The 112311-nt window shown below is 62.5% G+C and carries 115 protein-coding genes and 1 pseudogene (1 of these 116 cut by a window edge); 60 read left to right on the forward strand and 56 right to left on the reverse strand.

Features of this window, described 5'->3' with window-relative positions:
• Window positions 1–107 precede the first annotated feature (107 nt).
• Window positions 108–2084 carry a bifunctional 2',3'-cyclic-nucleotide 2'-phosphodiesterase/3'-nucleotidase gene (locus tag VIL88_RS01335; protein ID WP_331985130.1) on the forward strand — a complete coding sequence of 659 codons (1977 nt, stop codon included), beginning with the start codon at window positions 108–110 and terminating at the stop codon, window positions 2082–2084.
• Between the two features lie 45 nt (window positions 2085–2129).
• Window positions 2130–2846, forward strand: a complete 717-nt coding sequence (locus tag VIL88_RS01340; protein ID WP_331985132.1) for a ribonuclease T2 family protein — start codon at window positions 2130–2132, stop codon at window positions 2844–2846.
• A 14-nt stretch (window positions 2847–2860) separates the two neighbouring features.
• Here VIL88_RS01340 and VIL88_RS01345 read toward each other — a convergent pair whose 3' ends face one another.
• Entirely contained in the window at window positions 2861–3310 is a 450-nt protein-coding gene (locus VIL88_RS01345) for a MarR family winged helix-turn-helix transcriptional regulator (protein ID WP_331985134.1), read from the reverse strand.
• Window positions 3311–3411: 101 nt separating this feature from the next.
• Between VIL88_RS01345 and VIL88_RS01350 the strand changes: the two genes are divergently transcribed.
• Window positions 3412–3849, forward strand: a complete 438-nt coding sequence (locus VIL88_RS01350) for an organic hydroperoxide resistance protein (RefSeq protein ID WP_331985136.1) — start codon at window positions 3412–3414, stop codon at window positions 3847–3849.
• A 32-nt stretch (window positions 3850–3881) separates the two neighbouring features.
• On the opposite strand, the gene VIL88_RS01355 is transcribed toward VIL88_RS01350, so the two are convergent.
• A complete protein-coding gene (locus VIL88_RS01355) occupies window positions 3882–5111 on the reverse strand; it encodes an MFS transporter (RefSeq protein ID WP_331985138.1) in 1230 nt (409 codons plus the stop codon).
• Between the two features lie 195 nt (window positions 5112–5306).
• Between VIL88_RS01355 and VIL88_RS01360 the strand changes: the two genes are divergently transcribed.
• The 3 genes from VIL88_RS01360 to VIL88_RS01370 are packed head-to-tail and all read left to right on the forward strand — an operon-like array spanning window position 5307 to window position 8049.
• Window positions 5307–6050, forward strand: a complete 744-nt coding sequence (locus VIL88_RS01360; RefSeq protein ID WP_331985140.1) for an ABC transporter ATP-binding protein — start codon at window positions 5307–5309, stop codon at window positions 6048–6050.
• Window positions 6047–7579: a permease gene (locus tag VIL88_RS01365; RefSeq protein WP_331985142.1), complete on the forward strand. Its 1533-nt coding sequence runs from the start codon at window positions 6047–6049 to the stop codon at window positions 7577–7579. Before VIL88_RS01360 ends, VIL88_RS01365 begins: the two co-directional genes overlap by 4 nt.
• 5 nt (window positions 7580–7584) lie before the next feature.
• Entirely contained in the window at window positions 7585–8049 is a 465-nt protein-coding gene (locus VIL88_RS01370; RefSeq protein WP_331985705.1) for a GNAT family N-acetyltransferase, read from the forward strand.
• Window positions 8050–8059: 10 nt separating this feature from the next.
• Here the strand turns inward: VIL88_RS01370 and VIL88_RS01375 are convergent, their stop codons facing one another.
• A complete protein-coding gene (locus VIL88_RS01375) occupies window positions 8060–8233 on the reverse strand; it encodes a DUF1328 family protein (RefSeq protein WP_331985144.1) in 174 nt (57 codons plus the stop codon).
• A gap of 84 nt (window positions 8234–8317) precedes the next feature.
• On the opposite strand from VIL88_RS01375, the gene clpS reads away from it, so the two are divergent.
• Window positions 8318–8623 (forward strand): ATP-dependent Clp protease adapter ClpS, encoded by a 306-nt coding sequence (gene clpS, locus VIL88_RS01380; protein ID WP_331985146.1) that lies wholly within the window; start codon window positions 8318–8320, stop codon window positions 8621–8623.
• On the opposite strand, the gene VIL88_RS01385 is transcribed toward clpS, so the two are convergent.
• Window positions 8624–8893 (reverse strand): DUF2277 domain-containing protein, encoded by a 270-nt coding sequence (locus VIL88_RS01385; protein ID WP_331985148.1) that lies wholly within the window; start codon window positions 8891–8893, stop codon window positions 8624–8626.
• 178 nt (window positions 8894–9071) lie between these two features.
• On the opposite strand from VIL88_RS01385, the gene VIL88_RS01390 reads away from it, so the two are divergent.
• Together VIL88_RS01390 and VIL88_RS01395 are read left to right on the forward strand one after the other, a co-directional pair.
• Window positions 9072–9440, forward strand: a complete 369-nt coding sequence (locus tag VIL88_RS01390) for a response regulator (protein ID WP_331985150.1) — start codon at window positions 9072–9074, stop codon at window positions 9438–9440.
• A 38-nt stretch (window positions 9441–9478) separates the two neighbouring features.
• Complete coding sequence (locus VIL88_RS01395; protein ID WP_331985152.1) at window positions 9479–10585, forward strand: class I SAM-dependent RNA methyltransferase; 1107 nt, start codon at window positions 9479–9481, stop codon at window positions 10583–10585.
• A 26-nt stretch (window positions 10586–10611) separates the two neighbouring features.
• Here the strand turns inward: VIL88_RS01395 and VIL88_RS01400 are convergent, their stop codons facing one another.
• Window positions 10612–10884 carry a hypothetical protein gene (locus VIL88_RS01400; protein WP_331985154.1) on the reverse strand — a complete coding sequence of 91 codons (273 nt, stop codon included), beginning with the start codon at window positions 10882–10884 and terminating at the stop codon, window positions 10612–10614.
• Between the two features lie 56 nt (window positions 10885–10940).
• On the opposite strand from VIL88_RS01400, the gene VIL88_RS01405 reads away from it, so the two are divergent.
• The 4 genes from VIL88_RS01405 to VIL88_RS01420 all read left to right on the forward strand — a co-directional run bounded on the left by VIL88_RS01405 (window position 10941) and on the right by VIL88_RS01420 (window position 16847).
• A complete protein-coding gene (locus VIL88_RS01405) occupies window positions 10941–11435 on the forward strand; it encodes a YsnF/AvaK domain-containing protein (RefSeq protein ID WP_331985156.1) in 495 nt (164 codons plus the stop codon).
• On the forward strand, window positions 11432–12304 hold the full coding sequence (locus tag VIL88_RS01410; RefSeq protein WP_331985158.1) for a YsnF/AvaK domain-containing protein: 873 nt from the start codon (window positions 11432–11434) through the stop codon (window positions 12302–12304). Before VIL88_RS01405 ends, VIL88_RS01410 begins: the two co-directional genes overlap by 4 nt.
• Before the next feature lie 233 nt (window positions 12305–12537).
• A complete protein-coding gene (gene carB, locus VIL88_RS01415) occupies window positions 12538–15849 on the forward strand; it encodes a carbamoyl-phosphate synthase large subunit (RefSeq protein ID WP_331985160.1) in 3312 nt (1103 codons plus the stop codon).
• Between the two features lie 200 nt (window positions 15850–16049).
• Window positions 16050–16847 (forward strand): phytanoyl-CoA dioxygenase family protein, encoded by a 798-nt coding sequence (locus VIL88_RS01420; RefSeq protein ID WP_331985162.1) that lies wholly within the window; start codon window positions 16050–16052, stop codon window positions 16845–16847.
• A 41-nt stretch (window positions 16848–16888) separates the two neighbouring features.
• Here the strand turns inward: VIL88_RS01420 and ltaE are convergent.
• Together ltaE and VIL88_RS01435 are read right to left on the reverse strand one after the other, a co-directional pair.
• Window positions 16889–17919: pseudogene (ltaE, locus tag VIL88_RS01425) on the reverse strand (low-specificity L-threonine aldolase).
• Between the two features lie 21 nt (window positions 17920–17940).
• Window positions 17941–18894: a methyltransferase domain-containing protein gene (locus tag VIL88_RS01435; protein ID WP_331985169.1), complete on the reverse strand. Its 954-nt coding sequence runs from the start codon at window positions 18892–18894 to the stop codon at window positions 17941–17943.
• 492 nt (window positions 18895–19386) lie between these two features.
• Here VIL88_RS01435 and VIL88_RS01440 point away from each other — a divergent pair, with 492 nt between their 5' ends.
• Window positions 19387–19596 (forward strand): cold-shock protein, encoded by a 210-nt coding sequence (locus VIL88_RS01440; protein WP_331985171.1) that lies wholly within the window; start codon window positions 19387–19389, stop codon window positions 19594–19596.
• 70 nt (window positions 19597–19666) lie between these two features.
• Here VIL88_RS01440 and proC read toward each other — a convergent pair whose 3' ends face one another.
• The 3 genes from proC to VIL88_RS01455 form a co-directional block, all read right to left on the reverse strand.
• Entirely contained in the window at window positions 19667–20491 is an 825-nt protein-coding gene (gene proC, locus VIL88_RS01445; RefSeq protein ID WP_331985173.1) for a pyrroline-5-carboxylate reductase, read from the reverse strand.
• The gene (locus VIL88_RS01450) at window positions 20488–20988 is read right to left on the reverse strand and encodes a YbjN domain-containing protein (RefSeq protein ID WP_331985175.1); all 501 of its coding nucleotides are present in this window, start codon (window positions 20986–20988) and stop codon (window positions 20488–20490) included. Before VIL88_RS01450 ends, proC begins: the two co-directional genes overlap by 4 nt.
• 248 nt (window positions 20989–21236) lie before the next feature.
• The gene (locus VIL88_RS01455; RefSeq protein ID WP_331985177.1) at window positions 21237–21491 is read right to left on the reverse strand and encodes an accessory factor UbiK family protein; all 255 of its coding nucleotides are present in this window, start codon (window positions 21489–21491) and stop codon (window positions 21237–21239) included.
• Window positions 21492–21583: 92 nt separating this feature from the next.
• Between VIL88_RS01455 and lgt the strand changes: the two genes are divergently transcribed.
• The 8 genes from lgt (at window position 21584) to ychF (ending at window position 28972) form a co-directional block, all read left to right on the forward strand.
• Window positions 21584–22429 (forward strand): prolipoprotein diacylglyceryl transferase, encoded by an 846-nt coding sequence (gene lgt / locus VIL88_RS01460; RefSeq protein WP_331985179.1) that lies wholly within the window; start codon window positions 21584–21586, stop codon window positions 22427–22429.
• 7 nt (window positions 22430–22436) lie between these two features.
• On the forward strand, window positions 22437–23513 hold the full coding sequence (locus VIL88_RS01465; RefSeq protein ID WP_331985180.1) for a class I SAM-dependent methyltransferase: 1077 nt from the start codon (window positions 22437–22439) through the stop codon (window positions 23511–23513).
• The gene (pgeF, locus tag VIL88_RS01470; protein ID WP_331985182.1) at window positions 23513–24277 is read left to right on the forward strand and encodes a peptidoglycan editing factor PgeF; all 765 of its coding nucleotides are present in this window, start codon (window positions 23513–23515) and stop codon (window positions 24275–24277) included. The genes VIL88_RS01465 and pgeF overlap by 1 nt, the downstream gene beginning before the upstream one ends.
• A 116-nt stretch (window positions 24278–24393) precedes the next feature.
• Window positions 24394–25326 carry a ribose-phosphate pyrophosphokinase gene (locus tag VIL88_RS01475; RefSeq protein ID WP_331985184.1) on the forward strand — a complete coding sequence of 311 codons (933 nt, stop codon included), beginning with the start codon at window positions 24394–24396 and terminating at the stop codon, window positions 25324–25326.
• Window positions 25327–25379: 53 nt separating this feature from the next.
• A complete protein-coding gene (locus tag VIL88_RS01480) occupies window positions 25380–26258 on the forward strand; it encodes a glycosyltransferase family 8 protein (RefSeq protein ID WP_331985186.1) in 879 nt (292 codons plus the stop codon).
• Between the two features lie 139 nt (window positions 26259–26397).
• Window positions 26398–27021, forward strand: coding sequence for a 50S ribosomal protein L25/general stress protein Ctc (locus VIL88_RS01485; RefSeq protein ID WP_331985188.1), 624 nt, complete (start codon window positions 26398–26400; stop codon window positions 27019–27021).
• Window positions 27022–27089: 68 nt separating this feature from the next.
• Window positions 27090–27785 (forward strand): aminoacyl-tRNA hydrolase, encoded by a 696-nt coding sequence (pth, locus tag VIL88_RS01490; protein WP_331985190.1) that lies wholly within the window; start codon window positions 27090–27092, stop codon window positions 27783–27785.
• A gap of 89 nt (window positions 27786–27874) precedes the next feature.
• On the forward strand, window positions 27875–28972 hold the full coding sequence (gene ychF, locus VIL88_RS01495) for a redox-regulated ATPase YchF (protein ID WP_331985192.1): 1098 nt from the start codon (window positions 27875–27877) through the stop codon (window positions 28970–28972).
• 162 nt (window positions 28973–29134) lie between these two features.
• Here the strand turns inward: ychF and VIL88_RS01500 are convergent, their stop codons facing one another.
• On the reverse strand, window positions 29135–29941 hold the full coding sequence (locus tag VIL88_RS01500; protein WP_331985194.1) for a helix-turn-helix domain-containing protein: 807 nt from the start codon (window positions 29939–29941) through the stop codon (window positions 29135–29137).
• A 275-nt stretch (window positions 29942–30216) separates the two neighbouring features.
• Between VIL88_RS01500 and VIL88_RS01505 the strand changes: the two genes are divergently transcribed.
• The 5 genes from VIL88_RS01505 (at window position 30217) to VIL88_RS01525 (ending at window position 37634) form a co-directional block, all read left to right on the forward strand.
• On the forward strand, window positions 30217–32310 hold the full coding sequence (locus VIL88_RS01505) for an ABC transporter substrate-binding protein (protein WP_331985196.1): 2094 nt from the start codon (window positions 30217–30219) through the stop codon (window positions 32308–32310).
• A gap of 68 nt (window positions 32311–32378) precedes the next feature.
• The gene (locus VIL88_RS01510) at window positions 32379–33383 is read left to right on the forward strand and encodes an ABC transporter permease (RefSeq protein WP_331985198.1); all 1005 of its coding nucleotides are present in this window, start codon (window positions 32379–32381) and stop codon (window positions 33381–33383) included.
• Window positions 33383–34576, forward strand: a complete 1194-nt coding sequence (locus VIL88_RS01515; RefSeq protein ID WP_331985200.1) for an ABC transporter permease — start codon at window positions 33383–33385, stop codon at window positions 34574–34576. The genes VIL88_RS01510 and VIL88_RS01515 overlap by 1 nt, the downstream gene beginning before the upstream one ends.
• A gap of 10 nt (window positions 34577–34586) precedes the next feature.
• Window positions 34587–36254, forward strand: a complete 1668-nt coding sequence (locus VIL88_RS01520) for an ABC transporter ATP-binding protein (protein WP_331985202.1) — start codon at window positions 34587–34589, stop codon at window positions 36252–36254.
• Between the two features lie 9 nt (window positions 36255–36263).
• Window positions 36264–37634, forward strand: a complete 1371-nt coding sequence (locus VIL88_RS01525; protein WP_331985707.1) for an alpha-glucosidase/alpha-galactosidase — start codon at window positions 36264–36266, stop codon at window positions 37632–37634.
• A gap of 93 nt (window positions 37635–37727) precedes the next feature.
• Here VIL88_RS01525 and VIL88_RS01530 read toward each other — a convergent pair whose 3' ends face one another.
• On the reverse strand, window positions 37728–39182 hold the full coding sequence (locus VIL88_RS01530; protein ID WP_331985204.1) for an alpha-glucosidase/alpha-galactosidase: 1455 nt from the start codon (window positions 39180–39182) through the stop codon (window positions 37728–37730).
• 94 nt (window positions 39183–39276) lie between these two features.
• On the opposite strand from VIL88_RS01530, the gene VIL88_RS01535 reads away from it, so the two are divergent.
• The 8 genes from VIL88_RS01535 to VIL88_RS01570 all read left to right on the forward strand — a co-directional run bounded on the left by VIL88_RS01535 (window position 39277) and on the right by VIL88_RS01570 (window position 44559).
• Entirely contained in the window at window positions 39277–40149 is an 873-nt protein-coding gene (locus tag VIL88_RS01535) for an AraC family transcriptional regulator (protein ID WP_331985206.1), read from the forward strand.
• A gap of 68 nt (window positions 40150–40217) precedes the next feature.
• The gene (locus VIL88_RS01540) at window positions 40218–40688 is read left to right on the forward strand and encodes a MaoC family dehydratase (RefSeq protein ID WP_331985208.1); all 471 of its coding nucleotides are present in this window, start codon (window positions 40218–40220) and stop codon (window positions 40686–40688) included.
• Window positions 40685–41242, forward strand: coding sequence for a MaoC/PaaZ C-terminal domain-containing protein (locus tag VIL88_RS01545; RefSeq protein WP_331985210.1), 558 nt, complete (start codon window positions 40685–40687; stop codon window positions 41240–41242). Before VIL88_RS01540 ends, VIL88_RS01545 begins: the two co-directional genes overlap by 4 nt.
• Window positions 41243–41274: 32 nt before the next feature.
• Complete coding sequence (locus VIL88_RS01550; protein WP_331985212.1) at window positions 41275–41619, forward strand: hypothetical protein; 345 nt, start codon at window positions 41275–41277, stop codon at window positions 41617–41619.
• A 375-nt stretch (window positions 41620–41994) separates the two neighbouring features.
• Complete coding sequence (locus VIL88_RS01555; RefSeq protein WP_331985214.1) at window positions 41995–43014, forward strand: TerC family protein; 1020 nt, start codon at window positions 41995–41997, stop codon at window positions 43012–43014.
• Between the two features lie 340 nt (window positions 43015–43354).
• Window positions 43355–43531, forward strand: a complete 177-nt coding sequence (locus VIL88_RS01560; RefSeq protein WP_331985216.1) for a hypothetical protein — start codon at window positions 43355–43357, stop codon at window positions 43529–43531.
• Window positions 43532–43693: 162 nt separating this feature from the next.
• Window positions 43694–44095 (forward strand): VOC family protein, encoded by a 402-nt coding sequence (locus VIL88_RS01565; protein WP_331985218.1) that lies wholly within the window; start codon window positions 43694–43696, stop codon window positions 44093–44095.
• A gap of 65 nt (window positions 44096–44160) precedes the next feature.
• Window positions 44161–44559: a GFA family protein gene (locus VIL88_RS01570; RefSeq protein ID WP_331985220.1), complete on the forward strand. Its 399-nt coding sequence runs from the start codon at window positions 44161–44163 to the stop codon at window positions 44557–44559.
• A 121-nt stretch (window positions 44560–44680) separates the two neighbouring features.
• Here the strand turns inward: VIL88_RS01570 and VIL88_RS01575 are convergent, their stop codons facing one another.
• The 5 genes from VIL88_RS01575 to petA all read right to left on the reverse strand — a co-directional run bounded on the left by VIL88_RS01575 (window position 44681) and on the right by petA (window position 48410).
• Window positions 44681–45214 (reverse strand): adenine phosphoribosyltransferase, encoded by a 534-nt coding sequence (locus VIL88_RS01575; protein WP_331985222.1) that lies wholly within the window; start codon window positions 45212–45214, stop codon window positions 44681–44683.
• A gap of 27 nt (window positions 45215–45241) precedes the next feature.
• Window positions 45242–45436 (reverse strand): hypothetical protein, encoded by a 195-nt coding sequence (locus VIL88_RS01580; protein WP_331985224.1) that lies wholly within the window; start codon window positions 45434–45436, stop codon window positions 45242–45244.
• Between the two features lie 320 nt (window positions 45437–45756).
• Window positions 45757–46602, reverse strand: coding sequence for a cytochrome c1 (locus VIL88_RS01585; protein WP_331985226.1), 846 nt, complete (start codon window positions 46600–46602; stop codon window positions 45757–45759).
• Window positions 46603–46623: 21 nt separating this feature from the next.
• The gene (locus tag VIL88_RS01590; protein ID WP_331985228.1) at window positions 46624–47874 is read right to left on the reverse strand and encodes a cytochrome b; all 1251 of its coding nucleotides are present in this window, start codon (window positions 47872–47874) and stop codon (window positions 46624–46626) included.
• Between the two features lie 11 nt (window positions 47875–47885).
• On the reverse strand, window positions 47886–48410 hold the full coding sequence (gene petA, locus VIL88_RS01595) for a ubiquinol-cytochrome c reductase iron-sulfur subunit (protein ID WP_331985230.1): 525 nt from the start codon (window positions 48408–48410) through the stop codon (window positions 47886–47888).
• A 238-nt stretch (window positions 48411–48648) separates the two neighbouring features.
• On the opposite strand from petA, the gene VIL88_RS01600 reads away from it, so the two are divergent.
• The 3 genes from VIL88_RS01600 (at window position 48649) to VIL88_RS01610 (ending at window position 50275) form a co-directional block, all read left to right on the forward strand.
• Window positions 48649–49119: a tRNA (cytidine(34)-2'-O)-methyltransferase gene (locus tag VIL88_RS01600; protein ID WP_331985232.1), complete on the forward strand. Its 471-nt coding sequence runs from the start codon at window positions 48649–48651 to the stop codon at window positions 49117–49119.
• A 19-nt stretch (window positions 49120–49138) separates the two neighbouring features.
• On the forward strand, window positions 49139–50011 hold the full coding sequence (gene hemF, locus VIL88_RS01605; RefSeq protein WP_331985234.1) for an oxygen-dependent coproporphyrinogen oxidase: 873 nt from the start codon (window positions 49139–49141) through the stop codon (window positions 50009–50011).
• Between the two features lie 69 nt (window positions 50012–50080).
• Window positions 50081–50275: a DUF1059 domain-containing protein gene (locus VIL88_RS01610; RefSeq protein ID WP_331985236.1), complete on the forward strand. Its 195-nt coding sequence runs from the start codon at window positions 50081–50083 to the stop codon at window positions 50273–50275.
• A 63-nt stretch (window positions 50276–50338) separates the two neighbouring features.
• Here the strand turns inward: VIL88_RS01610 and VIL88_RS01615 are convergent, their stop codons facing one another.
• From VIL88_RS01615 to VIL88_RS01625, 3 genes are all read right to left on the reverse strand, one after another.
• Complete coding sequence (locus VIL88_RS01615; RefSeq protein ID WP_331985238.1) at window positions 50339–51511, reverse strand: CCA tRNA nucleotidyltransferase; 1173 nt, start codon at window positions 51509–51511, stop codon at window positions 50339–50341.
• Window positions 51508–52131, reverse strand: coding sequence for a CoA pyrophosphatase (locus VIL88_RS01620; RefSeq protein ID WP_331985240.1), 624 nt, complete (start codon window positions 52129–52131; stop codon window positions 51508–51510). Before VIL88_RS01620 ends, VIL88_RS01615 begins: the two co-directional genes overlap by 4 nt.
• Before the next feature lie 176 nt (window positions 52132–52307).
• Window positions 52308–52865 carry an N-acetyltransferase gene (locus VIL88_RS01625; RefSeq protein WP_331985242.1) on the reverse strand — a complete coding sequence of 186 codons (558 nt, stop codon included), beginning with the start codon at window positions 52863–52865 and terminating at the stop codon, window positions 52308–52310.
• A 351-nt stretch (window positions 52866–53216) separates the two neighbouring features.
• On the opposite strand from VIL88_RS01625, the gene VIL88_RS01630 reads away from it, so the two are divergent.
• The gene (locus VIL88_RS01630; RefSeq protein ID WP_331985244.1) at window positions 53217–54176 is read left to right on the forward strand and encodes a glutathione S-transferase family protein; all 960 of its coding nucleotides are present in this window, start codon (window positions 53217–53219) and stop codon (window positions 54174–54176) included.
• Between the two features lie 3 nt (window positions 54177–54179).
• Here the strand turns inward: VIL88_RS01630 and VIL88_RS01635 are convergent, their stop codons facing one another.
• Window positions 54180–54656 carry an NUDIX domain-containing protein gene (locus tag VIL88_RS01635; protein ID WP_331985246.1) on the reverse strand — a complete coding sequence of 159 codons (477 nt, stop codon included), beginning with the start codon at window positions 54654–54656 and terminating at the stop codon, window positions 54180–54182.
• Between the two features lie 110 nt (window positions 54657–54766).
• Between VIL88_RS01635 and VIL88_RS01640 the strand changes: the two genes are divergently transcribed.
• Window positions 54767–55657: a metallophosphoesterase gene (locus VIL88_RS01640; protein WP_331985248.1), complete on the forward strand. Its 891-nt coding sequence runs from the start codon at window positions 54767–54769 to the stop codon at window positions 55655–55657.
• Here VIL88_RS01640 and VIL88_RS01645 read toward each other — a convergent pair whose 3' ends face one another.
• Window positions 55658–56086, reverse strand: coding sequence for a YciI family protein (locus tag VIL88_RS01645; RefSeq protein ID WP_331985250.1), 429 nt, complete (start codon window positions 56084–56086; stop codon window positions 55658–55660).
• Between the two features lie 138 nt (window positions 56087–56224).
• Here VIL88_RS01645 and VIL88_RS01650 point away from each other — a divergent pair, with 138 nt between their 5' ends.
• From VIL88_RS01650 to VIL88_RS01660, 3 genes are read left to right on the forward strand one after another with little or no spacing between them, the layout of a single operon-like run.
• Window positions 56225–57553 carry a hypothetical protein gene (locus VIL88_RS01650; protein ID WP_331985252.1) on the forward strand — a complete coding sequence of 443 codons (1329 nt, stop codon included), beginning with the start codon at window positions 56225–56227 and terminating at the stop codon, window positions 57551–57553.
• Entirely contained in the window at window positions 57543–58844 is a 1302-nt protein-coding gene (gene murD / locus VIL88_RS01655) for a UDP-N-acetylmuramoyl-L-alanine--D-glutamate ligase (RefSeq protein WP_331985254.1), read from the forward strand. Before VIL88_RS01650 ends, murD begins: the two co-directional genes overlap by 11 nt.
• On the forward strand, window positions 58841–59173 hold the full coding sequence (locus VIL88_RS01660; RefSeq protein WP_331985256.1) for an SMR family transporter: 333 nt from the start codon (window positions 58841–58843) through the stop codon (window positions 59171–59173). Before murD ends, VIL88_RS01660 begins: the two co-directional genes overlap by 4 nt.
• On the opposite strand, the gene VIL88_RS01665 is transcribed toward VIL88_RS01660, so the two are convergent.
• The 5 genes from VIL88_RS01665 to VIL88_RS01685 form a co-directional block, all read right to left on the reverse strand.
• A complete protein-coding gene (locus VIL88_RS01665; protein WP_331985258.1) occupies window positions 59170–60873 on the reverse strand; it encodes a hypothetical protein in 1704 nt (567 codons plus the stop codon). The two genes, VIL88_RS01660 and VIL88_RS01665, sit on opposite strands and share 4 nt — an antisense overlap.
• Window positions 60874–61391: 518 nt before the next feature.
• Window positions 61392–61889 (reverse strand): MgtC/SapB family protein, encoded by a 498-nt coding sequence (locus VIL88_RS01670; protein ID WP_331985260.1) that lies wholly within the window; start codon window positions 61887–61889, stop codon window positions 61392–61394.
• Window positions 61890–61977: 88 nt separating this feature from the next.
• Entirely contained in the window at window positions 61978–63024 is a 1047-nt protein-coding gene (locus VIL88_RS01675) for an NAD(P)-dependent alcohol dehydrogenase (RefSeq protein WP_331985262.1), read from the reverse strand.
• Between the two features lie 80 nt (window positions 63025–63104).
• Entirely contained in the window at window positions 63105–64100 is a 996-nt protein-coding gene (locus tag VIL88_RS01680) for a DNA topoisomerase IB (protein ID WP_331985264.1), read from the reverse strand.
• 6 nt (window positions 64101–64106) lie between these two features.
• Entirely contained in the window at window positions 64107–64265 is a 159-nt protein-coding gene (locus tag VIL88_RS01685; protein ID WP_331985266.1) for a hypothetical protein, read from the reverse strand.
• Between the two features lie 115 nt (window positions 64266–64380).
• On the opposite strand from VIL88_RS01685, the gene ade reads away from it, so the two are divergent.
• Entirely contained in the window at window positions 64381–66090 is a 1710-nt protein-coding gene (ade, locus tag VIL88_RS01690) for an adenine deaminase (RefSeq protein ID WP_331985268.1), read from the forward strand.
• A gap of 3 nt (window positions 66091–66093) precedes the next feature.
• On the opposite strand, the gene VIL88_RS01695 is transcribed toward ade, so the two are convergent.
• The 12 genes from VIL88_RS01695 to VIL88_RS01750 all read right to left on the reverse strand — a co-directional run bounded on the left by VIL88_RS01695 (window position 66094) and on the right by VIL88_RS01750 (window position 81318).
• A complete protein-coding gene (locus VIL88_RS01695) occupies window positions 66094–68253 on the reverse strand; it encodes a malate synthase G (RefSeq protein WP_331985270.1) in 2160 nt (719 codons plus the stop codon).
• A gap of 52 nt (window positions 68254–68305) precedes the next feature.
• Window positions 68306–69601, reverse strand: coding sequence for a guanine deaminase (gene guaD / locus VIL88_RS01700; protein ID WP_331985272.1), 1296 nt, complete (start codon window positions 69599–69601; stop codon window positions 68306–68308).
• Window positions 69598–70824 (reverse strand): urate hydroxylase PuuD, encoded by a 1227-nt coding sequence (locus VIL88_RS01705; RefSeq protein ID WP_331985274.1) that lies wholly within the window; start codon window positions 70822–70824, stop codon window positions 69598–69600. The genes guaD and VIL88_RS01705 overlap by 4 nt, the downstream gene beginning before the upstream one ends.
• A 68-nt stretch (window positions 70825–70892) precedes the next feature.
• Window positions 70893–71981 carry a BMP family ABC transporter substrate-binding protein gene (locus VIL88_RS01710; protein WP_331985276.1) on the reverse strand — a complete coding sequence of 363 codons (1089 nt, stop codon included), beginning with the start codon at window positions 71979–71981 and terminating at the stop codon, window positions 70893–70895.
• 52 nt (window positions 71982–72033) lie between these two features.
• On the reverse strand, window positions 72034–72957 hold the full coding sequence (locus tag VIL88_RS01715) for an ABC transporter permease (RefSeq protein ID WP_331985278.1): 924 nt from the start codon (window positions 72955–72957) through the stop codon (window positions 72034–72036).
• Complete coding sequence (locus tag VIL88_RS01720) at window positions 72957–74039, reverse strand: ABC transporter permease (RefSeq protein WP_331985280.1); 1083 nt, start codon at window positions 74037–74039, stop codon at window positions 72957–72959. The genes VIL88_RS01715 and VIL88_RS01720 overlap by 1 nt, the downstream gene beginning before the upstream one ends.
• Window positions 74023–75555 (reverse strand): ABC transporter ATP-binding protein, encoded by a 1533-nt coding sequence (locus VIL88_RS01725; protein ID WP_414650102.1) that lies wholly within the window; start codon window positions 75553–75555, stop codon window positions 74023–74025. Before VIL88_RS01725 ends, VIL88_RS01720 begins: the two co-directional genes overlap by 17 nt.
• A gap of 1 nt (window position 75556) precedes the next feature.
• Entirely contained in the window at window positions 75557–76417 is an 861-nt protein-coding gene (xdhC, locus tag VIL88_RS01730) for a xanthine dehydrogenase accessory protein XdhC (protein WP_331985284.1), read from the reverse strand.
• Between the two features lie 169 nt (window positions 76418–76586).
• A complete protein-coding gene (gene xdhB / locus VIL88_RS01735; protein ID WP_331985286.1) occupies window positions 76587–78917 on the reverse strand; it encodes a xanthine dehydrogenase molybdopterin binding subunit in 2331 nt (776 codons plus the stop codon).
• Complete coding sequence (gene xdhA / locus VIL88_RS01740; protein ID WP_331985288.1) at window positions 78914–80380, reverse strand: xanthine dehydrogenase small subunit; 1467 nt, start codon at window positions 80378–80380, stop codon at window positions 78914–78916. Before xdhA ends, xdhB begins: the two co-directional genes overlap by 4 nt.
• Window positions 80381–80383: 3 nt before the next feature.
• The gene (gene uraH, locus VIL88_RS01745) at window positions 80384–80740 is read right to left on the reverse strand and encodes a hydroxyisourate hydrolase (RefSeq protein WP_331985290.1); all 357 of its coding nucleotides are present in this window, start codon (window positions 80738–80740) and stop codon (window positions 80384–80386) included.
• 119 nt (window positions 80741–80859) lie between these two features.
• Window positions 80860–81318, reverse strand: coding sequence for an SRPBCC family protein (locus VIL88_RS01750; protein WP_331985292.1), 459 nt, complete (start codon window positions 81316–81318; stop codon window positions 80860–80862).
• A 50-nt stretch (window positions 81319–81368) separates the two neighbouring features.
• Here VIL88_RS01750 and VIL88_RS01755 point away from each other — a divergent pair, with 50 nt between their 5' ends.
• From VIL88_RS01755 to VIL88_RS01770, 4 genes are all read left to right on the forward strand, one after another.
• Window positions 81369–81698 carry an ArsR/SmtB family transcription factor gene (locus VIL88_RS01755; RefSeq protein ID WP_331985294.1) on the forward strand — a complete coding sequence of 110 codons (330 nt, stop codon included), beginning with the start codon at window positions 81369–81371 and terminating at the stop codon, window positions 81696–81698.
• Between the two features lie 62 nt (window positions 81699–81760).
• Window positions 81761–82273, forward strand: a complete 513-nt coding sequence (locus VIL88_RS01760; protein WP_331985296.1) for an ureidoglycolate lyase — start codon at window positions 81761–81763, stop codon at window positions 82271–82273.
• Window positions 82274–82545: 272 nt separating this feature from the next.
• Entirely contained in the window at window positions 82546–83322 is a 777-nt protein-coding gene (gene otsB, locus VIL88_RS01765) for a trehalose-phosphatase (protein WP_331985298.1), read from the forward strand.
• A gap of 22 nt (window positions 83323–83344) precedes the next feature.
• Window positions 83345–84760 (forward strand): alpha,alpha-trehalose-phosphate synthase (UDP-forming), encoded by a 1416-nt coding sequence (locus VIL88_RS01770; RefSeq protein ID WP_331985300.1) that lies wholly within the window; start codon window positions 83345–83347, stop codon window positions 84758–84760.
• A 35-nt stretch (window positions 84761–84795) separates the two neighbouring features.
• Here VIL88_RS01770 and VIL88_RS01775 read toward each other — a convergent pair whose 3' ends face one another.
• From VIL88_RS01775 to VIL88_RS01785, 3 genes are all read right to left on the reverse strand, one after another.
• Window positions 84796–86325 (reverse strand): DEAD/DEAH box helicase, encoded by a 1530-nt coding sequence (locus tag VIL88_RS01775; protein ID WP_331985302.1) that lies wholly within the window; start codon window positions 86323–86325, stop codon window positions 84796–84798.
• A gap of 353 nt (window positions 86326–86678) precedes the next feature.
• Window positions 86679–87467, reverse strand: a complete 789-nt coding sequence (locus tag VIL88_RS01780) for a molybdopterin-dependent oxidoreductase (protein ID WP_331985304.1) — start codon at window positions 87465–87467, stop codon at window positions 86679–86681.
• Complete coding sequence (locus VIL88_RS01785; RefSeq protein ID WP_331985306.1) at window positions 87464–88315, reverse strand: cytochrome b/b6 domain-containing protein; 852 nt, start codon at window positions 88313–88315, stop codon at window positions 87464–87466. Before VIL88_RS01785 ends, VIL88_RS01780 begins: the two co-directional genes overlap by 4 nt.
• A 171-nt stretch (window positions 88316–88486) precedes the next feature.
• Here VIL88_RS01785 and VIL88_RS01790 point away from each other — a divergent pair, with 171 nt between their 5' ends.
• Window positions 88487–89038 carry a sigma-70 family RNA polymerase sigma factor gene (locus VIL88_RS01790; RefSeq protein WP_331985308.1) on the forward strand — a complete coding sequence of 184 codons (552 nt, stop codon included), beginning with the start codon at window positions 88487–88489 and terminating at the stop codon, window positions 89036–89038.
• Window positions 89035–89667 (forward strand): DUF1109 domain-containing protein, encoded by a 633-nt coding sequence (locus VIL88_RS01795; protein ID WP_331985310.1) that lies wholly within the window; start codon window positions 89035–89037, stop codon window positions 89665–89667. Before VIL88_RS01790 ends, VIL88_RS01795 begins: the two co-directional genes overlap by 4 nt.
• A 9-nt stretch (window positions 89668–89676) precedes the next feature.
• Here VIL88_RS01795 and VIL88_RS01800 read toward each other — a convergent pair whose 3' ends face one another.
• The gene (locus VIL88_RS01800) at window positions 89677–90324 is read right to left on the reverse strand and encodes a ThuA domain-containing protein (RefSeq protein ID WP_331985312.1); all 648 of its coding nucleotides are present in this window, start codon (window positions 90322–90324) and stop codon (window positions 89677–89679) included.
• 69 nt (window positions 90325–90393) lie between these two features.
• Window positions 90394–90849 carry a GtrA family protein gene (locus tag VIL88_RS01805; protein ID WP_331985314.1) on the reverse strand — a complete coding sequence of 152 codons (456 nt, stop codon included), beginning with the start codon at window positions 90847–90849 and terminating at the stop codon, window positions 90394–90396.
• A gap of 262 nt (window positions 90850–91111) precedes the next feature.
• Here VIL88_RS01805 and VIL88_RS01810 point away from each other — a divergent pair, with 262 nt between their 5' ends.
• The gene (locus tag VIL88_RS01810) at window positions 91112–92719 is read left to right on the forward strand and encodes a bifunctional metallophosphatase/5'-nucleotidase (RefSeq protein WP_331985316.1); all 1608 of its coding nucleotides are present in this window, start codon (window positions 91112–91114) and stop codon (window positions 92717–92719) included.
• A 67-nt stretch (window positions 92720–92786) separates the two neighbouring features.
• On the opposite strand, the gene VIL88_RS01815 is transcribed toward VIL88_RS01810, so the two are convergent.
• The 7 genes from VIL88_RS01815 to VIL88_RS01845 all read right to left on the reverse strand — a co-directional run bounded on the left by VIL88_RS01815 (window position 92787) and on the right by VIL88_RS01845 (window position 99407).
• Window positions 92787–93038 (reverse strand): GlsB/YeaQ/YmgE family stress response membrane protein, encoded by a 252-nt coding sequence (locus VIL88_RS01815; protein ID WP_331985318.1) that lies wholly within the window; start codon window positions 93036–93038, stop codon window positions 92787–92789.
• A gap of 83 nt (window positions 93039–93121) precedes the next feature.
• Window positions 93122–94165: a Gfo/Idh/MocA family oxidoreductase gene (locus VIL88_RS01820; RefSeq protein WP_331985320.1), complete on the reverse strand. Its 1044-nt coding sequence runs from the start codon at window positions 94163–94165 to the stop codon at window positions 93122–93124.
• 157 nt (window positions 94166–94322) lie between these two features.
• Window positions 94323–95105, reverse strand: a complete 783-nt coding sequence (locus tag VIL88_RS01825) for a ThuA domain-containing protein (RefSeq protein ID WP_331985322.1) — start codon at window positions 95103–95105, stop codon at window positions 94323–94325.
• Window positions 95106–95209: 104 nt separating this feature from the next.
• A complete protein-coding gene (locus tag VIL88_RS01830) occupies window positions 95210–96220 on the reverse strand; it encodes a sn-glycerol-3-phosphate ABC transporter ATP-binding protein UgpC (protein ID WP_331985324.1) in 1011 nt (336 codons plus the stop codon).
• Between the two features lie 10 nt (window positions 96221–96230).
• Window positions 96231–97076: a carbohydrate ABC transporter permease gene (locus VIL88_RS01835; protein ID WP_331985326.1), complete on the reverse strand. Its 846-nt coding sequence runs from the start codon at window positions 97074–97076 to the stop codon at window positions 96231–96233.
• Complete coding sequence (locus tag VIL88_RS01840) at window positions 97076–98056, reverse strand: sugar ABC transporter permease (protein WP_331985328.1); 981 nt, start codon at window positions 98054–98056, stop codon at window positions 97076–97078. Before VIL88_RS01840 ends, VIL88_RS01835 begins: the two co-directional genes overlap by 1 nt.
• An 85-nt stretch (window positions 98057–98141) precedes the next feature.
• Window positions 98142–99407 carry an ABC transporter substrate-binding protein gene (locus tag VIL88_RS01845; RefSeq protein WP_331985330.1) on the reverse strand — a complete coding sequence of 422 codons (1266 nt, stop codon included), beginning with the start codon at window positions 99405–99407 and terminating at the stop codon, window positions 98142–98144.
• 40 nt (window positions 99408–99447) lie between these two features.
• Between VIL88_RS01845 and VIL88_RS01850 the strand changes: the two genes are divergently transcribed.
• The 7 genes from VIL88_RS01850 (at window position 99448) to sseA (ending at window position 106426) form a co-directional block, all read left to right on the forward strand.
• The gene (locus VIL88_RS01850; RefSeq protein ID WP_331985332.1) at window positions 99448–99873 is read left to right on the forward strand and encodes a hypothetical protein; all 426 of its coding nucleotides are present in this window, start codon (window positions 99448–99450) and stop codon (window positions 99871–99873) included.
• Complete coding sequence (locus tag VIL88_RS01855; protein ID WP_331985334.1) at window positions 99870–100898, forward strand: substrate-binding domain-containing protein; 1029 nt, start codon at window positions 99870–99872, stop codon at window positions 100896–100898. Before VIL88_RS01850 ends, VIL88_RS01855 begins: the two co-directional genes overlap by 4 nt.
• 204 nt (window positions 100899–101102) lie before the next feature.
• Complete coding sequence (locus VIL88_RS01860; protein WP_331985336.1) at window positions 101103–102212, forward strand: ABC transporter substrate-binding protein; 1110 nt, start codon at window positions 101103–101105, stop codon at window positions 102210–102212.
• A gap of 183 nt (window positions 102213–102395) precedes the next feature.
• A complete protein-coding gene (locus tag VIL88_RS01865; RefSeq protein ID WP_331985338.1) occupies window positions 102396–103277 on the forward strand; it encodes an ABC transporter permease subunit in 882 nt (293 codons plus the stop codon).
• Entirely contained in the window at window positions 103274–104065 is a 792-nt protein-coding gene (locus VIL88_RS01870; protein ID WP_331985340.1) for an ABC transporter permease, read from the forward strand. The genes VIL88_RS01865 and VIL88_RS01870 overlap by 4 nt, the downstream gene beginning before the upstream one ends.
• A gap of 3 nt (window positions 104066–104068) precedes the next feature.
• Window positions 104069–105127, forward strand: a complete 1059-nt coding sequence (locus tag VIL88_RS01875; protein ID WP_331985342.1) for an ABC transporter ATP-binding protein — start codon at window positions 104069–104071, stop codon at window positions 105125–105127.
• Between the two features lie 465 nt (window positions 105128–105592).
• Window positions 105593–106426, forward strand: coding sequence for a 3-mercaptopyruvate sulfurtransferase (sseA, locus tag VIL88_RS01880; RefSeq protein WP_331985344.1), 834 nt, complete (start codon window positions 105593–105595; stop codon window positions 106424–106426).
• Here sseA and VIL88_RS01885 read toward each other — a convergent pair.
• Entirely contained in the window at window positions 106423–107127 is a 705-nt protein-coding gene (locus tag VIL88_RS01885) for a YafY family protein (protein ID WP_331985346.1), read from the reverse strand. The two genes, sseA and VIL88_RS01885, sit on opposite strands and share 4 nt — an antisense overlap.
• A gap of 72 nt (window positions 107128–107199) precedes the next feature.
• On the opposite strand from VIL88_RS01885, the gene VIL88_RS01890 reads away from it, so the two are divergent.
• Complete coding sequence (locus tag VIL88_RS01890) at window positions 107200–107616, forward strand: VOC family protein (RefSeq protein ID WP_331985348.1); 417 nt, start codon at window positions 107200–107202, stop codon at window positions 107614–107616.
• Window positions 107617–107709: 93 nt separating this feature from the next.
• On the opposite strand, the gene VIL88_RS01895 is transcribed toward VIL88_RS01890, so the two are convergent.
• A complete protein-coding gene (locus tag VIL88_RS01895) occupies window positions 107710–108297 on the reverse strand; it encodes a TetR/AcrR family transcriptional regulator (protein WP_331985350.1) in 588 nt (195 codons plus the stop codon).
• Between the two features lie 139 nt (window positions 108298–108436).
• Here VIL88_RS01895 and VIL88_RS01900 point away from each other — a divergent pair, with 139 nt between their 5' ends.
• Entirely contained in the window at window positions 108437–108829 is a 393-nt protein-coding gene (locus tag VIL88_RS01900; protein ID WP_331985352.1) for a RidA family protein, read from the forward strand.
• Between the two features lie 53 nt (window positions 108830–108882).
• Here the strand turns inward: VIL88_RS01900 and mmsB are convergent, their stop codons facing one another.
• The 3 genes from mmsB to chvE form a co-directional block, all read right to left on the reverse strand.
• Window positions 108883–110073: a multiple monosaccharide ABC transporter permease gene (gene mmsB, locus VIL88_RS01905; RefSeq protein ID WP_331985709.1), complete on the reverse strand. Its 1191-nt coding sequence runs from the start codon at window positions 110071–110073 to the stop codon at window positions 108883–108885.
• Between the two features lie 89 nt (window positions 110074–110162).
• Window positions 110163–111695, reverse strand: a complete 1533-nt coding sequence (gene mmsA, locus VIL88_RS01910) for a multiple monosaccharide ABC transporter ATP-binding protein (protein WP_331985354.1) — start codon at window positions 111693–111695, stop codon at window positions 110163–110165.
• 132 nt (window positions 111696–111827) lie between these two features.
• Window positions 111828–112311 carry the final stretch of a multiple monosaccharide ABC transporter substrate-binding protein gene (gene chvE, locus VIL88_RS01915; RefSeq protein WP_331985711.1) on the reverse strand. It continues 581 nt past the right edge of the window, so only the last 484 of its 1065 coding nucleotides appear in the window; the start codon falls outside the window, past its right edge; it ends in the stop codon at window positions 111828–111830.

A 112311-nucleotide genomic window follows, 5' to 3' on the forward strand; every position in this document is an offset into this window, starting at 1 on the left:
TCATCCCAGCGTCACCTACGGGCGGCAAGACCATGCCAAGGCGGGTCCATCCCCCGCGTCCGGGTGCACGGGGCTCCCGGGCAAATGAACGCTTCAGGGAGAATACGATGAATTTCCTGCCCAATATGTCGCGACGCACCTTCCTTGTCGGGTTTGCCAGCGTCGGCGCCATGGCTGCCATGCATCCCTTTGCTGCAATGGCTCAGGCCAATCAGGCCCACCTGCGCATTCTGGAGACCACAGACCTCCACGTGGCGGTCTTCGCCTATGACTATTATGCCGATGCTCCCAACGATACGATGGGCCTGGCGCGCACCGCCTCGATCATCGAGTCCATCCGCGCGGAGGCCGGCAATTCGATGCTGGTCGACAATGGCGACATCATCCAGGGCAATCCCATGGGCGACTACATCGCCTATGAAAAGGGCCTAGATGGCAACGTCCACCCGGTCATCGCCGCCATGAATACGCTGGGTTACGACGCGGCAACGCTGGGCAACCACGAATTCAACTACGGCCTCGAATATCTCGACAAGGCGATGGAGGGTGCCGACTTCCCCTTTGTATCCGCCAACCTCGTCAGGGGCGAACTCGCCGCCGACCCGCTGAGCGACGAGACCTATATCCAGCCCTATTTGATCGTCGAAAAAGAGCTCACCGACGGCTCGGGTGCAACCAAGACCATCAAGGTCGGCCTCATCGGCTTCCTTCCGCCCCAGATCATGACCTGGGACGCAACCCACCTGACCGGCAAGGTCAACACCCGCGACATCGTCGAAACGGCACGCGCCTACGTGCCCAAGATGCGCGAAGAAGGTGCGGACATCATCGTTGCCCTGTCCCATTCCGGCATTGCCGCCGACCAGCAGACAGGCGCTGAAAACGCGTCGCTCCAGCTGGCAGAAGTGGAAGGCGTTGATGTGGTCCTGACCGGCCACCAGCACCTGGTCTTCCCCGGCCCCGACTTCGAGGAAGTGGCCGGCGCAGATATCGAAGCGGGCACACTTGCTGGCAAACCCGCTGTCATGGCCGGCTTCTGGGGCTCGCATATGGGCCTGGTGGACCTGCTGCTCGAGCAGGATGCCGATGGCAAGTGGTCCATCGTCTCCCACACTTCCGAGGCCCGCCCGATCTTCGAACGCGTCGACGGCAAGGTCACCCCGCTCGTCGAGGATGAGGCCGAGGTAGCCGCTGCCGCTCAGACTGAGCACGAGGAAACGCTGGACTATGTGCGCCGCGCCGTTGGTGAAACCTCGGCCCCGCTCTACTCCTACTTCGCCCTCGTCGCCGATGACCCGTCCGTCCAGATCGTTTCACAGGCCCAGACCTGGTATATCGAGCAGATGATGAAGGGCACCGAGTGGGAGGATCTGCCGATCCTTTCTGCCGCCGCCCCGTTCAAGGCAGGCGGTCGCGGCGGCCCCGACTATTACACCGATGTGCCCGTCGGCCCGGTCGCCATCAAGAACGTCGCCGACCTCTACCTCTACCCCAACACCATCCAGGCGGTGAAAGTCACCGGCGCCGACGTCAAGAACTGGCTGGAGCGCTCGGCCGGCATCTTCAACCAGATCGAGGCTGGGGCAAAGGACGCCGAGCTCATCAACCCCGATTTCCCGTCCTACAATTTCGACGTCATCGACGGCGTGACCTACAAGATCGATCTCACCCAGCCGTCCAAATACTCGTCCGACGGCAAGGAAGAAACGAACCCCGATGCTAATCGCATCGTCGACCTGATGTATGACGGCAAGCCGATCGACCCGGCGCAGGAGTTCATCGTCGCTACCAACAATTATCGCGCTGGCGGTGGCGGCACCTTCCCCGGCATCGGTGCCGACAAAATCGTGTTCATCGGTCCAGACACCAACCGCGACATCATTGTCCGCTTCATCGTGGAAAACGGCACCATCAATCCGGCAGCCGACAGCAACTGGTCACTCGCCCCGATCGGCGACACCACCGTGCTTTTCGCCACCGGACCTAAGGCCGCCGACTTCGTCGATGAGGTTTCCGCCGTTGAGATCGAGGCAACCGGCGAAACCAATGCCGACGGGTTTGGCCTCTACCGCATCACCCTCTGAGCTTCGAAGGGGCGGCTCGAGCCGCCCCTTTTTCCCGGAGATGTCATGCGCCTCCCTCTCCTCATCCTGACAGCCGTCCTGCTCGTCTCGCCTGCCCTGGCGCAGGAGCGCACCCAATATGTCCTGGCGATAAGCTGGCAGCCCGCCTTCTGCGAGACCCGCCCCTCCCGGCCCGAATGCCAGAGCCAAACGGCAGATCGCTTCGACAGCAGCCACTTCGCCCTCCACGGGCTCTGGCCCCAACCCCGGTCGCGCGACTATTGCGGTGTGAAGATCGAAGACGTCGCGGCCGACGAACGCGGCGCGTGGAGCGAGCTTCCTGCACCGGATATTTCGGACCGGCTCGAGGACGCTCTCGCTCAAGCAATGCCTGGAACCCAATCGGATCTGGACCGGCATGAATGGATCAAGCACGGCACCTGCTATGGCAGCGATGCCAAGGACTACTTCTCAGATTCCCTTGCAATGCTTGAAGCGGTCAACGGGAGCGCCGTTGCCGAACTGTTCGCGGCCTCGATCGGGAAGCGGCTCACCCAATCAGAGATCCGCGCAGCCTTCAATGGAGCGTTCGGCCCCGGTGCCGGTGAGCGTGTCCGCGTCAGCTGCATCGACGACGGCAACCGCCGCCTGATCGATGAGCTGACCATCGGGCTGACGGGCGAGATTCGCGACAGTAGCGATTTCGCCGAAAGGATTCTGGCAGCGCGGCCCACCGAGGGCGGCTGTGATGCCGGCATCGTGGATCAAGTGGGCCTGCAGTAGTTTCCTGTGAGGCGCTAATCCAGCGCGGCCGCATCCAGCATGCTGCGCAGGTTCTGCAGTTCCCGGCGCATCGCCGCGACGGCTTCCGCATTCCCTTCCAGCGCCTTGCCGACGGATAGGGGAATGGAAAGCGCCTTCTCCCGTAGCGCCTGTCCTTCCTCGGTCAGGTAGATACGCACCTGCCGCTCGTCGCGCTCGTCGCGCTGCCGACGGACGAGGCCGCGCGCCTCCAGGCGCTTCAGCAGAGGTGTCGTCGTGCCGGAATCAAGGAACAATCTTTCCCCCAGTGCTTTGACGGTAAGGCCGTCCTGTTCCCAGAGCACCAGGCAGGCCAGGTATTGCGGATAGGTCAGGTCAAGGGAATCGAGCCTGGGTTTGTAGAACCGCGTGAAAGCGTGGCTCGCCGAATAGACAGCGAAACAGAGCATCGAGTCGAGTTGCAGCAGATCGGCAGCCTTGGCCATGGGACTTTCCTTCATTGCTCATCACCATACCCCGGAATTAGGTTGCGCGCAATCTAATCGTGCGTTATTGATTATCCCGACAACCCAGCATGGAGATCACGATGTCGATCAAGTCAGCCGTTTACACTGCCCACGCTCACACCACCGGTGGCCGCACCGGCACCAGCAAGACCGACGATGGCCGCCTGGAAGTCACCCTGGATACGCCCAAAGCAATGGGCGGCAATGATGGCCCGGGCACCAATCCCGAGCAGCTGTTTGCGGCCGGCTATTCCGCCTGCTTCCTCGGCGCCCTCAAGGCTGTCGCCCGGGGCGAGAAGGTGAAGGTCCCCGACGAGACCACCATCGACGCGTCCGTATCCTTCGGCGAAAATGCCAATGAAGGCGCCAAGGGCTTCAACATCGCGGTCGAGCTCAAGGTCACCATTCCAGGCTTCGAACGCGCACAGGCCGAAGACCTCGTGCACAAGGCGCACCAGGTCTGCCCCTATTCCAACGCGACGCGCGGCAATGTTGACGTGAAGCTCACCGTCGCCTGATCCTACTGGTGAACGCCTACGGGCGTTTGCCGCTACTCCGCCGGCTGCGGGGCCACTTCCAGAGGTTGCCAGCGCAGCCGGTGCCGATCCAGTGCCGCAGAAGCGGCAAACAGCATCAGGCCACCCAGCGCGAGGATTGCGCCCACGGGGCCGGTCGAAGTCCAACCGAAACCCGCAGCGATGGCCAGTCCACCAAACAGCGCACCCAGTGCATTGCCGATATTGAAGGCGGCATGGTTGAGCGTAGCTGCCAGCGTCTGCCCGTCGGCTGCAACATCCATCAATCGCGTCTGCAAGGCTGTACCGATGGCCACCGTGAAGCCGACCAATAAGACGCTGATGGACGCCGACAGCCAAAACTGCGCGGTCCACGGAATGGCGGCGAGGCTGATCACATTGAACACCAGCATGCCTCCGATGGTCGGCATCAGCGCCTTGTCGGCCATATAGGCGCCCACGATGTTGCCAAGCGTCATGCCGACGCCGAACAGCGCCAGGACCAGCGGCACCCAGACCTCCGGAACCTTCGCCACCTCGGTCAGCAGCGGCACGACATAGGTAAAGACCGAGAACATGCCGCCACAGCCGACGGCCGCAATGCCCAGCGTCAGCCAGACCTGAGCATGCTTGAGCGCCCCGAGCTCTCGCAACGGACTGGCCCCATCCGTCGTCGCGATCGACGGCACGAAGCGCAGGATCATCACAAGGGCAAGTGCGCCGATGACGCCCACGCCGGCAAAGGTCGGCCGCCATCCCATATACTGGCCAAGCCAGGTTGCGAGCGGCATGCCCAGCAGCGTCGCCAGCGTCAATCCGAGCATGACCCGCCCGACAGCCCTTGCCCGGTAACCCACATCCACCATTGACGCAGCGATCAGCGCTGCGATGCCGAAATAGGCGCCGTGCGGCAGGCCAGCGGCAAAGCGCAACCCGATCAAAGACCAGTATTCCGGCGCCAGGGCGCTGCCGAAGTTGCCGAGCGCAAACAGCCCCATCAGCCATAGCATCAGGGGCTTGCGCGGCGCCTTGGCGAAAAGGACGGCAAAGAGCGGCGCCCCCGCCACCACGCCCAGTGCATAGGCGCTGATCACGTGCCCCGCCTCCGGTTCGCTGATGACGAGGTCGCGCGCCAGGTTGGGCAGGAGCCCCATGATGGCAAACTCCCCGGTGCCGATGCCGAACGAGCCTATGGCCATCGCCAGGATCGCCAGCTTGGTCGAAGCGTCGCCGAGGCCTCGCGCCTTCTGGGTTATTGTCGTCATGCGCGGCCTCCGGGCAATAGATTTTATGCCCACGGGGCGGCATGAACCTACTCGCCTCTGTACGCGCGTCGGTAGTGCTGGTTCTGCACAGCCGACCTGCAGAATTAGCAGCCGCTTCAAAATCTTGACGTTTTCTGTTCACGCCCCCGAAACGGCTGAAGAGTAACCTGTAAGGGCCCTTGCCCGAGCGCCGACATGACCGCCCCTGCCCTTGCCGTCCGTCACCTGACCAAAAGCTTCGATAGGCCTGTAATCCAGGGCCTGGACCTCACCATTCAGGCCGGCGAATTCTACGCGCTTCTCGGACCCAACGGCGCGGGCAAGACCACGATCCTGCGCATGGTCGCCGGCCTCCTCCAGCCGGACAGCGGCGACATCGCCGTCTTCGGCATCGACGCACGGCGCGATCCGGTTGCCGCCAAGCGCCTCGTTGCCTGGGTATCCGACGAACCCATGGTCTACGACCGGCTCACGCCGATGGAGTATCTCGAATTTGTCGCCGGTCTCTGGCAGGTCGAACCGCGCAAGGCGCAGCTGAAGGCTGAAGAGCTTCTCGGCTGGCTCGGGCTCACGCCTCACGCCAACCAGCTCTGCGGCGGTTTCTCCAAAGGCATGCTGCAAAAGGTTGCCCTTGCCGGAGCCTTGGTGCACGACCCCAGGCTCATCATTCTCGACGAGCCGCTGACCGGCCTCGATGCCGGTTCGGCCCGCCTGGTCAAGGATGTGCTGCTCCAAAAGGTGCGCCAGGGCGTCACCGTCATCATGACCACGCACATCCTGGACGTGGCCGAGCGCATGGCCGAGCGTATAGGCGTCATTGCGGGCGGCCGGCTCGTCGCCGAAGGAACGCTGGCTGAATTGCGCGCCAATCTTGGGCAGGAGTCCACGCTTGAGGACATCTTCCTCGAGCTTGTGGCGCAGGACGGCGAAGCCGCATGAGGCTGGCTCCTGGCTCCGTCGTCTGGTTCGCGCGCCACGAACTGACACTCGGTTGGCGCGACTGGGTCGCGATGATGACCGGACGTCAACATAACCGTAGCATTGTGCTGACAATCTTCATCGCAATTGTCATGGTTTTATTGCACCTGATGGCCTTCGGGCTTGTGAGCCCCTGGACAGCGCAGGGCATAAGCCCCACGCCCGCAACCCTCACCATGCTGACCGGCACGGGGCTGTTGTTCTGGACCGTCATGCTCTCCCAGGCCCTGGAAGCGGTCACCCGCGTCTACTACGGCCGCTCCGACCTGGACCTGGTACTATCCTCCCCAGCCTCGGCCCCGCGTCTCTTCGTGGTACGCACCGGCGCCGTAACACTGACCAGCATCCTCCTGCCCGGCCTGCTCGCCAGTCCGATGGTCAACATGCTGGCCTACCTCGATGGCGCCCACTGGCTAAGCGCCTACGGCGTCATCGGCGCTTTGGGGGCGATCTCAACCGCCTTGGCACTTCTGGTCACCCTCGCTCTGTTCCGCCTCGTCGGCCCCAAGCGCACTAGGCTCATCGCCCAGATCGTGGCCGCAATTGTCGGCGCTGGCTTCGCCATCGGCGTCCAGGCGGCCGCCATCCTCCACTATGGCAACATGTCCCGCTTCGCACTGTTCCAGAAGGATGAACTCGTCACCTTTGCGCCGGCTCCCGAGAGCCCCCTCTGGCTTCCGGCCAAAGCCGCCATGGGCGACTTGCCGGCTCTGCTGATCATGATTGCTGTCGCCGCAGGTCTCCTGTCAGCAACTGCCTTCCTGGCTGCACCGAGCTATGGCCGGCACGCCACCGCCGCAGCAGGCGCATCCTATGCCCGGCCCCGCCGCTTCGATGCCATCCGGCCCTTCCGATCCGGATCGCCGCGTCAGGCGCTCCGGCGCAAGGAATGGCGTTTGCTGCAGCGAGACCCGTGGCTCTTGTCGCAAACGCTGATGCAGATCCTCTACCTCCTGCCGCCGGCCCTGCTGCTCTGGCTCAATTTCGGCGCGGAAGCTGGTGCCTTCGTCGTGCTCGTGCCGGTGCTGGTCATGGCCGCAGGCCAACTGGCGGGCGGCTTGGCATGGCTCGCCATTTCCGGCGAAGATGCACATGACCTTGTGGCGACCAGCCCGGTAACGCCGCGGACGATCCTTGTCGCCAAGATCGAAGCAGTTCTTGCCGTCATTGCCATTGTGCTGGCGCCCCTCCTCCTGTTGTTGGCATTCTCAGCACCTCAAATGGCTCTGATCACGACCATCTTTGCAGCTATCTCCGCCGGTTCCGCGACAGCCATCCAGCTCTGGTTCCGCGTGGTCAGCAAACGCTCCATGTTCCGCCGCCGACAGGTAGCCTCCCGCGCCGCCACACTTAGCGAGGCGTTTTCGTCCATCATGTGGGCGGGCACTGGCGCACTGGTTGCTGCCGGTTCATGGCTGGCGATTGCCTCAGCCATCGCAGCGATAGGCACGTTGGGCCTCGCCAAATTGATCAGCCCGGATCATTCTTGACCACCATGACCCTGACCTTCCGCGACGCGACGCCAGCCGACGTTCCGACGCTGATCCGCTTGAGCCATGCCGGGGATGCTCGCGGCGCGGCGACACCCCCGCTCAATGCCACGACGCTGGAGGATCCCCGCTACCGCGCCGCATTCGATGCGATCTCTGCCGATCCGGCCCACCGGCTTATCGTCGCCGAAAAAGACGGTGAGACAGTCGGTACGTTGCAAATCAGCATCATCCCGGGCCTGCCCAATTTCGGACTGAGCCGCGGCCTTCTGGAGAATGTCCACATCCGCGCCGACCAACGCGGGACCGGCCTCGGCACTCAGATGGTCAGCTGGGCGATCGAACGCTGTCGCGAGGCCGGCTGCGGCTTGGTTCAGCTGACCTCCAACAAGAGCCGGCTGGATGCCCACCGCTTCTACGAGAAGCTCGGTTTTACCAAGAGCCACGAAGGGTTCAAATTGAGGCTCTGATCGCGAGGGGCTAGAACAACACCGCCAACCCCATGAAGGCCAGTACCAGCAAGAGCGCGATCACGATCAGCATGATGGCGAAGACGATCTTGGCTAGCGTCGCTGCCCCGGCGGAGATGCCGGTAAAGCCCATCGCACCGGAGACCAGCGCAACGACGATCAGGATAATCAACAATTGCAGCATGGCTTGACCTCGGGCGCTGTGATTGCTTCCCTAACGCAGCGGCCACACGCCTGTTCCGCCGCTCCAGTCGCTCCGGAGACGAGCATGGCAGACACCAAGATCAAGAATCGAACGGCCCCTGTGCTGAAGCCGGCCAAGCCGCCCTTGCACAAGGTTATCCTGCTCAATGACGACTACACGCCGCGTGAGTTCGTCGTTCAGTTGCTCAAGGCAGAATTCCGTGTTCCCGAGGCTCAGGCCGCCGTCATCATGCTGACAGCCCACACCAAAGGAGCCTGTGTAGTCGCCGTCTTCACCAAGGAGATTGCCGAGGAAAAGGCAACGCGAGCCACTGAGTTCGCCCGCTCCAATGGCTTTCCGCTGCTCTTCAGCACTGAACCGGAAGAATAATCACGTGCCGAAGCGCAGCTTGTTCCGCTCGCGCTTCTTGGCCGCCTCGATCTCACGATCTTTTGGCGGCGCGTTAGTCTCGAGCGCCCTGAGCAACTTGCGCACCGTTTTCTCAACCTCTTCCACCGCCTCGTAGAAGGCTGCTTCATTGGCTTGGGAGGGCGTGTTGTAGCCCGAAATCTTGCGGACGAACTGCAGCGCGGCATCATGCATCTCGTTGCCTGTCGCGGGTGGCTCGAAGTTGAACAGCGGCTTTATGTTTCGGCACATTTCGGGCTCTCCGCTTTACCGCATAAGACCAGCAGGTGCTTATGTCTCCGCCAAGGCAGACCCGCAGATCGATAAAATTTTATACATCTCTTTACCATACCCAGAGACCATTGCTCCCATGCAGCAACTTTGGCGGGCCGCTACCTCTTCTATCCTAAGTGGAACGATGGGTGCGGTGATGGATCAGATCAAGCGTGTCATGGTCGTCGAAGACGAAGCTCTTCTGCTGCTCGAACTCGTGGACAATCTTGCTGAAATCGGCATCCAGTCCTTGCCCCTTTCAACGGCAGACGGAGCCGCACGCATCTTGTGCAGCTCGGACGTCGAGGCCCTGATCACCGACATCGAACTGCCCGGCACCTCATCGGGCCTCGACCTTGCCTGGCGCTGCGCCAGCCTCCGTCCGAACCTGCCGATCGTCATCGTTTCGGGCGGCGTGAGGCCCACCGCGGCTGATATCCCTCCCAGCGCGGTCTTTGTGCCCAAGCCCTACACGATCCAGCAAATCCTTATGGCTCTGGACCGCCGTATCCAGCACGCTGCTTGACCATTGCGGGTCATGGCCGCTCGGGCTAGTGCTGGCCCATGAACGATACCGCTCCCTTCGATATCTATCTGGTTGCCACGCCGGGCCTGGAACTGCCGCTTCTTGAGGAAGCGCACGGTGCAGGCTTCATCGCAGCCAGGGTTGTCGACGGTGGCGTGACCTTTCCTGGCACATGGACTGATGTCTGGCGCGCTAATCTGGACCTGCGTGGTGCCACCCGCGTCCTTGCCCGCGTCGGGAGTTTTCGCGCCATGCATCTGGCGCAGCTCGACAAGCGTGCCCAAAAGGTGGAATGGCGGACGCTGCTGCGAGACGACGTCCCGGTCTGGGTTGAAGCAAGCTGCAAGCGTTCCCGCATCTATCATGCGGGCGCCGCCAGCCAGCGCGTTGCCAATGCCATCGCGGCAGCGGGTATTCCGGTAGCCGAGTCTGCCTCGCTGCGGGTCATGGTCAGGATCGAAGATGACCTCGTCACCATCAGCATCGACACTACCGGCGAGTCCCTCCACAAGCGCGGCTTCAAGGAAGGCGTTGCCAAGGCGCCGATGCGCGAAACCATGGCGGCCATGTTCTTGCGTCAGTGCGGCTTCGATGGCGCCCAGCCCGTGCTAGATCCCATGTGCGGGTCCGGGACCTTCGTGATCGAAGCGGCGGAGCAGGCGCTCGGCCTCAAGCCGGGTCGGCACCGCAGCTTCGCCTTCGAACTTCTTCCCAGCTTCCAGCGCAACACCTGGGACAAGATGCGCTCGAGGATGCCGCGATCTTTGGACACTCGGCAATTCTTTGGCTCGGACCGGGACCCGGGCGCCATACGTATGGCGCAGGAAAATGCCGAACGAGCCGGCGTAGCCGATGCTGTCGTCTTCGAGCAGAATGCAGTGGAAACGCTAGCGCCGCCTGATACGCCACCGGGCCTCATCATCGTGAACCCGCCCTATGGCACGCGCATCGGCAACAAGGCGCCGCTGCTGGGGCTTTACCGATCGATGGGCAACGTATTTCGCAGCAAGTTCGCCGGCTGGGAGGTCGGGATCATCACCACCGACAAGGAGCTGGCACGCGCCACTGGTCTCAAGCTCGAGATGGTGGAGCCGACAGTGCTGCATGGCGGCCTGCGCGTCGGACTTTGGCGCGGAGCTTTATAGACTTAGCTAGTCCGCCGAAAAACTGATCACACCACCCGCAGTAGGGGGCGCCGTGAGCGGTGAACGAGGCTGACCGTCATCACGCCGGGCGAAGCTTCGGTCGCCACCAGCGCATACCAGAACCGTTCAGCTATGGGCCGCAGCTGTTCGGTGGCTTCGGCGGAAAGTTCCCGCTGGATCAGCGGCACGCCCTGCGCCATCAGCACGCTGGCCGAACCAACCTCGACGCCGGCATCGAATTCCGCGCTCCTTTGGGGGAACCGCAGCCGCACCTCATCCAGAATTTCGATCTTGCGCATCATGGTCACCTTTGCTCGCCGGGATTTTTGCCGCGCAGGGTGAAAGATTGCTTAACATGGCCGTTCACAAAGTGGCCGGATGGTTAAACCTCTGGAACGATGCAGAATCTGGCTCGTTGCCTGTGTCCAAGACAACGGGCGTAGCCATGCGAACCAACAATGAAACCGTCCAGATCATCGAAGAGACTGCGACCGTTGAGAAGCGGGACGTCGTGACTGGGCGGGTTCGGGTTAGCACCAAAACGCAGGTCTCGGAGGAGCTACTGAACTCCGAACTGGCGCGCCAGGATGTCTCGGTCAGCCGCGTTCCGATCAACCGGGACGTGGAGGCTGCCCCCGCCATTCGCATCGAGGGTGACCTGACCATCATACCGGTGGTCGAAGAAGTATTGGTGGTCGAAAAGCGCCTGGTTCTCCGCGAGGAGATCCATATCCGCCAGACCACCTCCACCCAATCCGTCGAAATACCGGTGACCCTGCGCAAGCAGCACGCCGCGATCGAACGCGATGACGTGACTGAAATCCCAAGCAAAGAGGAATCTGACCAATGAGCCAAATCTCAGCGACTGCTTCGACCACTCTTTCGGCATTTTTCGACAGCCAGCACGACGCACAGAATGCCGTCGACCGCCTGATTGCCGCCGGCATCGCTCGCGACAGCATCCGCCTCGTGCCCGGATATGAGAGCGACACGCCCGTCACCGAACGCCGCCAACAGCACCAGGGCTTCTTTGCCGCACTGGCCGACTTCTTCATGCCCGAAGAAGATCGCTACACCTATGCCGAAGGCCTGAGTCGCGGCGGCTACCTCGTTGCCGTCAGCAACCTCTCCGCCACGCAGTATGACACTGCCCTCGACATCCTTGATGACGAAGGCTCCATTGACCTTGACGAGCGCGAGCAGTCTTGGCGCTCCGAAGGCTGGAGCGGCTACCAGGCCGGCGCCACCGAAGCCTATTCTCTTGGCGCCGCCGCGCCGCAGGCTGACACCTCAGGCTCCCGCGGCACCACCAACTCACTGGGCACCAACAACGAAGAGGTCATCCCGGTCGTTGACGAGCAATTGGTGGTCGGCAAGCGCGACGTGAACCTCGGTCGCGTGCGTGTTCGCTCCTATATCCGCGAAGAAAACGTCAGCGCTGGCGTAAACCTGCACGAAGAACGCGTTGCAGTTGAGCGCCGTCCGGTTGATCGCCCGCTCACTGATGCCGACGCAGCATTCCGCGATCGCACCATTGAAGCCGAAGAGCATGCTGAAGAGGCTGTGGTCGGCAAGCAGGCGCGGGTCGTCGAGGAAATCTCGCTTCGCAAGGAAGGCACAGATCACCAGGAAACCGTCAGCGACACGGTGCGCAAGACGGAAGTGGAGATCGAAGACGATCGCGCCAACCTCGATCGCCAGAACCTCAACCGCCGCTAATCAGAAGGCGTCCCGACCGGGGCGCCTTTTTCTTGTGCTCTGGTGCATCAGCACGCGCACACGCTCGCCGCCCCTTCCCTTCCAGCGACTCTTCGGTTAGACAGCCCACCTAACCACCATGTCTGAACTTCTTCCCCGTGCCGCAGCGCTCAGTTGCTGCGCGGGTTTCGCGCGGACGGGTGCGTCCGGGCGATTCTTCTCGCCCTCTCGTCTAGAACAGTTGAGCGAGCACCATGCCAAAACGTACCGACATCAAATCGATCCTCATCATCGGTGCGGGTCCGATCATCATCGGGCAGGCCTGCGAGTTTGACTATTCCGGCACCCAGGCGTGCAAGGCGCTTAAGGAGGAGGGCTACCGGATCATCCTGGTGAACTCCAATCCAGCGACGATCATGACCGACCCGGACCTGGCCGACGCCACTTACATGGAGCCGATCACCCCGGAAGTGGTCGCCAAGATTATCGAAAAGGAACGTCCCGACGCACTGCTGCCAACGATGGGCGGTCAGACGGCGCTCAACTGCGCCCTTTCGTTGCGCAAGATGGGCGTTCTCGACAAGTTCAACGTCGAGATGATCGGTGCGACGGCCGAAGCCATCGACAAGGCCGAAGATCGCGAACTTTTCCGCGACGCCATGAAGAAGATCGGGCTTGAAACTCCGCGCTCCATGCTCGCTCACAACACGATCGAAGCCCTGCAGGCGCTGGAAGTGATCGGCCTTCCCGCCATCATTCGCCCCAGCTTCACCCTGGGCGGCACTGGCGGCGGCATCGCTTACAACCGGGAAGAATACCTCGCCATCTGCGAAAGCGGCATCGACGCCTCGCCCACAAACGAAGTTCTCGTTGAGGAGTCGGTCCTCGGCTGGAAGGAATTCGAGATGGAGGTTGTCCGCGACAAGAAGGACAACTGCATCATCGTCTGCTCGATCGAGAACATCGACCCGATGGGCGTCCATACCGGCGACTCCATCACCGTGGCTCCTGCGCTGACGCTGACCGACAAGGAATACCAGATCATGCGCGACGCCTCGTTGGCAGTCCTACGTGAGATCGGGGTGGAAACCGGCGGCTCCAACGTCCAGTTCGGCGTTAATCCCAAGGACGGCCGCATGGTCGTCATCGAAATGAACCCGCGCGTCTCGCGCTCCTCGGCCCTCGCCTCCAAGGCGACCGGCTTCCCCATTGCCAAGGTCGCCGCGCGCCTGGCCGTCGGCTATACGCTCGACGAACTCGACAACGACATCACCGGCGGCATGACCCCGGCCTCGTTCGAGCCCACGATCGACTATGTCGTCACCAAGATCCCGCGCTTTGCCTTCGAGAAGTTCCCTGGTGCCGACAACCGTCTGACCACGGCCATGAAGTCGGTCGGCGAAGCCATGGCCATTGGCCGCACCTTCCAGGAATCGCTGCAAAAGGCCCTCCGTTCGCTCGAAACCGGCCTCACCGGCCTCAACGAAGTCGGCATTCCCGGCCTCGGCGAGGGCGAGGACAAGAACGCCATCAAGGCCGCTCTCGGCACCGGAACGCCTGACCGGCTGCTCCATGTCGCCGAAGCCATGCGCTTAGGGATGAGCATCGAAGACATTCACGAAGCCTGCAAGATCGACCCCTGGTTCCTCGAACAGATGCAGGGCATCGTAGACACCGAGAACAAGGTCAAGCAGTTCGGCCTGCCCCAGGACGCCGCAACCCTCCGCTCGCTCAAGGCCATGGGTTTCAGCGACAAGCGCCTCGCCCAGCTCGCCAACCTCAAGCCCAGCGACGTGCGCAAGCTGCGCCACTCGCTGGAAGTCCGCCCGGTCTACAAGCGCATCGACACTTCGGCGGCCGAATTTGCCTCGCCGACCGCCTATATGTACTCGACCTACGAAGCGCCATTCGCCGGCAAGGTCGCGGACGAAGCGCGGCCTTCCGACCGCAAGAAGGTCGTGATCCTGGGTGGCGGCCCCAACCGCATTGGACAGGGCATCGAGTTCGACTACTGCTGCTGCCATGCAGCCTTCGCTCTCGCCGACGCCGGCTACGAGACCATCATGGTCAACTGCAATCCGGAAACCGTCTCAACCGACTACGATACTTCGGACCGCCTTTATTTCGAGCCGCTGACCGAGGAAGATGTTATCGAAATCCTCGAGCGCGAGAAGACCAATGGCACGCTCCATGGCGTGATCGTCCAGTTCGGTGGCCAGACCCCGCTCAACCTCGCGGAAGCCGTGCTCAAGGCCGGCGTGCCGATCCTGGGTACGCAGCCTGATGCGATCGACCTGGCCGAAGACCGCGACCTGTTCTCCAAGCTCCTCAACAAGCTCGAACTGACCCAGCCCAAGAACGGCATCGCCTATTCGCTGGAACAGGCCCGCCTCGTCGCCGAGCGGCTCGGCTACCCGCTGGTGATCCGCCCCTCCTATGTGCTGGGCGGCCGCGCCATGGCCATTGTTCATTCGGCCAACGAGTTCGAGCGTTATGTGCAGGATACGCTGACCGGTCTCGTGCCGCCCGATATCCTCCAGCGCTACCCCAACGACAAGACGGGCCAGATCAACTCGGTCCTCTCCGATAACCCGCTGCTGTTTGACGCTTATCTCTCGGGCGCCACCGAAATCGACGTTGACGCCCTCTGCGACGGCAAGACCGTCTTCGTCGCCGGCATCATGGAGCACATCGAAGAGGCCGGCATCCACTCCGGCGACTCCGCCTGCTCCCTGCCGCCGCGCAACCTGTCGCCCGAGATCATCGAAGAGCTTAAGCGCCAGACCAGCGATCTTGCCTTCGCCCTCAAGGTTGGCGGGTTGATGAACGTTCAGTATGCGCTCAAGGATGGCGTGATCTACCTCCTTGAGGTCAATCCTCGCGCCTCGCGTACCGTGCCATTTGTCGCCAAGGTGATTGGCCAGCCGATTGCCAAGATCGCGTCCCGCATCATGGCCGGCGAGAGCCTTGCCAGCTTCGAGCTAACCGAACGCAAGTCGGGCCACATCGCGGTCAAGGAAGCCGTGTTCCCGTTCAACCGCTTCCCAGGCGTCGACACCGTGCTGGGGCCGGAAATGAAATCCACCGGCGAGGTCATCGGCCTCGATACCGATTTCGCCATTGCCTTTGCCAAGTCCCAGATGGGCGCCGGCCAGAAAGTCCCGACCACGGGCAAGGCCTTCATTTCGGTGCGCGACGAGGACAAGCAGTACATCGTCGATATGGCGCGTCACCTCGTCGAGGCAGGCTTCGAAATCCTCGCAACAGGCGGCACGCAGCGTTACCTGATCGACAACAACGTCCCCGCCACCAAGATCAACAAAGTGCTCGAGGGCCGTCCGCATATCGTCGACTCGATGAAAAACGGCGGCGTGCAACTGGTGATCAACACCACCGATGGCATGAAATCGATCAGCGACAGCCGCGACATCCGTCGCACGGCTTTGCTGTCCAAGATCCCCTACTACACCACGATTGATGGCGCACTGGCCGCTGTCGAAGGCGTGGTCGCACTGCAGAAGGGCAACCTGCAGGTTCGCTCCCTTCAGAGCTACTTCGCCGCCTGACACTCTTTCGCCTCCCCCGCTGGGGAGGCGACTGCTGTTGACGAGATCGATCCGCCCGGTATCATTGGGGCATGATGATCCAGTTCCATACGTTCGCAGTGTTCCTCGGCGCCTGATCGCGCCCTCCTGAAGGACACATGAAGCGGCACCGCCGCTCCTCCGGCTGCTGATGCAGCCTTTGCGAACCTATGGATTTTTCAATGCACAAACCTGCAGCCGCGCTTTCGTCAGCGCAGATCAATTCGTTTATCAGCGACGGCTTCGTCCGTGTGGATAGCGCCTTCCCTCAATCTGTCGCGGAGCAAGGGCGGGCCATACTCTGGCGCGACACAGGCTGCGATCCCAATGATCGCAGCACCTGGACCAAGCCAGTGGTCCGATTGGGTGGTTACTCAGACCTGCCGTTCCGCGAGGCCGCCAACACACCCTTGCTTCATGCCGCCTACGACCAACTCGTCGGGGAAAGCCGTTGGCTTCAACCGCAAGGCTTGGGCACCTTCCCGGTGCGCTTCCCCTCGGACGCGCCTCCTGGTGATGACGGCTGGCATATCGACGGCAGCTTCATGCTACCGACTGATGACCAGGGCGATTTTCTCAACATTCGGGCCAACCTTGTTTCCCGGGGACGTGCCCTGCTGATGCTCTTTCTTTTCTCCGATGTCGGAGAGAACGACGCGCCAACCCGCATTCGGCCAGGTTCGCATCTGGAGGTGGCTCGATATCTGGCACCGCACGGAGCCGAGGGACGCTCCCTGCGCCACATGCTCGCCGATCGGCCGGACTGGTTCGACACCGGCAGACAATCCCTCGCCACCGGTCCCGCCGGCACGGTGTATCTCTGTCATCCCTTCCTAGTTCACGCAGCGCAACCGAACCGGGGCGACAGGGTCAAGTTCATGGCCCAGCCACCGCTTTTGCCAAGGGGTGACCTGATGCTGGAGCGACCGAAGGGCAACTACTCGCCCGTTGAGCAGGCGTTGCGGCTCGCCTTGCACTAGACTTCGGAACGAGGGCAGGACCTTGGTGTTGCCCTCAGTTCTCAAAGCCTACAGGATTTAGTCTGAAAGAAGGCCGCCACTTCTACCAGCGCGCCCTCGACATCTTCATCCGATACATCGAGGTGGGTCACCCAGCGCTGCCTGCCGTAACCCATGACGCCGACGCCCCGAGCCTGGAGGAAGTCGGCGAAGCGGCGGGCCAGTTGCTCATCGACATCTACGAATACGACATTGGTGTCGGGCATCACCACCCGCAGTTCCGGGAAAGCCGTCAGCCCTTCCGCCAGCCGCCTGGCGCGGCGATGATCATCGGATAGCCGCCCTATGTTGTGATCGAGCGCGTAAAGACCCGCGGCAGCCAGGATACCCGATTGCCTGAGACCACCACCCAGCATCTTGCGGTTACGTCGCGCCTTGTCGATCAGGTCCTGCCGACCGATCAGCACTGAACCGACTGGCGCGCCCAGCCCTTTGGAAAGGCAGATCGAGACGCTGTCGAAGGCCTCTGTGAAACTCTTGATGTCGGTATCGAGCGCCACGCAGGCGTTGAAGGCGCGTGCACCATCGAGGTGCAGCCCAAGCGCATGCCTTTGCGCGATCTCTGCCACAGCGCGCATGTAGTCCATCGGCAGGACTTTGCCGCCGAAGGTATTCTCGAGCGCGATCACCGTGGTGCGGGCATAGTGATGGTCATCGGGCTTGATGGCGGCTTCGATCTCGCGGAGATCCATCGTCCCATCTGCCTGGTGCGCGATCGGCTGCGGCTGGATGGAGCCCAGCACCGCCGCCCCGCCAGCCTCGTTGACATAGAGATGTGCTTTCTGGCCAGCAATGAACTCGTCGCCGCGCCCGCAGTGACTCATCAGCGCCAGGAATTGGACTGTGTTCCCGACGGCACGAAAATCGCAGCGTCCTTGCCCAGCATCGCGGCCATGCGCTGCTCGAGCCGATTAACCGTTGGGTCATCGCCAAAGACGTCGTCGCCTACTTCTGCTTCGGCCATAGCTTGGCGCATGCCCGCCGACGGCTTCGTTACGGTATCCGAGCGGAAATCATAGCGAAGAGTGTTCATGCTGTTCCTCGTCAGCGCTGCTCAGGCCGCAGTGGCTGCAGCAATACCTTGTTCCGGCTTTCGCACCACGATCAACATGCCGGTGATTGGCGCCCCGCGATCAAAGCGAAGCACGGCGGTCTCGAAGCGCAGGATATCTAAGCTCGCCGCAAGCAGCGCCTCACGTGTGGCATCAAGGCCATGGGCATAGCGCAGCGATGGCCTGAGGAACAGCGGCTCGGGTCCATCATGAGCTTCGAGCGAGAAGGCTGCTAGGCCACCCGGCCGCAAAGCCGGAACCAGAGCGGCCAGAATGGGTTCGAGCGCTCCGCAATAGATGAACACATCCGCAGCCGTGATCAGATCGCTTCGCTCTGGGCGAGCGTTGAGCGCCGCCACAAGTTCTGCTTTTTCCAGGCTGTTATAGAGGCCCTTTCGCTCCGTCTGCGCGATCATGGCGGTAGAGATATCGACGCCTTCAAGATGCTCCACCTTTTGCCGCAGCCGTTCGCCCATAAGGCCAGTGCCGCAGCCAAGATCCAGCGCATGGGCGAAACCCGTGATCCCCAGCTTACCCATTTCCGTCTGGAGCAGGTCATCGAGCAGGTCTGGAACTTTGTAGCCCAGCTTGCCCACAAGGGCCGTCTCGAACTGAGGCGCATATTGATCGAACAGTGCCTCGACATAGCTCACAGCCGTTCCCTCGCCTGCTGCAGCCGCGCCGTGAGCGGCCAGCTTCAGTGTCGCACCAAAGACGCCGCTGTCGTCCAGAGCCTCGAGGTGCCGCCATGCAGAGATGGCAGCGGCGATGTCACCGCTCTTCTCGGCAAATCGACCTAGTAGGTCCCAGCCTGCCGCCCAGCTTGGGGTAATTTCCAATGCCTGGCGCATGAGGTCGGCCGCAGCCGTATGGTCGCCACTCTCGGCCAGCATTTTTGCGTAGCCCGCACGGCGGTCGGCGATCACGTCGCCGGAAGAATGAAACGCCTTGGTCAAGACGAATGATCTCTGGAGGATAGCCGAACCGATCGTCCGGCTGGCGGCATGTGCCGGAAAACCCTTCTGAATGCAAGCGCGTTGCGCGCAAGGCTGTCCTTGCTTGCGCAGTTGTGACTGACAGGCTTCTAGTCATCCGCGCCAATTGCGCTAATCTACGTCCGCGGGTACCTGCCTCCCAGCGTGCCTGCCACTCCTTTGGCCAACTGGCCACGTGGCCCTGAGCTTACGCTCGGCGCAAGTTTGACGACGCAGCAGTGCAAGTCGGCGGAACAGTGTTTCTCGCCGACCGGTTTTGCACGTGTAAACAGATATTGAACACCGTTTTTTTTCGCGCTACGCTCGCCTATCGAATATTGCGGCCGACCGATCTGATCCTGCGAATTCATTCGCGCCTGCTGACGTCACTATCCGATATTTCGATGTCACTAGGTCTTGGCCAATAGTGGCCGGGACTGCCTATAGCAGCGACTGCACGAGGGAACGCGCATCATGGCAACTGGCACCGTAAAGTGGTTCAACGGTCAAAAGGGATATGGCTTCATCCAGCCGGATGAAGGTGGGGCAGATGTGTTCGTCCACATCTCTGCCGTCCAGCGCTCCGGCCTCAACGGTCTTGATGAGGGCCAGAAGATCACCTACGAAATCGTCAAGGACAAGCGCACGGGCAAGTCGGCAGCCGACAACCTGACCGCCTCCTAAACCTTACCGCACAAAGCAAGGGCGCGCTCACCGGGAGGGAGCGCGTCCTTTTTGTTGGCCGATCGTCCGATTAGGCGCGGCCAAGCTCTTCGCTACGCCTACGTGCAGCTTCGACAGTCCTGCCGATGAGGTCGGTAAGGCCGCCGTTAGCCATCAGCACCGCGAGCCCTGCGGCCGTGGTCCCATTGGGGGACGTGACGTTTTCACGTAGCACTGCTGGCGGGATAGCATCGGCTGCCATCAAGGCAGCGGAGCCGATGACCGTCTGGCGCGCCAGTTTTTCGGCCACGTGATCGGGCAGACCCTGCGTCTTTCCTGCAGCCGCTAGGGCCTCCACCAGGTGGAAGACATAGGCCGGACCAGATCCAGAGACGGCCGTTACAGCATCGATCTGGCTTTCCTCGTCCAGCCAGACAACCTGCCCAGCCGCCTGAAGCAGCGCTTCAGCAGTTGCTCGTTCCTCTCTCGAAACCGCTGCGCTGGCTACAAGGCCGGTAATGCCCTGCCCAATTTGAGCCGGCGTATTGGGCATGGTGCGAACCACCCGATCCATGCCCAGGCCACGCGACAGGCGCTCGATGTCGACGCCGGCGACGATCGAGATCGCCATTGTATGGGACCCGATCACGGGCGCCAGCGAAGTCAGCACCGTGTCGATGATTTGCGGCTTTACGGCGAGCACCAGCACGTTGGGCTGCAAGCCCACGGCTTCGCTGTTGACAGTCAGCCCAAAATCTTCGGCAAGCTCAACAGCATCGGCGCTTGGATGCGGATCGACCAGAACAAGGTTCTGCGGCGGAAAGCCGGCGTCGAGCCAGCCCTTGGCCAGTGCAAGACCCATCTTGCCGGCGCCGACCAGCATGACCGGTCCGATGTCGCGCAGCACGGTGCTCATGCCTCGCCAACTGTTTCAAACATCACATGGCTCAGCGCATCGGCCGCAGTCTTTCCGGCCCAGACCACGAATTGGAACGCCTGATAGTAGAGATCGCAACTGTCGGTCGCAGAGCGCAACAGGGCTTCGCATTGCTGCGGCGAAACATCGGCGCCCCCGGTCAGGAGGTGCGAATTGCGGAACAGCACCACGCCTTCTTTGTTCCAAATATCGAAATGGCCGATCCAGAGCTGCTCATTGATCAGCGAAATCAACTGCTTGATCTCGCTCCGGCGCCCCTCCGGCACCTTGAGGTCGAAGGCGCAGGCGATGTGGAGGCTCTCGAGATCCTCCATCCAGTTGAACGACACATGGTAGTCGCTCCAGCCGCCGCGGACCGAGATCGAAATTTCGTCGGTGTCCTGGCGTTCGAACGTCCAATCGTTGATCGAAGCGATGTGCTCGATGATGTCCACCGGGTGGACGTTGCGATCGGGTTCGACGTGCAAAAGAGACATAGACGGTTCCGTCCGTTAACCGGCTGACTTCGGATACTCGAGGAACTGGCCGCACGCACAAGGGCTTACGAATCGTCCTGATGCTTGACCCTACACGCCCCCACTGATTCAGGGGACGCAGCTTGGCCAGCGGACGGCAATCTCTTGTGGATGAAAGGTGTGCCCTTTTGGTTAACGAACTGCTAACACAGTGCTAACATGAGGGTGAGGGGGGCGACGCAGAGCGAAAACAGCGTCGCAACCCGAAATCAGCTGGCGAGCGGCGCCGGATTTTTGAGCGCTGCAAGCTCTTTACGTAGTGCGTCGATCTCGTCGCCCTGGATCTGGACCAGCTCGCGCAGCGCGTCAAAGTCCTCACGCTTGACCAAGTCCATGTCAACAACGAAGCGCTGGGCCTGCGATTTGACCACGGTCTCGACTTCGCGGCGCACGCCATCGGCCATGCCGGCGGCTTCATTCATCAGTCGGCCCAGATCGTCGAAGATCCTGTTGTTCTGGCTCATCGCTCACCTACTTGGTTTGGCCTCGTTACACCTTATGTAGGTCAAGCCATCCGTCTTGACCAGAGAGGCCGAAGCGGCAATGGTCCGGCCGATTGCCGCAGGAGCCGTCTTTGCCCTTTCCCGATATCGATCCGATTGCCTTCGCCATCGGCCCGTTTGCCGTCCGCTGGTACGCGCTGGGCTACCTCTTCGGTGTCGGGCTGGGCGCCCTCTATGGCTACCTTCTCCTCGCCAACCAGCGGTTGTGGCACAAGGGCGAGCCGCCTTTTGCCGCCAAGGACATCTGGGACTTCGCCTTTTGGACCATGCTGGCCATCGTGCTCGGCGGCCGCATCGGCTACGTGTTGTTCTACAACCTCCCCTATTACCTCGCCAATCCGGGGGAGATCATCAACACGCTCGATGGCGGCATGAGCTACCATGGCGGCATGCTCGGCCTGATGCTGGCAGTGGTGCTATTCACCTGGCGCAAGGGCAACGGCAACTGGCTGAGCGGGCTCGATCTCATTGCCTCAGTGTCCACCATCGGCATCTTCCTCGTTCGCATCGCCAACTTCATCAATGCCGAACTCTACGGGGCACCCACGACCCTGCCTTGGGGCGTCGTCTTCCCCACAGATCCGATGCAGGTGCCACGACACCCCAGCCAGCTCTACGAAGCCGCACTCGAGGGGCTTCTGCTGTTCCTCGTCATCCGCATCTTCACCCACGTCTTTTATGCCCTGCGTCGCCCCGGACTGGTGGCAGGCATTTTCGGCATCGGCTATGGCCTGAGCCGCATCGCAGTGGAATTCGTCCGTCTGCCGGATAGCCAGATCGGCTACCTCTATGGCGGCTGGCTCACCATGGGCATGGTCCTGTCGATCCCGCTGGTGCTGGCCGGGCTGGCGCTGGTCGCCTGGGCCGCGACACGGCGAGAGAGTCTCGTTCGTGGTTGACCCAGGCATGACTGAAGCGCCCTCGCTACCCGAACTCATCGACATGCAGATCCGCACCAGCGGGCCCATGTCGGTTGCTTCCTATATGGGGCTCTGCCTGACCCACCCGGTCAAGGGCTATTACAAGGTCGCCGACCCGCTTGGGGCGGCGGGTGACTTCGTCACGGCGCCCGAGATTTCGCAGATGTTCGGCGAGTTGATCGGCTTCTTCATGGTGAACCTCTGGCAGCAGATGGGCAGCCCCAAGGCTTTCTCGCTGCTGGAGCTGGGACCCGGCCGCGGAACGCTGATGGCCGATATGCTGCGCGTGGCGTGCCGGGCCGAAGGCTTCCGCGACGCTCTTGATCTGCGGCTGTTTGAAACCAATCCGGCGCTTATCGCCGAGCAGAATGCACGCCTCGAAGCCTATGAGCCCAAATGGATCGACGCCTTCGAAAAGGTCGGCGATGGCCCGCTCCTCGTGCTGGCGAACGAGTTCTTCGACGCCATGCCGATCCGCCAGTTCGTGCGCATGGAGGATGGCTGGCACGAACGCATGGTCGGCCTCAGTGACGGCAAGCGCAGCTTTGGCCTCAATCCGACTCCTATTCCACCCTCGGCCATGCCCGAAGCCGTCGCGGATGCCGAGCTCAACAGCGTGTTCGAGGTCGGTCTGGCCAGTGGTGAGGTGATGAAGCGGCTGGCGGCGATCGTCAGCCGGCAGGGTGGCGGCATTCTCGCGATCGACTACGGCTATGGGCGCACGCAAACCGGCGAGACGCTCCAGGGCGTGCGGCGCCATCGCTTCGCCGATGTTCTCGCCGCGCCAGGCGAAACGGACCTGTCGGCCCATGTCGACTTCGAGGCGCTGGGCACGCTTGCCGCCAAGGCCGGGCTCCAGGTCCAGCCACTGGCGACGCAGGGCAGCTTTCTCACCCGCCTGGGCATCGACCAGCGCGTCAAAGGGCTGAGCACGGCCAACCCTGCTCAGGCCGGCACTATTGCAGCGGCCCGCGACCGGCTGGTCGATACAGGGCAGATGGGCGAGCTGTTCAAGGTGTTTTGCGCCGCCAGCCCCGGCCTCGTGCCGCCAGGATTTTCCTGATGCAGATCCCGTTCCTCCAGTCTCCAGGCTTCAGTGACACCGGCGTCGTCCGGCACGGCTTTTTTGGGCGCCAAGGCGGCGTTTCAACGGGAGATTTCGCGAGTCTCAACGTCTCCCTTGCCGCAGGCGACGATACCGAGAACGTTCTGGCCAACCGAAATCTAGTCGCTGGCGAACTTGCCGGTGGCCCGCTCGTGATTTTGCGGCAGGTTCACTCAAGCCGCGTGGTGACGGTGGAAGCCGGTGCGCTTCCCGATGCGGGCCTGGAAGCCGATGCACTGGTAACGCGTCGTGCGGACGTGCTTCTGGGCATATTGACGGCCGACTGCGCTCCCCTGCTGCTTCTGGACCCACATGCTGGCGTCATTGGCGCCGCCCATGCGGGCTGGAAGGGTGCCGTGGGCGGCATCATGGAAAACACCATCATCGCCATGGAAAAGCTGGGCGCGCAGCGCCGGCGCATCCTGATCGACATCGGCCCCACCATCAGCGGTCGCAACTACGAGGTAGGTCCGGACTTCATGCGCGACGCCGTGGCGGTAAATCCAAACGCCGCCAGCGCCTTCTCCACGCCCGAGGGCAGGCGCGAACATTTCGACTTGCCCCGCTTCCTCCGGGAAGAGGCGTTACGTGTCGGCGTCGCAAGCGTCGACAGCCGCGATTGCTGCACCTATGCCGACCCTCTTCATTATTTTTCCCACCGCTACGCCACCCACCAGGGGACGCGCACGGGCCGGCAGGTCAGTGTCATCGGACTGGCATAATTCTTTATCCATCGGTCAATTGTCGCGTTGCTAGTCCCTGACCGAGACGCTAAAGGTGCCCGCGAAACTGGAAGGCCTCGCTCCCTCGAAGGCCCGTTGAGACAGGATCGCGCTCCATGAAGCTTGTGACCGGCAATTCCAACCGGGCCCTGGCCCAAGCGATCGCAAGCTACCTTGAGCTCCCGCTGACCAACTGCACGGTGAAGCGTTTCGCGGACAAGGAAGTGTTCGTAGAGCTGCACGAGAACGTGCGTGGCGAGGACGTGTTCGTTCTCCAGTCCACCAGCTTCCCGGCCAACGACAACCTCATGGAACTGCTGATCCTGACCGATGCGCTGCGCCGTTCCTCGGCCCGCCGTATCACCGCCGTGCTGCCCTATTTCGGCTATGCGCGGCAGGATCGCCGTGCCACGGGCCGCACGCCGATTTCCGCCAAGCTCGTCTCCAACCTGATCACGGAGGCAGGCGTTAATCGCGTGATCACGCTCGACCTGCACGCGGCCCAGATCCAAGGCTTCTTCGATATCCCGACCGACAACCTCTATGCCGCGCCCATCATAACCCGCGACATCCTGGATAACTACAAACTCGAAGACACCATGATCGTCTCACCCGACGTCGGTGGCGTGGCGCGTGCCCGCGCTGTGGCGCAGCGCCTGGGAACTGATCTGGCGATCGTCGACAAGCGCCGCCCCAAGGCCGGCGTCTCCGAGGTGATGAACATCATTGGCGACGTTTCGGGCCAGGCCTGCATCCTGATCGACGACATCGTCGATAGTGGCGGCACCCTGGTCAACGCTGCCGAGGCGCTCCTCAAAGCCGGGGCAAAGGAAGTGTCGGCCTATATCACCCACGGAGTCCTTTCCGAAGGCGCTGCGGAACGCATTGCCTCGAGCAAGCTCAAGGAACTGGTGGTCACCGACTCGATCGAAGAGACCGCATCGGTCAAGGCAGCGCCAAACATCCGCCGCATGACCATTGCCGCCTTGATCGGCGAAGCTGTTGCCCGGACCGCCAGCGAGCAGAGCGTCTCGAGCCTCTTCGACTAGCCCCCTCTTCGTGCTGCGGCCACCAAGCGGATCTTGAACAGGGAACAACCTGAGTGGCTGACCAGCCCATCCATATTGCGCTGACCTTCGATGACAACTTCTGGGCGCCGGCCTATGCCACGATGCGCTCCGTCTGCCTCTTTACGCAGTCGCGCGACAGGCTGGTCTTTCACCTCCTGCACCGCACCCTGTCCGACAAGCATCGCGCGGACCTCCTCAGCATAGCAACCGAGTTCCCGGTGGAGCTCCGCTGGTATGACCTCGACCAGTCGCCCCTGTTCAGCGACCTGGCGCAGCGGATGCCCGAGAACAAGCGGCTGTCCAACATCGTCTATGCCCGCCTTGTCATCGACCGCTTCGTCGGGCCTGACGTGTCGCGCATCCTGTACCTCGATTGCGACATCCTGGTTCGCGATGACATCGCCACCCTGTTCAACTGGGACCTAGAAGGTAGTCCGATCGGCGCTGTGCGCGATACCATCGGCGCCTGGCTCGTGGCAGGGCGGGATGCGCGCGGCAACCGCGATATCTTCGATGTAGCAAGCCCATACTTCAATGCCGGCATCGTCCTGATCGACATAGAAGGCTGGCGCCAGGCTGATATTGTGGGGCGCATGGAGCAGGCGCACGTCGATGGCGTGATGCAGCGCATCTACTACGATCAGGACCTGCTGAACCTCGTGTTCAAAGACAATTGGGCCCAGCTGCCCTGGCGCTGGAACACCATCGACCCCCGCCCACCCCATGAAGGGCTCGACCCGGCCGTTTTGCACTATACCGGCAAAACCAAGCCCTGGAGCATCCTGACCGGCATGCGCCGCTCGGTTGCCTTTGCCCGCTTCTATCGCCATGTGATGACCAACGAGATCTTCTATGATTTCGCGCGGCACCGCTGGAAAAGATGGTGGCGAAAGACGCTCCGCCTCGCCTGAGGACACGGCTGGCGTTTTGCCGGTTGCCGGCCTCTTCGCTTTAAGCTATAGCCCGCGCCATGAAGCGCTCGTCACCCCTGGAGGACGGGCGCGTATGCTGTTGTTGTGACCGCATACACCAACCAGAATGGATATTTCCATGGCTGCAACGACCAAGGTGCTCAAGGCACAGGCGCGTGAGGGAGTGGGCAAGGGGGCCGCTCGTGAACTGCGCCGTCAGGGTCTCGTCCCTGCTGTTATCTACGGTGACAAGAAAGAACCCGTCACCATCGCCCTCCCCTACAAGGACGTCCACAAGGCGATCTACGCGGGCGGCTTCCTGTCGCATACCATCGACCTCGACGTCGACGGCACCACCCACAAGGTGATCCCGCGCGACTACCAGCTCGATCCGGTCAAGGACTTCCCGATCCACGTCGATTTCCTGCGTATCGGCAAGGGCTCCAAGATCAACGTCCAGGTGCATGTGAACTTCATCAACGAAGAAGCAAGCCCGGGCCTCAAGCGCGGTGGCACGCTCAACATCGTGCACCACACGCTCGACCTGACCGTTGCGGCCGACAACATCCCCGAGGAAGTGACCGTTGACCTCACCGGTCTCGACATCGGCGATACCATCCACATCTCGGCCGTCAAGCTGCCGGCAGGTGCTGTCGACCACAGCCACGAAGAAGACGTGACGATCGCCACCATTGTGGCACCGTCGGCTCTAAAGTCGGCCGGTGACGCTGACGCCGCCGAAGGCGAAGCTTCTGCCGAGTAATCGGCTTTAGCTTTCTCCAATCGTTTGAGGCGGCCCCCGGGTCGCCTCTTTCATTTCCGGAGCACGCAATGAAATTGCTTGTCGGCCTGGGCAATCCGGGCAGCCAATACGAGGGCAACCGCCACAATATCGGCTTCATGGCGGTCGACGCGATTGCGCGGGAACACGGCATCAGCCAGTTCCGCAGCAAGCATGCGGGGCTCCTTGCTGAAGGCACCGTTGCGGGCGAGAAGGTCCTCCTTCTCAAGCCGCAGACCTTCATGAACCGCTCGGGTGACAGCGTCCAGCAGGTCACCAAGTTCTTCAAGATCGAACCTGCCGATGTGATCGTGTTCTATGACGAACTCGACCTTGCCCCCGGCAAGGTTCGGGTCAAAGTCGGTGGCGGCAATGGCGGACATAACGGTCTGCGCTCCATCGACCCGCAGATCGGCCTCAACTACAAGCGCGTGCGCCTCGGCATCGGCCACCCCGGCAAGGAATTCGTCACCCAACACGTGCTGGGCGACTTCGCCAAGGCTGACCGGGAGTGGCTCGACCCGCTGCTGGAGGGCTTGGCCAAACATGCCGGCATGCTGCTCAAGGGCGACGACAGCGGTTTCATGAACAAGCTTGCTTTGCTCGGCAAGACCGAGGAACCGCCGAAAGCCGCGCCAAAGGCGCAGAGCCATATCCGCCAGGCCCGCCCTGCCAGGCCGCAGGCCGAAATGCCCAAGACCGGACCGATGGCCGACATGCTCAAGAAGCTCCTCGGCGGCGAATAATTGGCGTCGCGCCACGCACCGCCGATCCCCGCATTGACATCGCCTCCATTCCGAACCAAGTGGAGGCCAACAGTTTCCGGAGCATCCCCATGGGTTTCAAGATGGGCATTGTCGGCCTGCCCAATGTCGGCAAGTCGACCCTTTTCAACGCGCTGACCCGCACCGCCGCGGCAGCCGCCGCCAATTTTCCCTTCTGCACCATCGAGCCCAATGTGGGCGACGTGCCGGTGCCGGATGCGCGGCTGCAAAAGCTTGCCGCCATCGGCAAGTCGGTCAACGTCCTGCCCGCCCGCATGAGCTTTGTGGATATTGCCGGCCTGGTGAAGGGCGCGTCGAAGGGCGAAGGGCTGGGCAACCAGTTCCTCGCCAACATCCGCGAATGCGACGCCATTGCCTATGTGCTGCGGTGCTTCGAGGACGGCAACATCATCCACGTCGCCAACAAGGTGGACCCGCTGGCCGACGCTGAAGTGGTCGAGACCGAACTGATGCTGGCCGACCTCGAGAGCCTCGAAAAGCGCCGCACCGGTGTCGAAAAGAAAGCCAAGGGCAACGATAAGGACGCCAAGGTCACCCTCGACCTGATCGACCGCGCCCTGGTGCTGCTGCGCGACGGCAAGTCCGCCCGCTTCGTCGAGCGCTTGGCTGAGGAAGAGAAGGCGTTCCAGGAACTCCAGCTCCTCACCTCAAAGCCCGTGCTCTATGTCTGCAATGTCGACGAGGGTTCGGCTGAGAACGGCAATGCCATGAGCAAGGCGGTCGAAGACTATGCCCGCAAGAACGATGCCGGCGTGGTGATCATCTCCGCTGAGATCGAGTCCCAGCTGGCCCAGCTGCCGGACGAGGAACAGGCCGAGTATCTGGAATCGCTTGGCCTGCACGAGCCCGGCCTCAACCGGCTGATCCGCGAGGCCTACGACCTTCTGGGGCTCCAGACCTATTTCACCGTCGGCCCCAAGGAAACCCGCGCCTGGACCATCCACAAGGGCGACAAGGCTCCGGCGGCCGCCGGCGTCATCCACTCCGACTTCGAACGTGGCTTCATCCGCGCCCAGACCATCGGCTACGAGGATTTCGTCACCCTGGGCGGCGAAGTCGCGGCCAAGGAAGCGGGCAAGGCGCGCGACGAAGGCAAGGAATATGTCGTCAAGGACGGCGACGTGATGCTGTTCAAGTTTAATACTTGAGGTCGGCGGCGCCATGCGCCGCAAGTTCGCGCCAGTGGCGCGAACTTAGACCTCAAGGCCCGGAGAGCTACGCTCGCAGGGCCCAGCCGCGCCACGGACACGATCTCCCTCCCGCCGTGCCCGGGCCGATCTCAGTGGGCTCCGGCTCCACGAGGCACACCCCTAGCCTTCGATCGTGTCCTTGCGCATCTGGCTGGGGGTCATGCCATAGGCCTTGCGGAAGTGTTCGTAGAACTGGGTTTGCGAGACGAAGCCGGACTGGAAGGCGACGTTGGCGATGGAGAGCGATCCGTCGAACAGCAGCGAGCGCGCGCGGATCAGGCGCATGCGGATGACGAATTTTTGCACCGAAATGTGCATGACCTTGGTGAAGAGGTTGGTGGCATAGTTGGGGTGCAGCCCCACCACTTTCGCGATGTCCTCGGCCGATAGTGGATCGGTGATGTTTTCCACGATGTGGCGCACCATGCGCACCACGTAGCGCACGGGTGAGCCTGTGCGGGTGCGGGTGCCGGTCTTTTCCACCCAGGCCGGCAAGAGCGTGTCCCAGCCGGTGATCGCGGCGCGCCGGAACATGGTGCCGATCTCGGAGCGGACAATATCGCTGCGCAGGGCGTTGCCGCTGCGGTAATCGCCGTGCCAGCGGTCCAGCGTCTCGAGGCCGATGCAGTCCGGGTTAAGCTGGATCACGCCGCCCCCCATCAGGGTTTCGGTGAGGCGGCCCAGCTGAGGCATCTCGAGGAAAGCGTCCATGGGCAGGTAGATGTTGAGCTGCCGCCCGTCCCCGACATCATGGAGGCCGACCGTCTGGTGCGGAATGCCAGCCCAGAAGGCGACGAGCCGCCCTGCCCCCATGGTGGCCGGGCCACCGTCGAAGACGTAATCCATCGTGCCGCGCGTCAGCCAGTTGAACTCGATATGGCCGTGCGTGTGGGGCGCGCGCATGATCTGCGGCGAAAAGGAGCGCATGCCGAAGCGGCCGAAAGCCTTACCCGACGAGTAGAAACTGCGGTCCGGCCGTGGGGTAGGTCGTGGCGCTTTTTGGCGCAATGGTAGCGCCGTGACCGCACTTTCATCAGTCATACTATTCGGCCGATTTCTTTGAAACCCGGAAGAAGTCTCTACCATTCCGGATTGTCTCAGATCAATCACGCGCTACGATTTCCTCCTGAGCACGGGATGAAGCCGGGAGGGAGTATCCGGCTTCGGCAAGCAATGCCGGCCCGCTGCCATGGGAGGTTCTTTTGAGAAAACACGTATATGCCCTTGGCGGGGCAGGATTGTTGCTGGGCGTTTCGGTCCTGGCGGCGCAGGCCCAGACTGTTGCACCCACGACGCCGCCCGAGCCGCCGAAATTCGATGCTCAACAGGTTCCAACCTTTGTCGGCATCAAGGACATTCTCGAATTCAAGGCTCTGCCCGAATACCGCGAGCCCGACTATGTGAAAGCCTTCGTCGACGCCGGCAAGCTGCCGCTGGTGGCCGAGCGCCTGCCCAAGGAGCCGATGGTCTACAAGACGGCCAACATGCCCGACGGCGTCGGCAGCTATGGCGATGTCATTCGCCACGTGATTGGCGGCCGGCCCGAGGGCTGGAACTACAGCGCCGGCCAGACCCAGGGCTGGGGTGGCATCGATATCGGTCTTTCGGAATGCCTGACCCGCACCGGCCCTCTCTTCCAGGTCAAGGCCGAGGAGCTTGAGCCGCTTCCGAACCTGGCCAAGAGCTGGGAATGGTCTGAAGACGGTCACGAGCTGACCATGCACCTGATCGAAGGCGCCAAATGGTCCGACGGCGACCCCTTTGACGCCGAAGACGTGATGTTCTTCTGGAACGACGTGCTGATTGATCCCCAGGTCACCCCGCTCAATGGCGCGTCGCCGGAGACCTTTGGCGTTGGCACGACGCTTGAACAGGTCGATGCCTATACCGTTAAGTGGACCTTCAAGGAGGTTCGCCCAACCCAGTATCTCTATTCGATGGCCTACGGCAATTTCTGCCCCGGCCCGAGCCACATCCTCAAGGCCGAGCACCCGGCCTACAAGGATGGCGCGACATACGACCAGTTCAAGAATGCTTTCCCGCCCGAATACCTCAACATGCCCACCATGGGCGGCTGGGTGCCGGTGGAATATCGGGCCGACGACATCATCGTGATGCGCCGCAATCCCTACTACTGGAAGGTCGACGAGGCTGGCAACCAGCTGCCCTATCTCGACGAAATGCAGTATCGCCTCTCCACCTGGGCCGACCGTGACGTTCAGGCTGTTGCCGGGTCTGGTGACCTCTCGAACCTCGAACAGCCGGAAAGCTTCGTGGAGGCGCTGCGCCGCTCTGCCGAAGAAACGGCACCCGCTCGCCTGGCCTTCGGTGCCCGCACCATCTCCTATTCTATCTATCCGAACCTCTCGGCCAATGGCTGGGGTGAGCCTGATGCACGTGGCCAAGCCGTACGCGAGCTCAACCGCAACCTCGACTTCCGCAAGGCTGTGAGCTACGCGCTTGATCGTCAGGCTCTTGGGGAAGCCCTGGTCAAGGGGCCGTTCACGTCGCCCTATCCCGGCGGGCTGATGCCGCCGACGAGCTACTACGACAATGACTCGACCGTCTACTATCCGTACTCGCTGGAAGACGCCAAGGCGCTGCTGGAAAAGGCTGGACTGGTCGATACCGACGGCAATGGCTTCGTCAACTTCCCCGCCGATGTGCAAGGCGGTGCCGATGTCGAGATCACGCTGATTTCCACCACCGACTACCAGACCGACAAGAGCCTTGCAGAAGGCATTGTCGGGCAGATGGAGCGGCTGGGTCTTCGTGTGATCTCACAGTCCCAGGCAACCAATCAGCGCGATGCCAATGTTCTGGCCGGCAAGTTCGACTGGAGCCTCGTGCGCAACGGTTCGGATCTGATCACGGTGGTCCAGAACACGCAGAACCTGGCTCCCACGGGTCCTCAGATCAGCCAGGCCCACCGTGCTGGTACTGACGGGACGCAGGATCTGCTGCCCTTCGAGCAGGAGATGGTCGACACGGTGAATGCCTTCGTGGCCACCGATGATCCGCAGGAGCGCATCGACCTGATGAAGACCTATCAGAGGACCTATACGGAAAACCTCTACGCCATTGGACTCACGCAGTATCCGGGCGCGCTGATCATCAACAAGCGCTTCGCCAACGTACCGGCGGGCACACCGATCCTGCAGTTCAACTGGGCTGAAGACGGCCTGATCCGCGAGCGCCTCTATGTGCCCGAGGACAAGCAGTCCGACGCCGAACTGTTCCCCGATACGCTGCCTGGTGCACCGGGCAAGGGTAACGGACCGATCGCCAGCAACTAAGCGGGCATAGCTGACGAGGGGCTGCTTTGCGCCCCTCGTCATTCCAGACCAGAAATGAGCCGATCCAGATGATCCGTTTCCTCCTGTCGCGCATCCTGTCGGCAATACCCATCCTGCTCGTTCTGAGCGTCGTTACCTTTGCCATCATCCAGGCGCCTCCCGGCGACTATGGCGACTACATCCGTTCCATGGCCATCAACCAGGGTGGCGCCTCCTTCGAGGCTGCCAATGCCCAGGCTGAAGCCTACCGCGAGGCCAACGGCCTCAACGATCCGCTTCCCATTCAATATTGGAACTGGCTGACCGGGATCGTCACCCGCTTCGACTTCGGCCACTCGCTTTATTTCAACAAGCCTGTTGGAGACGTCGTCGCCGAACGGCTTCCCGCAACGATCCTGCTGGCGCTGACCTGCCACATCCTGGCGTCGGTCATCGGCATTACGCTGGGCGTAATGGCCGCAACCCGCCAGTATTCCTGGGTAGACACCCTGTTCGGCTTCGTGTCCTTCCTCGGAATGACCATCCCGCGCTTCCTGCTCGCAATCGTAGTGCTATACATCCTCGTGTTCCGCATGGGCGTGCAGGACATCGGCAACTTCTTTTCGCCCCGCTATGGCGGCGCGCCGTGGAGCTGGGACAAGTTCGTCGACCTGGTGAAACACGTCTGGCCAGTCGTCGCGATCGCAACATTCGGCGGGCTTGCTTACAACATGCGTGTCATGCGGGCCAACCTGCTCGACGTGCTCAACGCGCAATATGTCGAAACCGCGCGCGCCAAGGGCCTGAGCCATGGCGCCGTGGTGATGAAGCACGCGGTGCCCAACGCGCTGCATCCCCTTGTCGCCTATCAGGGCGTGGTGCTGCCCTACATGCTGACCGGTGAAATCGAGGTCGCCATTGTCTTTGGCCTGGCGACCGTCGGCCCAGCCATCGTCGGCTCCATGGGTGTTGGCGACGTCTGGGTTACCGCCACCTTCATGCTGGTACTCGCCACGACGCTGATCATCGGCAACATCATCTCGGACATGCTGCTGGCCGTCCTTGATCCCCGCATTCGCCTGGGAGTTGCATGATGGCCCACGATATCGTCGACCAATCCATCCCCCTTCCCGCAGATCCTGGCACTGCGGCGCCTACACCGGCCCTGGAATCGCAGGCCGACCCGCGCGACACCATCAACCCGCGCTATGCCCATAGCGAGAGCTACCTGAGCCTGGTCTGGCGGCGCTTCCGCCGGTCGGTGATGGGAATGATCGGGCTGGGCCTCGTCGTCCTGCTGCTCGTGGTAGCAATCTTCGCCGACTTCTTTGCCCCCATCGATCCCAAGCAGGCCAATATCGGCTTCGCCCCACCTGACGTCCTGAGCTTCGTGCGCGCCGATGGCAGCTTCTCGCTGATGCCGGTGATCTACCAGCTCAGCGAGGGCGAAGAGCTCGATCCCATCACGTTCCAGCCCATCATCGGGCCTGACTACGAAAACCCGACCGAACTCGGCTTCTTTGTGAAGGGCTATCGCTACCATCTCCTCTGGTTCATCCCGGCCGACATCCATTTCTTTGGCGCAACCGACTCCTCCAAGACCTTCCACCTGCTGGGAACCGATAAGTTCGGCCGAGACATTCTGGCCCGCGGCATCGTCGGCTCGCGGATCTCCCTGACCATTGCCTTGGTGGTGACGCTTCTGACCACGGTCATTGGCACGCTGGTCGGCATCACCTCCGGATACCTGGGCGGCCGCTTCGACCGGTGGACTCAGAAACTCGTCGAGTTCGTCCTGGCCTTCCCCCAGTTGCCGCTCTACCTGGCCCTGACCTCGCTTATTCCCATCACCGCGCCATCCAACGTGTTCATTGCCTTTGTAATAGGGGTGATGGTGGTGCTCGGTTGGGCGCAGTTGAGCCGCGAAGTCCGCTCCAAGACCCTATTCATGTCCCGCATTGAATATGTGCGCGCGGCTGTGGCCGTGGGCGCCGGCGACGGTCGCATCATCACGCGCCACATCCTTCCCAATGTGCTGAGCCACGTCATCGTCGCCGTCACCCTGTCGGTGCCATCCGTGGTGCTGCTCGAGAGCTTCCTGGGCTTCCTGGGCTTTGCTGTGAAGCCGCCGCTCATCTCCTGGGGCTTGATGCTGCAGGATACAGCCTCATTCTCCGTCATCGGCTCATATCCCTGGATCCTGTCTCCGGTGATCTTTGTCCTCGTGACGGTATTTGCCTTCAACGCGCTTGGCGACGGGCTGCGCGACGCTATCGATCCTTATTGAGAACCAGGCCATGAACAGTACACAGCACCAGCCTGTCTCTCCTGTCCGCCACGATCACGGCGGTCACCAGCGTGAACTGATCCTGGATGCCCGCAATATCGGGGTCGACTTCAAGGTCGAAGGCGGCATCGTCCATGCCGTCAGCGATGTCTCGTTCCAGCTGCACCGGGGAGAAACCATCGCCCTAGTCGGAGAGTCCGGATCGGGGAAGTCCGTCACCGCCCGCACGCTGATGAAGCTGCTGACCAAGCGCGCGACCATCCGTCCAGAGACCCGCATTTCCATGGGCGGCAAGGATGTCATCGCTTTGAGCGAACACGCCATGCGCAAGCTGCGCGGCAACGACATCGCCATGATCTTCCAGGAACCGATGAGCTCGCTCAACCCGGTCTACACGATCGGCCAGCAGATCTGCGAGGTGCTGCACCTGCACAATCGTATTTCGCGCCAGGAAGCGATGACACGCGCGGAAAAGCTCCTCGAGGAGGTGCAGATTCCCGAGCCGGCGGCGCGTCTCAAGTCCTATCCGCACCAATTGTCCGGCGGGCAGCGGCAGCGCGTCATGATCGCCATGGCGCTGGCGAACCGGCCTGATGTGTTGATCGCCGACGAGCCGACCACGGCGCTAGACGTCACCGTGCAGGCGCAAATCCTCAACCTGATCAACGACCTCAAGGACAAATACGGCATGGCGGTGATCCTGATCACCCATGACCTGACGGTCGTGCGCCAGTTCAGCCAATATGTCTATGTGATGCAGCATGGACGCGTGCAGGAGCACAACGAGACTGAAGCACTGTTCGCCAACCCGCAGCATCCCTATACGCGCCACCTCCTGGCCTCCGAACCCAAGGGCACGGCGCTGCCGCTTGCCGAGGGACGCGAAACCGTGCTGGAGGGCCGTGGCGTCAAGGTCAGCTTCACGCTCAAGCGGGGCGGTTTCTTCAAGCCCGACTTCTTCGAACTCAAGGCGGTCGACAACCTCGACATCCGGCTGGCGCGCCACGAAACCCTGGGGATTGTCGGAGAGTCCGGCTCCGGCAAGACCACGTTCGGCCAGGCGCTGATCCGGCTGACCAATACCCAGGGCGGCGAAATCTTCTTTGACGGCCAGCCGATCCACGACAAGGACCGGACGGCGATGCGGCCGCTGCGCAGCCGCATGCAGATCGTGTTCCAGGACCCGTTCTCCAGCCTCAATCCGCGCATGTCGGTTCGCCAGATCATCGAGGAAGGGCTGATCGTCAACCGCATCGGGGCCAATGGGCGTGAGCGGCTCGACCGGGTGCGGCAGGCGATCAAGGATGCCGGCATGCCCGATGGCATTCTCAACCGCTTCCCGCATGAGTTTTCCGGTGGGCAGCGCCAGCGCATCGCCATCGCCCGCGCCATCGCGCTCGAGCCCGAATTCATCCTGCTCGACGAGCCCACCTCGGCGCTCGACCTCTCCGTCCAGGCCCAGATCATCGACCTCCTGCGCAAGCTGCAGGACGAGAAGGGCTTGAGCTACCTCTTCATCAGCCACGATCTCAAGGTCGTGCGCGCCCTCTGTCACCGCGTCATGGTCATGCAGCACGGCAAGATCGTCGAGCAGGGGCCGGTCGCCGATGTCCTCACCAATCCCCAAACCGAATATACGGCCCGCCTGGTGCGCGCCGCATTCGACATTGCCGCCTAGGAGCATTCAATAATGGCAAACCCAAAGATCACCTTCATCGGCGCCGGCTCGTCGGTGTTCATGAAGAACATCGTCGGCGACATCCTGCAGCGCCCGGCTCTGGCCGACGCCCAGATCCGCCTGATGGACATCAATCCCACCCGCCTGGGTGAAAGCGAGATCATCGCCAAGAAGCTGGTGGCGACGCTGGGCACCAAGGCAACGGTCGAGACCTTCTCCAACCAGCGCCAGGCGCTGGACGGCACCAATTTTGTCGTCGTCTGCTTCCAGATCGGCGGCTACGAACCCTCGACCGTGATCGATTTCGATATCCCCAAAAAGTACAACCTCCGCCAGACCATTGCCGATACGCTGGGCGTCGGTGGCATCATGCGCGGCCTCCGCACCGTGCCGCATCTCTGGAGCATCTGCGAGGACATGCTCCAGGTCGCGCCCGACGCGATCATGCTGCAATACGTCAACCCGATGGCGATCAACACTTGGGCGATTTCGGAAAAGTACCCCACGATCAAGCAGGTCGGCCTCTGCCATTCAGTGCAAGGCACGGCGCATGAACTGGCCAACGACTTGGGCATCCCCTACGAAGAAATCCGCTACAAGTCGGCCGGCATCAATCACATGGCCTTCTATCTCAAGTTCGAGCACCGCCAGCCCGACGGCTCCTATAGGAACCTCTATCCCGATCTCTTCCAGGCCTATGCAACGGGCAAGGCGCCCAAGCCGACCTGGAATCCGCGTTGCCCCAACAAGGTGCGCTACGAGATGATGACCCGCCTCGGCTACTTCGTCACCGAAAGTTCGGAGCACTTCGCCGAATACACGCCCTATTTCATCAAGGAAGGTCGCGAGGACCTGATCGAAAAGTTCGGTATTCCGCTCGACGAATATCCCAAGCGCTGCGTCGAACAGATCGCCCGCTGGAAGAAGACTTCGGAGGATTACAAGACGGCCGACCGCATCGAGGTCAAGGAATCCAAGGAATATGCCTCCTCCATCGTCAACTCGGTATGGACCGGCGAGCCTTCGGTGATCTACGGCAACCTGCGCAACAATGGCGTCATCACCAACTTGCCAAACAATGCCGCGGTGGAAGTGCCGTGCCTCGTCGATGACAACGGCTTGCAGCCGACCTTTATCGGTGACCTGCCGCCGCAGCTGACGGCACTGATCCGCACCAATATCAACGTGCAGGAACTGACCGTCGCGGCGCTGATGACCGAAAACCGCGAGCACATCTACCATGCCGCGATGATGGATCCCCATACCGCCGCCGAGCTCGATCTCGAACAGATCTGGAGCCTCGTCGACGACCTCACCGAAGCCCATGGCAGCATGCTGCCCGAGTGGGCTCGCGGTTCCCGGAAGCAGCGCGTGGCGTAATCAGCGGCGCACCTCCTCCCCTGCTTCCAAACGACGGCCCCGCTGCTTGCGCAGCGGGGCCGTCTGGTTTTCGGCTTGGAGGAAGGCCTGCAGCTAGTGGTGACCGCCGACCACTTCGCGCAGTTCCTCCACCGAGCGCACCTGCTTGCGCGCTGCGCCATCCCAGTCGCGCGTCTTGACGGTGGACTTGGCGATCCGCTCCTTGGCGGCCGGCACGGCGTCGGCATATTGCGGCAGCCACTGCGCCTGGGCGACGACCATTTCATCCACCATGGCCCAGACCTCGTCCGGCGTGCAGATGGCGCCAACCAGCGGATCATGCAGCACGGCGAGCTTGAGCGTATCGATATTGCCGGTCATCGCTGCTTCCACCGACAGGCGCTGTACCGAAACCGACACCGAGCACGTGGCAGCGCAGGCGGTCGGCAGCGTTATGCCTTCGATCATGTTGATGCCAAAGCGATCCACATAGCCTGGGCTTTCGATGATCGCATCGGCCGGCAGATTGGTGATGATGCCATTGTTGCGACGGTTGAAGTGGCCGCGATAGGAGCGGCCGGTTTCCATCGCCTCGATGATGTAGCTGGCGTGTTCGCTCGTCCGCTTGTGTTCGCTGAGCGGCTTGTTGGCCTGTTCCTTGAACATGGGGAAGTCGGTTTCGAACCAGTTGCGGCGCTCCGTTGAGTAGCGGAGATAGCCGCCGGTTTCGCCATGGATCCAATCGCTCATATCGATCCAGCGGCCGATTTCCTCGGGGCGCTTGCGGTACCAGGGCAAGTATTCGCTGAGGTGCCCGTTGCTTTCGGTTGAATAGACCCCGAAGCGCTTGAGGACGTCGATGCGCACCTTCTCCTGTTTAGAGTAGACCGGATGGGCTTCGAACCCTGCGATCAGTTCGTCCGCTTCGATCTTACGGCCCTTGGCGCGGATGTCGATGTACCAGGTCTGGTGATTGATGCCCGAGCAGATGTAGTCGAGCTCATCGTCGCGCACGCCGAGGACCTTGGCGATCTGGTGGGCGCCGTGCTGAACGCCGTGGCAGAGGCCGACGACGTTGACCCCGCCATAGAGATCGGCGGCCCAGGTATTCATCGCCATGGGGTTGGCATAGTTGAGAAAGAGTGCGCCCGGTTCGGCTACTTCCCTGATATCTTTGCAGAAATCGAGGATAACCGGGATGTTGCGCTGGCCGTACAAGATCCCGCCGGCGCAGATGGTGTCGCCGACGCATTGGTCGACACCGTATTTGAGCGGGATGGAGATGTCGGTGGCGAAGGCTTCAAGGCCCCCGACGCGGACGCAGCTCATGATGTAGCGGGCGCCGCTGATGGCTTCGCGCCGGTCGGTGGTGGCGGTTACCTTGGCCGGAAGCTTGTTGACTTGAACAATGGTTTCAATGACTTGCCGCACCATGTCGAGGTTGTGCGGGTTGATGTCGGTCAGCGCGAATTCGCAATCGACGAATTCGGGAACCTTCAGCAGGTCCGAGATCAGCGTCTTGGTAAACCCGATCGAGCCGGCACCGATCACGGTGACTTTGAATGACATATGCTCCTCCGAACGTCATCGATACGATAGCAATGTGCTATCCAACTGCGCACGGCCCGGGCTATAGAAAGCTTGTGCGTTTTCGGGTAATTTTGTGCTCACCAGGCTTCTTGAACACGGCCATGACATCCGGCTGCTGACGCTCGGCAAGACTGCCCTGCCGCTCCACTGCATGGCCGTCAGTGCCGGCTACGAGCAGCGGCGCAACGAGGTCTATTCCTGGGATGGACTGAAGCGGGGCTCGGCGCCCTTTCTTGTGGTGCAGCATACGCTGCTGGGCGAAGGCCGGCTGGACTTTGCCGGCGCGCAATACCGGCTGCGGCCCGGGCAGACCATGGTGCTCTCCATGCCGCATGCGCATCGCTATTGGCTGGAGCGGGGCGGCCACTGGGAATACTTCTGGATGGTGGTGAACGGGCGTGAGGCCCTGCGGCTGGCGCGCGAACTGATCGATGCCCGCGGGCCTGTCGTCACCCTTCCTGAACCCGTCATCGATCGGCTGGCCGCGGCATGCCTCACGCTGATCGACCGCACCGACATCACGCCCGGGGAAGCCTCCGCCGCTGCCTACGCGGCCATGGCGGCGCTGCATGACGGCGTCTTCGGCGCCCACGCCCTTCCCGAAGCCAGCATGCCGCCATGGCTGGCGCGGGTTCTGGCCTTTGTGGACGGCAACCTGGCCCAACCGCTGCAGGTGCAAAGCCTGGCGGCGGTAGCGGAGATGAGCCGGGCCCACTTTGTGCGCCAGTTCAGTGCACAGGTGGGCGTATCGCCATCGGACTTCGTGCTGGAGCGGCGCCTGGAGCGGATCGAGCGCCTGCTGCTGGCCACCGACATGAGCGTCGTGGCCATTGCCGGTATGACCGGCTTTGCCGATGCCAATTACCTCGGCAAGGCTTTCCGGCGACGGCGCGGCGTGAGCCCGCTGGCCTTTCGCAGCGCCGGGCGCCTGGCGGCGGGGACCTGAACGACCACGACCTTGCCAAGCCCGGGCAAAAGGGGCAAAACGGCCACGTTGACGTTAAGGGCAAGCCAATGACCAATCCTGTCACCCAAGACCGGCGACACTTCGAGGATCTCGCCGTCGGGGAAGTGTTCGACCTGGGACAGGTGACGGTGACCAAGGACATGATCACCACCTTCGCCCGTGAGTTCGATCCCTTTCCCTTCCATCTCGACGAAGCTGCGGCCAAGTCGAGCCTTCTGGGCGGGCTGGCATCGAGCGGGTGGCAGACGGGAGCCCTCAGTCTGCGCATGCTGGGGGACAGCTTCCTGAGCAAAGTCGCCTCGGCCGGCGGCCTGGGTTTCTCCAACCTCAAGTGGAAGAACCCCGTCATGGTGGGTGACACGATCGGCGGCACCGTGACCATTGCCGAACTGCGCCGCTCCGAGACGCATCCACAATGGGGCATCATGACTCTCGACTTTGACGTGCGGAACCAGAAGCGGCAGCCGGTGCTCACCATGCGGCTGGCCAACCTCATCGAGACGAGGAGCGCATCGTGACCCGCTGGTTCGAGGATATCGTCATCGATGAGGAGTTTGCGCTGGGTGAGCACACTTTCAGCGCCGGGGAGATCGTGCGCTTCGCCACGCTCTACGACCCACAATATTTCCACGTCGACGCCGAAGCGGCCAAGCACAGCCATTTCGGCGGCCTCGTGGCCAGCGGCTGGCATACGGTGAGCGTGGGCCATCGCAAGATGGTCGACCGATTGTTTGAAGAGGAAGAGGCGCTTCGCCAGCAGGGCAAGGAGCCGGGCGTCTCCGGCCCCTCCCCCGGCGTCAACTCCATGGAATTCAAGGTGCCGGTGCGGCCGGGCGATACGGTAAGCTATGCGCTGGCCGTCACCGGCAAACGCGCGTCCAACTCCATTCCGGGATGGGGGCTGCTGTTCAACCGGCTCAAGGCTACCAACCAGCGGGGCGAACTGGTCTACCAGGCTGAACTGGTCGGCTTCAGCAAGCTGCGTGACTACCGTATGCCGCTCAAGACCAGAGTGTTGCTGGCGCTCACCAGGCTGCCGCTGATCGGCGCCCGTCTCAAGCGCGGCACTTGAAAGCCAAAGGGGACACCGGCACTCTCCCCCTCATGCGCCGAATCGCCCTTGTCACTGCCGCTTCCCTCCTGCTTGCCACGCCGGCTTTCGCCCAAGCCTATTCAGGCAACTGGGCATGCCGCGACGCGAGCACGGCCAAGGCCGGCATCCTTACCATCTATGGCGAAGTCTATGGCTTTGCCTCGACCATTGTCGGCGACAAGAGCTCGGGCACCGGCACGATCACCGGCTACCAGGATGGCGTCGGCTTCAACGACGGCGGGCTGCGGGCGGCACGGAATATCCAGGCCGGCCGCATGATTCCCGACCCCACCTATGGCACAGCCATCCAACTGGAAACGGCGGATGCAATCGTGATGCTCTGCACGCCGAGATAGGCAAAGGGCCGGTCTGCTGGGCTGTGGACTGGTCGCCCTTGGGCACGTCATCAAAGGAGATTCCCGCCTGCGCGGGAATGACGTTGTGGGCTTGGACAGGCCGGGAACACTCCAGGGGCATGTGCCAAGTGTCGCCTGACGCGCGGCGTCATTCCCGCGGAGGCGGGAATCTCCCTTTGCTGAGCTCTTCAACGACAGAATGCTCCCGCATTCGCTGGGATGAGGCAGTGCCTATCCACAACCGGTTGCATGGGGGCTTGAACTTTTTTTCAGTTCGGGCATTTTGCCAATGCGGCGCCGGGCCCCTCTGGCGAGGATGATCTATCTCCTCGCGATGTCGGAGCTGCTCCAAACTTCATGGAGAAAGGTCCGGCGATGGAATCGCTGTTTGCCGCCCTATCGGGCGAATTTTTAGGTACCCCTGGCTATTTCTGGGTCGCGTTCATCGCGATCGTCATTGCTCTTCTGGTCTTCGACCTCGGCATCCTGCACAAGGACGAGCACGAGATCGGCGCCAAGGAGAGCCTGCTGCTCTATGGCTTCTACGTGCTGATTGCCCTTGCCTTCGGCGGCTGGGTCTGGTGGCAGCGCGGCGCCGAAGCAGGGCTCGAATTCTATACCGGCTATCTGCTCGAGCAGTCGCTGGCGATGGACAACATGTTCGTCATCGCCACCATCTTCGGCTTCCTCGCCATCCCGCGCCTCTACCAGCACCGCGTGCTGTTCTGGGGCATCCTGGGGGTGATCCTGTTCCGCGCCATCCTGATCGGCCTGGGCGCGGCGCTGGTCAACAACTTCAACTGGATCCTCTTCTTCTTCGGTGCCTTCCTGGTCTTCACCGGCGTCCGCATGTTCAGCCACAAGGACGAGGAGCCGAACCTCGAAGAAAACAAGATCTTCCAGTTCATCAGCAAGCACTTCCGGGTCACCAAGCAGCTGCATGGCCGCAGCTTCACGGTCAAGGAACCCGATCCCAAGACCGGCAAGATCGTTACCTGGCTGACGCCGCTGGCTGTGGCGCTGATCATGGTGGAAGTGGTCGACCTGATCTTTGCCGTCGACTCGGTGCCTGCGGTCTTCGCGGTGACGCAGGACACGTTCATCGTCTACACGTCCAACATCTTCGCCATCCTGGGCCTGCGCTCGCTTTACTTCGCGCTGGCGGCCGCGATGAACCGCTTCCGTTACCTGCAGGTATCGCTGGCCATTATCCTGGTCCTGGTCGGCATCAAGATTTCCCTGGTGCCGCTCCATATCCATATCGACACGCTGCTGTCGCTGGTGGTCACGCTGGCCATTCTTGCCGGTGGTATCCTGTTCTCCTTGTGGAAGACGCGCAACGAGCCGGATATCAGCGCGCTCGAGGAGCCGGAAAAGGGGCAGCTAGAACCCTAACCGACATCAAGGGGCCGGCGGTTGACGCCGGCCCTTCCCTTTTCTATGCTCCCCTCACCTGAAAAAGAGGTCTCGTAGCCACATGAACTGAGAACTTGCCCCGGACGTCCGACGAACTCCCGCTCCGCGCCTGCGCGTGACCGGAAGCTCCTCGATGCCGTGTTGCGCAAGATCAGGTTCAGGCAGAGCCCTGTTCCGGCCCTGAGGCCGCTCCATCCCTTCAACGGCATCGCTGGCGTCCGGTCAAAACCACGCTTCATCGCGCGGCTTTCGGCTGCGCTTCACTTCAACCCCGTGCCGCGCCTGAGACGCCGACCGGGGATAGCGAAAGGCTTTGTCCATGCCAAAGAACATATTCCAGCGGCCAACTTCGGTCACCCGCAACCACGCCGTGCCGCGCCACGGTGCCCCGATCCCGCAACCGCGCAAGGCGGGGCGCAAGACGGAGCAGCCGCCACTGGCGGCGTCCACTCCCCTGCCCTCGCTTGAAGCGCTGCTGAAAGCCACCAAGCACTAACAGCAGACGGCCGGCACCCGGCGAGCACCAATGGGAATTCCCCTTGTGCGGGAACTGGTCTCGCCGATGCACCAGACAGGCCCGGCACCCATCTGCTGGGCCTGCACCAGTCTTGCCGCATTTTCCCTCTAGCCAGAAGGCAGATCCACGCAGGAGACGAGCATGGGCAGGATACACGAGATCGTATTCGACTGTGACAAGCCGGCCAAGCTGGCACAATTCTGGGCCGCTCTGTTGGATGGCTATGCCATCCGCCACTATGACGAAGCCGAGATCGCGCGCCTTGCCGCCCTCGGCCTTACGCCCGAGACCGATCCGACCGTGATGGTGGACGGTCCCGGCCCTTCGCTCTGCTTCCAGAACGTGGACGGACGCCGCTACGACAACAACCGCGTCCACTTCGACGTGGAGGTTACCGACCGAGTCGCAGAAGTCCAGCGCCTCCTAGCCGCGGGCGCCGAGACAGTGCGCGTCCTGCCTACCTATACGGTGATGAAGGATCCCGAGGGCAACCAGTTCTGCGTGGTCGATGCCCAGCCGATGGGCATCGAAGTGGCCGCCTGAGGCTACTGACAAAGGCTGTCACTTCAGGGGCGCAGCTTGCGTTCACAGCCCTGGAGGAGCCAGCCATGTCCCTGATTGCCAAATGCCACTGCGGTGCCACGCAGATCGAACTGCCGCACAAGCCGGAGCGGGCCGCCGACTGCAACTGCACCTTCTGCAGCCGCACGGGTGCCGTCTGGGGCTACTTCAAGCCCGGTGAGTTGCACATCGCTGCCGGCGAGCACGACAAGTTCTATTCGGCGAGCGGCTTTGGCAACGAGCATCACTTCTGCAGCCATTGCGGCATGCAGACCTACGGCGTTTCTCCCGACTGGAGCTCTGTCTACAATGACGACGGCACGCCCAAGGGCGAACCGGGTGCCATGCCCACGGGGCAGATCTTTGCCGTCAACCTGCGGCTGATCGATGACTTCGACTGGTCATCGATCCAGGTCGAGCATATGGACGGGCGCAACAACTGGTAGGCGAGTGTATTGCCTGCCCACCCGCAGCGTCGTTCGCGCGAGGGCGGAAATCCACTCTGTTCCTGCCCGGGCCAAGATGGCTGCCCGCTTTCGCGGGATAACGTCGAGGGCTAGGAGGGGGTCAGTGCCCCTCGAAGGCCATCAGCGAGGTGACGGCCACCGCTTCCGCCTTGAGCTTGGCGGCGCCGCCAAGGTCGGGCAGATCGATCACGAAGGCTGCGTCGTCCACCTGGGCGCCCGTGCGCCGCAGGAGGCCGACGGCGGCGATCGCCGTGCCGCCCGTGGCGATCAGGTCGTCCACCAGGAGCACCTTGTCGCCGCTGTCGAGCACGTCGGCGTGGATCTCGATCGTGTCGACGCCATATTCGAGCGCGTAGTTCTGCCCGATGGTTTCGCCCGGAAGCTTGCCCTTCTTGCGCACGGGGATGAAGCCGACACCCAGCGCAATTGCAACGCCGGCGCCGAAGATGAAGCCGCGGGCTTCGATACCGGCGACATGGGTGATGCCCTGCCCGCGGTAGCGCTGCGCGATCTGCTCGACGCTCTCCTTGAACCCTTCGGGATGCTCGATCAGCGTGGTGATGTCACGAAACAGGATCCCCTTCTTGGGGTAGTCCGGAATCGTGCGCACGAGAGCCTTGAGGTCGAGCGGCATGGCAGTCCTTGTCTGGGAAAAGTGTCGTTAGCGGAGGCGCTTGCCGACAAGGTGGCGTGCGACGACGCCGGCACCATAGGCGGCAGAACGGGTAACGTTGATCGCGGTCTCGCGCGCCTTGGGATTGGCGGCAACGGCGGTGATGCCGGCGCGCACCACCGGATGCCGGCTCATGGATATGGCGGCGCCCACGACGGTGACGGCAATGCGGATGGCTGACATGTCGTTCTCCCTGGCGCCGGAATGCTTAAGCCGAATATTGCGATGCGGACGCCGCTTGGCAAGAGGTGGGCGTGTCGTAGCGATCAAGAGAAAGGGCCCGTGAGGGCCCTTTGATATCTTGTAGGTGGCATGCCTGGGCCCTGCAAGTGTAGCTCTTGGGGCCTAGCCGCCTGAAAGCGCGCCACTGGCGCGTCTTCGCCGCTGCGCGGCCGGACTGGCATCTGGCACGCGGCACATCCGGGCCCTGCGAGCGTAGCTCTTCGGGCCTAGCCGCCTGAAAACGCGCCACTGGCGCGTTTTCTCCGCTGCGCGGCCGGCGGCTAGTGCTCGATGCCCTGCCAGAGGCGGCGCTTGGTGGCCCACATCAGGCCGGCAAACAGCACCAGGAACAAGAGCACGACAAAACCGGTCTGCTTGCGGCCAGCGAGGTGCGGCTCGGCCGCCCACATCATGAAGGCGGCGACGTCCTTGGAATACTGATCGACGGTCAGTGGCACCTCGGTCTGGCCCTCGGCCACTTCATAGGCGATCTGCCCGTCCGACAGTGGCGGCGCCATGCCGATGGCGTGGCCGGGGAAGTAATCGTTGTAATACTTGCCTTCAGCCAGCTCGAAATCGGCCGGCGGCTCTTCATGGTAGCCGTTCAGCAGCGCATGGATATAGTCCGGGCCGCCCTCCTGGTAACCGGTGAAGTAGTTGAAGATCCAGAACGGGAAGGCATCGGACACGCCGCGCGCCTTGGCAAGCACAGAGAAGTCCGGCGGCAGGGCGCCGCCATTGGCGTCGCGGGCATCCTGCTCGGTCGCGAAAGGCGACGGGAAGCGATCGGCCGGCACGGCGGCGCGAACACCGCCATCGGCTGTCGGATCGGCGACTTCATATTCAGCCGCGAGTGCCTTGACCTGCTCTTCGGAGAAGCCGGGGCCACCGGGTTCGGCCAGATTACGGAATGCAACGAGGCGTGCGCCGTGGCAGCTGGAGCACACTTCCCGGTACACCTGGAAGCCGCGCTGCAGCTGGTTCTGGTCATAGGTGCCGAAGATGCCGGCAAAGCTCCAGCTCTGCTTTTCGATATGCGGCGTGGAGTGGCCGCCTTCCTGCGCCAGGACCGGCATGGCCAGGCTGGAGGCAAGCGCCAGGGCAACAAGGGTGGTCTTCAAGTTCATCATGGTTCCTTCCCCTTCCCGTCAGGCGTGCTGCTTGGCGAGGACGCTTTCCGAGATGCTGGTCGGCAGCGGCCGGGGCGTCTCGATGCGGCCAAGGAGCGGCAGGATCACGAGGAAGTGGATGAAGTAATAGGCGGTGCAGATCTTGGCGAGGATCACGTAGATGCCTTCGGCCGGCGCGGCACCCAGATAGGTGAGGCCGATGAAGTTGACCACGAAAATCCAGTAGAACCACTTGAACATCGGGCGGAAGTGGCCCGAGCGAACCTTGGACGTGTCGAGCCAGGGCAGGAAGAACAGGATCAGGATCGAGCCGCCGAAGAAGATCACGCCACCGAGCTTGGAGTCGATGAACAGGATGTTGAAGTCGATGGCACGCAGGATCGCGTAGAAGGGCAGGAAGTACCATTCCGGAACGATATGGGCCGGCGTCACCTGCGAGTTGAACTGGATGTAGTTGTCCGGGTGACCCAGAATGTCGGGCGCAAAGAAGGCGAACCAGGCAAACGGGATCAGGAACAGCGACATGCCGAACAGATCCTTCATCGTGTAGTACGGATGGAAGGGCAGCGTGTCGCGGTTGTCCTTCACGTCCACGCCGATCGGGTTGTTGTTGCCCGGCACGTGGAGCGCCCAGATGTGGAGCGCGACCACTGCGGCGATCACGAAGGGCAGCAGGTAGTGGAGCGAGAAGAAGCGGTTGAGCGTCGGATTGCCGACCGAGAAGCCGCCGCGCAGCAGTTCGAGGATCGGATTGCCGACCACCGGAATGGCCGCAAAGATGTTGGTGATAACCGTGGCGGCCCAGCCCGACATCTGACCCCAGGGCAGCACATAGCCCATGAAGGCGGTGGCCATGGTCAGAAGGAACAGCAGCACGCCGATGATCCACAGGATCTCGCGCGGCGCCTTGTAGGAGCCGAAATACATGTTGCGGAAGATGTGGACATACATGGCCGCAAAGAACATGGAGGCGCCCACGGCGTGGAACGCCTGGATCATGCGGCCGCCATTGACGTCGCGGCGGATATGCTCGACCGAGTCGAAGGCCATCGCCACGTTGGGCGTGTAGTGCATGGCCAGGATCACGCCGGTGACGATCTGGATGCCCAGGCACATCACGAGGATGGCGCCAAAGGTCCACCAGTAGTTGAGGTTCTTCGGCGTGGGGAAATCCATCAGGTGCTCTTTGGAGAACCGGATGATCGGCAGGCGTTCATCGAGCCACTTCTCGATGCCAGTGCCGGGCGTATAAGTCGAATGTTCGGACATCTGGGGCCCCACTAACCGATCTGGACCAGCGTATCGCTGAGGAATTCATAAGGCGGCAGCACCAGGTTGGCCGGTGCGGGGCCTTTGCGGATACGGCCGGCGCTGTCGTAGTGCGAACCATGGCAGGGGCAGAACCAGCCGTCGAAATCGCCAGAATCGCCGACGGGCACGCAACCGAGATGGGTGCAGTTGGCGATCATAATCAGCCACTGCTCGTGGCCCGCCTTGACGCGCTGCTCGTCGGTGGCGGGGTCCTTGAGCTCGTTGAGCGGCACGGCGCGCGCCTCTTCAATCTCGGCCTGGGTGCGATGGCGCACGAAAACGGGAAGGCCGCGCCACATGATGGTGACCGACTGCCCTTCGGGGATCGAGCCCACGTCGAATTCGATGCTGGCGAGCGCCAGGGTCGAGGCATCGGGGTTGAGCTGGTTGATCAGCGGCCAGACCGTCGCGGCGGCGCCGACTGCGGCCACAGAGCCGGTTGCGACGAAGATGAAATCCCGCCGTGTCGATTTAGAGTGAGCTTGCGTGGCCAAGGTCCGTATCCCCGTACAATCACATCAGACGCGGCCGGCAGCGGCCCACCATTTTGCGCATGCGCAGAATCGGCAGCCGGCCGCCCTCAAGCGGCCCGTCAGTTGCGGTTCTTTTTGCACTGTCACGTAGACTTGTCCAGTGTGGCCAAGGATGACACTGAACAAGTGCGACACTATACCCGGTCCGCCATGGCGACGCGGGTCGCCAGCCCCTCGCCGATGCCTAGCAGGACTCCTCATGACGGTCGACCTCGCGCTCTATCAGCCGGACATTGCCAACAATGCCGGCACCCTGATCCGCCTTGGCGCCTGCCTCTGCACGACTATCCACCTGATCCACCCCACCGGCTTCCCCTTCTCGGCCAAAACCCTGGCCCGCGCAGGGCTCGACTATGTCGATCATGCCAATGTCCATGAACATGCCAGCTGGACTGCCTTCGACCTCTGGCGCCGCGAGCATGGACGGCGCCTGGTGCTGCTGACCACCAAAGCGGATACCTCGGCTTATGCCGTACAATATGAGCCGATGGACGTGCTCATGGTGGGGCGGGAAAGCGCGGGCGTGCCCGACACGGTGGCCGAAAGCTGCGACGTCAGAGTGCGCATTCCGATGCGCGGAAAGTTGCGCTCGATCAATGTTGCCCTCGCGGCTTCACTTATTCTGGGAGAGGCAAAAAGGCAGACCGACGGGTTTACAGGGCTTCAATGACGGTTCATTTCACTTCCCCATGACACTTCCCCAAAACATCGAAAGCAAGCAGGCCACTGCACAGGCCTGGTTCCGCACCCTGCGCGACCGGATTGTCGCGGCGTTCCATGCAATCGAGGACGAGGTCAGCGGACCCAACAGCGACATGCCACCGGGCCGCTTCGAGATCTCGCCCTGGGATCGGGCAGCAGGTGGCGGCGGCGAGATGGGCATGCTGCATGGCCGCGTCTTCCAGAAGGCGGGGGTTCACATCTCCACCGTTCATGGCGAGTTTTCCGCCGACTTCGCCAAGCAGATGCCGGGCACCGAAGAGGGTGCGAAGTTCTGGAGCTCGGGTATCTCGCTGATCGTCCACCCCTGGAACCCCCATGTTCCGGTCGTGCATATGAACACGCGCATGATCGTGACCGGCAAGCAGTGGTTCGGCGGTGGTGCCGACCTGACGCCGGTACTAGATCGGCGTCGCACGCAGGAGGACCAGGATAGCCGCGACTTCCATGCCGCCATGAAAGCGGCCTGCGACAACCGCCCGGGCGTCGACTACGATCGCTACAAGGTCTGGTGCGACGAGTATTTCTTCCTGCCCCATCGCAACGAGCCGCGCGGCATCGGCGGCATCTTCTACGATCACCATAATTCCGGTGATTGGGCAGCTGACTTCGAGTTCACGCAGGCGGTGGGGCTGGCCTTCCTCGGAATCTATCCCGAGCTGGTGCGCCGCAATTTCGAGACGCCCTGGACCGATGCGGATCGCCACGAGCAACTGGTGCGGCGCGGCCGCTATGTCGAGTTCAACCTTCTCTATGACCGCGGCACCACCTTCGGGCTCAAGACCGGCGGCAACGTCAACTCGATCCTTTCCTCCATGCCACCCGAGGTACGCTGGCCCTGAGGCAAAGGGCGGAACCGCACTTCCGCTTACACGTTCCCCCTCTCCCATCACTTGAAGGGAGATGAGACAATGAAACGCTTCGAATCCGGCTCGCTTATCCCCGGCGCCACCTGGCATGCAGAGGCCGACAGCGAGGCCGAAGTGGTACGGCGGGCGGTGGAGAACCTGCGCACCTATCACGGTGAGGTGGACGTTCGCCCGGACATGATCGAGCGCATCAAGGAGCGTATCGTCGACACCGGCGACGCAGCGACCAAGCACTAGTTCGTGCTGCGCCGCTGAAAAAGATCAGCGCCCTTCCTCGAGAGGGCGCTTTTTTTTTGCGTCTCAACCCAGCCGCGCCTGCCCCAGCAGTTCCGCCTTGCTCAGCGTAAAGCCGCTCCCTATCCAGAGCTGCTCCAGACGCGCCAACTCCTTCCCCAAAGCAGGCCCGGGCGGCATGCCAAGCTCGGCAAGATCATTGCCGCGAAGGGGGAATGGCGGCACGACGAGCGCGCCGAGGGCGCGAGCAGTTTCGGCAAGCCGCGCCCGGTTCCAGCCCCCCTGTGCTGCCGCCACTGCCAGACCTTCGACGGCTACTTCCCCGTGACGATAAGCGGCTTCGGCCACTTTTTCATCCGTCAGAAGTGCTGCGGCTGCGGCGATGGCCCGGGCATTAGCAATGGTATCTTTCGAGAGGCGCCACTCGGACTGGATTCGGTCCCATTCTCCCCCTGCAAGCAGCGCAAGGCGGGCGGCAGGCGACTGACCGCCGAACTCTTCATAAGCGACGAGCGACCTCAACACGGCGTCAGACAAGGTCAGAAGCTTGATCTCGGACATGACGGCCAGGGTGAGCGCCACTTGCGGGAGGGCCAGCATGCGCATCATCTCGCCGCCGATCCGCTCACGCGACAGATGACCCAGCTGCCCCACGGCACTGGCACAGGCCTCGAGCCCTTCGCCGTCGAGGCGCTGTCCACCGTGGCTCGCCGTCAGCCGGAAGAACCGGTAGACGCGCAATCCGTCCTCCGCGATGCGCAGCTCTGGATCGCCGATGAAACGCACCAGGCCATTGCGCGCGTCCGCCGCACCGCCCAGCGGGTCGTAAAGCGTCCCGTCGGCAGCGCAGTAGAGCGCGTTCATGGTGAAGTCGCGCCGTTGGGCATCCTCTAGCCAATCGGTGCCGAAGGCCACAACCGCATGGCGGCCATCGGTCTCGACATCGCGCCGCAGGGTGGTAACCTCCGCCAGCGTGTCCCCAGCCTTGAGGGTGAGGGTGCCATGGGCGATACCGGTGGGATAGGCGGCGATGCCGGCAGCAGCGGCCCGCGCCATCACGTCCTCGGGCAGCAGTTCGGTCGCCATGTCGATGTCGCCGCTATGGCTGCGCCCCATCACCGCGTCGCGCACGACCCCGCCCGCTATCCGCGTTCGATGGGTGTCGCCGTCGAGCGCCCGCAGGATCAGCTGCGTCTCCGGCCGCTTGAGCCATTCCGCTTGGCGCAGGTCCATAGTCATGACTCTTCACCAACGGCGAGGTCGCGAAACTGCCGGGTCAGGTTGGCCGTGATGCCCCAGATGCGGTGGCCATCGTGGTCGATCTGCCAGGTGCGGTGTTCGACGCCATCGCGGCTGATGCGGAAGACGCCATAGCTCTCGGGGTGCAGGATCCGCTCCAGCGGCACTTCGAAGACGGAATGGACTTCACCCGGATTGGGAACAAAGGGCCCGCTGGGTTCAACTGTCGCGACGACGGGCGTGATGAGGTAGTTGGTGCCGGTGAAGTAGGGCTGCATATAGCCGATCACCTTTGCGTCCTCGCGGGCGAGGCTCACCTCCTCGGAGGCCTCGCGCAAGGCGGCAGCCGCGACATCGGCGTCGTTGGCATCGACCTTGCCGCCCGGGAAGGCCACCTGCCCCGAATGGGAGCGCAGGTCGGGCGAGCGCTCGGTGTAAAGGACAGTATGTCCCTCCGGCCGCCGGATCAGCGCGATCAGCACTGCCGCAGGGGTCGGCGGGCGCGTGAAGGGCTGAGAAGGCGCCCAGTCGGGAACCAGCGACTCAGGCGGCGGCAGTGGTGGGGGCACAGCGAGCAGCCGGGCCGACAAGCGGCCGATGATGGTGTCGTCAAACGACAAGAGATTACCGGAATTGATGTTCGGGAGCGGGAGCTTAGTGCAGCGGGAGGCTCTTGGTCTACCACTTCTCCGCCTGAGCCAGGCGGTCCAGGCACGGAGTGTGGAGCCGATGCTGCCCCTAAAGGGAAGAGCCCTCGGGTCAAGCCCGAGGGTGACATTCGAGGTGTCCCCGACGTTTAGCCCTGCTGCCAGGCTGAAATCGGGCCGCTAAGGCTCGTGGCGAGGCTTTTGTCGTCGGCGAAGACCAGCACGCGGGTGGGATCGACTGGTCCCGGGAAAACGATGTTGCCGGGGATGGTCGGCTCCCAGCCGAGGGGGCAATAATAATCGCGGTCGCCCACCAGCATCACGAACTCGCCGTCGCCGCGCTCCATGGCACGGCTGGTTACTTCGCGCGCCAGCAGCTTGCCGGCACCGAGCTTGCGGAAATTGGGATGGGTGGCCAGAGGCCCCAGCATCCAGCCGTTCTTGCCGCCAATGCTGATCGGGGTCATCCACACCGAGCCGCAGGCCGTGCCTTCAACTTCGGCAACCAGGCTGAGACTGGGGTCGATCTTGAAACGCTCGCGGATGCGGTAGGCCGTCTTGGCGAAGCGGCCGGGACCGAAGGCAATCGCGTGCAATTCTTCCATGAAGGCATCGTCGGCATCGGTTGCCGGACGAACGGAAGGAACGCGCAGGGGAACGGCGGAGACAGCAGCAGGTGCAGCCGAGGGCGCAGACGAGAGAGTCATGGCAGAAGTCCAGGAAGAGGATGCTAAGGACAAACCCGGCACCCAGAGGGCACCGTCTCGAAAAGACCGCTTACGGTCGTCGGGTCACCAGCAAAACCTTTACCATCCTGGGCGCCTCCACGCCTGAAATCCGCATTAGCACCATGGGGGCCTCGCGTAAAATGAAAATCATGCCGGCGGCCGCCAAAAACAAGAACTGGATGCCGCCTGTGTTCAAAATGCACAACAGTCCGTCGTGGCCGTGCCACCTTATCGATTTGGCAACCCAGCCCTATCTCAGGAGCAACGCAAATCGGCTGGAGGGATTTGACCCTCACAAGGAGTCGATAACATGACGAAAGAGGCGCATTCGTGGGACAGCTGATCGAAGGCAAATGGTCGACCCAGTGGTACGACACCAAGAAGACCGGTGGTAAGTTCGAGCGATCCAAGGCCGGCTTCCGCAACTGGATCACCGCCGATGGCAGCGCCGGCCCGAGCGGCGAAGGCGGGTTCAAGGCCGAGGCGGGCCGCTACCACCTTTATGTATCGCTCGCCTGCCCCTGGGCGCACCGCACCCTGATCTTCCGCAAGCTCAAGGAACTGGAAGACCTGATCTCGGTCTCGGTCGTCTCCCCCAAGATGCCCGACGAGACCGGCTGGAACTTCGACAAGGCCGAAGGCTCGACCGGCGACGACCTCCTGGGCAAGGATTATCTATGGCAGGTCTATACCCAGGCCGTGCCGGACTATACCGGCCGCGTGACCGTGCCCGTGCTCTGGGACAAGCAGACCGAGCAGATCGTTTCCAACGAGAGTTCGGAAATCATCCGCATGTTCAACTCGGCATTCAACGAGCTGACCGGCAACACCGACGACTACTACGCCGAAGCGCTGCGCCCGCGTATCGACGAGATCAACCAGCGCATCTATGACGACATCAACAACGGCGTCTACAAGGCGGGCTTCGCCACCACGCAGGACGCCTATGAAGGCGCCTTCACCAAGCTGTTCGACGCCCTGGACTGGGTTGAAGGCCTGCTCGGGGAGACGGCATACCTGACCGGTGACACCATCACCGAGGCCGACTGGCGCCTATTCACTACGCTGGTGCGGTTCGACGCGGTCTATGTCGGCCACTTCAAGTGCAACCGTCAGCGCATCGCGGACTATCCCAATATCTCGCACTACCTCAAGGCGCTCTACGAGCAGCAGGGCATCAAGGAGACGGTGGATCTCGATCACATCAAGACGCACTACTACTGGAGCCACATCACCATCAATCCGACGCGCATCGTGCCCAAGGGACCGGAGCTGGAGTTCCTGCGCTAGGCGTTAGTAGCCCCAGATGTCACGCTTGGGAGCGCCGTCGAAATATTCGTCGATCCGCTGCGAGGTGGCGGGCGTCACCTTGTCGGGAAGGGCATGCCGGTCGAACCAGCCGACCTCGGCGATCTCGCGGTCGGGCTTGTGATCGAAGGCCTTTTCGAACTGGGTGCAGATGAAGAAGGCGACGTGGTCCCGGTCGGTCACCGGGCTGGTATTGTGGTAGATGCCGAAAAGCTGGAGGGAACCGATGACGCGGTAGCCGGTTTCCTCCAGCGTTTCCCGAGCCCCAGCATGTTGCAGAGTTTCACCAGGACTGACGCCACCGCCCGGAAACTGCCAGCCGGGCACATGGCGGTGCCGGATCAGCAGCACCTTGTCCCCGTCCACCACCATCACCCGCGCGCCCATGGTAAGCCTGTGCCAGAGGCCCTTGACCGTGAGGAACACCTTGGCGACCAGCTGCTGGCTGCGTGTCATCTGCATGAAATCTCTCCTTGCGATCTCACCGGTAGCAGAGAGTTCCCGGCGACAAAATCGGCTCGAAGGCCGATTGACCGTTTTCTTGCCCGCCCCCTTCTGGCATTACGGCCCCGATGATTACCCTGGCTCATATCTCCGACATCCACCTGTCGCCCATGCCCGAAGTGGCCCTGCGCGATCTTTTCGGCAAACGCCTCACCGGTTATCTCAACTGGAAGATCAAGCGGCACGGCGAGCTCAACAGCGAAACGCTGGCCAATCTCGTCTCGCACATGCAGGCGCAGAATGCCGACTTCACCGCGGTCACCGGCGACCTGGTGAACCTGGCGCTGCGCTTCGAGATCGAGCGAGCCGGCCAGTGGCTATCGGCGCTGGGGCCGGCCGACAAGGTGGCGGTTTGCCCGGGCAACCACGATGCCTATGTATCGGGAACGCTGGAATCCGCCCAGGAGATCTGGGGCGACTACATGCGCGGGGAAACGCTGGACGATGCGGTGTTTCCCTTTGTGCGCCGGGTGGGTGAACTGGCGATCATTTCCTGCTCGAGTGCGGTGCCCACAAGGCCCTTCCTCGCGGTGGGGCGGTTCGACGAGAAGCAGGCCGAGCGCCTGGGCCGCATTCTCCACGTGATGGGCGAGGCGGGCTATTTCCGCACAGTGATGATCCACCACCCGCCCAATCCCGAACTGCAGCACCCCTCCTTTGGGCTCAAGGGTCACCGGCTGTTCCGGCAGGTGATCGCCGAGCATGGGGCCGAGATGATCCTCCACGGGCATACGCACCGCTCGTCCATCCATTCCATCCCCGGTAAGGGCAAGGAAGTGCCGGTGGTGGGCGTGGCGGCCGCCAGCGCCGCGCAGGGCGGCACCCTGGACGACCCCGCCCGCTACAACTTGTTCCGGATCGAACGCCAGGGCGATGGCTGGACCTGCACCATGCGGGAGTTCGGTTTCCAGCGCCTGGGCCATGACATTGTCATGCGCCTGCAGATGCGGATCTGCTAGCTACTTCGCTAGAGCTTTTTCCTTTTCCGCCACGCGGCCGTGAATTTCCTCGGCTTCGGGCGACATGATTTCGGCGAAGTCGCTCATCTCGTAGACGGGGCGGATCTCGATCTCGCTGGGTCCGAACATCGGGTTGGGGCAGCGCTTCACCCATTCGACGGCTTCGTCCATGTCACGCACCTGCCAGATCCAGTAGCCGGCAACCAGTTCCTTGGTTTCCGAGAACGGTCCGTCGATGACCATGCGGCTGGCGCCGTCGAAGACGACGCGCTTGCCTTGCGATGAGGGCTTGAGCCCCTCGCCACCGATCATGATGCCGGCGTCGAGGAGTTCCTCGTTATAGCGGCCCATGGCCTCGAGCAGTTCGGTGGGCGGCAGGCGGCCTTCTTCGCTGTCGGTGGTTGCCTTGACGAAAACCAATACACGCATTTCTCGCTCCTTGTGGCTGTGGCCAGTTCCGGCCTCATGCTGCTGCGACGAACGAGGTTTGGCAACTTCGACACAAAACTGTCCCCTCCCGCCTCGGGGGCAAATCACCTATATGGGGGTGACAAGCGAGTATCCGTTTTGACCGAACAGTTTCTTATCGAGCGCCCGTCCTTCGACCCCGCCACCGGCCGGGCTTCATTCGGCTATGGATTGGGCGAACTGCACTTCAACGAGACGCTGGTGCTGCCCGTGCGGGCGGATGCGGCAGCAGCAGAGAGCAAGGCCTTTGCGAAGCTCCTTGACCTCACCGCCATCGTGCTCGGCGTCAGCTATTTCAAGCTTCGTGCGCCCTTCGAGATCGTTGCGCCCAATATCGCGCTGACCGGGGCCGAGCGTGCCTTTGCCATCGACGTCTATGAAAATGGGCTGGGTGAGTTCTATGCTCGCAACGAACTGCATCGCTTCGGCAAGCTGGCGCTGCATACGCCGCATGACACCGCCAGGCAAGCTGCCGTTGCGCTGCCCGAGCGGACGCTGCTCCCCATTGGCGGCGGCAAGGATTCGCTGGTCAGCGTCGACCTGCTGACCCATGCCGGCGTCGAGTTCAGCCCTTTCGCGGTTAATCCCAAGGGTCCGATCCTGACTTCGGTAGACAAGATCGGCACCGCTCCCGTCTATGTCGCGCGCACACTCGACCCCGAGATGATCCGGCTGGGCAAGGAACCTGGCTTCTTCAACGGCCACGTGCCCTCGACGGCCATCAATTCGATGATCGCGGCGCTTTGCGCGCTGCTTTTTGGCTACAACCAGATCGTGCTCAGCAACGAGCGCTCGGCCAGCGAAGGCAATGTGGAGTTCGACGGGCGCGAGACAAATCACCAATATTCCAAGTCGCTCGGCTTCGAGCTGCTGATTGCCTCCATCCTCAGCGACGCGACGGGTGGCAGCCTGAAGTATTTTTCGCTGCTTCGGCCCTATTCAGAGGCGCGGATCGCCTCGCTGTTCACCCACGAAAGCAAGTTCGACCACGTTTTTTCGAGCTGCAACCGCAATTTCCGCCTGATCGGCAATGACGGTCCGCTGTGGTGCGGCGAATGCCCCAAATGCCACTTCGTGTTCCTGATCTTTGCGCCCTTCATGCCCAAGGACCGGCTCCTGTCGATTTTCGGCAAGAACCTGCTCGACAATCCCGCCAACGAAGCCTCGTTCCGCGAACTGGCCGGCCTGGCTGGGCAGAAGCCTTGGGAATGCGTCGGCGAAATCTTGGAGGCCGCCGCTTGCCTCTACACGCTGACGCGGCACGCCGATTGGCATGAGGCGGCGGTTGTTCAGGCGGTGAAGGCTGACCTGTTTGCCCAGTATGGCGAGCCGAAACTGCAAATGGCGATGGCCGAATGCCTGACTGACAGCCATGACCACCATATCCCGCCCGCACTAGCCGCCAAGGTTGCTGCCTATGCGGTTTGAAGAGCCGATCCTGCTCTATGGCGCGGGCCGCGAAGCCCTATCGACCCGCACCTTTCTCCTGTCGCGCCAGCCCGATCTCAAGGTCTTTGTCACCGTCGACTCTGGCGCAGCTGACATCCCGGATGCTGAGGTGATCGCGGCCGATGACCTCCCGGCAGCAATTGCGGCGCGGCGCTTCGGGCTGATCGTCAAGAGCCCGGGTGTGTCGCGCTACAAGCCGATCTTCGACATCGCCCGCAATGCGGGTATCGCAACGACGTCGAACCTCAACCTCTGGGCCTCCACCTATCGCGACGGGCGCACCGTGATCGCCATTACAGGGACCAAGGGCAAATCGACGACGGCTACCTTGGTGCACCTGATGTTGACCCGGTCAGGCATCGATGCAGGGCTGGCGGGCAATGTCGGGCTTGCGCCGCTCGAGATCGCCGACCGCCATCCAGTGGTGATCTTCGAGCTCTCGAGCTACCAGACGGCAGACATGAATTTCCTGCCCGACATCGCTGCCGTGACCAATCTTTATCCCGAGCACGTGGATTGGCATGGCTCGGTCGAGCGCTACTACAAGGACAAGTTGCACCTGATCGACCGCGAGGGCGAGTTCCCAGTAGCTCTGGGCCGGCAAGCGGCAGGCAACACCATGGTGGCTATGGCCGTGCGGGACCACCGCCGATTGATCCGCGACTTGGCTGCCGACGAACTGGCGCTGGTGGAGAAATCGGTCGCCCAGTCGCGCCTCAAGGGCGCGCACAATCTCGACAATGCCCAGCTAGCGGCCCGCATAGCCCTGGCGGCGGGCGGCACGCTGGAGGGCATTGCTGCTGGCATTGCCGCATTCATGCCCCTGCCCCACCGTCTCGAGGAGCATCGCTTTGGCGGAGTGCTGTTTGTGAACGACTCCATATCTACGACGCCCGAGGCTACCAAGGCGGCCCTGGCCGCCTACCAGGGCCACCGCCTGGCGCTGATCGGCGGTGGACATGAGCGCGAGCAGGACTATTCCGAGCTGGCGCAGCGGCTGAGCGCCTTCGGCGTGACCACCCTGGCATGCCTGCCGGTGACGGGCCAGCGACTCGCTGAGGCCGCACGCCTGGCTGCTCCCGATATCGCTGTTCTGTCGGAGCCGGATCTCGACGCGGCAATGCGCGCGCTGTTGCAGCACCGGGAGCGCTTCGACGTCTTGATCCTGTCGCCCGGGGCGCCCTCCTATAATCAGTTCAAGAATTTCGAGGAACGGGGCCGCCGCTTCGTGGCGCTGGCTGAGGAACTCTTCCGGCCGGTGCAGGCGTGAACGGCGCAGTCTACCTAGCCATTGCCATTGTCGGCGAGGTGATTGCCACCTCATTTCTGCGTGCCTCGGCCGGGTTCACCCAGATCGTGCCGTCAATCGTGGTGCTGGTGGGCTATTGCGTCACCTTCTATTTCTTCTCGCTGGCGCTGCAGACCATTCCGGTAGGCATCGGCTACGCCATCTGGTCGGGCGTGGGCATCGTCATCGTGTCGGTAATCGCCTTCTTTGCCTATGGACAGACGCTGGACCTGCCGGCGCTGATTGGCATGGGGCTGATCCTGGCCGGCGTGCTGGTCATCAACCTGTTCTCGCAGTCTTCAGCGCACTAGAAGGGTCGCGTCAAAGCCGCCCAAGGGACGCCAGCTTCGGTCAGTGACTGGCGCATGGCTTCGACGAGGCTGTCGTCGGTGACGCGCTCCCGAACCCTGGGCAGCACGCCCTTGGCATGGAAGGCCGGCAGGTCGAGGATTTCGGGCAGGTACCGATTGACCACAGCGCTGTCGCCGGCGCCCTGCGCTGCCATGATGGCGAGGATCGGTCCCAACTCCCGGTCTGCCCGCGCATAGAGTTGCGCCCATTCCAGCGCCTGGTCGAAATTGCGGTCCCGAAGGGCTGCCAGCGTCGGCACGCCGAAATACCAAGCCGGCGGCTCGGGTGATTTTTCCGCTACCTCTTGCGCCATGGCTTTGGCTTCCGCCAGACCGCCTCCCAGCGCCTGGAGGCGTGCGAAGGCCGCAACGGCATCGGCATTGGCGGGGTTGAGCTGAACGGCGGAGGCATAATCGGCGCGGGCCTGGACTATGAATGCCTGCGCCTCATGCAGACGCGCCTGTTGCTCCCAAACAAAGCTGCTGGTGGGGCTGAGTTCAAGGGCGCGTGTCAAACTGGCGGCTGCACTGGCGAGCCTGTCGGCCTGCGCCAAGGGCACCGCCACAGCCGGGTCCCCGATCTCGACGAGGAGGCTGGCGCGAGCGGCGAGCGCGATGGGATCCTGTTTGCTAGCTTCGGGCAGGCGTCCAAAGCAGGCGCTGGCTTTGCTGCCCTCCACCATGCCGCCGGTTTCGCGGAAGCGATCAAAGAGGATCCGGCACATATAGAGATTTGCCTCCCAATCGTCTCCTGAGAGCCCGGCGAGCAATTCACGAGCCGGTGCATGCAGAGGGCCGCGCGGACTGCCCAGCACAAGGCTGAAGGAGCGGGAAACGCGATCGAGAATATCGGGCGCCGTCGCTTGGGCGGCGGGGATAGACAGGGTCTGGTTCCAGACCACCTGGTTGGAACGCGTTTCCGTCAGGATGCCGCTATATTGGACCAGGTCGGCATCGAGACGAACAATGCCGGTGAAGACGAAATGATTTGGTGCCGGCACTGCCGGCCCGGCGGCCTCGTCCCCAGACGTGCGATAGCCGACCTGAATGGTTTCGAACTGCTCAAGGTCGGTGACGAGTTCGACCGTCAGCCCCGCCGCATGCGGCCCTGCGACGGCATCACCGGCAAGGTTCTGAAACTCCACCAGCGTGATGGAGGGTTCATCGATCAGGGCCGAAATACCGGATGGAGGATTGCCGTCGCGATTATTGGCAAGGAAAAGATAGAGCGCGACGACCAGGACTATGGCCAGCGCGCCGAGAAGCAACCAGACCCCGATTCGCCATCTTGTGCGCGACGTCTCGCTGCCGGGCTGCGGCTCGTCCCCAGCAGCTTCGATTTCCGGAGCGATGTCGGTGAGGGCGAAATCGGGCACATAGCGGCCCACTGGCAGGCTGATCCTGACCGGGTCGTCGATGCCCGGACCCGTATAGTATTCTTCGAGCAGTCCCCGCAGACGCCTCGCCTGTACGCGCACGATGGGGTCCACCTGTGGATCGAAATTGGGCGGACGCCCGAAAACATCGACGGCAATGGAATAGGCCTTGATGGCCTGCTCCTGACCGTCGAGCCGGCGCTGCACAATATAGCCGAGGAACCGGCCGAGCTGTGGGGATCGTGCGATTTCGGACCACTCAAGCAACCGCCTGAGAGCCGACAAGACTGCATCCCTGTCTGGCGCGGCATGGGCCAAAATTTGTACTCCCACAACGATTTGATTGTGACGAGTTACATGTAAAACGCAAGCCGCATAACCGCCTCTTTACCTCATATTGCCTGTCGAGATGGAACAAACGCACGCATAGACCAGCTCGTCGGTTCCGCGCCACTCGTGAACCGATTCCTCACGGTCTCGATGCTGCTGCAGGGCGCCGGTGCGCCCTGATGCTACACGCACAGATATGCGGGGATTCCAGTTTCGGGCTTTGGCCCGTCGCAGTTGGCATGCGGCTCCTGCGTCCACAGGTTGCATGTCCAGGTCAGGAGGAGCGCTGCAAGGTCGACTTCGGTTGCCCCGGCATTCCCAAGCGCTCCTCCGGCCACTCTGCAGAGACGATCGGCTCATCAGCCAATGGTTTGCGGCAACAACACCTCCCGGTTGCAGCCGCTCTGGGGAGAAGCAGTCTGGCGCGCATGTCCCTCGGCGTGCCTGGACTTCCTTCTCCCCATATTTCTGGATCAGCCCAGATCCTTCTTTCTCGGATCGATGACATTGTGAGCTAGAGCCCGCAGGGCGGCAAGCACCAGAACGGCCAGCAGGGCAACGCCGAGCGCCACCAGATAGTAGCCTAGGGCGGTGGCCACGCCCGTCGCACCAGCCAGCCACATTCCCGCTCCCGTCGTCAGCCCCTGCACACCGCCGCCAGCGCGGAAGATGGCTCCCGCTCCGAGAAAGGCGATGCCGGCCGTAACGGCTTCCACGGCACGGATCGGATCAGCCTGCGGTCCATTGCCGCCCGCGATCTCGATCGTGTGGAAAATCTCGAAGGCCAAGATGGTGAAAAGGGCTGCCGCGATGGCGACCAGGATATGGGTACGCAGGCCCGCCTGGGCCGTGTTGACCTCGCGCTCGAAGCCGATCATGGCGCCCAAGACGGCCGCAATCAGCAGCCGTATGGCGATGATATGTTGAGGCAAATAGGTCTGAACGAAGCCGATTTCGTTCCCCACATCCATGACGCCGCTCCAGCTCTATGACACTGGAGTGACAATCTTGGAGATCATGGGATGGTTCCGGCTGCAGCAATGCGCCGCAGCCGGGCGATCAGTCCACCAGCTTGATCTGCAGCTTGACGTCGGTGGGGCGTGCCTCGACCGCACGGTCGAAGGCTTCCTTGGCCTTCTCAAAGGAAAAGGTTTCCGAAATCAGTGGCTTGAGGTCGACCTTGCCCGAGCCAAGGAGCGCAATGGCGCGATCGTATTGGTGGGCATAGCGGAAGACGTTCTCGATGCGCACTTCCTTGGTCGAGGCGGCGGCGATGTCGATGGCGACCGGCTCCACCGGAAGGCCGACGGCGACGATTGTGCCGCTCGGCCGCGGCAGGTCCATGATCGTCTTCCAGGCTTGCGGTGAACCCGAGCATTCGAACACCACGTCCGCACCCCAGCCATCGGTGATGCGCGACACTTCCTCGGCAAGGTTCTGCTCGCGGATGTTGACCGTGATGATGCCGGGATACTGCGCCGCGATGTCGAGCTTGGGTTGTGCGAGATCGGCGACGATCACCCGGGCGCAGCCGCCGGCCAGAGCGGCCAGTGCCACCATGGTGCCAATGGGGCCGGCGCCAAGCACGACGCCGGTGTCGCCCGGCATGATCTTGGCTTTGGTGGCGGCCTGCATGCCGACGGCGAAGGGCTCGACCATAGCGCCCTCGGCAAAGCTCACATTGTCGGGCAGCTTGAACGTGTAGTTGGCCGGATGCACGACTTCCGAGGTCAAGACGCCATGGACCGGCGGCGTGGCCCAGAAGGTCACGGCCGGATCGACATTGTACATGCCGAGGCGGCTGGCGCGGGAATTGGGATCGGGAATGCCCGGCTCCATACAAACGCGGTCGCCGACCTTAAAATGGGTTACGCCTGCACCGACTTCGACGACGGTGCCGGCTGCCTCATGCCCGAGCACCATGGGCTCGTTGACCACGAAGGGGCCGATCTTGCCGTGGGTGTAGTAGTGCACGTCGGAGCCGCAGACGCCCACGGTGTGAATGGCGATTTTGACCATGCCCGGACCAACCTCTAGCGGCAGATCGATCTCGCGCAGGGCGAGCTCGTGCTGGCGTTCAAGAACAAGCGCGCGGACCATTGTCATCGGAGACCCCCTTGGTTGGTGGCGAAACGGTAGGACGAGGACGGACGTTCCACAAGGGAGCGTAGCGCCGCTGCTGCAGATTAACTGATGGCGGCGAGCACGGCGCCCAGGCGCTTCTCGCGCTGCAGCAGTCCGGCGCGGCCGTTGCCGGCTGCTTCCCACATGGGCTTGAGCTTGCCGCTTTCAAACAGCTTGAACAGGCATGGGGCGATATAGGACTTGCGGCAAATTGCGGGCGTGTTGCGCAGCACTTCCGATACGTCCTTGGCAACCCGCGCCATTTGCCGGCGCCGGGCGGTGTCCGTTTGCCCCACTTCGAGCTGCGCCAGCGCTTCGCCGGCAAGCGAGCTGGCATGAAGGGTGCGGAAATCCTTGGCCGAAATATCGACGCCGGCGAGTTGGCGCAGATAGTCGTTGATGGAGCCGGTTTTGATCGGCCGGACCTTGCCCAAGTCGTTGCGGTAGACCAGAAGCCGCTTGCCGGGCAGCGTCTTGATGCGGCTGATCGCCTCCGCCAGCGGGCGGTCGACTATACAATATTCGGCGCGCTTGCCCGACTTGGCGTCGAAGGCCATGCAGATCTTGTCGTCCACGATCTTGACGTCGCGCGCGTAGAGCGTGCCGGCGCCGCGGGTGCCATTGGCTTCGAGATACTTTTCGCGACCGACCCGCATGGCGGTCCTGTCGATCAGTGCGGCGGCTATCGCCAGGGCCAGTTCGCGGCTACCGGTTTCGGCCTGCAGCCCTTCGGCGATCTTGCGGCGCAGGCGCGGCAGCACGGCAGTCAGGGCGGCGAGGCGCTTCTGCTTCTTGCCTTCGCGGCGCAGTTCCCATTCGGGATGGTAGATATATTGTTCGCGGCCGGCATCGTCGATGCCGAGTACCTGGATATGGGCCTTCTCGCTTTGCGCGATGCGGACCTCGCGCCAGGCAGGAGGGATGCCGAGGGCCTGGATGCGAGCCTTGGTGGATGGATCGTCGACTAGGGTGCCGTCGGCCGCCCGGTAGCAGAATCCTTTGCCGCGTTTCTGACGACACAGCGTCAGCTGGTCCCGGCTTACCCGTATTAGGCGCATGAATACTCAGTTCGGATTTGATTGGGTCAGCGTAAAGACCAGGTACACAATGGCGAAGAGCACGATGATGCCGATCAGTGAGGTCACGAGCACGCGCAGGTTCATCTTGCGCGGGCTGGCCTGGCGCACTTCGGTCTTGTTCTTGTAGGGATCGTAGGTTTCCATGACGCTCTCCTGTGTTGCGGGTCAAACGTGTGCCCTGCCCCGAGGTTCCGCGACCCCTTGACGCGTCGCGCTGCAGAGTCGACGGTTTCCTCTTGAACAATTTCAGGAATGCTCGATGACCACGGCCGCTACCCTCACCCGCATGATCATGGCCGGACAGGGGAAGGAGCAAGCTGACCTCGTGATCAAGAATGTGCGGCTGCTGGATGTGATCACGGGCGCCATCACCGAAACCGACCTCGCCATCGTGGGCGATCGCATCGTCGGCACCCATGCCAGTTATGAGGGCAAGACGGTTGTGGATGGGCGCGGCCGCTATGCCGTACCGGGCTTTATCGACACCCATCTTCATATCGAGTCCTCGCTGGTCACGCCGCTCGAGTTCGACCGCTGCGTGCTGCCCCATGGCGTGACCACGGTGCTGTGCGATCCACACGAGATCGCCAACGTGCTCGGTGCAGAGGGTATCCGCTATTTCCTCGACTGCGCCGAGCAGACGGTGATGGACGTGCGGGTCAATCTCTCCTCCTGCGTGCCCGCCACTGCGTTCGAAACGGCTGGAGCTGCGCTCGAAATCGAAGACCTTGAGCCGTTCCGCCAGCACCCCAAGGTGGTTGGTCTTGCCGAGATGATGAATTTCCCCGGCGTGCTCAACGCCGATCCGGGCATCATTGCCAAGCTTGTCGCCTTTCAAGGCGGCCATATCGACGGGCATGCGCCGCTGCTGCTGGGCACGGCGCTGAACGGTTACCTGGCCGCGGCCATCCGCACCGACCACGAAGCCACCAGCGCCGCCGAGGCGCGGGAAAAGCTCAGCAAGGGTATGGCCATCCTGATCCGCGAAGGCTCGGTGTCCAAGGACCTCGAAGCGCTGGCCGAAATCCTCGACGAGAATACGTCGAGTTTCGTGGCCCTCTGCACCGATGATCGCAACCCGCTCGACATCGCCGAGGAGGGGCATCTCGATAGCTCCATCCGGCGGCTGATCGCCAAGGGGCGCCCGCTGCACCACGTCTACCGTGCGGCCAGCCACTCGGCCGCCCGCATCTTTGGCCTCAACGACCGTGGCCTGCTGGGGCCGGGCTGGCGCGCCGACATTGTCTTGCTCGACAGCCTTGAAGACTGCCGCGTCAGCAATGTCATCAGCGCCGGGCGATTGGTGGGGCCAGAGCTATTTGCCACCCGTCAGGACGTAGCGCCCGTTGGCCTTCAGTCGATGAAGGCTAAGCCGGTGACGGCCGAAGACTTCATGGTCCCGGTGCGATCGGACCGCAACCAGACGCCGGTGATCGGCGTCAGACCGGGGCTGATCCTCACCTTCCGGGAAAGCGCCACCCTACCCAGCAGCAGCCGCGGTACCCTTCCCGATCTCGATGCCGATGTGCTCAAGGTCGCAGTGGTCGAACGGCACGGCAAGAACGGCAATATCGGCCGCGGCTTCGTCAAGGGCTTCGGGCTCAAGCGCGGCGCCATTGCTTCCTCGGTCGGCCATGACTCGCACAACATCACGGTGATCGGCGCGACCGATGAAGACATGGCCGCGGCCGTCAACCGGCTGATCGCGCTCAAGGGCGGGTTCGTGGTGGCCGATGGTGGCGCCATAACGGCCGAACTGGCATTGCCGATTGCTGGCCTGATGAGCCCCAAGCCCTTCGAGGAGATCACGCATGATCTCCATGCCCTGCGCGAGGCGGCCTATGCTTTGGGCTGCGTCTTGCCGGAGCCGTTCCTGCAGGTCGCTTTCCTGGCTCTGCCGGTCATCCCGCACCTCAAGATGACCGACCGGGGATTGTTCGACGTGGACTTGTTCGACTTCGTCGATTGAAAGCTACTTACCGTCGCGCGCCTTGACCTTGCGGCGGGCCGCGTGCAGCAGGGGCTCGGTGTAGCCGCTGGGCTGGTCGGCGCCGTGCAGCGCCAGGTCAAGGGCGGCCCGGAAGGCGACGGACTGGAAGTTTTCCGCCATCGGCCGGTAGAGCGGATCGCCGGCATTCTGCGCGTCGACCACCGAGGCCATGCGTTCAAAGACGGCAGTGACCTCATCACGGCTGACCAGCCCGTGGCGCAGCCAATTGGCCACGGCCTGCGAGGAGATCCGGCAGGTGGCGCGATCTTCCATCAGGCCGACATTGTTGATGTCGGGCACCTTGGAGCAGCCTACGCCCTGCTGCACCCAGCGCACCACATAGCCGAGGATGCCCTGGGCATTGTTCTCGAGTTCGCGCGTGATCTCTTCGCGGTTGAGAGCATAGGGCGCCTGCACCGGCATCGAGAACAGGTCGGCCAAAGGCGGCACCGGCTCATTGTGGCGGCGCTGCTGGGCGGCGAAGACGTCGATCTCGTGGTAATGGAGTGCATGAAGCGTCGCCGCCGTCGGCGACGGCACCCAGGCGGTATTGGCACCTGCATTGGGGTGGCCGCTCTTGGCTTCCATCATGGCCGCCATGTCGTCGGGACGTGCCCACATGCCCTTGCCGATCTGCGCCCGGCCCGAGAAGCCGCAGCGCAGCCCGATCAGGACGTTGCGATCTTCATAGGCGGCCAGCCAGCGCTCGGCCTTGATCTCATCCTTGCGCAAGACGGCGCCGGCTTCCATGGAAGTGTGGATTTCGTCGCCGGTGCGGTCGAGGAAGCCGGTATTGATGAAGAAGACACGGCTGCGTGCGGCATGGATGGCGGCCTTGAGGTTGGCCGAGGTCCGCCGCTCCTCGTCCATGATGCCGATCTTGACCGTGTTTGGAGCGAGGCCCAGCATGGTCTCCACCGAGGTGAAAATGGCGCAGGCGAAAGCCACTTCCTCGGGGCCATGCATCTTTGGCTTGACCACATAGATGGCGCCCGTGCTGCTGTTGCCGCGATCGTGCATGGCGCAGAGCACGGTGAGAGCCGCATCCATCAAGCCTTCACCGATAGGCTTGCCGTCCCACAGCACCGCATCCGTGGTCATGAGGTGCCCGACATTGCGCACGAGGAGCAGCGAGCGCCCCTTGAGCACCAGCGGCTGGCCGTTCACGTCCTTGTAGTGGCGATCCGCGTTGAGCCTGCGGGTAACGGTCCGCTCGCCTTTGGTGAACGTGTCCTCGAGCGAGCCGTTCATCAGCCCCAGCCAGTTGCGATAGACCGCTACCTTGTCGGCGGCATCGACGGCGGCGACAGAGTCCTCGCAATCCTGGATCGTGGTCAGCGCGGCTTCGACAACAACATCGCTCAGTCCGGCCTTGTGAGACTTGCCGATGGAGCTGTCGGGATTGATGACCAGAACCACATGGAGGCCGTTGTGCCGGAGTACCAATTCCCCGGCTGTTTCCGTGCCGCCATAGCCGACAAAGGCCGACGGATCGCGCAGACCGGTGCGCCCTGCCGGCGTGTCCACGGCAAGGTAGCGGGTTTCGCCGTCCTTAAGCACATGGTAGCCGGAGGCATCACGATGGCTGCCGCTGGCCAGGGGAAAGCTCTGGTTCAGAAATTGCGCGACCTTTTCCACCACCGCCTGACCGCGGGCGGCGTTATAGGCGGCACCCGGCGCCAGCTCGCCGTCACGGCTCACCACATCCGAACCATAAAGCGCATCGTAAAGGCTGCCCCAGCGCGCATTGGCGGCGTTGAGTGCATAGCGGGCGTTGGAGACCGGCACCACCAGCTGCGGACCACAAAGAGAACTGATCTCGGGATCAAGACCCTCGGTCTCGATGGCGAAGTCTTCCGGTTCGGGCACCAGGTAGCCGATGTCGCGCAGGAAGAATTCATAGCCCTGCGGGTTCTGGCTCACCGTCCCGTATCGACGGTGCCAGTCATCGATTTGGCTTTGCAGCTCGTCGCGCTTCTGCAGCAGGCGGGCATTGGTCGGGGCGTGTTCCGCAACCAGAGCGGCAAAGCCGTTCCAGAACTGATCGGCAGTGACGGCGAGGCCGGCGAGCGCTTCCTTCTCGACGAAATCAACCAGCAGCTTGTGCACTGAAAGGCTCGATTTCGTCAGATAATCGCTCATCTCTGCTTCCTTTTATGGCGGAGTGCCCAGCATTAAGTCATCCATACAAGTGTCACAACCCGCGTAAAACGGACTTCGCCCTTGCGCCAGAGACATAGACTTCGGCCACGGAACGATCGTCGCCCAGGGTCTGCAGCAGGAAGAGTTCTTCGGCCAGCGAGGTGACTGTGGCCATGCGCAAGGCCATGGCGGGCGTCGCTGCCGCGTTCAACACAACCAGGTCGGCCGCATTGCCGGGCGCTACAGCGCCGATCGTACCTTCCAGTGACAGCGACCGGGCATTGCCCAGCGTTGCCATGTAGAAGGAGGCAAAGGGATTGAGCCGCTGCCCGCGCAGCTGCAGGATCTTGTAGCCCTCATCCAGCGTGCGCAGCATGGAATAGCTGGTGCCGCCGCCGATGTCGGTGGCGATGCCGATGCGCACGCCATGCTTGGCGAGCCGCTCGCGATCAAAGAGACCCGAGCCCAGAAAGAGGTTGGAGGTGGGGCAGAAGACTGCCACCGACCCCGTTTCGGTCAGCACCGCGGTTTCGCGATGGTTGAGATGGATGCAGTGGCCAAGAAGCGTCTTGGGGCCAAGCAGGCCGTAATCCTCGTAGATGCCGGTATAGTCCGGCGAGCCGGGATAAAGCTTCATCGACCGGGAAATCTCGGCTGCGTTCTCGCTGAGATGGGTCTGGACGTAGGCCTCGGGATGTTCGGCAACCAGCGCCTGCGCTGCCTCCATCTGGCCGGGTGTCGAGGTGATGGCAAAGCGCGGGGAGATGGCATAGAGCCCCCGCCCCTTACCATGCCAGCGGGCAATCAGCGCCTTTGTGTCGTCATAGCCCGACTGTGCCGTATCGCAGAGGGCTTCGGGAGCATTTCGGTCCATCATGACCTTGCCCCCGATCATCAGCATGTTGCGCTTCTGCGCCTCGGCGAAGAAGGCGTCGACCGAGTGCGGATGGCTGGAGCAATAGGCGACGGCCGTCGTCGTGCCATTGCGGATCAGCTCGTCATAGAAGGCTGACGCCACCGCCCCGGCATGTCCCTGCTGGCTGAACTTCTGCTCCTCGAAGAATGTATAGGTGTTGAGCCATTCGAGCAGCGATCCGGCATAGGAGGCGATCATCTGCGACTGCACATAATGGAGGTGCATGTCGATGAAGCCGGGCAGGATCAGGTGGGGCCGATGGTCGATGACCTCAGCCGTGGCGTCCGGCACGAAGTCGCCCACTGCGGTGATGATGCCGCCTTCGATGGTGACGGCGCCATCCTCGATATAGCGATAGCTGCCGTGGTCATCGATGGCTTGCGGTTCGCCCAGGAAGCTCAGTACGCGGCCGCGGAGGATGGTTCGGCTCATTGGCCCGAGCCCTCGCGGAACCACTCGACCAGCACTTGGCGCTCTTCGGCTGTCATTTCGGTCAGGTTGCCGGGTGGCATGGCGTGGGAATAGCCGGCCTGCATGGCAATGTCCTTGGCGTGGTTGGCGACGGCAATGTCATTGTCGAGGATGACATTCTTGGGCGGCTCGAACACGCCGGGCCAGACCGGCTCGGCGGTGTGGCACATGGCGCAGCGCGTCTGCACCGTCAGGCTGGCCGCAGCAAAATGCTCGGCCCGGAGAAAGGGTTCGGCCGCACGCGACGCCACCTCCTCTCCGGCAGAGCCGGGGAGCTTGGGGCCCGATGACAGCCAGGCGATGACGATAAAGAGGATAACGGCGGCCGCCCAGGTCCAGTGCGGATTGCCCTTCCTTGCATGGCGGGTGTTGAAATAGTGCCGGATCACCACGCCGACGAGGAAGATCAGCGAGGCGATGATCCAGTTCCACTGCGTCGCGAAGGCCAGCGGATAGTGGCTCGACAGCATGAAGAAGATGACGGGCAGCGTCAGGTAGTTGTTGTGGAGCGAGCGCTGCTTGGCGATCTTGCCATATTTGGCATCGGGCACCCGGCCGGCCTTGAGGTCGGCGACGACGATCTTCTGGTTGGGAATGATGATCATCGCCACATTGGCGGCCATGATCGAGGCAGTGAATGCCCCCATATGAAGCATGGCGGCCCGGCCGGTGAAAAGCTGGGTATAGCCCCAGGCCATGGCCGTGAGGATGACAAAGAGCACCAGCATCAGCCCGTTCTGCGAATTGCCCAGCGGCGACTTGCAGAGGCGGTTGTAGACCACGAAGCCGACTATGATCGAAGCCATGGAAATCAGGATCGCGGCCCAGTTGGGCACGTCCAGCACGGTGCGGTCGATGAGATAGATGTCGGCGCCGACATAATAGATCAGCACCATGAGCATGAAGCCCGAGAGCCAGGTCCAGTAGCTTTCCCACTTGAACCAGGTCAGGTGTTCGGGAAGGAACTCGGGCGCCACCAGGTATTTCTGGATGTGGTAGAACCCGCCGCCATGAACCTGCCATTCCTCGCCATGCGCCAGCGGCGGCAGGCTCGGCGTCTTCCTAAGGCCGAGATCGAGGGCGATGAAATAGAAGGACGAGCCGATCCATGCGATGGCGGTGATCACATGGAGCCAGCGCACGGCAAACATCAGCCACTCATAGGCGATGGCGTAATCGGGCATATCTGTCCTCCCATAGACATGCAAAAGGGCGGGCGTGGGCCCGCCCCTCGCATCAGTTCGGCATGAGCTTAGGCGGGCTGTTCGACGCCTTCCACATACCAGTCCATGCTGAGCAGTTCAGCATCGGTCATGGTGACGCCGGCAGCGACGCGTTCGACGCCGGTATTGTCCTTGATCGGACCGGTGAAGATGTGGAACGAGCCGTCGATCTGGCCTTTGCGCACTTCTTCGGCCGCGGCTACGACGTCCGCCGGCACCTTCTCGTGGTACGGACCCATCTGCACCACGTCTTCTTTGAGGCCTTCCCAGGTATTGCCGGGAGTCCAGGTGCCGTCGAGCACGGCCTGGGCGGACGCGAGGTAGTGCGGGCCCCAGTGGTCGATGATGGCGGTCAGCTGGGTTTCGGGGGCAAAGGCGCTCATGTCGGCGCCCTGGCCGAAGCCGCCCACGATGCCGCGCTCGGCTGCGACCTGGAGGGCCGCCGGGCCGTCGGTGTGCTGGGCGATGATGTCGATGCCCTGGTCGATCATGGCGCGGGCCGCGTCGGCTTCCTTGGCCGGATCGTTCCAAGTCGAGATATAGACCGGCTTCACGGTGAAGTCGGGGTTGATGCGGCGGCCGCTGAGCGCCAGCGCGTTGATGCCCATCACCACTTCGGGGATCGGGAACGAGCCGATATAGCCCGACTTGCCGGTCTTGGACATGTGGCCGGCAATGGTGCCGCAAACGGCACGGCCTTCATAGAAGCGGGCATTGTAGAGGCCGATATTGGGGCCGTTCATGTACCCGGTGGCGTGTTCGAAGGCGATGTCGGGGAACTGCGCCGCGACCTTGACCACGGAGTCGCCGAAGCCGAAACTCGTGGCGAAGATCAGCTGGCAGCCCTGCTGGGCGAGTTCGCGCAGCACGCGTTCGCTGTCGGGACCTTCCGGCACGTTTTCAACGAAAATGGTCTCGACCTTGTCGCCGAGCTGTTCCTCGACATAGATGCGGCCCTGATTGTGGGCATAATTATAGCCATTGTCGTTGATCGAACCGACATAGATGAAGCCGATCTTGATCTTTTCGAGCTGGGCGAAAGCCTTGGTCCCGAGCAGGGGCAAGGCTGCAGCGGCGGCACCGCTGATCTTCACGAAACTACGGCGTGTCAGTGTCATCTGTTTCTCCTGAGTGACATTTTATCGATCGAGACACTCATTGAGCGGTGTCTCAATTGGCGGGCAGGAACGGCTTGCCGAGGCAAGCCGGTGCATTGGTCGAGGCATCGCGGCGCAGCGAGATCAGCACCAGCACGGCGACAGTGGCGAGATAGGGCAGCGCCGCCCAAAGTTCGGACGGAATGACCGAGAGCGGTCCGCCGCCAGCCTTGGCATAGAGCTCCATGGTCATGACGAGGCCGAAGAGATAGGCGCCAGCAAGGAGCCGGAACGGCTTCCAGGAGGCAAAGACCACCAGCGCCACGGCAATCCAGCCACGGCCGGCGGTCATGCGCTCGGCCCATTGCGGCGTCAGCAGCAAGGGGAAGCAGGCTCCGGCAATGCCTGCCATGGCGCCGCCGAACATCACCGCCAGATAGCGGACGCCGATCACCGAGTAGCCGATAGAATGGGCCGACTGGTCGTTCTCGCCCACGGCGCGCAGGATCAGCCCGGCGCGGGTGCGGTGGAGGAAGTACCAGATCGCTACGACCATGATGAAGGAGAAATAGATCGGAAAGGAGTAGCCGAAAACCACCTTGGCCAGGGGGTGGCTGGCCATCTCGGCTGGGAACAAAGGCGGCATCAGCGTCACCGGCCGGGCCGAATAGGAGGAGCCGGCCAGCGCCGAAAAGCCGGTGCCGAAGATGGTAAGGGCCAGACCCGTCGCCGTCTGGTTTGCCGAAAGAGACAGGGTCAGGAAGCCGAAGATCAGCGAGGACGCCGTTCCGGCCAGTGCACCGCAGAGGAGCGCCAGATAGGGATTGCCGGTGTGAAACTGCACCACGAAGCCGGCGATGGCGCCGATCAGCATCATGCCCTCGACGCCCAGATTCAGCACCCCGGAGCGCTCGACCACCAGCTCGCCCAGAGCCGCTATCAGGATCGGCGTCGACGCCCCGACCACGGTGACCAGAATCGCAAGCGTCAGATCCATCAGGCGGCTCCTGCCGTTTGCTGCACGCCGACCCGCCGGATGCGGTACTTGATCAGGATGTCACCGGCGAGGAGGAAGAAGAGCATCATGGCCTGGAAGATGCCCGTTGCTGCATCGGGCAGGCCGATCGTGGTCTGCGCGACCTCGCCGCCCACGAAGGTGATCGCCAGCACAACCCCGGCGATGATCACCCCCAGTGGGTTGAGGCGACCGAGGAAGGCGACGATGATGGCGGTGAAGCCGTAATTGGTGGGGAAACCCGGCACCAGCCGCTGGAACGGACCGGCCACTTCGAGGACACCGGCAAGACCGGCGAGCGCACCGCTCACCAGCATGGCCATCCAGATGGTCTTGTTTTCCGAGAACCCGCCATAGCGGGCGGCCTGCGGTGCGGCACCCACGACGCGCATGCGGTAGCCGAACAGGGAGCGGCTCATGATGAACCAGGCGACGAGGCCGACAAGGACGGCGATCGGCACGCCCAGATGCACGATGGTGCCGGGGATGATCGTTGGGAGGCGAGCAGCTTCGGAGAACAGCCGCGTCTGCGGGAAGCCCATGCCCATCGGGTCTTTCCAAGGTGCGCGGATCAGGAAGTAGATCAGTTGCACCGACGCGTAGGTCAGCATCAGCGAGGTCAGGATTTCGTTGACGTTGAGGCGGGTCTTGAGGAGCGCTGGAATGGCTGCGTAGGCCATGCCGCCAAGTATCCCCGCAATCACCATCAGCGGCAGGACCCACCAGCCGGTCATGCCATAGGTCAACAAGGCGACACCCGTACCGGCCACGCCGCCGATTACATACTGGCCTTCGGCACCGATGTTCCAGACATTGGCGCGGTAGGCGATGGAAAGGCCCACGCCGATGATGATCAGCGGGGCAGCCTTGATGCCGAGGTCCTGCCACTTGTAGGCGTTGGTCAGCGGCGTCAGGAAGATCTCGCGAACCGCCCCAACGCCGTCGTAGCCGATCAGCGAAAAGATCAGGGCGCCAATGACCATGGTCAGAACCACCGCCGCGAACGGCGTGAAATAGACCATGACCTGCGACGGCTCGCGCCGCTTCTCAAGCCGGAACTGCATCATGTGCCTCCGCCGCGCCATGCACGCCGCCCATCAGGAGGCCGATCTCTTCGACGCTGACCTCGCCTGCGGGGCGCGGTTGGGAAAGGCGCCCCATATTGATCACCGCCAGCGTGTCGCAAAGCGCCCGCAGCTCGTCGAGATCCTGGCTGATGACCACAATGGCAGAACCCGCGGCTGCAAGGTCGACAAGCGCCTGGTGAATTGCCGCGGCGGCCCCCGCATCGACGCCCCAAGTCGGCTGCGACACCACCAGAACCGAAGGCTTCTGCAGGATTTCCCGGCCCATGATGTATTTCTGGAGGTTGCCGCCCGAAAGCGAGCCTGCCGTCGAAGCCGGTCCCAGCGCCTTGACGGCGAAATCGGCAATCACCTTGCCCGTATAGGTCTTGGCCGCGCCTGAATTGATCAGGCCCAGCATCACCATGCCCAGGCGGTCCCGGGCGGTGAGGACCGAATTGTCGCTCAGGGTGAAGTCGCTTACGGCGGCGTGACCGTTGCGCTCTTCGGGCACCGCGCAGAGCCCGCGCTTGCGCCGCCCGGTCGTGTCCAGCAGGCCCAGCGGATAGCCATCAAGGCTCACCGCCTCCTTGTCGTCGCTGCGGATTTCGCCGCTCAAGGCATCAAGAAGGGCATTCTGGCCGTTGCCGGCCACGCCGGCGATACCGAATATCTCGCCGCTCCGGACGGTAAAGCTCACATCGGAGACCGGCACATCGAAGTGACCAGCTTTATGGGTGGACAGGCGCGAGACGACCAGCTTGGCCGCTCCCAACGTGCGCTCACCCACGCGCACAATGTCCTTGAGCCCCGCGCCGATCATCTTTTCGGCCATCGAGCGACTGGTTTCCTGCCGCGGGTCGCAGGTGTCCACAAGCTTGCCGCCGCGCAGGATGGTCGCCGTATCGCAGAGCGCTTTGATCTCATGCAGCTTGTGCGAGATGTAGAGAATAGAACAGCCCTGAGCGGCCAGCTTGCGCAGCACTTCGAACAGTTGCTCCACTTCCTGCGGCGTCAGCACGGAAGTGGGCTCATCCATGATCAGGAGTTTTGGATCGAGCAGCAGCGCCCGCACGATTTCGATGCGCTGCCGCTCGCCGACCGAGAGCGTTGCGACGGTGCGGTGCGGATCGAGCAGGAGGCCATAGGTGGACATCACCTGGCGAATACGCGCCTCGAGGTCCCGCGAGGGAATCTTGCTGTCCATGCCCAGCGCAATATTTTCCAGAACGGTCAGCGCTTCAAACAGCGAGAAATGCTGGAACACCATGCCGATGCCCAGCTTGCGGGCGGCTTTCGGGTTGGGCACCACGACAGGTACGCCATCCCAGCGGATCTCGCCAGCATCGGGCTGCATGATGCCGTAGATCATCTTGACGAGGGTGGACTTGCCGGCGCCGTTTTCACCGAGCAGCGCGTGGATCTCGCCCGGACGAACCGCAAAGCTCACATTGTCATTGGCCAGGACGCCAGGGAAACGCTTGGTGATACCGGTCAATTCAAGCCGATGCGGCATACTAACGTCCAATCAACACCTCCGATGGCTCGGAGGCGCCCGCCCGCACAGTCTCAGCTTCCCGATGACCAATGTGGACCATAATTTCGGCCGCCGCCAGTGCCGCGATGACGGCGGGGCGTTTATCCCCAAGCCCTTGCGCCCCTATGGGCAACATCAGACGCTGAAGGACAGCCGGATCACCCCCCTCGGCCCTGAACCAGCTTGAAAACCGCGCCCGCTTGGTCTGGCTGCCCACCATGCCGATATAGGCGGCATCGGTTCGCGCCAGCGCTTCCTGCGCTAGGAGGAAATCGAGCGCATGATCGTGCGTCACGATGACAAAGGCGCTGCGCGCTGGTGCGGAGCGTATCACCGCTTCGGGCATCGCAACCGCTCGTGCCGAAACGCTGGCGGGCAAGAGCGCCAGTTCCTCGCGCCGTGTGTCGATCACTTCGAGCCGCACCGGCTGAATGGACAGGATATGGGCGAGCGCCCGCCCCACATGGCCAGCCCCGAAGATATAGACATGGGGTAGAAGTGCATCTTCCTGCTCGACCTGGGCCAGCAGATGCGCGCGCCGCTCCCCGTCGGCGAAGGCCAGTTGCACCGCCACGCGGCCGCCGCAGCACTGGCCGATCTCGGGCCCAAGCGGCACGTCCATGGCTTCTTCCGCCTGGCCGGAAAGGATCAGCCGGCGTGCATGTTCGATCACCAGATATTCGAGCGCCCCGCCGCCGATCGTGCCGAACAGCGCGCCCCGCCCCACCAGCATGAACGTGCCCTGCTCGCGCGGCGACGAGCCGCGCACGGAGGTCAGGGTGCAGACGATGGCATCGGCATTTTGCGCGAGGAAGGCGGTGAGGGCGGCGGCTTGGGTCATGCACGTCTACCCAGTGCGCCGGGCCCTTGGAACCCCCACCCTCGGTCCCTTGCTTCAAGGGGGAGGGAGGCGAGAGAGCAGGCAGTGCAGCGGGAGTGGCGCCGATTCCCCTCCCCCTCGAGGGGTGGGGTTAGGGGTGAGAGTTTTGCGGTGAAAACGGTCACCCAAGTCACCCCCGCGCCTCCCGCTTCAGCCTCTCGCAGCCCATCAGGATGCGTTCGGGCGTCAGTGGCGTATCGAGCCGCGGCGCGAGGCGGTAGTCGGCAACGGAGGCCACGGCCATGGACAGGGCCTCGACCACGCTGATCGCCAGGACGAATGGCGGTTCGCCGACAGCCTTGGACCGGCCGATCGTGGGTTCGCGGTTGCTGGACCAGTCGGCAAGCTTGACGTTGAAGATGGGGGGCACGTCGCTAGCGAGCGGAATCTTGTAGGTGGATGGTGCCTTGGTGCGCAGCTGGCCCTTGTCGTCCCAGACCAGCTCCTCGGTGGTGAGCCAGCCCATGCCCTGGATGAACCCGCCCTCGACCTGCCCCAGGTCGATCGCCGGATTGAGGGAGCGGCCGACGTCATGGAGGATATCGACACGATCCACCGTGTATTCACCGGTCAGGGTGTCGATGGTGACTTCGCTGACGGCGGCGCCATAGGAATAGTAGTAGAAGGGGCGCCCGCGGCCGGTGGCGCGGTCCCAATGAACCTTGGGCGTCTCATAGAAGCCCGCGGCGCTCAGATGCACCCGGTTCAGGTAGGCCGATGCCGCCAGTTCTCCGAAGGGCACATAGGTCGCGCCGGCCTGGACGCCGCCCTGCACCCAATGCACCTCCGCTTCGCTGACCTTGTGGAGCTTGGCTGCATGGCGAACCAGGCGCTCCTTGATCTGGCGCGCCGCATCGAGCGCGGCCATGGCGTTGAGGTCGGTGCCCGAAGAGGCGGCGGTTGCCGAGGTATTGGCAACCTTGCCGGTAGAGGTGGTCATGACCTTGACGCTGTCGAGCCCGATGCCAAAGGCGTCGGCCACCACCTGCGCCACCTTGATATAGAGCCCCTGCCCCATCTCGGTGCCGCCGTGGTTGAGCTGGACCGTGCCGTCCTTGTAGACGTAGATCAGCGCACCGCCCTGGTTGTACCAGGTCGCGGTGAACGAGATGCCGAACTTGACCGGGGTAAGGGCGATGCCCTTGCGCAGAATGGAACTGCCCTGGTTGTAATCGATGATGGCGGCGCGGCGCGCCTGGTAGTCGGACGACGCTTCGAGCTCGTCCACCAGGCGGTGGATGATGTTGTCCTCCACGACCTGATGGTAGGGCGTCACATTGTCGGTATCGGTGCCATAGAAGTTGCGCCTGCGGATTTCGAGCGGATCCTTGCCAAGCGCATAGGCGATGTCTTCGATCCAGCGTTCGGCGGCCAGAATGCCCTGCGGGCCGCCAAAGCCGCGGAAGGCCGTGTTGGATACCGTGTTGGTATAGAGCGGCTCGCTGCGCACGCGCACGGCCGGATACCAATAGGTATTGTCGGAGTGAAAGAGCGCACGATCGGTCACCGGACCGGAAAGGTCGGAGGAGAATCCGGCGCGCGCCGCGTAGACGGCGTCGACGGCCTGGATCTTGCCGGTCTCGTCATAGCCGACGTCATAATCGACCACGAAGTCGTGCCGCTTGCCGGTGGCGGTCATGTCGTCGTCGCGATCGGGCCGGATCTTGCAGGTGCGGTTCCACTTCTTGGCGGCAAGGGCGGCAACGCAGGCAAAGAGGTTGCCCTGCGTTTCCTTGCCACCAAAACCGCCGCCCATGCGCCGGACATTGATGGTGACGGCATGCTGGCGGATGCCCAGCACCTGGGCGACCATCAGTTGCACTTCGCTGGGGTGCTGAGTGGACGAATAGACGGTGACGTCCTCGTCCTCGCCCGGCACCGCCATGGCGATCTGCCCTTCGAGGTAGAAATGGTCCTGCCCGCCGATGCGGATGCTGCCCTTGAGCCGGCGCGGTGCGGCGGCCAGCCCGGCATCCACTTCGCCGCGTTCGAGCTTCAGCGGCTCGGTCACGAGCTTGCCGCCCTCGGCCTGGGCCTGGCGGACATCGGCGATGAAGGGGAGGTCACGGTAAGTGACCAGAGCCCGGTGAGCAGCACGGCGCGCCTGGTCGCGTGTTTCGGCGACGACGGCAAAGAGCGGCTGCCCCCAGAAATGCACCTCGCCTTGGGCAAAGATGGGTTCGTCGTGCTTGTGGCTGGGCGAGACATCGTTCTCGCCCGGAATGTCTTCCGCCGTCAGCACACCGAGCACGCCGGGATAGTCGTTGACCAGGGAGAAGTCGATGCCGACGATCTCCGCATGCGGACGGCTCGACAGCGCCAGATAGGCGTGAACCGTGCCTTCGGGCTCCACCATGTCGTCGATATATTCGGCCGCGCCCGCAACATGCTTGGGTCCGCTGTCATGCCGGACCGGGGTATGCAGACTGGCCAGGGTAATGGGTGCCTGATGCTTGTTCATGCCACCTCCCGACGCAGGCGCTGCGCCTGCCCAACCGTCTCGAGATAGAAGCGGCGCAGGAGGTTCTGCGCCGTCAGCAGGCGATAATCGGCACTGGCACGCATGTCCGAGATCGGCTGGTAGTCAGCGGCGAAGGCGGCGACGGCATTCTCGATGGTGGCTTCGTTCCACGGCTTGCCGACCAGCGCCGCCTCCACAGCCTTGGCGCGCTTTGGGGTCGCGGCCATGCCGCCGAAGGCAATGCGCGCCATGCCGACCATGCCGGCATCGTTGACGAAGACGCGGAAGGCACCGCACAGCGCCGAGATGTCCTCTTCGCACCGCTTGGAGACCTTGTAGACCGCGAACTTCTCACCAGCGGGCAGCAGCGGAATGGTGACGCTTTCCACGAACTCGCCCGGCTGGCGGTCCTGCTTGCCATAGGCCAGGAAGTAGTCTTCGAGCTTGATCTCGCGGCGGTGTTCGCCACGGCGCAGATGGAGCTTGGCGCCCAACGCAATGAAGGGCGGCGGCGTGTCGCCGATCGGGGAGCCATTGGCGATGTTGCCGCCGATCGTCCCCATATTGCGCACCTGCTCGCCGGCGATGCGGTTCCACAACTCGCTCATATGCGGGAAGTGGGCGGTGACCACGGGAAGTGCTTCCGAATAGCTCACGCCGGCATAGAGGCGCACTTCGCTGTCGTTTTCGGCGATGCGCTTGAGTTCCTGCAGGTGGTTGATGAAGATCACCGGGCCGATCGGGCGCATGAACTTGGTGACCCAGAGCCCCACATCGGTCGAGCCATTGACGATGGTCGCGGTGGGATTGGCCTCGTAGATAGCGGCGAAATCGTCAAGGCTGGCGGGCACGATGATCCGGTTCTCCCCCTCCCCGATCTCCACGCGCCTGCCATCTGCCAGCGCCTTGATCCCGTTGGTGAGTGCGATGCGCTCGGCCAGGAGCGGGTCGCCCGCGGGTTGGCCGTAGTCGCCCATGGCCTTGGCGGCGCGGATGATCGGTGCATAGCCGGTGCAGCGGCAGAGATTGCCCTGCAATGCCTTTTCGATGGCAGCCTGGCTCGGCTGTGGATCCCGCATCCAGAGGCCGTAAAGGCTCATCACGAAGCCGGGCGTGCAGAAACCGCATTGCGAGCCGTGGTGATCCACCATGGCCTGCTGCACGGGATGGAGGATACCATCTTCACCGCGCAGGTGCTCGATGGTCACCACATGCGTGCCATGGAGGCTGCCGACAAAGCGGATGCATGCGGTAACCGAGTCGTAGATGATCTCGTCGCCGGAGAGACGGCCCACCAGGACGGTGCAGGCACCACAGTCGCCTTCTGCACAACCTTCCTTGCTGCCCCGAAGGCGCCGGTCGAGGCGCAGCCAATCGAGCAGCGTCATGTCGGGACGAACGTCGGTGAGGCTGACGTCCTCGCCATTAAGGATGAAGCGGATGGCGCCCGAGACCGCGGTCATCGCTCAACTCCCCCGATAGGTGGAATAGCCGAAGGGACTGACCAGCAGCGGCACATGGTAATGCTTGTCTTCGGAGATGGTGAAGCGGATCGGCACCACATCCAGGAACGGCGTCTCGAGCTCGAGGCCGATGCGTTCGAAATACTGCCCGACATGGAAGCGGATTTCGAATTCGCCCTTGTCGAACTGCTCTTCGCTCAGCAGCGGCTGATCCACCCGTCCATCGGCATTGGTATAGCTGTCGGTAATGTGGTGCGTGTGATCGCCATGCACATAATGCAGCTCGATCCGCATGCCGCGCGCCGGCTTGCCATGTGTCGTATCCAGGACATGCGTCGTGAGGCGTCCACTACCCGCCATCTGCTGCTCCGTCTTTGCTCCCCAGGCAAAGACTACCGCATCACCGCTGAACCGCAATGCTCATTTTTTACCATCTGGTCCAAATTTGTGCACGTTGTCGTGGGTGGCGACGTCACGCGCTATTTGTAGAAGCCGTCTCGCAGGTTGATGCCGTGCTCCAGCCAGACGCGCATGGCGCAGAGCATGCCGGTCCAGCCTTCGCAGTTCCCGTAGGACGCCTTTTGTCCCGCTTCGTTGTCGCGCCAGCCAGCCTCATGGATGCGCACCAGCGTGCGGTCGTCCTCCAGCGCCTCGAAGGTCATGGTGACGGTGGTCTCGTAGTTGCCAGCGAGGTCGTCATCGGGCGACGCATCCCAGCGCAGGACGATCTTCTGGTTGGGTATCACCTCGACGACGCGAACTGGAAAGGCACCCGGGAAGTCGTGGAAGTCCCAAGTGACCGTGGCACCTGTCTCGAGCCTGCCGACGGCGCCACCTGTCGTGAAATAGGACGAGAGCTGGGCCGGGTCGACAACAGCCTCGAACACCTCGGCCACAGGACGTGAGATCCGCCCTCCGACGGTAAACTCGTAGGCCATCGCACCCTCCTCTGCTTGACGGTCCAAACCGTATGTTATAAAAACCTAACATGTCAAGCGACGACGAAGATGACCTGATTTTCAAGGCGCTGAGCCACCGCGTGCGCCGGCGCATACTGGATGCGCTTAAGACCGAACCGTTGACGACCGGCGCCTTGTGCCAGCGCTTCCCAGAACTCGATCGCTGCACGGTGATGCTGCACCTGGGCGTTCTGGAAGAGGCAGGGTTGCTGGTTGCCGAACGCCGGGGCCGTGAACGCTGGAACCACCTTGATGCCCTGCCTATCCATGCCATTCACGAACGCTGGGTCGGCCCCTATGCGGCCTATGCTGCGTCCATGCTCGGGCGCCTGAAGCGACAGGTAGAGACGCCGGTCTAGGGCGGCCTTGCATGGTGCCGAGCCGTGGCTGAAGATGCGTCATCAACTAGGAACTGCACATCATGGCCGGAAGCGCGATCAGCATAGAACCACTGACGGCCGAGGTGTTTGCCACTTTCGGGCAGGTGATCCAAATCGAGGGCGCGCACCATTATCCGATCAATGGTGGGATGACCGAACGCTTCCACGATCTAGCAAAGGTGGAGCTCGGCGGCGACAGTGCGCGGCCGCTGATTTCCATCTTTCGTGGACAGCCCTATGCGCTGCCCTTGAGCCTCAGGCTCGTGGAACGCCATCCGCTGGGCAGCCAGGCCTTTTTCCCTATTGGCGCCGCCTCATGGCTGGTGATCGTGGCGGAAGACGAAGGTGGCACGCCCGCCAGTATCCGCGCTTTTCGGCCAGCAGCCGGTCAAGGCGTCAACATCGCCATGAATGTGTGGCATGGCGTGCTGACGGTGCTGGACGAGCCGAGCGACTTCATCGTTGTCGACCGCGGTGGCGATGGCAACAATCTCGAAGAGCATCACTTCCCCGAGCCGTTCCTTATCACCTGCTCTACTGCAGAGCCGCTCTGACCGGAATGAACTCGCTGCGCGGTACTTCCGCAAAGGAAGCGGCAAAGGTCAGGAAGCTGAGAACGACGGCAAAGAGCGCAGTGAGGGTGAGCTGACGCATTGGGGCCTCTGGAGAACGGTGCACCTGTTGTGCGGCGCAGCCGCTGAATGCGGGTGATATGATCTATTCAGCAGCTGTTCAGAATACCGGCAGGAACATGCCAGCCATGTAGCGGCGAACCAAATTGGTCACGCTGCGTTCACATTGCACCACTCATTCCGGCAGGTGCAGCATGTCCCAGATCAACGCCGTGGCCCATTCGGTGCCGCAACTCGCCATCTTTACCGACTTCGATGGGACGCTGGTCGAACTTGCCGAAACCCCCGATTCCATCGAGGTGGACGACTCCCTGCCAGCACAGCTTGAACGTGCGGTACGCGAACTCGACAGCGCCTTTGCTGTCCTAACCGGCCGCGAGATATCGGATATCGATAAATACCTGGCGCCGCTGCATCTGCCGGTTGCTGGCGCCCATGGCACGCAGCGTCGCCGTGCCGATGGCTTTGTGGAAACCACCGATCCATCCGCCGTGCAGGGTGCCGAAGAGATCGGTCACGCCGTCGAGCCACTGGTCGCAGCGCATCCCGGTCTGCTGCTGGAAGCCAAGCAAGGCGCAGTGGCGCTGCACTATCGCCAGGCGCCCGAGCTCGAAAGCGCCGTCCGCGTCGCCATGGAAGAAGCCGTGCAGAGCGTGCCCGATTTCACGCTGGTGCCGGGCAAGATGGTGTTGGAAGCACGGCCGCGCGCTGCCAACAAGGGCGATGCCCTTCGCGCCTTTATGCGCGAGGAACCGTTTGTGGGCCGTACACCGATCTTTATCGGCGACGACACCACCGACGAAGATGCCTTCATCGCCGCGCAGGACCTGGGCGGCGTCGGCATCAAGCTTGGCGACGGCGAAACGGCAGCCCGGATGCGCATTCCCGATGTTGCCTCGGTTCATGCGCTGATCCGTGGACTTGGGGATATCGTCGCTCGCGATCGGGACGCGACCACGACAGAACATTGAGACTAAACGAACGGGGGCGTTCATGAGCCGCATCATTGTTGTTTCCAACCGTACGCCGGGCAAGGGTCCGGCGGCGGGAGGCCTAGCCGTTGCCCTGCGCAAAACGTTGGCCGAGCACGAAGGCTTCTGGTTTGGCTGGTCGGGCAAGCTGGTGGACACACCCTCCCCTACCGCGCGGTTCGAAGATATCGATGGGCTCAAGATCGCGCAGATCGATCTCACGCGCGAGGATCACCACGCCTATTACGCCGGCTTCTCCAATTCGATCCTGTGGCCAAGCTTTCACCTGCGGCTCGACCTCGCCACCATCGAAAGCCATTGGTACGAAGGCTATCGCCGGGTGAACAGCCAGTTTGCCCATGCGCTGCTGCCGCTGCTCAAGGCGGACGACGTCATCTGGGTGCATGACTACCACCTGATCCCGCTGGCGACCGAGTTGCGCAATCTCGGCGTGCGGAACCGGATCGGTTTTTACCTCCACATCCCCTTCCCGACGCTCGACACCCTTTACGCCATTCCCAATCATCAAGAGCTGATGCGCGACCTCTCGCGCTATGATCTGGTGGGCATGCAAGCCAATCGCGATGTGACGGCCTTTACCGAATTCGCCGAGCATCAGTCGCCGTCCACCCTGGCCGGTTCACCGCTCGAAACGATCGACTTCGGCCGCACGGAAGTGTCGGCAATCCCGATCGGGTCGGATCCCGATGCCTTCGCCAAGCTGGCAGTCAGCAGCGCAGCCACCAAGATGACCAAGCGCATGGATCGGTTTCTCGGCGAACAGGAACTAATCCTGGGTGTCGACCGGCTGGACTATTCCAAGGGTCTGCCGCAGCGGGTCGAGGCGTATGAAAAGCTCCTCGCCAACAACGCCCGTTTCCGCCGCCTGGTGCATATGCTGCAGGTAGCGCCGCCGTCGCGGGACACGATCAAGGAATATCAGGAAACCAGCGATACGCTGGACGCCATGTGCGGCCGGGTGATGGGGCGCTTCGCCGAACCGGACTGGGCCCCGCTGACCTATGTTAAACGCGCCTATGGCCAGGCGAGCCTTGCGGGGCTTTACCGCTTGGCCCGGGTCGGCCTCGTCACGCCGTTACGCGACGGCATGAACCTGGTCGCGCATGAATATGTCGGTTCGCAGAACGGAGAGGACCCGGGCGTTCTGGTCCTGTCCCGCTTCGCCGGCGCGGCCGAGATTTTCGAGGATGCGCTCCTGGTCAATCCGTTCGATACCGATGAAACGGCCGAAGCCTTGCGGATGGCGCTCGACATGCCACTCGACGAGCGGCGGCAGCGGTGGCAGAGCCTGATGGCGGCCGCGCGCAAGCACAGCGTCGACAACTGGAGCCAGAGCTTCCTAGATCGGTTGTCTCCCCCGGACGGGACGGAGAGCACGAGCCGGCGGGACATCCTCTATCTCGCCTCCGTCGCGTAAGAAAAAGGGCGGCATCGCTGCCGCCCTTCTTCTTGTTACTGGCTGACGCGGGCAGCGCGGCCCCGCTGCCGATCGGCATTGGACCGTCCGCCGGTGCGCACGGCATCCTTTTGCGACTTGCCCCAGCGCTGCTTGGTGGGTGCACCGGCTGGTTTGGCAGCCATGGGCTTGCCCGTTTCCATGTCGCGGCGGACGCCGCGGCTCGGCTGCGCATCGTTGCGGACGCGCGGCGTGTCAGAAGGCTGGTGATGCGGCTGGCTCTTGCTGCCCACTTCCTTGGCGAACTCGGCAAAGGGGCGACGTTCCGCCGGCGAGCGGCGATCCGTCTGGTCCTTGCGCGGGTTGCGCGCCGAACGCGGGCCAGGGCGACCACCGCTGGGCTTCTTGTAGGCTGAACGTGGCGCTTCGACCACGCCGGTGTCATTGCCGGTGTGGAGATCGCCCGACACCGGCAGAGTGCGCCGGATCAGGCGTTCAACGTCGCGCAGCTTGCCGCGCTCGGTGCCGTCGCACAGCGTGATCGCTGTGCCCGATGCACCATTGCGCCCCGTGCGGCCGATGCGGTGCACATAGTTCTCGGGATCGTCGGGCAGTTCATAGTTCACTACATGGGTGATGCCCGGGACGTCGATGCCGCGCGCCGCGATATCGGTCGCAACGAGAATGCGGACGTCACCTGTGGCGAAGCCCTTGAGTGCCGCCTGGCGGGCGTTCTGCGACTTGTTGCCGTGGATGGCCGCGGCCTTGTGGCCGTCTATCTCGAGATTTTTGGCGACGCGATCGGCACCATGCTTGGTGCGCGAGAAGATGATGACGCGCTCCATCTTCTCGGTTTCGCTGGCCAAGAGTTCGTTGAGCACGCCGCGCTTGGCCTTGGACCCGGAGAGGATCACCCGCTGGTCGATCTTGACCACGGTCGAACCGGCAACCGATGCGTCGACACGCACCGGATCCTGCAGGAGGCTCTTTGCCAGGTCGGCGACTTCGGGCGCCATGGTGGCCGAGAACATCATGGTGTGGCGCTTGATGCCGATGGATTTGGCGATGGCGCGAACCGGGGCGATGAAGCCCATGTCGAGCATGCGGTCAGCCTCGTCCAGCACGAACCAGCGCGTTTCGTTGAGCCGGATCTTGCCGTCGTCCATCAGGTCCTTGAGGCGGCCAGGGGTGGCAACGGTGATGTCGACACCGCGCTCAAGCTTCTTGACCTGGTGGTAGCGCGAGACGCCGCCCAGCAGCAGAACGGTTTCGATCTTCATCTTAGACCCGGCAAACTTGCGCAGGTTCTCGTCAATCTGCACCGCCAACTCACGGGTCGGCGCCAGGATCAGGGCGCGGGTTGTCAGTGGACGCGGCCTTCCATTGAGCTGGAGGATGCCTGCAAGGATGGGCAGGCCGAAGGCGGCCGTCTTGCCCGAACCGGTCTGGGCGATGCCCATCATGTCCTTGCCTTCGAGCAGCTTGGGAATGGCCTGGGTCTGGATCTTGGTGGGCTCGGTGAAGCCTGCAGCGGTGAGGCTGTCGGTCAGGATGGCAGGAAGGCCGAGGGAGGAAAAATCGTTCAAGTGAACACTTTCTTTCTGCGCCCAAAGGCGCTTGCTGCGCGCAGAACATGCAGCGCGCAAATCGCCAGACGCAAAGCGCCGGCGGTTGGACAGATGCAATCGGGCGATAGGATTGGTTATCGCGCGGGTGCTGGCTCGAACCCGGACAAAGTGTTTCCGGGCTGACTTCGCCGCTCACCGCAGGGGATAAGAAGAGAAGTCCGTCACCCTGTTGCGGCGCCAGCGGATCTACCAAAGGTCCATGCGCCGGATGACGATAGGCAAGATATGGAGCACAAGGCCTTAACTTGCAAGACTATTCGGCCGGAAGCTCCGCATGGCCGCCCTGCGCGGGGGGTCGACGCTTCTCCCCGCTAGATACCGCCATACCAGTCATAGCCGGTATCTTCCCAATAGCCGCCCTTGCCCTCGCCGAAGGGCGCGAGGCTATCGACCAGCTCGATGGTGTGGAGGTACTTCGGCTGCTTGTAACCAAGCGCTCTCTCGATGCGGAGGCGAACGGGCGCCCCATTGCTGACCGGGAGAACCTGATCGTTCAGGCCATAGCTCAGGATCGTCTGAGGGTGGTAGGCGTCGATCAGGTCAGAACTCGTATAGTAGAGAATGTCGCCCGACAGGGTGCGCTGGATGTTGTCGAAGCAGTGGTAGACGCAATAGCGCGCACCGGGTTTGACGCCTGCCTCGTCGAGCAACGGGCCGAGCTGGGTTCCCGTCCATTTGGCGATGCAGCTCCAACCCTCCACGCAATCGTGCCGGGTGATCTGCGTGCGCGCCGGCATGTTGCGCAACTCGTCGAGCGAATAGCTGACCTCGCGCTCCACCATGCCCTTGATGGTCAGCCGGTAGCTGGCAAAGTTCTGCATCTTGAGGAACAGATATTCGGGCGTGGTTGGCTCCACCGAGCCATTGGGCTTCATGCCCTGCCGGATTTCGCTCTCGGCATATTCACGGGCCAGCGTCTGCTGCCCGATCAGGGTCCGTTGTGCCTGATAGGTCAGAACATTGGCACGTTCCATGGCCTGCCGGACCGGGTTCTCCTTGGAGCCCAGGAAGTCGAACTGATTGCATCCGGCCAGCGCCAGTCCGGAGCCCATGACGGCGGAGCTGCGCAGGAAATTGCGGCGGGTGATCAGGCGGCTCATGGCTGGTCTTTCGGAATGGTGGGCGTGATCGCGCTGGTGCGGTACCAGCCGGTGATCATGGAGCGCATCTGGTTGATCGGACCGGCGGCGACGACCATGACCACGTGGACGATGAAAAAGGCAACCAGCGCCAGCATGACGAGGAAGTGGATGGTTCGCGCTGTTTGCCTTCCACCGAACAGGTCCAGCATCCAGGGCGCGGCGGCATTGATCCCCGGGCTCATGGTGAGGCCGGAGGCGACGATCAGCGGAAAGAGAATGAAGAAGACGGTGAAATAGGTAAGCTTCTGCAGCGGTCCATAGCTTCGTTCATGCTGGAAGCGGAACCGCGCATGCCCGGCAATATCGCCTGGCAAGCCCCGTATATCGCTCCCCCTCGGCACGATGTCCCGCCTGATGTGCCCGTTGACGAAGCTCGCAACGAACCAGACCAGCATGGTGGCGACGAAAACCCAGCCGAAAAAGAAGTGCACCACCCGCCCCGTGCCGAGGTCGCGATAGCTGGGAATGGTGACCGCGCCAGGGAAGGCGGTAAAGGTTGGCCGCTCGGCATTGCCGCTCATCCCCAGACCAAGAGCGGTCGTGTCGAAGGTCTGGCCCAGCACGGTCGTCCGTCCACGAGGCCCGGCTTCCGTGTTGACTGCACCGATCTTGAGGATGGAGTTGTCGAACTCGAAGCCCGACTGTTGTCCGACGTAAAGCGCCGGATGGGCGTTGAAGATCTGCAGGCCAGTGAGCAGCAGAAAGAACAGGCATACCGCCCAGGTCCAGTGGGTCACCCGCGTCCAAACCGACTGCCGGTAGATCAGCGGACCCTTGCCGGCAGGCTGAGCTTCGCCCTGTCTCATTGTTCCCTCCGGCAATAGCTGCTGGAGTAACGGTGCCAGCAGCGCTAAGAGTTTCATAGCATCTATTCGTCGACCGGGGACGAGAGTTACCTTGCCAGGGCGCGCTGGAGGCGATTTTCTGCCGGCAGCACCGATGTAACGATGTTAGCTGCGGCAACGAATGGACTGGCAATGCAGGCTGACCCAACCGAAACGCGATTGCGGGACCTGATGCTCGCTTCGCTCGATGGCGACGCCGCAGCCTATCGCCGGCTGCTTGCCGACGTGGGCAAGCATCTTCGGCCCTATTTCGCCCGGCGGCTGACCCCCGCCTTTGCATCGCACGCGGAGGATCTCGTGCAAGAGACCCTGCTGGCCATTCACACAAGGCGCATGACCTATGACCGCAACCGGCCGTTTACCGCCTGGATGCATGCAATCGCTCACCACAAGTTCGTTGATCACGTGCGGCGACAATCCATCCGCCTGACCGTGCCGCTCGAGGACGATCCGCCGATCGCTGCACATGACGATAATGAAGATGCCCTGTCGCGGCGGGACCTGGACAATGTGCTTGAGCAAGTTCCTCCCCGGACATCGGACCTGATCCGCCGTACCAAGGTGGAAGGCGCCTCCGTGGCCGAGGCGGCAGCGGCGCACGGCATCAGCGAGACGGCCGCCAAGGTCTCCATTCATCGCGGGCTGAAATCACTGGCTGCCAGATTTGCGGGAGGCTCGAAATGACCGATGAGCTGATCGACCGGCTAAGTGCCGACCTCAAGCCGGTGCGCCCCATGGCCATGCAGGTTTATCTCGTGGGCGCGCTGCTGCTGAGCGGAGTCATTGCCGCCGTGGCCATGTTGATGCTGCTGGGCATGCGGCCGGACATGGACAGCGCCGCGGCCACCATGAGCTACTGGACCAAGTTTACCTACACGGCATGCCTGGCTCTGTTGGGCCTGGCGGCGACGCTGGTTCTCGCGCGGCCAGGAGGTCGCACGCGCTGGCCCTGGCTTGCGGGCGTGGGCCTGCTGGCGCTGCTCACTGTTTTGGCAATGGTGCAACTGGCCCGCGCCGACGACATGATGCCGCTGGTCGTGGGCCGCTCGATCCAACGGGCGCTGACTTATATCCCCATTCTGGCGCTGCCGGTTCTTCTCGGCACCATGCTGGCGCTGCGGCGCATGGCTCCAACCCGGCCAACCCTTGCCGGCTTCGCTGCCGGAATCATGGCCGGCAGTACCGGCGCCTGGATCTATGCCTTTGCCTGCGCTGAAATCGGGATGATGTTTCTGGCGCTGTGGTACACGCTTGCGATCCTGGTTGTCGGCGCCATCGGCGCCGTTCTGGGACGTTGGCTGCTGCGCTGGTAGGCTGAGGCGTTATTCCTCGCGTGCCGCCCAGTTCATGCCGCGACGCATGATCGTGGCCATTTCGCGCACCTCGAACTCCTTGGCCTGGTGTCCCAGCGTCGAGTGGAATACGCGTCCCTTGCCATGCTGTCGCTTCCAGGCAACCGGCATCTTCACGCCATTGATCCAGGAGGCATGTTCGCCCGTGAATGTGGTGGTCGCCAGCACATGGTTGGATGGGTCCACATGCATGTAATACTGTTCTGACGTGTAGGCGAAGTTCTTGATGCCCGCCATGATAGGGTCGAGCGGATCGGCCACTTCGACCGTGTAGTCGATGATGTTGCCGGGGTGGGCAACCCACTGGCCGCCGACCATGAACTGGTAATCCACGGAGTCGCGGAAGGCGTCGCTCATGCCGCCGTGATGCCCAGCCAGCCCGACCCCGCCCTCGACCGCCTTGGTGAGGTTTTCGACCTCTTCCTTCTCGATCTTGCTCATGGTGAAGATCGGGATGATCAGGTTCAGGTCATGAATGGACGGATCTGCGAAGGCGCTTGTTTCCGTGGCCATGCGGACCGAAAAGCCATCTTCATGCAGCCAGCGGCGATAGATGGCGGCACACTCTTCGGGGTCGTGACCCGACCAGCCACCATAAACAATCAAGGCGCTCTTCATGCAGCACTTCCCCCAAATCAAACGGGGGGAGAATACCTGACTCAACAGCTATTGAAAGCCCGCTGGTGACTAGACTGTGACCGCCTTTGTGGAGCGGCGGGTGAAGGCCCAATGCCGGAGCACCACGAAGCTCAATGCCGAAGTCGGCACAATGACCAGCACCGACGTCAGGAGTGGCGGCAGAATGAGCACGGCGTGAATGGCGAACGAAAACACCGCCGCAAGCACCACCGCCAGCAGTTGCACCGCCACATAGCGTGGCAGCGCATGATGGTGGGCAGCACTGGAGCGGAAGGAAAACCGGCGTTGCAACAGGTAAATGGGGACGATCAGCACTGCGTAGCAGGCCGCGTTCACCAGCCAGTTTGCATAACCTGTGTCGAGTGAAACAACAAAGGATGACAGCGCCACGAAGGCCGCCGCACCTGTGGTGCCAACAGCGAGAAAGCCCAACAGCTCACCGAGCACGCGCGAAGGTGGCGAGGCCGGGATGTCACGCATCAGGCTATGTAGAGCAGCGCTCATGGCTGGAAACAGTCCTTTGGTTCAGTCGCGGCGCAGCCATAGCGCGCCAGCTCTCTGTGCCTGCTTAACCGGTTCCAGCAGCAACAGAGGTCTTTTGCACCATGGTTGCCGCCTGGTGAAGCCGAGCGGGCGCATAGCACGCATGTCGCTCACGTGACGCTTTGCTTTCCACTGTCACAAAAGGCTGGTTAACTCGACTTGGTTGCTGTTCGCCGCGTGCTGCGGACAGCTGATCAGCCGTCAAAAACAAAGGATACAGGGAATGAAACACCTTCTCCTCGGCGCCACGGCGCTTACGCTTTGCGCCGGATTTTCGGGCGCGGCACACGCTGACTACACGCTCAACATTCTCCACATCAACGACTTCCATTCCCGCTTCGGCCCAATCACGGACTCCGATTCCAACTGCGATGCGGAAACCGACGCAGCCGGCGAATGCTTTGGTGGCGTCGCCCGCCTCAAGACGGCGATTGATGATAAGCGCGCTGAACTCGAGGGGCAGAACTTCGTGCTGCTCGATGCCGGTGATCAGTTCCAGGGTTCGCTGTTCTACACGCAGTACCGCAGCGAGATCATCGCCGAGTTCGCCAACGATCTTGGCATCGAGGTAATGGCCGTGGGCAACCACGAGTTCGACGATGGCCCCGAAGAACTGGCCAAGCTGCTCGAGGCAGTCGAGTTCCCCGTCATTTCAGGCAATACCAACGTCGAAAACGAGCCCGTACTTGCCGGCAAGCTCGAGGGCACGCATGTGCTCGAAATCGGCGGAGAGAAGGTCGGCTTCGTCTCGGCCCTGGCGGAAGACACAGACGAGACCTCGTCGCCGGGCGACAATGTCGAGTTCGACGACACCATCACCAGCCTCCGCACCCAGGTCGATGCGCTGAAAGCTGCGGGCGTCGAGAAGATCATCGGCCTTACCCATGTCGGCTATACCCACGACCTCGAGATCGCAGCCAACGTACCCGGCATCGACGTCATCGTGGGCGGTCACTCGCATACGCTCCTGTCCAATACGGAAGAAGGCGCGGCCGGTCCCTACCCCACCCTCGTCAAAGGTCCAGATGGCGTGGAAGTGCCGGTCGTGACCGCCTATTCCTACGGCAAGTATCTCGGCGACCTCGTGGTGACCTGGGACGACCAGGGCAAGGTCATTTCGGCGGAAGGTGCACCAATCCTGATGGATGCATCCGTCGAGCCCGACGAAGGCTATGTCACCCGGCTAGCCGAATTGCAGGAACCGATCAACGAACTGATGGAGCAGGTGATCGGCACCACTACCGCTCCCATCGAGGGCAGCCGTGAAGTCTGCCGCATCGAGGAATGCTCGATGGGTAACCTGGTGGCCGATGCCATTCTTGATCGCGTTGCGGAACAGGGCGCAACCATTGCCATCCAGAACGGCGGTGGCCTGCGTGCCTCGATCGATGCGGGCGAGATCACCATGGGCGAAGTGCTCACGGTCCTCCCTTTCTCCAACACGCTGGCGACGGTCGATATCTCCGGCGCTGACGTGATCGAAGCGTTGGAGAACGGCGTAAGCGATGTCGAGAACGGGGCTGGGCGTTTCCCGCAGGTTGCCGGCCTCAAGTACAGCTACACCCTGGCTAAGCCGGCCGGCGAACGCATCAGCGACGTGCTCGTGAAGGGGGAAGGCGACAGCTGGGTGCCGATCGATGAAGAGGCGACCTATACCGTTGTCACCAACAACTACAATCGCGGCGGCGGCGACGGCTACTCGACCTTTGCCGAGGGCGACAACGCCTATGACTTCGGTCCTCCGCTGGAGCAGGTCCTGGCGGACTACATCGCCGAACTGGGTGGCGAGTACACGCCTTATACGGATGGCCGCATCACTGTTCTTGAATAGGAATCGATACGAAAAACAAAGGGCGCCTCGCGGGGCGCCCTTTTTTGTTTCAGTAATCGGAATCGGCTTAGCGGCGGCGCGAGATCATGCCCCAGACGACGAGGATGATGACGGCACCGACGATCGAGGCAATGAAGCCTGCACCGTCGTTGGGGCCGTACCAGCCGATGGCCTGACCCAGGAAAGTAGCCAGCAGCGAACCGACAATGCCGAGTACCGTGGTGAGAATGAAGCCCTTGGGCTCCTTGTCTCCTGGCACGATGAACTTGGCGATAAGGCCGGCGAAAAAGCCGATGATGATGGCCCAGATAATACCCATTTTGACGCTCCTTTTTCCGTTACTCGGATAATCCGGAGCCTCACAAACAGTTCCAATGGGGCCATCGAGGCCGTTGCTCTCGGCTAGACGGAGTGCTCCATGCGGTCCCGGTCCGTGGCCGTGGCAAGATCGAGCACCTTCTGGATGTTGGTGGCGTGACGGAAGCTCGGCTCGTTGTTGCGGCCTTCGCGCACCGCTTCGACGAAGCGCATGTAGTTGGTCGGCACTGGGTCGACGGCCACTTCAGTCCAGGTGCCGGTTTCGGCATCGTCGCCGAGGCAGGTGAAGAGCTTGGACCAGTCATGGCGATGCTGGACTTCGATGGAGCCCAGCTCGCCATAGATGCGCAACCTCAATTCGTTGAAGTGCCCGGTAGCCCAACGCGTGGCGTGAATGACGCCAAGGGCGCCGTTTTCGAGCTGTGCCGTCATGGCAAAGCTGTCATTGGCGTCGAGATCGTATTCGCCGATCTTGTTGTTCTCGGCCTTCTCGAAAGTCTCGAGGCGGCAGAACACCTTCGAGAAATCGCTGCCCGCGCCATAGGCGGCGAAGTCCAGAATATGGACGCCGATGTCGCCGAGCACGCCGTTGGAGCCATGCTTCTTGCTGAGGCGCCACAGCCACTGCGACTCCGTGCGCCAATCGCCCCAGGCCTTGGAGACCAGCCAGCTTTGCAGATAGCTCGCCTCGAAATGCTTGACCTTGCCGACGGCGCCCGACTGCACCAGCTCACGCATCTTCTGCAGCTGGCTGACATTGCGATAGGTCAGGTTGACCATGTTGACGAGGCCGGCAGCTTCGGCGGCCTCGGTCATTTCCATGGCCTTGGTATGGTCGGTGGCCAGCGGTTTTTCACAGAACACGTGCTTGCCCGCCTTCAGCGCAGCCATCGTGGTCGGATGGTGCACGCTGTCGGGGGTCACGTTGGCGATGGCGTCAAACTCGCCCCAGGCCAGGGCAGCATCGAGCGAGCCGAAGCTGCGCTCCATATTGTGCGCCGTGCAGAAGGCCTCGACGCGCGCTGGATCGACGTCCACGCCGCCCGCCAAAGTCACGCCCTCGATGGCAGCGAAGTTCTTGGCATGCGTATTGGCCATGCCACCGGTACCCAGAATGAGCAGCCGCATATCTGATTTCCTAAGGCGGTACCGACGCGGTCCGCAGATTCGATGTCAGGGCCTTCGTCGTGGCGTCTCATCCAAGGCCCATAAGAGAACGAGACTGTACCGAGCACCCATAACCTCAGGCCTCATTGCGGCCCGAGGTTAGCGGCGTCTACTTCCTTTAACGGAAACCTTCTTCCCGACCATGATGCAGCTTGGGGCCGCGCTCTTCGATCTTTTCCAGGGCCTCGTCGACCGGTACGTTCGGTGCTTGGAGCATCTGCGGGAACTGGTTGGCATTATAGGCCCAGTTCACGGCGTTGCGCAGCACGAGACCGACCGTATCGTCGTGATAGGTGGGATAGGTTTCGTGGCCGGGGCGGAAGTAGAAGATATTGCCGGCGCCGCGGCGGTAGGTCAGGCCTGAGCGGAACACTTCGCCGCCCTGGAACCAGGAAACGAAGACGGTCTCAAGCGGCTCGGGCACGCTGAACGGCTCGCCGTACATTTCTTCCATTTCAAGTTCGAAATAGGCGGGCAGGCCCTTGGCGATCGGGTGGCCAGGATTGGTGACCCAGAGGCGTTCGCGTTCACCGGCTTCACGCCAGGTGAGGCCACAGGGCGAGCCCATCAGGCGCTTGAAGATCTTGGAGAAGTGACCGGAATGGAGAACGATCAGGCCCATGCCTTCCCACACGCGCTTGGCGATGCGCTCCACAATCTCGTCCTGGACCTGACCATGGGCGGCGTGGCCCCACCAGACCAGAACATCCGTTTCGGCGAGCGCTTCGACCGTGCAGCCATGCTCGGGCTCCTGCAGCGTCGTCGTCTTGGTGACGATATTGCTGTCGCTGGCCAGGAGCTTGGCGATCTGGTTGTGCATGCCTTCGGGATAGTTGTCGGCAACGATCTTGTTCTTCTGCTCGTGGACGTTTTCGCCCCAGATCAGGGTACGGATTGCCATTCTAGTCTCCTATGGTCGAAAGCCCGGCAGTGGGAGGCGCCGGGCGTTAGGGTAGTAATGTGATTTCACTTGGTGACGGCCGTATGGCCGCCACCATAAAAAGATCAGGCGACCGGTCTTCCCGCTTCATTGAAGCGGTGGAGCTTGTCTTCCATGGGCGAGATGTGAACGACGTCGCCGCTCTTATAGGTGTTGGGGCCGTCGATCCGTACGACGACCGGCTCTTCAGTGCCCATTTCCAAATAGATATAGCTGTCGGCGCCGAGTTCTTCCTTGTGAATGACCCGGCCGTTCCAGAGCCCCTGCCCTTCCGGCTTGATCATGATGTGCTCGCCGCGGATGCCCAAGGTATGGGCGCCATGCGCCTCGGCGCGGTCCCCGGTGATGAAGTTCATCTTCGGCGAACCGATGAAACCGGCAACGAAGACCGAGTTCGGACGCTCGTAGAGTTCCATAGGCGTGCCGACCTGCTCAACCAGACCGTCGCGCAGCACACAAATGCGGTCGGCGAGCGTCATGGCCTCCACCTGGTCATGCGTCACATAGATCATCGTGACGTTGCTCATTTCCTCGTGCAGCTTGGCGATTTCAATGCGGGTCGCAACGCGCAGGGCGGCATCGAGGTTGGACAGCGGTTCGTCAAACAGGAACACCTTCGGATCCCGGGTAATCGCCCGGCCGATGGCGACGCGCTGGCGCTGGCCACCTGACAGCTGCTTGGGCAGGCGGTCGAGATATTGCCGGATCTGCAGCATGTCAGCGGCGCGCTCGACGCGTTGGCGGATCTCGTCCTTGCCCTTGCCCTTTTCGAGCGTGAGGCCAAAGGCCATGTTCTCGTAGACCGTCATGTGCGGATAAAGCGCATAGGACTGGAACACCATGGCGATGCCGCGCTTGGACGGCGCCAGCGAATTGACCACCTTGCCGTCGAACAGCATTTCGCCCGAGGTGATGTCTTCCAATCCCGAGATCAGACGCAGCAGGGTGGACTTGCCGCAGCCCGATGGGCCGACGAAGACCATGAACTCGCCCTTGCGCACTTCAAGGTTCACGCCCTTGATGACATTCACCGCGCCGAAGGACTTGCGGATGTCGCGTAGCTCGATTGCAGCCATTTCTTGCTCCTTAGCCCTTCACGCCGCCGGCGGTCAGGCCGCTGACGATCTTACGCTGGAAGATGAGCACCAGAACCACAAGGGGCACGGTGACGATGACGGAGGCGGCCATGATGAGCCCCCATGGAATTTCAAAGCGCGAGCCGCCTGACAGGAGGCCAATCGCTACAGGCACGGTGCGGGTGCTGTTCGACGACGTGAAGGTCAGGGCGAACAGGAACTCGTTCCAGGCGGAGATGAAGGCGAGCAGGCCTGTGGTGACCAGCGCTGGCCACATCAGCGGCATGAAGACGCGGGTGATGATGACCCATGGCGTGGCGCCGTCGACGATCGCCGCCTCCTCGATCTCCACCGGCAGGTCACGCATGAACGTGGTCAGCACCCAGACGGTGAAGGGCAGCGTAAAGATCGTGTAGGAGAAGATGAGGGCCCACGGCGTGTTGTAGATGCCCAGGAACCGCACCAGTTCGAACAGACCCGCCAGAACGGCGATCTGCGGGAACATAGACACGGCCAGGATCGTCACCAGCAGCAGCGACCGCCCCCGGAACCTGACGCGGCTGAGCGCGAAAGCTGCAGTCACCGCAAGGAACAGCGCCAGCACGACGGTGGTCGTCGCCACGAACAGCGAGTTCAGGAGGTTGCGCGGGAACGAGCCGTTGGCCAGCACGTCCGTGTAGTTGTCGAGGCTGAACGAGGTCGGCCAATAAGTGATGCGGAACAGGTCCGTACCCGATTTGAAGCTCGTCAGGATCGCGTAGTAGAAGGGAAACACGCTGACGACGACGATGAAGACGACCAAGGCATAGAACAGGACGGTCTTGGTCAGCTTCCAGAGGTTGAACGAGCCGGTCATCAGCGGTCTCCTCCGTCGAAGTTCACTTTGCCCAGCCAGATATAGACGATGGTGAACAGGGCGATGAGGAGGAACAGCAGGGTCGACTGCGTCGAGCCTTCCGCAAAGTTGTTGAATTGGAAAAGGTTTTCCTGGCTCAGCACCGACATGGTCTTGGTCGCATCGCTATTGGGCGTGAGCACATAGATCAGGTCGAAGATGCGGAGCGCATCGAGCACGCGGAAGATGATGGCGACCATCAGAGCCGGCCGCACCAGCGGCAGGGTAATGCGGAAGAACTGCTTGACCGGATGCACCCCGTCGATCTCGGCAGCCTCGTAGATGTCCTTGGGGATCATCTGCAGGCCGGCAAGGATCAGCAGCGCCATGAACGGGGTAGTCTTCCAGATGTCGACCACCAGGACTGCCTGCATGGCGGTGTCGGCGCTGGCAGTCCAGGCCACCTTCTGGCTCAGCAGGCCCAGGCGCAGGCCAAGATCGTTGAGAATGCCGAACTGGTCGTTCAGCATCCAGCTCCACATCTTGGCCGAAACGATGGTCGGGATGGCCCAGGGGATGAGGATAGCCGCGCGAACGATGCCGCGGCCGCGGAATTCGGCATTAAGCACAAGGGCCACGATCATGCCGAGCACGGTCTCCCAGAAGACCGACCAGAAGGCGAAACGCACGGTGTTCCAGACCGCATTCCACCAGTCCGGGTCCGCCAGCACGCCGCGATAGATGGTGCGTCCACTCTCAAGGGTACGCACCGAAAGGTAATTGCCAAAGCCGATCCACTCGGCACCGTACAGGTTATCGAGCGTGGCATCGGTGAATGAGAAATAGATCGAGCGCAGCAGTGGCCACCCGGCCACGATGGCAAGCGCGATCATCATGGGGAGGAGGAACCAGCGCGCTGCGCGGACGCGCTGCTGCATCAGTTCCGATCTTGCCCTGCGGCCGGTCATCGCAACCGGCGGCGCCATTGTCTCTGTCGCCATAAGTGCCCCTCCCGTTTTCGTCATTTTTTCGCAGGGCGGGCGGTGGGGAAAGCCCGGCCGTCCACCCTGCTGGCGTTAGAGGCGCTTACCAGGCGTCGCCCTTGAGGTCGCTCAGGTCAGCTTCAAGCAGTTCGAGGTTTTCCGCAGCGGAGCCGTCACCCGAAAGCGTGTTGTGCACGGCACCCCAGAACAGCGAGGACACTTCATTGTACTTGGCCTGAGCCGGAGCGGACGGACGCGGCACGGCGTTCTGGAAGATCTCCTTCCAGTTGCTCATGAAGGGCGCTGCGGCCAGAACGTCCTGGTCGTCATAGAGGGCTTCGATCGTGGGCAGGTTGGACTGCTTGATCGCACGTTCCTTCTGGATTTCCGGCGACGAGAGGAACATGGCCAGCTGGATCGCGGCTTCCGGTTCCTGGCTGTACTTGGAAACGGCATAGTTCCAGCCGCCCAGCGTTGCAGCCGAACGGGCGCCTTCACCCTCGCCAGCGGGAAGCGGAGCCACGTCGAACTTGCCCTTCACGGCCGAGTCTTCGCCTTCGCCCAGTGCATAGGCATAGGGCCAGTTGCGCATGAACACGGCATTGCCGAGCTGCCACACGCCGCGGCTTTCTTCTTCCATATAGGCCAGGTTGCCTTCGGGCGAGATCGTGCCGATCCAGCTTGCTGCCATGTCGATGGCAGCGGCGGCCTGTTCGTTGTTGATGGAGATGGTGCCGTCGGCCTCGATGACCTGGCCACCGCCATAGGACTTAACCCATTCAAGAGCGTTGCAGGTCAGGCCTTCATAGGCGTTACCCTGGAACACGAAGCCCCACATGTCGGGGTTTTCGGCGCGTTCGGCGTCCATGATCTCCTGGGCAGTCGCAGTCAGTTCAGCCCAGGTGGTCGGCACTTCCTTGTTGTACTTTTCCAGCAAGTCCTTGCGGTAGAACAGGGCTGGTGCGTCGGTATAGGCCGGCATGGCGACCAGCTTGCCGTTCACGGTCTGCGATTCAATGATCGAGGGGAAGTGCTGGTCGATGACATCGGCTGCAGCTTCGCTCAGGTCCAGGAACTGGTCCGCCAATTGCGGAGCCCAGATCACGTCGGTGGTATAGACGTCGATGTCAGTGTTGCCGGCAGCAAGCCACAGGCGGTACTGGCCGAACTGGTCGGTGGTCGAGGACGGCATCGGCACGATGGTGACGGTGTGGCCGGTCTCGGCTTCGAACTTCTCCAGCTGCTCCTGCAGGAATGCCAGGCCGTTGCCGGTATCGCCCGACACGACGGACAGCTCCGCAGCCTGTGCGGCACCGGCCACCAGCGTCACGCTGGTCAGCAGACCGACAAGCATTTTATTGATCTTCATCAGATTTCCTCCCGAATGAACCAAGTTGAGAGAGGCATGCATGGTCATGCGGCGCATGGCGCCGCGAACCTGCTTCCTCCCTAAAAGGCTGGCCTCAACGTCTTGTTTGTCGAGTTTCCAAAGCGCTTTGAGTGAAAAAGAACCAGAGCCATGTATTCCTGTCAAGCGGCACATCAACGGATTGTTAGCTTCTCAAGATCGCTCCGGATTTTTCCCTAATGCTTACAGCGCCTTATGGTTCCACGATGAAGAAGCTCCTTGTTTTGCGGGTGGAAACCCTGACGTACGCACCTCAATGCTGCGGCGGGTGAAATCCCGGCTTGCGGAGAAATTTGAAATCGCTTTGAATAGCCCTTCGGAGGAGGAAGCGGCTCTGCCGGAGATGCAGGCCGCGCGTTCCAAAAGGCAGACCGTATGCACCTTATCGGTGCGCGTGAAACTGTCCGGAACCAGTTGGCAGCAATGAGACTCAAGGATTTGGCCGAGCATCTCGGCCTGTCGCAAACCACTGTAAGCCGCGCGCTCAATGGCTATCCTGAGGTCAATGAGGCAACGCGCCTGCGTGTAGCCGAAACGGCCGAGCGGTTGGGCTATCGCCCCAACGCCAGCGCGCTGCGCCTGGCCACGGGGCGGTCGGGCGCCATCGGCCTCGTGCTGCGGGGGGCCGAGGAGCTGGGGCCGCATATGAGCGAATTCCTCGCCGGCATGGGCGGGCGGATGGCGACCGAGGAGATCGATATCCTCGTCACCACGGTGGACTCCTATCAGGACGAAGTCGCTGCCTATCGGCGTATTGCCGCCAGCCAAAAGGTCGACGCCATTGTGCTCCACTCGCCCAAGGTGGTGGACGAACGGGTGAAGCTCCTCAAGGACCTGCGCATTCCCTTTGTGCTGCATGGCCGCACCAATATTGGGGAGACCGTGGCCTGGCTCGACATCGATAATACCGGGGCGGTAGAGCGCGCAACCGGTCACCTCCTCGACCTCGGCCATCGCCGCATTGCCCTCCTCAACGGGATCAAGGGCCGCACCTTTGCCGAACATCGCGAACTGGGCTACCTGGCCGCGCTGTCTGCCCGTGGCGTTCCGTTCGACGCGGCGCTGATGAGCAATTCCGTCTTCACCGACGAAGCCGGGTTCCGCCTCGCGCAATCCATGCTGCAGATGGATTCGCCGCCCACAGCTTTCATGGCGGGCTCGATGATGACGGCGCTGGGCGTGTTCCGCGCCATCCGGCAGGCGGGACTGACGCTGGGACGGGACGTGTCGCTGATCGCCCATGACGATGTCTTCCCCTATCTCAACGCCGACAACATGTTCCCCACCATGTCGACTACCCGCTCCTCCATAAGGCAGGCGGGAACCCGAGTGGCCGAACTGATCCTCCAGATCCTGGGCGGCAAAAAGATCGACGACGTGCACGAGCTCTGGCCGGTGGAACTGGTGCTTCGGGAAAGCACGGGGCCCGCTCCCCAGAACGTCACTCGCTAAACACCGTCGTAAACCTGTTACCCTATTGTCTTAAACCGTCGGCCTCCTCACTGCTCTCCACGACCTGGATTATAGCGCCAGCCGAGCGGGGGAGGACAGATATCGGCGCCGTCATCGCACTGTCATGTCCTCTCTCTAATGCCACGCCGGCTCGCCGCAGCTTCTTTGAAGAACGCCAGCGGACGACTTTCAGGGAGACTGAACATGTCCATCAAGAATTTGCTCGGCGCATCCGTTTCGGTGCTGGCCGCCTTTGCCGTTTCCGCCCCCGCCTTTGCCCAGGCCGACCTCGACGCGCTCTATGAAGCTGCCAAGGGCGAAGGCCAGCTGACCGTGATCGCCCTACCGCACTCCTGGTGCAACTATGGCGGCGTGATCGAAGGCTTCAAGGCCAAGTATCCCGGCATCACCATCAACGAACTCAACCCCGATGCCGGTTCGGCCGACGAACTCGAAGCCGTTCGCGCCAATATCGGCAACACCGGCCCACAGGCGCCCGACGTCCTCGATATCGGCCTCGCTTTCGGCCCGCAGGCCAAGGAAGAAGGCCTGCTGCAGGCCTACAAGGTTTCTACCTGGGACGACATTCCGGCCGATGCCAAGGACGAAGAAGGCTTCTGGTACGGCGACTACTACGGCGTCCTCGCCTTCGGCATCAACAAGGACATCATCACCGGCGACAATCCCCAGTCCTGGGCTGACCTGCAGAAGGATGATTATGCCAACTCGGTCGCTCTTGCCGGCGATCCGCGCACGTCCAACAACGCCATCCTTTCGGTCTACGCTGCCGGTCTATCCACCGGTGCCGATGCTGCCAACGGCGCACAGGCCGGTCTCGAGTTCTTCAAGGCCCTCAATGACAAGGGCAACTTCGTGCCCGTCGACGCCGAAGCCGCCTCGATCGCTCAGGGCACGACCCCGATTGCTATCAACTGGGACTACAACCTCCTCGCCGCCCGTGACAACCTCAACGGCAACCCGCCGATCGAAGTCGTGGTGCCGTCTGACGGTGTCGTCGCCGGCGTCTATGTCCAGGCCATCTCGGCCCATGCTCCCCATCCCAACGCCGCCAAGCTCTGGATGGAGTACCTCTATTCGGACGAAGGCCAGCTCGGCTGGCTCGCCGGCTACTGCCACCCCATCCGCTTCAACGCCATGGCCGAAGCGGGCGTTCTGCCGGATGACCTGATGGCCAAGTTGCCGGCGGCGGAGAACTACGCCAAGGCCGTGTTCCCCACTATCGAGGAGCAGAACGCCAACAAGACCACGATCACCACCGGCTGGGACAGCACGGTTGGGGCGAGCGTGCAGTAAGCTGATCTGCGACTGAAGCTTCAGTCGGCTCCCTCCCCCTTGCGGGGAGGGATCAAGGGTGGGGGGCGTTTAGCCCGTATATCGGGGCCAACCCGCACCCCCACCCGGCCTCCCCCGTTAAGGGGGAGGTGCCGCTTCCAGTAATAGGCACGATCGTGCCAAACACTTCGGTCAAGGCTAGGCATGTCGCGCATCGAAAACCAAGCGTCTACCTCTCCCCGCCGCATTCCATGGGACGCACTTGCCGTCGTCCCGTTTGTCGTCTTCGCGGTGATGTTCCTTTTCATGCCGACACTGTCGCTGATCAGCGGCGCCTTTACCGACCGGGCCGGAAACTTCACGCTGGACAACATTGCCGGGCTTATCACGCCGCAAATCCTCTCCGCGTATTGGATCTCCATTCGTATTTCGGGTGCCTCCGCCATTCTGGGCGCGCTGATCGGGCTCGCCATAACCCTGGCCATAATTCGCGGCCGCCTGCCTTTGCCGCTGCGCTCCGCCGTGATGACCTTTTCCGGCGTTGCCTCCAACTTCGCCGGTGTGCCCCTGGCCTTTGCATTCATAGCCACCCTGGGACGTCTGGGCCTCGCGACCATTATACTGCGCACCGTGTTCGGCGTGGATATCTATCGCTCGGGCTTCAATCTCCTCGGCTTCTGGGGGCTCACGCTAACCTACCTCTATTTCCAGATCCCGCTGATGATGCTGACCATTGCACCGGCGGTGGACGGGCTGAAGAAGGAGTGGAGCGAGGCAGCTCAGATGCTTGGCGCAAGCCGGTGGCAGTTCTGGCGTCATGTTGGGCTGCCTATCCTCTGGCCCAGTTTCCTGGGCACGCTGTCGCTGCTGTTTGCCAATGCCTTCGGGGCGATCGCCACGGCCTGGGCACTGACCGGATCGAACCTCAACATCGTGACGGTGCTGCTCTATAACCAGATCCGCGGCGATGCGCTGCAGAACCCCGGTCTGGGCGCCGCGCTGGCGCTAGGCATGATCGTCATTACCTCGGTTGCCAATGTCATCTACCTGACCGTCGCGACCCGGGCCGAGCGGTGGATGAAATGAAGACCAGCAGATTTTGGCCCTGGGTGATCTTTGCTGTCGGCGCGGCCTATTTCATCGTGCCGCTGATCGCCACCTTCGAGTTCTCGCTGCGCATGCGCCGCGGCGAATATAGCTTCGATGCCTACCAGTCGGTGTTTTCCGACCCGGCCTTTGCTGCCAGCTTTGGCTATTCGCTGGTGATCGGCGCCTTGACCATTGTGGTCGGCGTCCTGGTGGTGGTGCCGGCGGTTTATTTCGTGCGACTGCGCATGCCGTGGTTGCGGCCGTTCATGGAATTTATCACGCTGCTGCCGCTGGTGATCCCGGCGCTGGTGCTGGTCTACGGCTATATCCGGCTCTACAATTCCTCTTCCCTTGTTCCCTTCACCGGCTCGGCGCTGGGCACCGATATCCTGCTGACCGGGGCCTATGTGACGCTGGCCCTGCCCTATATGTATCGCGCCGTCGACAACGGCATGCGCACTATCGATATCGGCACGCTGACCGAGGCGGCGCAGATCATGGGCGCCAACCAGGCGCAGATTATCGGCCAGATCATCCTGCCCAATATCCTGGTCGCTATCCTGTCGGGCGCCTTTTTGACCTTTGCCATTGTCATCGGCGAATTCACCATTGCATCGCTGCTGAACCGCCCGGCCTTCGGCCCTTACCTCGTCGGCATTGGCACCAACCGGGCCTATGAGCCGGCAGCTTTGGCCATCATTTCCTTCATCATCACCTGGGGCGCCATGGGCATGATCAACGTGCTCGGCCGCTTTGCCCCTCGCACTTCCGCCAGGACCGACTGACCCATGGCCGCCTTCCTCGAAGTCCAGAACCTCGTCAAATCCTTTGGCACCAATACTGTAGTCAAGGGCGTCAGCTTTGGCTTCAGCAAGGGCGAATTCATTTCCCTCCTTGGGCCTTCGGGCTGTGGCAAGACCACCATCCTGCGCATGATTGCCGGCTTCGAACAGCCCAGCTCCGGCTCGATCCGCGTGGACGGGCAGGACATTACCGGGCTCAAGCCCAACCAGCGCCGGCTGGGCATGGTGTTCCAGGCTTATGCGCTGTTTCCCAACATCACCGTCGGCGACAATATCGGCTTTGGCCTCAAGATCGCGGGCGTCGGCGCCGAGGAGCGGCGGGCTCGCGTCGATGAGATGCTAAGGCTCATCGGCCTGCCCGGCTTTGAGAAGCGCTACCCCTATGAGATGAGCGGCGGTCAGCAGCAGCGCGTGGCGCTGGCGCGCGCCATTGCACCGCGGCCGCGCATGCTGCTCCTAGACGAGCCGCTGTCGGCGCTCGACGCCAAGATTCGCGTATCGCTGCGCGAGGAAATCCGCGCCATCCAACTCGACCTAGGCATCACCACCATCTTCGTTACGCACGACCAGGAAGAGGCACTGTCGATTTCCGACCGTATCGTGGTGATGAACAGCGGCACTATCGAGCAGTTGGGTGCGCCGCACGAGATCTACAACACGCCCGCCACCCGCTTCGTCGCGACCTTTGTTGGCCACCTCAACACGATCGAGGCCACGGTGGTTGACGCCCAGAGCAAGACCGTCACCATCGATGGACAAACGGCGGTGGTCCCCGCCCTGCCCGCCACGGCCGGCAATGGGGCCGCGGTTTCGCTGACCCTGCGGCCTGAAGTGCTGGCGGTCGGCGCGCGCCCCGGCAATGACATCACGCTTTCCGGCACCATTGCCGACGTGACTTTTCTGGGCTCGGTGATCCGGCTGCGCGTCCAGCTGGGGCGGAACGTCGTCAGCCTCGACACCTTCAACGATCAGCGCAGCGCGCCTCCCAGCCGCGGCGAGACCGTTACAATAAGCCTTGCCGGCAAGGACATGCTGGTGCTCTAGCGCGAGGCGAGCAGAAGCGCCGCCTCGGACGCGGTTTTACGGTGAGCGGTGACGGCGAGGCGTCTGCCTCTGATGTGGATAAGTGGAAGTGAAGCAGAGCCTCGCCGCCACGCCGGTTTTGTCGCACACGCATCGAGCGGCGGCACAAGGCCTGAATCGGACCGGCTGCAGGATGGGTGCCCTGCGGTTGAACCGTCTCTGGCACCGTTCAGTCTCCCGAAGGAGGCCTATCCCCCAGCCGGTGCGAAACCGGTGGTCAGCATCCATGCGTGAGTCCGGCGACCCGGACTCCCCGGCATCGACCCGCGCATCACTCGTCATGATCGCGCTCTGGCGGGCCAATGAGGTTGAGTGTAAGCGCGCTGAGAGCGGGCGGGGATAAGTTTGCCGCGGCGGGTCCGCACTTCATTGCTGGACCCGCACCGGCGATAGGGTCATTGTATGTTGCGCACCAGGAGTTGGCTCATGGAAAGTCCTTTCGTCACAACCGAGTGGCTGGCCCAAAATCTGAACGATGCGAACGTTGTCGTGGTCGACGGCAGCTGGCACATGCCCAATGCCGCGCGCAATGCGCAGGCCGAATACCTGGCGGGCCACATTCCGGGCGCGGTGTTCTTCGACATCGACGGCATTGCCGACACCACGACCGACCTGCCCCATATGCTGCCCGCCCCCAACGACTTCGCGCGCATGGTGGGGGCGCTGGGCATTTCCGACAGCATGACCATCGTCATTTATGACGAGCTGGGCGTGTTTTCGGCGCCACGGGTGTGGTGGACCTTCAAGGCGATGGGCGCCCAAGACGCGCGCATCCTCGCCGGGGGCGGTCCGAAATGGCGGGCCGAGCGGCGCCCCACCGAAGCGGGGCTAGTATCGCGCCCGCGCCAGATCTTCGAGGCGCATTTCGATCCCGAACTTGTGGCCGACATCGAGTTTGTGCGCGAGCGCAGCCGCGACGGGGAGGCCCAGATTGCCGATGCCCGCCCGGCGCCACGCTTTCACGCCGAAGTACCCGAGCCCCGCCCTGGCCTGCGCTCGGGCCACATCCCCCGGAGCCTCAACGTGCCGGTGAGCCTCCTTACCGAGGCCGGGCAGATGAAGCCGGCAGGGGAACTGCAGCAACTGTTTGCCGAGCGCGGCCTCGATCTCGACCAGCCCATCATCACCTCCTGCGGCTCGGGCATCACCGCTTCGACCCTCGCTCTGGCACTGAAGCTCGCCGGCGCCGAGGATGTGGCAGTCTATGATGGGTCGTGGACGGAATGGGGCGGGCGGCAGGACACGGAGATCGAGCCTTAGCCGGAGGAATGCGATGCGGGCCGACTGCGGAGCTGCTCCAGGTAGTCCCGCAACAGGCTAGCGCGGCGGGGCCGGAAGCTCTCGCCCGTCGGCACGGCGGCCTGGATGCGGTCGGCGCGGAAGATGCGGAAGTCTTGCCGTAGACAACACCAGGCGAGCACGGCCAGCACGCGCTCGGAATAGGCCAGTGACAGGGGATAGATGGTGCGGTTGGTGACCGCGCCATGCTCGTCGCCATAGCGGAGGGCTACGGCCTGCTCCTGCCAGCAGCATTGGCGGATCTCGCTCATATCGACGGTGAGGCCGTAGCGTGTGACCGGACGATAGACCTGGGAGACGGCATGCAACATCTGCTGCTCCCGCTCGTCGGGCAGCGTTGCGGCCACCTTGGCGAGGACCGACACTGCAGCATCGGCGAGCTTGGCATCCCCCATGTGGCGCACTTCGCTCAGACCCAGCACCAGCGCTTCGATTTCGAGGCGATCGAAGATCTGCGGCGGCAGGGCAAAATCCTCGGTCAGCCTGTAGCCATAGCCGCGCTCGCCATCGATCCGGGCCCCGGCGGCACGCAGGCTGTCGATGTCGCGATACAGCGAGCGCAGCGAAACGCCAGTCTCGGCGGCGAGGCGCGCGGCGGTCAGGGGCGGCGGCAGGACGCGCATGACCTGAAGGAGGCGAAGCAGACGATCGGATCGGGCCACGGGTCCAACTGTCGGAAACTGGCAGTTGCCCCTGGCTATAGCAGCGGCATCCCACAACGCAAGGAAATCGCCGTGACTATCACCACCACGACCCACCTCAACTTCCGCGGTGACGCCCGGGCCGCACTTCAATTTTACCACTCCGTATTCGGCGGCGAAATCATGCTGGCGACCCATAGCCAGGCCTATCCGAGCTTTGCCCCGGACGAGGCCGAGCTCGTTGCCTTTGGGCAGGTGGTCAGCCCGGAAGGCTTCCGCATCATGGCCTTCGACGTGCCGGCGAGCCGTCCCTTTGCGGCAGGTGAGAATTCGTTTTTCGTCTCAGCCCGCGGGACAGATCCTCACCAGCTGACGGCATACTGGACCAAGCTAGCCGAAGGAGCCGCCATCTTGCAGCCGCTGGCCCCCTCCGGCTGGTCCCCGCTCTATGGCATGCTCAAGGACAGGTTCGGTGTGACCTGGGTGCTCGATGTCGAGGTCGCCTACTGACGAGAAGGCCGCCGGATCGCTCCGGCGGCTTTCGTTCATCAATGCATCGGCAGTCAGGATAGAGGTTGCCGGCTATGAGGGATCAAATGACGGTCAGGCCAGCAGCCCGGATGCCAGTGCACTGAACGCTTCAACCGTTTTCGGCAGCGTTGCTTCCGGATCATCGCTGGCCGCCACATAGAGCGCGGCGTTGAGCGCGGCCCCGCTCAGGAGCCGGGCGGCAGCCTCGGCATCCACGCGCTTGACAACTCCCGAGGCCATCAGTTCTTCGATCGCTTGCTGTGTGGCGTGCAGGCAGCTGTCCTGGCTCGGCCATTTGGATGGATCACCCAGAATGGCCGGGCCGTCCAGCAGCACGATGCGCTGCACTTCGGGGTCTAGCGCCATCCTGATATAGGCTGCGCCCTCCGCAAGGAGACCTGCCCAAGGGTCGGCGTGGGCGGCGCCGATGGCCTTGGCACGGCTCGCCATATCGCTGTCGATCCTGTGCACCACGGCGGCCAACAGCCCCTTCTTGTCGCCGAAGTTGTGGTAGAGCGCGCCACGCGTGAGCCCAGCCGCGGCGGTGAGCTCGTCCATCGAGGCACCGGCATAGCCATGCTCGGCGAAGGCCGCACGGCCCGCCGCAATCAGCTTTTCCCGGTTTTCTTCCATCGCCGCGTGGCGCTTGTTCACGGTCATCTCGCCCACCATTGACATACATATCGTATGCGATTTGACATACGCGACGTATCTGTGTCTAATATACGTAGCGTATATCAAATCTGCTACGTCGATGAAAGTGCCGCATCCTTGCCGGCGCTCCCAAGCGAGACCTATCATGAGCCAGCGCCAACCCGTATTCCCCGCCGAACGTCACGCCCTGTATGAAGCCCACGGCTATTCGGCCGCCATACGCTCGGGCGACCTGCTCTTTGTATCAGGACAAGTCGGCACCAGGGCAGATGGCACGCCCGAGCCGGACTTTGCCGCCCAGGTCGAGCAGGCGTTCACCAACCTCAAGGCTGTTCTGGCCGCGGCTGGTTGCAGCCTTGACGACATTGTGGACGTGACGACGTTCCACACCGATCCGGAGCGGCAGTTCGAGACCGTCATGGAAGCCAAGGGCCGGCATTTCGCCACCAAGCCCTACCCCAACTGGACAGCCGTGGGCGTAAACTGGCTTGCCGGATTCGACTTCGAGATCAAGGTCATCGCACGCATACCGAGCTAAACAAAAGGCCGCCGGATTGCTCCGGCGGCCCTTTTTGCTTCAGTCCGGCGCGGTCAGGCCGAGCGGTTCTTGTTGTAGAGGTCGAAGAACACGGCGGCGAGGAGGACCACGCCCTTGATCATCTGCTGGAGGTCGATGTTGATGCCCATGATGGACATGCCGTTGTTCATGACGCCCAGGATGAAGGCGCCGATCACCGCACCGGCCACGGCACCCACGCCGCCCAGCGCAGAGGCGCCGCCGATGAACACCGCCGCAATCACGTCGAGCTCGAGACCCTGCCCGGCCTTGGGGGTCGCCGAGTTGAGGCGGGCCGCGTAGATCATGCCGGCCAGCGCGGCCAGCACACCCATGATGGCGAAGACATAGAAGGTCATCCGCTCGGTCTTGATGCCCGAAAGCGCTGCCGCCTTGAGATTGCCGCCCAGTGCATAGATGCGACGGCCAAAGGTCATGCGCTTGGTGATGAACACAAAGAGCGCGATCAGGATGCCCATGACCACGAGGACGTTGGGCAGGCCGCGATAGGAGGCGAGCATATAGGCAAAGAACAGGACCATGGCGGCGATCACGAGGTTCTTGACCACGAACAGCGCAAAGGGCTCGTTCTCATAGCCGCGGGCCTTGCGGCGGGCACGGCCGCGGATGGCAAAGAACACCATAGCCACGATGGCGAGGATGGCGATGACCATCGTCGTGGTGTGCAGCACCACCGGCTGGACGCCTTCGCTGGCGGCAACCAGGGTGGTGGGGCCAATCAGGTCGGGGATGAAGCCAGCCGAGAGGAGCTGGAATTCGGCCGGGAACGGACCAACCGACTTGCCGGCCAGAAGCGCCAGCGACAGGCCCTTGAAGATCAGCATGCCGGCCAGCGTCACGATGAAGCTGGGGATCTTGTGGTAGGCGATCAGGTAGCCCTGTGCCGCGCCGATGACGGCGCCCACGACTAGGCAGATGGCGCCGGCCACGAAGGGATTGGCGAGGAAGGCCCATTCGGGCGGGAAGCGCCAGCCCACCATCAGCATGGCCGCCAAGGCGCCGACAAAGCCCGAGACCGAGCCGACCGAGAGGTCGATATGGCCGGCCACGATCACCAGCAGCATGCCCAGCGCCATCACGATGATGTAGCTGTTCTGAAGGATGATGTTGGTGAGGTTGACCGGCTTGAACAGCACGCCGGCCGTGAAATACTGGAAGAACACCATGATGAGGACCAGGGCCAGCAGGAGGCCATAGTCGCGCATGTTGGCACGCAGGGCGCCCCAGACGCTGAGTTCCTGGACCTTGACCGGTTCGCCGGTCGCGGTGATGCCCGGCTGGGCGGTTTCTGTGGTCATGATGCCTTCCCTTCCGCGCGGACGATCGCGCGCATGATCTTTTCCTGGCTGGCTTCGCTGGTCGGCATTTCGCCAACGATGCGGCCTTCATTCATTACATAGACGCGGTCGGTGATGCCGAGCAGCTCGGGCATCTCCGAGGAGATGACCAGCACGGCTTTGCCCTGGGCCGCCAGTTGGTTGATGATGGTGTAGATTTCGTACTTGGCGCCCACGTCGATACCGCGGGTCGGCTCGTCGAGGATCAGCACTTCAGGATTGCTGAACAGCCACTTGCTGAGCACGACCTTCTGCTGGTTGCCGCCCGAGAGATTGCCGGTGACCTGATAGACGCTCGATGAGCGGATATTGGTCTTCTTGCGGTACTCGTTGGCGACGTCCATTTCGGTCATGTCGTCGATCACGCCGACACGCGAGATGCCGCCGAGATTGGCAAGCGTTGTGTTGTGCTTGATGTGGTCGATGAGGTTGAGGCCGTAGGTCTTGCGATCCTCGGTCGCGTAGGCGAGGCCGTTGGCGACGGCCTTTTCCACGGTCGAGGTATCGATCTTCTTGCCGTGCAAAAAGACGTCGCCGGTGATGCGCTGGCCGTAGGACTTGCCGAAGACGCTCATGGCGAACTCGGTGCGGCCCGAACCCATGAGGCCGGCAATGCCGACGACCTCACCCTTGCGGATATTGATATCGATATTGCGGATGACCTGACGGTCGCGGTGCTGCTGGTGGTAGACCGACCAGTTCTTGACCTCGAACACCACGTCGCCGATCTGCGGCTCGCGCGGCGGATAACGGTCATCGAGCGAGCGGCCCACCATCAGCGTGATGATGCGGTCTTCGCTGATGTCTTCCTTGTTGAGGGTCTCGATCGATCGGCCGTCACGGATCACGGTGATGCGGTCGGCGACCTTGCTGATCTCGTTGAGCTTGTGGCTGATCAGGATGGAGGTGATGCCCTGGCGGCGGAACTCCATCAGGAGGTCGAGGAGCGCGGCGCTGTCCTTCTCGGAGAGCGAAGCCGTGGGCTCGTCGAGGATCAGGAGCTTGACCTCCTTGCTCAGCGCCTTGGCGATTTCCACCAGCTGCTGCTTGCCCACGCCGATATTGGTGACCAGCGTGTCGGGGTCCTCGGTCAGGCCGACCATCCCCAGGAGCTTGCGCGCGCCATCGCGCGTCTCATCCCAGTCGATCACGCCGCCCTTGGCCTGCTCGTTGCCCAAGAAGATGTTCTCGGCAATGGACAAGAGGGGAACCAGGGCCAGTTCCTGGTGGATGATGACGATGCCCTTGTGCTCGCTGTCGCGGATCGACTTGAAGTGCTGGACCTCGCCCTTGTAGACGATTTCGCCCTCATAGGAACCGGAGGGATAGACCCCGCTCAGCACCTTCATCAGGGTCGACTTGCCGGCGCCGTTTTCGCCCACGATCGCGTGGATCTCGGCTTCGCGGACGTTGAGATTGACGTCCGAGAGCGCTTTGACGCCCGGAAAGGTCTTGGTGATGCTGCGCATCTCCAAAATTGTGTTGCTCATGCTTTTCTCACCTTGATGAGCGCCTTCGGCAGCCAGCCGTGGCCGCCTGCCGAATTTGCGGGCCCGATGACGTAAACGTCAGCGCGCCATTGGGCCTCGCGTTATCGCGAAGCCCGGCCTAGGTCCAGTCAATTACTGAAGGTCGGACTCTTTTATGTAGCCAGAATCCACCACCAGTTCCTTGTAGTTGGTCGCGTCCACTTCATAGGGGGTCAGCAGCAGCGACGGCACGACCTTGACGCCGTTGTCATAGGTCGAGGTATCGAGGTCGGTCGGCTCTTCGCCGGCCAGCACCTTGTCCACCAGGTCGGCGGTCACGCGGGCCAGTTCACGGGTGTCCTTGTAGACGGTCGAATACTGTTCGCCGGCGATGATCGCCTTGATCGATGGAACTTCGGCGTCCTGGCCCGAGATGATCGGATAGGAAAGGTCGCCCGAGCCATAGCCGATGCCCTTGAGCGAAGAGAGGATGCCGCGTGCCACGCCGTCATTGGGCGCCAGCACGGCATCGACCTTGGAGCCGTCCGAGTAGAAGGCGGACAGGAGGTTGTCCATGCGGGCCTGGGCGGTGGCACCGTCCCAGCGCAGGGTACCGACCTGGTCCATGCCCTGCTGG

Source organism: Devosia sp. (assembly GCF_036563435.1).
Classification (GTDB): Bacteria; Pseudomonadota; Alphaproteobacteria; order Rhizobiales; family Devosiaceae; genus Devosia.

Excerpts from the sequence above, each read along its gene's own strand:
- VIL88_RS01465 (WP_331985180.1), top strand. The coding sequence starts at position 22,437 with ATGACTGAAGCGCCCTCGCTACCCGAACTCATCGACATGCAGATCCGC.
- pgeF (WP_331985182.1), top strand. The coding sequence starts at position 23,513 with ATGCAGATCCCGTTCCTCCAGTCTCCAGGCTTCAGTGACACCGGCGTC.
- VIL88_RS01855 (WP_331985334.1), top strand. The coding sequence starts at position 99,870 with ATGAGACTCAAGGATTTGGCCGAGCATCTCGGCCTGTCGCAAACCACT.
- VIL88_RS01410 (WP_331985158.1), top strand. The coding sequence starts at position 11,432 with ATGAGCCAAATCTCAGCGACTGCTTCGACCACTCTTTCGGCATTTTTC.
- VIL88_RS01405 (WP_331985156.1), top strand. The coding sequence starts at position 10,941 with ATGGCCGTTCACAAAGTGGCCGGATGGTTAAACCTCTGGAACGATGCA.
- VIL88_RS01510 (WP_331985198.1), top strand. The coding sequence starts at position 32,379 with ATGATCCGTTTCCTCCTGTCGCGCATCCTGTCGGCAATACCCATCCTG.
- VIL88_RS01750 (WP_331985292.1), bottom strand. The coding sequence starts at position 81,318 with ATGGCCTACGAGTTTACCGTCGGAGGGCGGATCTCACGTCCTGTGGCC.
- VIL88_RS01635 (WP_331985246.1), bottom strand. The coding sequence starts at position 54,656 with ATGCAGATGACACGCAGCCAGCAGCTGGTCGCCAAGGTGTTCCTCACG.
- VIL88_RS01725 (WP_414650102.1), bottom strand. The coding sequence starts at position 75,555 with ATGCCGCATCGGCTTGAATTGACCGGTATCACCAAGCGTTTCCCTGGC.
- VIL88_RS01795 (WP_331985310.1), top strand. The coding sequence starts at position 89,035 with ATGACCGATGAGCTGATCGACCGGCTAAGTGCCGACCTCAAGCCGGTG.
- murD (WP_331985254.1), top strand. The coding sequence starts at position 57,543 with ATGCGGTTTGAAGAGCCGATCCTGCTCTATGGCGCGGGCCGCGAAGCC.
- VIL88_RS01385 (WP_331985148.1), bottom strand. The coding sequence starts at position 8,893 with ATGTGCCGAAACATAAAGCCGCTGTTCAACTTCGAGCCACCCGCGACA.
- VIL88_RS01810 (WP_331985316.1), top strand. The coding sequence starts at position 91,112 with ATGAAACACCTTCTCCTCGGCGCCACGGCGCTTACGCTTTGCGCCGGA.
- VIL88_RS01710 (WP_331985276.1), bottom strand. The coding sequence starts at position 71,981 with ATGACACTGACACGCCGTAGTTTCGTGAAGATCAGCGGTGCCGCCGCT.
- VIL88_RS01860 (WP_331985336.1), top strand. The coding sequence starts at position 101,103 with ATGTCCATCAAGAATTTGCTCGGCGCATCCGTTTCGGTGCTGGCCGCC.
- VIL88_RS01550 (WP_331985212.1), top strand. The coding sequence starts at position 41,275 with ATGCGCCGAATCGCCCTTGTCACTGCCGCTTCCCTCCTGCTTGCCACG.
- VIL88_RS01500 (WP_331985194.1), bottom strand. The coding sequence starts at position 29,941 with ATGCGCTCCTTTTCGCCGCAGATCATGCGCGCGCCCCACACGCACGGC.
- VIL88_RS01845 (WP_331985330.1), bottom strand. The coding sequence starts at position 99,407 with ATGAAGATCAATAAAATGCTTGTCGGTCTGCTGACCAGCGTGACGCTG.
- VIL88_RS01685 (WP_331985266.1), bottom strand. The coding sequence starts at position 64,265 with ATGGAAACCTACGATCCCTACAAGAACAAGACCGAAGTGCGCCAGGCC.
- VIL88_RS01450 (WP_331985175.1), bottom strand. The coding sequence starts at position 20,988 with ATGTCTCTTTTGCACGTCGAACCCGATCGCAACGTCCACCCGGTGGAC.
- VIL88_RS01840 (WP_331985328.1), bottom strand. The coding sequence starts at position 98,056 with ATGGCGACAGAGACAATGGCGCCGCCGGTTGCGATGACCGGCCGCAGG.
- VIL88_RS01790 (WP_331985308.1), top strand. The coding sequence starts at position 88,487 with ATGCAGGCTGACCCAACCGAAACGCGATTGCGGGACCTGATGCTCGCT.
- VIL88_RS01345 (WP_331985134.1), bottom strand. The coding sequence starts at position 3,310 with ATGGCCAAGGCTGCCGATCTGCTGCAACTCGACTCGATGCTCTGTTTC.
- VIL88_RS01400 (WP_331985154.1), bottom strand. The coding sequence starts at position 10,884 with ATGCGCAAGATCGAAATTCTGGATGAGGTGCGGCTGCGGTTCCCCCAA.
- VIL88_RS01600 (WP_331985232.1), top strand. The coding sequence starts at position 48,649 with ATGACGGTCGACCTCGCGCTCTATCAGCCGGACATTGCCAACAATGCC.
- VIL88_RS01830 (WP_331985324.1), bottom strand. The coding sequence starts at position 96,220 with ATGGCTGCAATCGAGCTACGCGACATCCGCAAGTCCTTCGGCGCGGTG.
- VIL88_RS01355 (WP_331985138.1), bottom strand. The coding sequence starts at position 5,111 with ATGACGACAATAACCCAGAAGGCGCGAGGCCTCGGCGACGCTTCGACC.
- VIL88_RS01695 (WP_331985270.1), bottom strand. The coding sequence starts at position 68,253 with ATGAGCGATTATCTGACGAAATCGAGCCTTTCAGTGCACAAGCTGCTG.
- mmsB (WP_331985709.1), bottom strand. The coding sequence starts at position 110,073 with ATGCGCGACTATGGCCTCCTGCTGGCCCTGGTCCTCATCATGGTGTTC.
- VIL88_RS01455 (WP_331985177.1), bottom strand. The coding sequence starts at position 21,491 with ATGAGCCAGAACAACAGGATCTTCGACGATCTGGGCCGACTGATGAAT.
- otsB (WP_331985298.1), top strand. The coding sequence starts at position 82,546 with ATGTCCCAGATCAACGCCGTGGCCCATTCGGTGCCGCAACTCGCCATC.
- VIL88_RS01375 (WP_331985144.1), bottom strand. The coding sequence starts at position 8,233 with ATGCTGCAATTGTTGATTATCCTGATCGTCGTTGCGCTGGTCTCCGGT.
- VIL88_RS01870 (WP_331985340.1), top strand. The coding sequence starts at position 103,274 with ATGAAGACCAGCAGATTTTGGCCCTGGGTGATCTTTGCTGTCGGCGCG.
- VIL88_RS01585 (WP_331985226.1), bottom strand. The coding sequence starts at position 46,602 with ATGAACTTGAAGACCACCCTTGTTGCCCTGGCGCTTGCCTCCAGCCTG.
- VIL88_RS01770 (WP_331985300.1), top strand. The coding sequence starts at position 83,345 with ATGAGCCGCATCATTGTTGTTTCCAACCGTACGCCGGGCAAGGGTCCG.
- VIL88_RS01420 (WP_331985162.1), top strand. The coding sequence starts at position 16,050 with ATGCACAAACCTGCAGCCGCGCTTTCGTCAGCGCAGATCAATTCGTTT.
- VIL88_RS01560 (WP_331985216.1), top strand. The coding sequence starts at position 43,355 with ATGCCAAAGAACATATTCCAGCGGCCAACTTCGGTCACCCGCAACCAC.
- VIL88_RS01875 (WP_331985342.1), top strand. The coding sequence starts at position 104,069 with ATGGCCGCCTTCCTCGAAGTCCAGAACCTCGTCAAATCCTTTGGCACC.
- VIL88_RS01675 (WP_331985262.1), bottom strand. The coding sequence starts at position 63,024 with ATGACAATGGTCCGCGCGCTTGTTCTTGAACGCCAGCACGAGCTCGCC.
- VIL88_RS01610 (WP_331985236.1), top strand. The coding sequence starts at position 50,081 with ATGAAACGCTTCGAATCCGGCTCGCTTATCCCCGGCGCCACCTGGCAT.
- VIL88_RS01360 (WP_331985140.1), top strand. The coding sequence starts at position 5,307 with ATGACCGCCCCTGCCCTTGCCGTCCGTCACCTGACCAAAAGCTTCGAT.
- VIL88_RS01540 (WP_331985208.1), top strand. The coding sequence starts at position 40,218 with ATGACCAATCCTGTCACCCAAGACCGGCGACACTTCGAGGATCTCGCC.
- VIL88_RS01575 (WP_331985222.1), bottom strand. The coding sequence starts at position 45,214 with ATGCCGCTCGACCTCAAGGCTCTCGTGCGCACGATTCCGGACTACCCC.
- VIL88_RS01570 (WP_331985220.1), top strand. The coding sequence starts at position 44,161 with ATGTCCCTGATTGCCAAATGCCACTGCGGTGCCACGCAGATCGAACTG.
- VIL88_RS01350 (WP_331985136.1), top strand. The coding sequence starts at position 3,412 with ATGTCGATCAAGTCAGCCGTTTACACTGCCCACGCTCACACCACCGGT.
- VIL88_RS01780 (WP_331985304.1), bottom strand. The coding sequence starts at position 87,467 with ATGAGCCGCCTGATCACCCGCCGCAATTTCCTGCGCAGCTCCGCCGTC.
- VIL88_RS01895 (WP_331985350.1), bottom strand. The coding sequence starts at position 108,297 with ATGACCGTGAACAAGCGCCACGCGGCGATGGAAGAAAACCGGGAAAAG.
- VIL88_RS01670 (WP_331985260.1), bottom strand. The coding sequence starts at position 61,889 with ATGGATGTGGGGAACGAAATCGGCTTCGTTCAGACCTATTTGCCTCAA.
- VIL88_RS01565 (WP_331985218.1), top strand. The coding sequence starts at position 43,694 with ATGGGCAGGATACACGAGATCGTATTCGACTGTGACAAGCCGGCCAAG.
- clpS (WP_331985146.1), top strand. The coding sequence starts at position 8,318 with ATGGCAGACACCAAGATCAAGAATCGAACGGCCCCTGTGCTGAAGCCG.
- VIL88_RS01645 (WP_331985250.1), bottom strand. The coding sequence starts at position 56,086 with ATGCGTGTATTGGTTTTCGTCAAGGCAACCACCGACAGCGAAGAAGGC.
- VIL88_RS01515 (WP_331985200.1), top strand. The coding sequence starts at position 33,383 with ATGGCCCACGATATCGTCGACCAATCCATCCCCCTTCCCGCAGATCCT.
- VIL88_RS01365 (WP_331985142.1), top strand. The coding sequence starts at position 6,047 with ATGAGGCTGGCTCCTGGCTCCGTCGTCTGGTTCGCGCGCCACGAACTG.
- VIL88_RS01760 (WP_331985296.1), top strand. The coding sequence starts at position 81,761 with ATGGCCGGAAGCGCGATCAGCATAGAACCACTGACGGCCGAGGTGTTT.
- VIL88_RS01715 (WP_331985278.1), bottom strand. The coding sequence starts at position 72,957 with ATGGATCTGACGCTTGCGATTCTGGTCACCGTGGTCGGGGCGTCGACG.
- VIL88_RS01815 (WP_331985318.1), bottom strand. The coding sequence starts at position 93,038 with ATGGGTATTATCTGGGCCATCATCATCGGCTTTTTCGCCGGCCTTATC.
- VIL88_RS01900 (WP_331985352.1), top strand. The coding sequence starts at position 108,437 with ATGAGCCAGCGCCAACCCGTATTCCCCGCCGAACGTCACGCCCTGTAT.
- xdhC (WP_331985284.1), bottom strand. The coding sequence starts at position 76,417 with ATGACCCAAGCCGCCGCCCTCACCGCCTTCCTCGCGCAAAATGCCGAT.
- xdhB (WP_331985286.1), bottom strand. The coding sequence starts at position 78,917 with ATGAACAAGCATCAGGCACCCATTACCCTGGCCAGTCTGCATACCCCG.
- VIL88_RS01640 (WP_331985248.1), top strand. The coding sequence starts at position 54,767 with ATGATTACCCTGGCTCATATCTCCGACATCCACCTGTCGCCCATGCCC.
- VIL88_RS01615 (WP_331985238.1), bottom strand. The coding sequence starts at position 51,511 with ATGACTATGGACCTGCGCCAAGCGGAATGGCTCAAGCGGCCGGAGACG.
- VIL88_RS01590 (WP_331985228.1), bottom strand. The coding sequence starts at position 47,874 with ATGTCCGAACATTCGACTTATACGCCCGGCACTGGCATCGAGAAGTGG.
- VIL88_RS01850 (WP_331985332.1), top strand. The coding sequence starts at position 99,448 with ATGGTCATGCGGCGCATGGCGCCGCGAACCTGCTTCCTCCCTAAAAGG.
- VIL88_RS01390 (WP_331985150.1), top strand. The coding sequence starts at position 9,072 with ATGGATCAGATCAAGCGTGTCATGGTCGTCGAAGACGAAGCTCTTCTG.
- VIL88_RS01475 (WP_331985184.1), top strand. The coding sequence starts at position 24,394 with ATGAAGCTTGTGACCGGCAATTCCAACCGGGCCCTGGCCCAAGCGATC.
- mmsA (WP_331985354.1), bottom strand. The coding sequence starts at position 111,695 with ATGAGCAACACAATTTTGGAGATGCGCAGCATCACCAAGACCTTTCCG.
- VIL88_RS01825 (WP_331985322.1), bottom strand. The coding sequence starts at position 95,105 with ATGGCAATCCGTACCCTGATCTGGGGCGAAAACGTCCACGAGCAGAAG.
- VIL88_RS01680 (WP_331985264.1), bottom strand. The coding sequence starts at position 64,100 with ATGCGCCTAATACGGGTAAGCCGGGACCAGCTGACGCTGTGTCGTCAG.
- xdhA (WP_331985288.1), bottom strand. The coding sequence starts at position 80,380 with ATGACCGCGGTCTCGGGCGCCATCCGCTTCATCCTTAATGGCGAGGAC.
- uraH (WP_331985290.1), bottom strand. The coding sequence starts at position 80,740 with ATGGCGGGTAGTGGACGCCTCACGACGCATGTCCTGGATACGACACAT.
- VIL88_RS01865 (WP_331985338.1), top strand. The coding sequence starts at position 102,396 with ATGTCGCGCATCGAAAACCAAGCGTCTACCTCTCCCCGCCGCATTCCA.
- VIL88_RS01805 (WP_331985314.1), bottom strand. The coding sequence starts at position 90,849 with ATGAGCGCTGCTCTACATAGCCTGATGCGTGACATCCCGGCCTCGCCA.
- hemF (WP_331985234.1), top strand. The coding sequence starts at position 49,139 with ATGACACTTCCCCAAAACATCGAAAGCAAGCAGGCCACTGCACAGGCC.
- pth (WP_331985190.1), top strand. The coding sequence starts at position 27,090 with ATGAAATTGCTTGTCGGCCTGGGCAATCCGGGCAGCCAATACGAGGGC.
- VIL88_RS01395 (WP_331985152.1), top strand. The coding sequence starts at position 9,479 with ATGAACGATACCGCTCCCTTCGATATCTATCTGGTTGCCACGCCGGGC.
- VIL88_RS01705 (WP_331985274.1), bottom strand. The coding sequence starts at position 70,824 with ATGCCCGATTACGCCATCGCCTATGAGTGGCTGATGTTTGCCGTGCGC.
- VIL88_RS01720 (WP_331985280.1), bottom strand. The coding sequence starts at position 74,039 with ATGCAGTTCCGGCTTGAGAAGCGGCGCGAGCCGTCGCAGGTCATGGTC.
- VIL88_RS01440 (WP_331985171.1), top strand. The coding sequence starts at position 19,387 with ATGGCAACTGGCACCGTAAAGTGGTTCAACGGTCAAAAGGGATATGGC.
- VIL88_RS01580 (WP_331985224.1), bottom strand. The coding sequence starts at position 45,436 with ATGTCAGCCATCCGCATTGCCGTCACCGTCGTGGGCGCCGCCATATCC.
- sseA (WP_331985344.1), top strand. The coding sequence starts at position 105,593 with ATGGAAAGTCCTTTCGTCACAACCGAGTGGCTGGCCCAAAATCTGAAC.
- VIL88_RS01340 (WP_331985132.1), top strand. The coding sequence starts at position 2,130 with ATGCGCCTCCCTCTCCTCATCCTGACAGCCGTCCTGCTCGTCTCGCCT.
- ychF (WP_331985192.1), top strand. The coding sequence starts at position 27,875 with ATGGGTTTCAAGATGGGCATTGTCGGCCTGCCCAATGTCGGCAAGTCG.
- VIL88_RS01555 (WP_331985214.1), top strand. The coding sequence starts at position 41,995 with ATGGAATCGCTGTTTGCCGCCCTATCGGGCGAATTTTTAGGTACCCCT.
- VIL88_RS01530 (WP_331985204.1), bottom strand. The coding sequence starts at position 39,182 with ATGTCATTCAAAGTCACCGTGATCGGTGCCGGCTCGATCGGGTTTACC.
- ade (WP_331985268.1), top strand. The coding sequence starts at position 64,381 with ATGACCACGGCCGCTACCCTCACCCGCATGATCATGGCCGGACAGGGG.
- VIL88_RS01755 (WP_331985294.1), top strand. The coding sequence starts at position 81,369 with ATGTCAAGCGACGACGAAGATGACCTGATTTTCAAGGCGCTGAGCCAC.
- VIL88_RS01485 (WP_331985188.1), top strand. The coding sequence starts at position 26,398 with ATGGCTGCAACGACCAAGGTGCTCAAGGCACAGGCGCGTGAGGGAGTG.
- VIL88_RS01785 (WP_331985306.1), bottom strand. The coding sequence starts at position 88,315 with ATGAGACAGGGCGAAGCTCAGCCTGCCGGCAAGGGTCCGCTGATCTAC.
- VIL88_RS01370 (WP_331985705.1), top strand. The coding sequence starts at position 7,585 with ATGACCCTGACCTTCCGCGACGCGACGCCAGCCGACGTTCCGACGCTG.
- VIL88_RS01335 (WP_331985130.1), top strand. The coding sequence starts at position 108 with ATGAATTTCCTGCCCAATATGTCGCGACGCACCTTCCTTGTCGGGTTT.
- guaD (WP_331985272.1), bottom strand. The coding sequence starts at position 69,601 with ATGAGCCGAACCATCCTCCGCGGCCGCGTACTGAGCTTCCTGGGCGAA.
- VIL88_RS01820 (WP_331985320.1), bottom strand. The coding sequence starts at position 94,165 with ATGCGGCTGCTCATTCTGGGTACCGGTGGCATGGCCAATACGCATGCC.
- carB (WP_331985160.1), top strand. The coding sequence starts at position 12,538 with ATGCCAAAACGTACCGACATCAAATCGATCCTCATCATCGGTGCGGGT.
- VIL88_RS01625 (WP_331985242.1), bottom strand. The coding sequence starts at position 52,865 with ATGACTCTCTCGTCTGCGCCCTCGGCTGCACCTGCTGCTGTCTCCGCC.
- proC (WP_331985173.1), bottom strand. The coding sequence starts at position 20,491 with ATGAGCACCGTGCTGCGCGACATCGGACCGGTCATGCTGGTCGGCGCC.
- VIL88_RS01800 (WP_331985312.1), bottom strand. The coding sequence starts at position 90,324 with ATGAAGAGCGCCTTGATTGTTTATGGTGGCTGGTCGGGTCACGACCCC.
- VIL88_RS01520 (WP_331985202.1), top strand. The coding sequence starts at position 34,587 with ATGAACAGTACACAGCACCAGCCTGTCTCTCCTGTCCGCCACGATCAC.
- VIL88_RS01835 (WP_331985326.1), bottom strand. The coding sequence starts at position 97,076 with ATGACCGGCTCGTTCAACCTCTGGAAGCTGACCAAGACCGTCCTGTTC.